108 protein-coding genes and 5 pseudogenes are annotated in these 111,613 nt (G+C 70.8%); 57 read left to right on the forward strand and 56 right to left on the reverse strand.

The window, feature by feature from the left end; genetic code table 11:
• On the reverse strand, positions 1-778 hold a 778-nt coding region (locus ACFHWS_RS16610; protein WP_416568503.1), incomplete at its 3' end, for a hypothetical protein.
• Positions 779-1,139: 361 nt separating this feature from the next.
• On the opposite strand from ACFHWS_RS16610, the gene ACFHWS_RS16615 reads away from it, so the two are divergent.
• Positions 1,140-1,892: an SGNH/GDSL hydrolase family protein gene (locus tag ACFHWS_RS16615; protein ID WP_416568504.1), complete on the forward strand. Its 753-nt coding sequence runs from the start codon at positions 1,140-1,142 to the stop codon at positions 1,890-1,892.
• 59 nt (positions 1,893-1,951) lie between these two features.
• Here ACFHWS_RS16615 and ACFHWS_RS16620 read toward each other — a convergent pair whose 3' ends face one another.
• Both ACFHWS_RS16620 and ACFHWS_RS16625 read right to left on the reverse strand, forming a co-directional pair.
• Complete coding sequence (locus tag ACFHWS_RS16620; protein ID WP_416568505.1) at positions 1,952-2,569, reverse strand: hypothetical protein; 618 nt, start codon at positions 2,567-2,569, stop codon at positions 1,952-1,954.
• Between the two features lie 60 nt (positions 2,570-2,629).
• Positions 2,630-3,397 carry a hypothetical protein gene (locus ACFHWS_RS16625; RefSeq protein WP_416552189.1) on the reverse strand — a complete coding sequence of 256 codons (768 nt, stop codon included), beginning with the start codon at positions 3,395-3,397 and terminating at the stop codon, positions 2,630-2,632.
• An 88-nt stretch (positions 3,398-3,485) separates the two neighbouring features.
• Between ACFHWS_RS16625 and ACFHWS_RS16630 the strand changes: the two genes are divergently transcribed.
• Entirely contained in the window at positions 3,486-4,706 is a 1,221-nt protein-coding gene (locus ACFHWS_RS16630) for a DNA recombination protein RmuC (RefSeq protein WP_416552368.1), read from the forward strand.
• Between the two features lie 172 nt (positions 4,707-4,878).
• Complete coding sequence (locus ACFHWS_RS16635; protein ID WP_416552188.1) at positions 4,879-8,136, forward strand: S8 family serine peptidase; 3,258 nt, start codon at positions 4,879-4,881, stop codon at positions 8,134-8,136.
• Positions 8,137-8,270: 134 nt separating this feature from the next.
• On the opposite strand, the gene ACFHWS_RS16640 is transcribed toward ACFHWS_RS16635, so the two are convergent.
• Positions 8,271-8,735, reverse strand: coding sequence for a hypothetical protein (locus ACFHWS_RS16640; protein WP_416568506.1), 465 nt, complete (start codon positions 8,733-8,735; stop codon positions 8,271-8,273).
• 5 nt (positions 8,736-8,740) lie between these two features.
• Complete coding sequence (locus ACFHWS_RS16645; RefSeq protein WP_416552186.1) at positions 8,741-9,748, reverse strand: 4-hydroxy-3-methylbut-2-enyl diphosphate reductase; 1,008 nt, start codon at positions 9,746-9,748, stop codon at positions 8,741-8,743.
• 133 nt (positions 9,749-9,881) lie between these two features.
• Here ACFHWS_RS16645 and xseA point away from each other — a divergent pair, with 133 nt between their 5' ends.
• The 3 genes from xseA (at position 9,882) to ACFHWS_RS16660 (ending at position 13,826) form a co-directional block, all read left to right on the forward strand.
• Positions 9,882-11,111, forward strand: a complete 1,230-nt coding sequence (gene xseA, locus ACFHWS_RS16650; RefSeq protein WP_416568507.1) for an exodeoxyribonuclease VII large subunit — start codon at positions 9,882-9,884, stop codon at positions 11,109-11,111.
• A gap of 93 nt (positions 11,112-11,204) precedes the next feature.
• Positions 11,205-11,408, forward strand: coding sequence for an exodeoxyribonuclease VII small subunit (locus ACFHWS_RS16655; RefSeq protein WP_416552367.1), 204 nt, complete (start codon positions 11,205-11,207; stop codon positions 11,406-11,408).
• 435 nt (positions 11,409-11,843) lie between these two features.
• On the forward strand, positions 11,844-13,826 hold the full coding sequence (locus ACFHWS_RS16660) for a carbohydrate-binding protein (RefSeq protein ID WP_416568508.1): 1,983 nt from the start codon (positions 11,844-11,846) through the stop codon (positions 13,824-13,826).
• Positions 13,827-13,924: 98 nt separating this feature from the next.
• Here the strand turns inward: ACFHWS_RS16660 and ACFHWS_RS16665 are convergent, their stop codons facing one another.
• Together ACFHWS_RS16665 and ACFHWS_RS16670 are read right to left on the reverse strand one after the other, a co-directional pair.
• Complete coding sequence (locus ACFHWS_RS16665; protein ID WP_416568509.1) at positions 13,925-14,620, reverse strand: GntR family transcriptional regulator; 696 nt, start codon at positions 14,618-14,620, stop codon at positions 13,925-13,927.
• Positions 14,621-14,703: 83 nt separating this feature from the next.
• Positions 14,704-15,258, reverse strand: coding sequence for a DUF4245 domain-containing protein (locus tag ACFHWS_RS16670; protein WP_416568510.1), 555 nt, complete (start codon positions 15,256-15,258; stop codon positions 14,704-14,706).
• Between the two features lie 180 nt (positions 15,259-15,438).
• On the opposite strand from ACFHWS_RS16670, the gene glpX reads away from it, so the two are divergent.
• A complete protein-coding gene (glpX, locus tag ACFHWS_RS16675; protein WP_282233965.1) occupies positions 15,439-16,473 on the forward strand; it encodes a class II fructose-bisphosphatase in 1,035 nt (344 codons plus the stop codon).
• Positions 16,474-16,485: 12 nt separating this feature from the next.
• Here the strand turns inward: glpX and ACFHWS_RS16680 are convergent, their stop codons facing one another.
• The 5 genes from ACFHWS_RS16680 to ACFHWS_RS16700 form a co-directional block, all read right to left on the reverse strand.
• Positions 16,486-17,124 (reverse strand): rhomboid family intramembrane serine protease, encoded by a 639-nt coding sequence (locus tag ACFHWS_RS16680; protein ID WP_370461577.1) that lies wholly within the window; start codon positions 17,122-17,124, stop codon positions 16,486-16,488.
• A gap of 154 nt (positions 17,125-17,278) precedes the next feature.
• Positions 17,279-17,959 (reverse strand): lytic transglycosylase domain-containing protein, encoded by a 681-nt coding sequence (locus tag ACFHWS_RS16685; protein ID WP_282233963.1) that lies wholly within the window; start codon positions 17,957-17,959, stop codon positions 17,279-17,281.
• A 380-nt stretch (positions 17,960-18,339) separates the two neighbouring features.
• A complete protein-coding gene (locus ACFHWS_RS16690; RefSeq protein ID WP_416552181.1) occupies positions 18,340-19,782 on the reverse strand; it encodes a PhoH family protein in 1,443 nt (480 codons plus the stop codon).
• Between the two features lie 444 nt (positions 19,783-20,226).
• Positions 20,227-20,640, reverse strand: a complete 414-nt coding sequence (locus tag ACFHWS_RS16695; RefSeq protein ID WP_416552180.1) for a hypothetical protein — start codon at positions 20,638-20,640, stop codon at positions 20,227-20,229.
• 22 nt (positions 20,641-20,662) lie between these two features.
• Complete coding sequence (locus ACFHWS_RS16700) at positions 20,663-21,007, reverse strand: hypothetical protein (RefSeq protein ID WP_416552179.1); 345 nt, start codon at positions 21,005-21,007, stop codon at positions 20,663-20,665.
• Between the two features lie 264 nt (positions 21,008-21,271).
• Between ACFHWS_RS16700 and ACFHWS_RS16705 the strand changes: the two genes are divergently transcribed.
• From ACFHWS_RS16705 to otsB, 3 genes are all read left to right on the forward strand, one after another.
• Positions 21,272-21,712: an XRE family transcriptional regulator gene (locus ACFHWS_RS16705; RefSeq protein WP_282233960.1), complete on the forward strand. Its 441-nt coding sequence runs from the start codon at positions 21,272-21,274 to the stop codon at positions 21,710-21,712.
• Positions 21,713-21,886: 174 nt separating this feature from the next.
• On the forward strand, positions 21,887-22,261 hold the full coding sequence (locus ACFHWS_RS16710; protein ID WP_278167102.1) for a hypothetical protein: 375 nt from the start codon (positions 21,887-21,889) through the stop codon (positions 22,259-22,261).
• Between the two features lie 104 nt (positions 22,262-22,365).
• Entirely contained in the window at positions 22,366-23,190 is an 825-nt protein-coding gene (otsB, locus tag ACFHWS_RS16715; protein ID WP_416552178.1) for a trehalose-phosphatase, read from the forward strand.
• Between the two features lie 35 nt (positions 23,191-23,225).
• Here otsB and ACFHWS_RS16720 read toward each other — a convergent pair whose 3' ends face one another.
• Genes ACFHWS_RS16720 through ACFHWS_RS16735 form a run of 4 tightly spaced genes read right to left on the reverse strand, consistent with a single transcriptional unit; the run spans position 23,226 to position 27,441 of the window.
• Positions 23,226-23,996 (reverse strand): isoprenyl transferase, encoded by a 771-nt coding sequence (locus ACFHWS_RS16720; RefSeq protein ID WP_416552177.1) that lies wholly within the window; start codon positions 23,994-23,996, stop codon positions 23,226-23,228.
• A gap of 10 nt (positions 23,997-24,006) precedes the next feature.
• Positions 24,007-25,179 carry a geranylgeranyl reductase family protein gene (locus tag ACFHWS_RS16725; protein ID WP_416552176.1) on the reverse strand — a complete coding sequence of 391 codons (1,173 nt, stop codon included), beginning with the start codon at positions 25,177-25,179 and terminating at the stop codon, positions 24,007-24,009.
• A gap of 22 nt (positions 25,180-25,201) precedes the next feature.
• The gene (locus tag ACFHWS_RS16730; RefSeq protein ID WP_416552175.1) at positions 25,202-25,573 is read right to left on the reverse strand and encodes a hypothetical protein; all 372 of its coding nucleotides are present in this window, start codon (positions 25,571-25,573) and stop codon (positions 25,202-25,204) included.
• Positions 25,574-25,593: 20 nt separating this feature from the next.
• Complete coding sequence (locus tag ACFHWS_RS16735; RefSeq protein ID WP_416552174.1) at positions 25,594-27,441, reverse strand: phosphoenolpyruvate carboxykinase (GTP); 1,848 nt, start codon at positions 27,439-27,441, stop codon at positions 25,594-25,596.
• Positions 27,442-27,792: 351 nt separating this feature from the next.
• On the opposite strand from ACFHWS_RS16735, the gene ACFHWS_RS16740 reads away from it, so the two are divergent.
• The 3 genes from ACFHWS_RS16740 to ACFHWS_RS16750 all read left to right on the forward strand — a co-directional run bounded on the left by ACFHWS_RS16740 (position 27,793) and on the right by ACFHWS_RS16750 (position 29,575).
• Entirely contained in the window at positions 27,793-28,329 is a 537-nt protein-coding gene (locus ACFHWS_RS16740; protein ID WP_416552173.1) for a GtrA family protein, read from the forward strand.
• Positions 28,330-28,396: 67 nt separating this feature from the next.
• Positions 28,397-29,068 carry a GtrA family protein gene (locus ACFHWS_RS16745; protein ID WP_416568511.1) on the forward strand — a complete coding sequence of 224 codons (672 nt, stop codon included), beginning with the start codon at positions 28,397-28,399 and terminating at the stop codon, positions 29,066-29,068.
• Between the two features lie 9 nt (positions 29,069-29,077).
• Positions 29,078-29,575 carry a MaoC/PaaZ C-terminal domain-containing protein gene (locus tag ACFHWS_RS16750; protein WP_278167091.1) on the forward strand — a complete coding sequence of 166 codons (498 nt, stop codon included), beginning with the start codon at positions 29,078-29,080 and terminating at the stop codon, positions 29,573-29,575.
• A gap of 55 nt (positions 29,576-29,630) precedes the next feature.
• On the opposite strand, the gene ACFHWS_RS16755 is transcribed toward ACFHWS_RS16750, so the two are convergent.
• Entirely contained in the window at positions 29,631-30,227 is a 597-nt protein-coding gene (locus ACFHWS_RS16755) for a PH domain-containing protein (RefSeq protein WP_282233953.1), read from the reverse strand.
• A gap of 95 nt (positions 30,228-30,322) precedes the next feature.
• The gene (locus ACFHWS_RS16760) at positions 30,323-31,225 is read right to left on the reverse strand and encodes a biotin--[acetyl-CoA-carboxylase] ligase (protein WP_416568512.1); all 903 of its coding nucleotides are present in this window, start codon (positions 31,223-31,225) and stop codon (positions 30,323-30,325) included.
• A 579-nt stretch (positions 31,226-31,804) separates the two neighbouring features.
• On the opposite strand from ACFHWS_RS16760, the gene ACFHWS_RS16765 reads away from it, so the two are divergent.
• Positions 31,805-32,860 (forward strand): hypothetical protein, encoded by a 1,056-nt coding sequence (locus tag ACFHWS_RS16765; protein ID WP_416568513.1) that lies wholly within the window; start codon positions 31,805-31,807, stop codon positions 32,858-32,860.
• Positions 32,861-32,964: 104 nt separating this feature from the next.
• Here ACFHWS_RS16765 and ACFHWS_RS16770 read toward each other — a convergent pair whose 3' ends face one another.
• Positions 32,965-33,513, reverse strand: a complete 549-nt coding sequence (locus ACFHWS_RS16770) for a hypothetical protein (protein WP_416552169.1) — start codon at positions 33,511-33,513, stop codon at positions 32,965-32,967.
• Positions 33,514-33,667: 154 nt separating this feature from the next.
• On the opposite strand from ACFHWS_RS16770, the gene ACFHWS_RS16775 reads away from it, so the two are divergent.
• Positions 33,668-35,260, forward strand: coding sequence for an acyl-CoA carboxylase subunit beta (locus ACFHWS_RS16775; RefSeq protein WP_416552365.1), 1,593 nt, complete (start codon positions 33,668-33,670; stop codon positions 35,258-35,260).
• A 25-nt stretch (positions 35,261-35,285) separates the two neighbouring features.
• Here ACFHWS_RS16775 and ACFHWS_RS16780 read toward each other — a convergent pair whose 3' ends face one another.
• The 3 genes from ACFHWS_RS16780 to ACFHWS_RS16790 all read right to left on the reverse strand — a co-directional run bounded on the left by ACFHWS_RS16780 (position 35,286) and on the right by ACFHWS_RS16790 (position 38,560).
• Positions 35,286-36,038: a M50 family metallopeptidase gene (locus tag ACFHWS_RS16780; protein WP_416552168.1), complete on the reverse strand. Its 753-nt coding sequence runs from the start codon at positions 36,036-36,038 to the stop codon at positions 35,286-35,288.
• A 15-nt stretch (positions 36,039-36,053) separates the two neighbouring features.
• Positions 36,054-36,299, reverse strand: a complete 246-nt coding sequence (locus ACFHWS_RS16785; RefSeq protein ID WP_416552167.1) for a hypothetical protein — start codon at positions 36,297-36,299, stop codon at positions 36,054-36,056.
• A 71-nt stretch (positions 36,300-36,370) separates the two neighbouring features.
• Positions 36,371-38,560: a protein kinase domain-containing protein gene (locus tag ACFHWS_RS16790; RefSeq protein ID WP_416552166.1), complete on the reverse strand. Its 2,190-nt coding sequence runs from the start codon at positions 38,558-38,560 to the stop codon at positions 36,371-36,373.
• Positions 38,561-38,733: 173 nt separating this feature from the next.
• Here ACFHWS_RS16790 and ACFHWS_RS16795 point away from each other — a divergent pair, with 173 nt between their 5' ends.
• From ACFHWS_RS16795 to ACFHWS_RS16805, 3 genes are read left to right on the forward strand one after another with little or no spacing between them, the layout of a single operon-like run.
• On the forward strand, positions 38,734-38,955 hold the full coding sequence (locus tag ACFHWS_RS16795) for an acyl-CoA carboxylase subunit epsilon (protein WP_416552165.1): 222 nt from the start codon (positions 38,734-38,736) through the stop codon (positions 38,953-38,955).
• 40 nt (positions 38,956-38,995) lie between these two features.
• Positions 38,996-39,640, forward strand: a complete 645-nt coding sequence (locus ACFHWS_RS16800; RefSeq protein WP_416552164.1) for a Maf family protein — start codon at positions 38,996-38,998, stop codon at positions 39,638-39,640.
• A gap of 18 nt (positions 39,641-39,658) precedes the next feature.
• Positions 39,659-40,312: an O-methyltransferase gene (locus ACFHWS_RS16805; RefSeq protein WP_416552163.1), complete on the forward strand. Its 654-nt coding sequence runs from the start codon at positions 39,659-39,661 to the stop codon at positions 40,310-40,312.
• A gap of 100 nt (positions 40,313-40,412) precedes the next feature.
• Here ACFHWS_RS16805 and ACFHWS_RS16810 read toward each other — a convergent pair whose 3' ends face one another.
• The 3 genes from ACFHWS_RS16810 to ACFHWS_RS16820 all read right to left on the reverse strand — a co-directional run bounded on the left by ACFHWS_RS16810 (position 40,413) and on the right by ACFHWS_RS16820 (position 42,938).
• Positions 40,413-41,177 carry an ABC transporter permease gene (locus tag ACFHWS_RS16810; protein ID WP_416552162.1) on the reverse strand — a complete coding sequence of 255 codons (765 nt, stop codon included), beginning with the start codon at positions 41,175-41,177 and terminating at the stop codon, positions 40,413-40,415.
• A 30-nt stretch (positions 41,178-41,207) separates the two neighbouring features.
• Positions 41,208-42,167, reverse strand: a complete 960-nt coding sequence (locus ACFHWS_RS16815; RefSeq protein WP_416552161.1) for an ATP-binding cassette domain-containing protein — start codon at positions 42,165-42,167, stop codon at positions 41,208-41,210.
• A gap of 123 nt (positions 42,168-42,290) precedes the next feature.
• Positions 42,291-42,938 carry a PadR family transcriptional regulator gene (locus ACFHWS_RS16820; RefSeq protein WP_416552160.1) on the reverse strand — a complete coding sequence of 216 codons (648 nt, stop codon included), beginning with the start codon at positions 42,936-42,938 and terminating at the stop codon, positions 42,291-42,293.
• Between the two features lie 107 nt (positions 42,939-43,045).
• Between ACFHWS_RS16820 and ACFHWS_RS16825 the strand changes: the two genes are divergently transcribed.
• Together ACFHWS_RS16825 and ACFHWS_RS16830 are read left to right on the forward strand one after the other, a co-directional pair.
• A complete protein-coding gene (locus ACFHWS_RS16825) occupies positions 43,046-44,794 on the forward strand; it encodes an acetyl/propionyl/methylcrotonyl-CoA carboxylase subunit alpha (RefSeq protein ID WP_416552159.1) in 1,749 nt (582 codons plus the stop codon).
• Between the two features lie 39 nt (positions 44,795-44,833).
• On the forward strand, positions 44,834-46,270 hold the full coding sequence (locus ACFHWS_RS16830) for a GuaB1 family IMP dehydrogenase-related protein (protein WP_416552158.1): 1,437 nt from the start codon (positions 44,834-44,836) through the stop codon (positions 46,268-46,270).
• A 53-nt stretch (positions 46,271-46,323) separates the two neighbouring features.
• On the opposite strand, the gene ACFHWS_RS16835 is transcribed toward ACFHWS_RS16830, so the two are convergent.
• The 7 genes and pseudogenes from ACFHWS_RS16835 to ACFHWS_RS16865 all read right to left on the reverse strand — a co-directional run bounded on the left by ACFHWS_RS16835 (position 46,324) and on the right by ACFHWS_RS16865 (position 50,500).
• Positions 46,324-46,506, reverse strand: coding sequence for a hypothetical protein (locus ACFHWS_RS16835; protein ID WP_416568514.1), 183 nt, complete (start codon positions 46,504-46,506; stop codon positions 46,324-46,326).
• Between the two features lie 101 nt (positions 46,507-46,607).
• The gene (locus tag ACFHWS_RS16840; RefSeq protein ID WP_416568515.1) at positions 46,608-47,273 is read right to left on the reverse strand and encodes an RNA-guided endonuclease InsQ/TnpB family protein; all 666 of its coding nucleotides are present in this window, start codon (positions 47,271-47,273) and stop codon (positions 46,608-46,610) included.
• A gap of 80 nt (positions 47,274-47,353) precedes the next feature.
• Complete coding sequence (locus tag ACFHWS_RS16845; RefSeq protein WP_416568516.1) at positions 47,354-47,944, reverse strand: DUF4276 family protein; 591 nt, start codon at positions 47,942-47,944, stop codon at positions 47,354-47,356.
• 16 nt (positions 47,945-47,960) lie between these two features.
• A complete protein-coding gene (locus ACFHWS_RS16850) occupies positions 47,961-48,632 on the reverse strand; it encodes an AAA family ATPase (protein ID WP_416552154.1) in 672 nt (223 codons plus the stop codon).
• Between the two features lie 169 nt (positions 48,633-48,801).
• Positions 48,802-48,963: a hypothetical protein gene (locus ACFHWS_RS16855; RefSeq protein WP_416552378.1), complete on the reverse strand. Its 162-nt coding sequence runs from the start codon at positions 48,961-48,963 to the stop codon at positions 48,802-48,804.
• Positions 48,964-48,997: 34 nt separating this feature from the next.
• Positions 48,998-49,144, reverse strand: a pseudogene (locus tag ACFHWS_RS16860) (DUF2813 domain-containing protein); the annotation flags it as partial.
• Between the two features lie 339 nt (positions 49,145-49,483).
• Positions 49,484-50,500 carry an SDR family oxidoreductase gene (locus ACFHWS_RS16865; protein ID WP_416568517.1) on the reverse strand — a complete coding sequence of 339 codons (1,017 nt, stop codon included), beginning with the start codon at positions 50,498-50,500 and terminating at the stop codon, positions 49,484-49,486.
• A gap of 637 nt (positions 50,501-51,137) precedes the next feature.
• Between ACFHWS_RS16865 and ACFHWS_RS16870 the strand changes: the two genes are divergently transcribed.
• Positions 51,138-52,898, forward strand: coding sequence for a S8 family serine peptidase (locus ACFHWS_RS16870; protein ID WP_416552152.1), 1,761 nt, complete (start codon positions 51,138-51,140; stop codon positions 52,896-52,898).
• 15 nt (positions 52,899-52,913) lie between these two features.
• On the opposite strand, the pseudogene ACFHWS_RS16875 reads toward ACFHWS_RS16870, so the two are convergent.
• Positions 52,914-53,309 (reverse strand): annotated as a pseudogene (locus ACFHWS_RS16875) (TerC family protein); the annotation flags it as partial.
• Between the two features lie 125 nt (positions 53,310-53,434).
• Here ACFHWS_RS16875 and ACFHWS_RS16880 point away from each other — a divergent pair.
• Positions 53,435-54,148: an aspartate/glutamate racemase family protein gene (locus ACFHWS_RS16880; protein ID WP_416552151.1), complete on the forward strand. Its 714-nt coding sequence runs from the start codon at positions 53,435-53,437 to the stop codon at positions 54,146-54,148.
• A 74-nt stretch (positions 54,149-54,222) separates the two neighbouring features.
• On the opposite strand, the gene htpG is transcribed toward ACFHWS_RS16880, so the two are convergent.
• From htpG to ACFHWS_RS16905, 5 genes are read right to left on the reverse strand one after another with little or no spacing between them, the layout of a single operon-like run.
• Positions 54,223-56,076 (reverse strand): molecular chaperone HtpG, encoded by a 1,854-nt coding sequence (gene htpG / locus ACFHWS_RS16885; RefSeq protein ID WP_416568537.1) that lies wholly within the window; start codon positions 56,074-56,076, stop codon positions 54,223-54,225.
• Positions 56,077-56,110: 34 nt separating this feature from the next.
• Complete coding sequence (locus ACFHWS_RS16890; RefSeq protein WP_416552150.1) at positions 56,111-57,310, reverse strand: ABC transporter ATP-binding protein; 1,200 nt, start codon at positions 57,308-57,310, stop codon at positions 56,111-56,113.
• Positions 57,307-58,137 (reverse strand): ABC transporter permease, encoded by an 831-nt coding sequence (locus tag ACFHWS_RS16895; RefSeq protein WP_416552149.1) that lies wholly within the window; start codon positions 58,135-58,137, stop codon positions 57,307-57,309. The genes ACFHWS_RS16890 and ACFHWS_RS16895 overlap by 4 nt, the downstream gene beginning before the upstream one ends.
• Positions 58,134-58,940: a molybdate ABC transporter substrate-binding protein gene (gene modA / locus ACFHWS_RS16900; protein WP_416568518.1), complete on the reverse strand. Its 807-nt coding sequence runs from the start codon at positions 58,938-58,940 to the stop codon at positions 58,134-58,136. The genes ACFHWS_RS16895 and modA overlap by 4 nt, the downstream gene beginning before the upstream one ends.
• Entirely contained in the window at positions 58,940-59,332 is a 393-nt protein-coding gene (locus tag ACFHWS_RS16905) for a TOBE domain-containing protein (protein ID WP_416568519.1), read from the reverse strand. Before ACFHWS_RS16905 ends, modA begins: the two co-directional genes overlap by 1 nt.
• Before the next feature lie 151 nt (positions 59,333-59,483).
• Between ACFHWS_RS16905 and ACFHWS_RS16910 the strand changes: the two genes are divergently transcribed.
• Entirely contained in the window at positions 59,484-61,403 is a 1,920-nt protein-coding gene (locus ACFHWS_RS16910) for an ABC transporter ATP-binding protein (protein WP_416568520.1), read from the forward strand.
• Between the two features lie 108 nt (positions 61,404-61,511).
• Positions 61,512-61,664, forward strand: coding sequence for a hypothetical protein (locus ACFHWS_RS16915; protein ID WP_416552145.1), 153 nt, complete (start codon positions 61,512-61,514; stop codon positions 61,662-61,664).
• Positions 61,665-61,668: 4 nt separating this feature from the next.
• Here ACFHWS_RS16915 and ACFHWS_RS16920 read toward each other — a convergent pair whose 3' ends face one another.
• Complete coding sequence (locus ACFHWS_RS16920) at positions 61,669-62,475, reverse strand: AfsR/SARP family transcriptional regulator (RefSeq protein ID WP_416552144.1); 807 nt, start codon at positions 62,473-62,475, stop codon at positions 61,669-61,671.
• A 337-nt stretch (positions 62,476-62,812) separates the two neighbouring features.
• Between ACFHWS_RS16920 and ACFHWS_RS16925 the strand changes: the two genes are divergently transcribed.
• The 11 genes and pseudogenes from ACFHWS_RS16925 (at position 62,813) to ACFHWS_RS16975 (ending at position 75,007) form a co-directional block, all read left to right on the forward strand.
• The gene (locus ACFHWS_RS16925) at positions 62,813-63,148 is read left to right on the forward strand and encodes a TcmI family type II polyketide cyclase (protein WP_282233836.1); all 336 of its coding nucleotides are present in this window, start codon (positions 62,813-62,815) and stop codon (positions 63,146-63,148) included.
• The gene (locus ACFHWS_RS16930) at positions 63,145-64,938 is read left to right on the forward strand and encodes an acetyl-CoA carboxylase carboxyltransferase subunit alpha (RefSeq protein WP_416568521.1); all 1,794 of its coding nucleotides are present in this window, start codon (positions 63,145-63,147) and stop codon (positions 64,936-64,938) included. Before ACFHWS_RS16925 ends, ACFHWS_RS16930 begins: the two co-directional genes overlap by 4 nt.
• Positions 64,935-65,435: an acetyl-CoA carboxylase biotin carboxyl carrier protein gene (gene accB / locus ACFHWS_RS16935; protein ID WP_416552142.1), complete on the forward strand. Its 501-nt coding sequence runs from the start codon at positions 64,935-64,937 to the stop codon at positions 65,433-65,435. The genes ACFHWS_RS16930 and accB overlap by 4 nt, the downstream gene beginning before the upstream one ends.
• Before the next feature lie 13 nt (positions 65,436-65,448).
• The gene (locus tag ACFHWS_RS16940) at positions 65,449-66,819 is read left to right on the forward strand and encodes an acetyl-CoA carboxylase biotin carboxylase subunit (protein WP_416568538.1); all 1,371 of its coding nucleotides are present in this window, start codon (positions 65,449-65,451) and stop codon (positions 66,817-66,819) included.
• A 24-nt stretch (positions 66,820-66,843) separates the two neighbouring features.
• A complete protein-coding gene (locus ACFHWS_RS16945; RefSeq protein ID WP_416568522.1) occupies positions 66,844-67,638 on the forward strand; it encodes an SRPBCC family protein in 795 nt (264 codons plus the stop codon).
• Positions 67,635-68,006: pseudogene (locus tag ACFHWS_RS16950) on the forward strand (cupin domain-containing protein); the annotation flags it as partial. The gene ACFHWS_RS16945 and the pseudogene ACFHWS_RS16950, both read left to right, overlap by 4 nt.
• A gap of 116 nt (positions 68,007-68,122) precedes the next feature.
• Positions 68,123-69,406 (forward strand): beta-ketoacyl-[acyl-carrier-protein] synthase family protein, encoded by a 1,284-nt coding sequence (locus ACFHWS_RS16955; RefSeq protein ID WP_416568523.1) that lies wholly within the window; start codon positions 68,123-68,125, stop codon positions 69,404-69,406.
• Positions 69,407-69,450: 44 nt separating this feature from the next.
• Positions 69,451-70,692, forward strand: coding sequence for a beta-ketoacyl synthase N-terminal-like domain-containing protein (locus tag ACFHWS_RS16960; RefSeq protein WP_416552362.1), 1,242 nt, complete (start codon positions 69,451-69,453; stop codon positions 70,690-70,692).
• Between the two features lie 82 nt (positions 70,693-70,774).
• Positions 70,775-71,194: a hypothetical protein gene (locus ACFHWS_RS16965; RefSeq protein ID WP_416552139.1), complete on the forward strand. Its 420-nt coding sequence runs from the start codon at positions 70,775-70,777 to the stop codon at positions 71,192-71,194.
• Positions 71,191-73,905: a KGGVGR-motif variant AAA ATPase gene (locus tag ACFHWS_RS16970; RefSeq protein ID WP_416568524.1), complete on the forward strand. Its 2,715-nt coding sequence runs from the start codon at positions 71,191-71,193 to the stop codon at positions 73,903-73,905. Before ACFHWS_RS16965 ends, ACFHWS_RS16970 begins: the two co-directional genes overlap by 4 nt.
• Positions 73,906-74,044: 139 nt before the next feature.
• A complete protein-coding gene (locus tag ACFHWS_RS16975; RefSeq protein WP_416552137.1) occupies positions 74,045-75,007 on the forward strand; it encodes a TIGR03557 family F420-dependent LLM class oxidoreductase in 963 nt (320 codons plus the stop codon).
• 33 nt (positions 75,008-75,040) lie between these two features.
• Here the strand turns inward: ACFHWS_RS16975 and ACFHWS_RS16980 are convergent, their stop codons facing one another.
• From ACFHWS_RS16980 to ACFHWS_RS16995, 4 genes and pseudogenes are all read right to left on the reverse strand, one after another.
• Entirely contained in the window at positions 75,041-75,259 is a 219-nt protein-coding gene (locus ACFHWS_RS16980; protein ID WP_278174201.1) for a hypothetical protein, read from the reverse strand.
• 136 nt (positions 75,260-75,395) lie between these two features.
• Positions 75,396-76,160, reverse strand: a complete 765-nt coding sequence (locus ACFHWS_RS16985; protein WP_416552136.1) for an enoyl-CoA hydratase-related protein — start codon at positions 76,158-76,160, stop codon at positions 75,396-75,398.
• Positions 76,161-76,210: 50 nt separating this feature from the next.
• The gene (locus ACFHWS_RS16990; RefSeq protein ID WP_416568539.1) at positions 76,211-77,548 is read right to left on the reverse strand and encodes a hypothetical protein; all 1,338 of its coding nucleotides are present in this window, start codon (positions 77,546-77,548) and stop codon (positions 76,211-76,213) included.
• A pseudogene (locus ACFHWS_RS16995) lies at positions 77,534-79,147 on the reverse strand (amino acid adenylation domain-containing protein); the annotation flags it as partial. The pseudogene ACFHWS_RS16995 and the gene ACFHWS_RS16990, both read right to left, overlap by 15 nt.
• Before the next feature lie 238 nt (positions 79,148-79,385).
• Between ACFHWS_RS16995 and cobF the strand changes: the two are divergent.
• From cobF to ACFHWS_RS17010, 3 genes are read left to right on the forward strand one after another with little or no spacing between them, the layout of a single operon-like run.
• Positions 79,386-80,213, forward strand: a complete 828-nt coding sequence (gene cobF, locus ACFHWS_RS17000; RefSeq protein ID WP_416552135.1) for a precorrin-6A synthase (deacetylating) — start codon at positions 79,386-79,388, stop codon at positions 80,211-80,213.
• Positions 80,206-80,994: a GntR family transcriptional regulator gene (locus ACFHWS_RS17005; RefSeq protein ID WP_416552134.1), complete on the forward strand. Its 789-nt coding sequence runs from the start codon at positions 80,206-80,208 to the stop codon at positions 80,992-80,994. Before cobF ends, ACFHWS_RS17005 begins: the two co-directional genes overlap by 8 nt.
• Positions 80,995-80,996: 2 nt before the next feature.
• A complete protein-coding gene (locus ACFHWS_RS17010; RefSeq protein ID WP_416568525.1) occupies positions 80,997-81,998 on the forward strand; it encodes a helix-turn-helix transcriptional regulator in 1,002 nt (333 codons plus the stop codon).
• Here the strand turns inward: ACFHWS_RS17010 and ACFHWS_RS17015 are convergent.
• Entirely contained in the window at positions 81,989-82,903 is a 915-nt protein-coding gene (locus tag ACFHWS_RS17015; protein ID WP_416552132.1) for an SDR family oxidoreductase, read from the reverse strand. The two genes, ACFHWS_RS17010 and ACFHWS_RS17015, sit on opposite strands and share 10 nt — an antisense overlap.
• A 272-nt stretch (positions 82,904-83,175) precedes the next feature.
• On the opposite strand from ACFHWS_RS17015, the gene ACFHWS_RS17020 reads away from it, so the two are divergent.
• The gene (locus ACFHWS_RS17020; RefSeq protein WP_416552131.1) at positions 83,176-84,768 is read left to right on the forward strand and encodes an RICIN domain-containing protein; all 1,593 of its coding nucleotides are present in this window, start codon (positions 83,176-83,178) and stop codon (positions 84,766-84,768) included.
• Between the two features lie 45 nt (positions 84,769-84,813).
• Here ACFHWS_RS17020 and ACFHWS_RS17025 read toward each other — a convergent pair whose 3' ends face one another.
• The 3 genes from ACFHWS_RS17025 to ACFHWS_RS17035 form a co-directional block, all read right to left on the reverse strand.
• Complete coding sequence (locus ACFHWS_RS17025; RefSeq protein ID WP_416552130.1) at positions 84,814-85,701, reverse strand: hypothetical protein; 888 nt, start codon at positions 85,699-85,701, stop codon at positions 84,814-84,816.
• The gene (locus ACFHWS_RS17030) at positions 85,698-86,720 is read right to left on the reverse strand and encodes a WxL protein peptidoglycan domain-containing protein (protein ID WP_416552129.1); all 1,023 of its coding nucleotides are present in this window, start codon (positions 86,718-86,720) and stop codon (positions 85,698-85,700) included. Before ACFHWS_RS17030 ends, ACFHWS_RS17025 begins: the two co-directional genes overlap by 4 nt.
• 100 nt (positions 86,721-86,820) lie before the next feature.
• Complete coding sequence (locus ACFHWS_RS17035; protein WP_416552128.1) at positions 86,821-88,329, reverse strand: HtaA domain-containing protein; 1,509 nt, start codon at positions 88,327-88,329, stop codon at positions 86,821-86,823.
• 217 nt (positions 88,330-88,546) lie between these two features.
• On the opposite strand from ACFHWS_RS17035, the gene ACFHWS_RS17040 reads away from it, so the two are divergent.
• Genes ACFHWS_RS17040 through ACFHWS_RS17070 form a run of 7 tightly spaced genes read left to right on the forward strand, consistent with a single transcriptional unit; the run spans position 88,547 to position 93,917 of the window.
• Positions 88,547-89,455, forward strand: coding sequence for a hypothetical protein (locus ACFHWS_RS17040; protein ID WP_416568526.1), 909 nt, complete (start codon positions 88,547-88,549; stop codon positions 89,453-89,455).
• Positions 89,452-90,495, forward strand: coding sequence for a heme/hemin ABC transporter substrate-binding protein (locus ACFHWS_RS17045; protein ID WP_416568527.1), 1,044 nt, complete (start codon positions 89,452-89,454; stop codon positions 90,493-90,495). The genes ACFHWS_RS17040 and ACFHWS_RS17045 overlap by 4 nt, the downstream gene beginning before the upstream one ends.
• A gap of 4 nt (positions 90,496-90,499) precedes the next feature.
• A complete protein-coding gene (locus ACFHWS_RS17050; protein WP_416568528.1) occupies positions 90,500-91,549 on the forward strand; it encodes a FecCD family ABC transporter permease in 1,050 nt (349 codons plus the stop codon).
• Positions 91,546-92,424, forward strand: a complete 879-nt coding sequence (locus tag ACFHWS_RS17055) for a heme ABC transporter ATP-binding protein (protein ID WP_416552124.1) — start codon at positions 91,546-91,548, stop codon at positions 92,422-92,424. Before ACFHWS_RS17050 ends, ACFHWS_RS17055 begins: the two co-directional genes overlap by 4 nt.
• Positions 92,417-93,094 (forward strand): heme oxygenase (biliverdin-producing), encoded by a 678-nt coding sequence (locus ACFHWS_RS17060; RefSeq protein WP_416568529.1) that lies wholly within the window; start codon positions 92,417-92,419, stop codon positions 93,092-93,094. The genes ACFHWS_RS17055 and ACFHWS_RS17060 overlap by 8 nt, the downstream gene beginning before the upstream one ends.
• Positions 93,091-93,399: a DUF2470 domain-containing protein gene (locus ACFHWS_RS17065; RefSeq protein WP_416552122.1), complete on the forward strand. Its 309-nt coding sequence runs from the start codon at positions 93,091-93,093 to the stop codon at positions 93,397-93,399. The genes ACFHWS_RS17060 and ACFHWS_RS17065 overlap by 4 nt, the downstream gene beginning before the upstream one ends.
• A gap of 44 nt (positions 93,400-93,443) precedes the next feature.
• On the forward strand, positions 93,444-93,917 hold the full coding sequence (locus tag ACFHWS_RS17070) for a hypothetical protein (RefSeq protein ID WP_278174184.1): 474 nt from the start codon (positions 93,444-93,446) through the stop codon (positions 93,915-93,917).
• 164 nt (positions 93,918-94,081) lie between these two features.
• On the opposite strand, the gene ACFHWS_RS17075 is transcribed toward ACFHWS_RS17070, so the two are convergent.
• Positions 94,082-95,704 (reverse strand): PQQ-dependent sugar dehydrogenase, encoded by a 1,623-nt coding sequence (locus ACFHWS_RS17075; RefSeq protein WP_416568530.1) that lies wholly within the window; start codon positions 95,702-95,704, stop codon positions 94,082-94,084.
• Between the two features lie 121 nt (positions 95,705-95,825).
• Between ACFHWS_RS17075 and ACFHWS_RS17080 the strand changes: the two genes are divergently transcribed.
• Complete coding sequence (locus tag ACFHWS_RS17080; RefSeq protein WP_416552120.1) at positions 95,826-96,983, forward strand: tetratricopeptide repeat protein; 1,158 nt, start codon at positions 95,826-95,828, stop codon at positions 96,981-96,983.
• A gap of 33 nt (positions 96,984-97,016) precedes the next feature.
• On the opposite strand, the gene ACFHWS_RS17085 is transcribed toward ACFHWS_RS17080, so the two are convergent.
• Positions 97,017-97,283, reverse strand: a complete 267-nt coding sequence (locus ACFHWS_RS17085; protein WP_416552119.1) for a GlsB/YeaQ/YmgE family stress response membrane protein — start codon at positions 97,281-97,283, stop codon at positions 97,017-97,019.
• Between the two features lie 238 nt (positions 97,284-97,521).
• Between ACFHWS_RS17085 and ACFHWS_RS17090 the strand changes: the two genes are divergently transcribed.
• From ACFHWS_RS17090 to ACFHWS_RS17110, 5 genes are all read left to right on the forward strand, one after another.
• The gene (locus tag ACFHWS_RS17090) at positions 97,522-98,652 is read left to right on the forward strand and encodes an LCP family protein (RefSeq protein WP_416552118.1); all 1,131 of its coding nucleotides are present in this window, start codon (positions 97,522-97,524) and stop codon (positions 98,650-98,652) included.
• Positions 98,653-98,738: 86 nt separating this feature from the next.
• Positions 98,739-99,443 carry a Crp/Fnr family transcriptional regulator gene (locus ACFHWS_RS17095; protein ID WP_416568531.1) on the forward strand — a complete coding sequence of 235 codons (705 nt, stop codon included), beginning with the start codon at positions 98,739-98,741 and terminating at the stop codon, positions 99,441-99,443.
• A gap of 216 nt (positions 99,444-99,659) precedes the next feature.
• A complete protein-coding gene (locus ACFHWS_RS17100; protein ID WP_416552116.1) occupies positions 99,660-100,529 on the forward strand; it encodes a hypothetical protein in 870 nt (289 codons plus the stop codon).
• Complete coding sequence (locus tag ACFHWS_RS17105; RefSeq protein WP_416568532.1) at positions 100,526-102,787, forward strand: hypothetical protein; 2,262 nt, start codon at positions 100,526-100,528, stop codon at positions 102,785-102,787. The genes ACFHWS_RS17100 and ACFHWS_RS17105 overlap by 4 nt, the downstream gene beginning before the upstream one ends.
• Positions 102,787-103,497, forward strand: a complete 711-nt coding sequence (locus ACFHWS_RS17110; RefSeq protein WP_416552114.1) for a hypothetical protein — start codon at positions 102,787-102,789, stop codon at positions 103,495-103,497. The genes ACFHWS_RS17105 and ACFHWS_RS17110 overlap by 1 nt, the downstream gene beginning before the upstream one ends.
• A gap of 15 nt (positions 103,498-103,512) precedes the next feature.
• Here ACFHWS_RS17110 and ACFHWS_RS17115 read toward each other — a convergent pair whose 3' ends face one another.
• Together ACFHWS_RS17115 and ACFHWS_RS17120 are read right to left on the reverse strand one after the other, a co-directional pair.
• On the reverse strand, positions 103,513-104,142 hold the full coding sequence (locus ACFHWS_RS17115; protein WP_416568540.1) for a LuxR C-terminal-related transcriptional regulator: 630 nt from the start codon (positions 104,140-104,142) through the stop codon (positions 103,513-103,515).
• Positions 104,121-104,941, reverse strand: a pseudogene (locus ACFHWS_RS17120) (sensor histidine kinase); the annotation flags it as partial. The pseudogene ACFHWS_RS17120 and the gene ACFHWS_RS17115, both read right to left, overlap by 22 nt.
• Between ACFHWS_RS17120 and ACFHWS_RS17125 the strand changes: the two are divergent.
• From ACFHWS_RS17125 to ACFHWS_RS17135, 3 genes are all read left to right on the forward strand, one after another.
• Complete coding sequence (locus tag ACFHWS_RS17125; RefSeq protein ID WP_416552377.1) at positions 104,907-105,107, forward strand: hypothetical protein; 201 nt, start codon at positions 104,907-104,909, stop codon at positions 105,105-105,107. The pseudogene ACFHWS_RS17120 and the gene ACFHWS_RS17125 overlap by 35 nt on opposite strands.
• Positions 105,094-105,810, forward strand: coding sequence for a hypothetical protein (locus ACFHWS_RS17130; RefSeq protein WP_416552113.1), 717 nt, complete (start codon positions 105,094-105,096; stop codon positions 105,808-105,810). The genes ACFHWS_RS17125 and ACFHWS_RS17130 overlap by 14 nt, the downstream gene beginning before the upstream one ends.
• A 114-nt stretch (positions 105,811-105,924) precedes the next feature.
• The gene (locus tag ACFHWS_RS17135; RefSeq protein ID WP_416552112.1) at positions 105,925-106,131 is read left to right on the forward strand and encodes a hypothetical protein; all 207 of its coding nucleotides are present in this window, start codon (positions 105,925-105,927) and stop codon (positions 106,129-106,131) included.
• Between the two features lie 13 nt (positions 106,132-106,144).
• Here ACFHWS_RS17135 and ACFHWS_RS17140 read toward each other — a convergent pair whose 3' ends face one another.
• Positions 106,145-106,612, reverse strand: coding sequence for a PPOX class F420-dependent oxidoreductase (locus tag ACFHWS_RS17140; RefSeq protein ID WP_416552111.1), 468 nt, complete (start codon positions 106,610-106,612; stop codon positions 106,145-106,147).
• 69 nt (positions 106,613-106,681) lie between these two features.
• Here ACFHWS_RS17140 and ACFHWS_RS17145 point away from each other — a divergent pair, with 69 nt between their 5' ends.
• Positions 106,682-107,158: a DUF2071 domain-containing protein gene (locus tag ACFHWS_RS17145; RefSeq protein ID WP_416552110.1), complete on the forward strand. Its 477-nt coding sequence runs from the start codon at positions 106,682-106,684 to the stop codon at positions 107,156-107,158.
• Here ACFHWS_RS17145 and ACFHWS_RS17150 read toward each other — a convergent pair.
• From ACFHWS_RS17150 to ACFHWS_RS17165, 4 genes are all read right to left on the reverse strand, one after another.
• On the reverse strand, positions 107,094-107,972 hold the full coding sequence (locus ACFHWS_RS17150; protein WP_416568533.1) for a helix-turn-helix domain-containing protein: 879 nt from the start codon (positions 107,970-107,972) through the stop codon (positions 107,094-107,096). The two genes, ACFHWS_RS17145 and ACFHWS_RS17150, sit on opposite strands and share 65 nt — an antisense overlap.
• 4 nt (positions 107,973-107,976) lie before the next feature.
• On the reverse strand, positions 107,977-108,786 hold the full coding sequence (locus ACFHWS_RS17155) for an SAM-dependent methyltransferase (protein WP_416568534.1): 810 nt from the start codon (positions 108,784-108,786) through the stop codon (positions 107,977-107,979).
• Positions 108,787-109,210: 424 nt separating this feature from the next.
• Positions 109,211-109,498 carry a HesB/IscA family protein gene (locus ACFHWS_RS17160; protein WP_123603598.1) on the reverse strand — a complete coding sequence of 96 codons (288 nt, stop codon included), beginning with the start codon at positions 109,496-109,498 and terminating at the stop codon, positions 109,211-109,213.
• Between the two features lie 200 nt (positions 109,499-109,698).
• Entirely contained in the window at positions 109,699-110,184 is a 486-nt protein-coding gene (locus ACFHWS_RS17165) for a winged helix-turn-helix domain-containing protein (protein WP_416568535.1), read from the reverse strand.
• A 45-nt stretch (positions 110,185-110,229) separates the two neighbouring features.
• Here ACFHWS_RS17165 and ACFHWS_RS17170 point away from each other — a divergent pair, with 45 nt between their 5' ends.
• Positions 110,230-111,486, forward strand: a complete 1,257-nt coding sequence (locus ACFHWS_RS17170; protein ID WP_416568536.1) for a CobW family GTP-binding protein — start codon at positions 110,230-110,232, stop codon at positions 111,484-111,486.
• The last annotated feature ends 127 nt before the right edge of the window (positions 111,487-111,613 follow it).

Here is a 111,613-nt window from a genome sequence, read left to right on the forward strand (position 1 = left end):
CCGTCTGACCACCAGACTGCGGACCAGAATCCGGATCAATCGACGACGCAGTCGGCGGCGCCGGTGCGGCCGGACGTTCACAGGTGGCCTCGGCGATGATGACTTCACCGACCGGGATGACCACCGGGAACCCGAGGAGCAGACCCGAGAGTGAGGCGGTGAGCACGATGGTGGCCGCCGCCGCGCTGTCGGCGGTGACGGTCTCGATACGCGACAGTGAGACATCGAGCATCGCTCCGACCAGACCCGGCACCGTCACCGCGGCGCTCACGTCAAGGCTCGGCCCGTTCGGGATCAGGACCTCCGCCAGGCCGAACACGGTAAGCCCGGTCAACGTCGTGTCGGCAGTCTGCGGACCGACGAAGGGGCAGCTGACTGCGGCCTCGACGGCCGATGCGGTCAGCACGTTCACGCCGAGGATGTCCAACGACACGTCGGCGACCGAGGACGAGGCGGACGACGAGATCGGGCCCCTGGTGGCGCTGACCTCCAGGACGGTGCCGTCGGCGGCGACGCCGATGGCTCCCGGCAGGGTGATGTCGAGCAGGGTCTCGGTGTCGGTGCCGCCGGCGGGTGGGGCGTCCACCGACCCGATCACCGCACTGGCCTCGATCACCGGAATCCCGAGGACCTCAGCCGAGAGGTCGACGATCACCCCCCTCGCATGCGCGTCTCCGGGAGCTGCGTAGGCGGGTGCGGCCGTCACCGCCAACCCGCCAGCGGTGCCAAGTAGCGCGGCCAGCGAGACGCTGGCCACCCGTTTCAACGTTGACTGCACTTTTCCCCCGTCTCGTCTTCTGCGTGAGCCGGACAGGCCGGTGTGCCCATCCGTCACAAACGAGAACGACAATAAATAGGGCAAGTCGTGCAAAACTACCAGAGGTCCAGCTCACACGACACCCATGTCCGACGCGGCGTGGCCGGCCAGACGGGACGGCGTCCGCTGAACGGATCCACTTCCGCCGTTCGTCGGACGTGCCCACAGGTTGATCCCCTAAGCTCACTCAACTGGCCCCGGACGGGCTGCCCGGCCAGGAAGCACTGCCCGCCAACCGTCAGAGCGGGATCCGCGTCACAGCACCAGTCGGTACCGGGAGGTAACTTGGTGCCGCTGGTCATGCGGGACGGGGAGGTCGCGGGTGCGGTATGTGGCGATCGGGGACAGTTTCACCGAAGGGCTCGGCGACGAACTACCGGACGGCGCCGTACGCGGCTGGGCTGATCTGGTCGCCGCCGGCCTCGCCGCCGCGAACGGCGGCCCTGTGCAGTACGCCAACCTGGCGATCCGGGGACGGCTGCTGGAACCGATAGTCACCGAGCAGCTCGACCGGGCGTTGTCGCTGTCCCCACTCCCGACGATGATCACACTCAACGGCGGCGGCAACGACATGATGCGCGCCGGCACGGATCTGGGCCGGCTGGTCGCGCTGACCGAGGACGCGGTACGCCGCTGCGCCGACGCCGGCGTACGGCTGGTGCTGCTCAGCGGCGGCGACCCGAGCGCCCGGCTGCCGTTCGGCGCAACGATGCGGCGACGCGGGCTGGCGCTGACCGCAGCCACCGCCGAACTCGCCGCCCGGCACGGCCTCGACTTCATCGACGTGTTCGGCGACATGGAGATCCGCCGCGAACAGTACTGGTCACCCGACCGCCTGCACCTCAACTCGGCCGGCCACCGCCGAGTCGCCAGCCTGGTGCTGGACGGGCTGGGCCACCCGACCGAGGCGCACGTGGTCGACCCGGCACCGGTCGGCCGACGCGGCCTGCTCGCCGAGGCCCGCTACTACCGGGAGTTCGTGGTGCCCTGGGTACACCGCCGGCTGCGCGGCCGCTCGTCCGGTGACGGGCGGACCGCGAAGTACGCCGACTGGGTGCCGGTCCAGGCCGGCTGACCGTGTCGGATCCGTTCCCTCGGATCCGTTCGCCGGCTGATGGTCACCGCCGCTTGCCGTCACCAGCCACGCAGGAAGCGCAGGCCGAGCAGGAAGGCCACCACCGACGGCCCGGCGAGCAGCGTCACCGCCTGCAGCCGGTACGGCATCCGGTGCCGGCCGAGTTCGAGTGCGTTGGCGAACACCACGGCGGCAGCGAGCATCATGAAACCGCCCCACCAGCCGGTGGCGCCGAAGTCGACCAGACCGGTCACGATCAGTCCGAGGGTGACGCCGACCCCGGCGCCGGTGACGGCCAGCAGGGCAACGGTGCGGTGCAGCCCTCGGGCGAGCGGATGATCCGGACGCCAGCGGTAGGTGCCGGCCACCGCCAGGCAGGACAGCACGACGAGCAACGGCCAGCCGTCACCCATCAGTCCCAGCATGAGCAGCGCACCCACGGTGAAGACGATCGCGCCGATGCCGGCGATGACGTACCCACCGAAGGCCCGGCCGCCACCGCGGGCCAGTAGCGGGCCACCGGCGGCGGCGATCAACGCCCCGGGTAGCAGGATGAACCCGGCCCACCAGTGGAACCGCCCGGACGACTGGGCGGCGGCGGTCACCGCCCCGGTGGCCAGAGCCGCCGCGCCGAGACCGGCGAGCCAGCCGCGTTGAATCTGTCGCTTGGTGTCCACGGTGACGAGCCTGCCCGCTCACCGGTCGGCGGACCATCCGGGTAGCCCTACTTCCGAAGGTCAGAAATCCCCGAACCCGCCGAAATCCCCACCGCCGAAATCCCCACCGCCGAAGTCGCCGCCACCGAAGTCGCCGCCACCGGAGAAGTCCTCGCCGCCGGTGAAGTCCTCGTCACCGCCGCCGTCCTCCAAGCCGGCGGCGTACCCGGCGTCGTAGCCGGGGTCGCCGAACGCCGGAGAGAACAACGCGCTGAAGACCAGCATGCCGCCGATCGCACCGGCCGCCCCGGCCAGCGCCGGCTTCCACAGCGGTTGGGAGTACCAGCCGGCCGGCACCGGCCGGCCCTGGTGGTAGCCGCCCGGGTAGTAGTGCGGCGTCTGCGGGCCCGGGTTGGGCCCGGCCCGGAAGGTTTGCCCCTGGACGTCGACCTCACGTTCCTTGGTGAGCTGCCCGGCGCCCCGGGCGGCGGCCAGCGGGGGCAGCTCGGGGCCGGGGTCGATGCCGAGCGCCACCCGGGCCGCCCGGACGTAGGCCAGGCCCTCCAGGGCGGTCTCCCGGGCCAGCTCGAACTGCTTGACGCTGCGGGCCTGCTCCAGCTGTGACCCGGCCGCGGTATAGCGCTCGCCGGCGTCGAGCAGCGACTGCCGGACCGCCGGCTGGTCGCCGTGCAGGTTCATCACCTGGCCGCCGAGCCGCTCGTACCAGCGCTGTGCCTCGGCCCGGGCGTCGGCCAGCGCCCGCTCCTTGCGGGCGGCGCTTTCCCCCCGCCACCACAGCAGGCCGCCGGCGAACAACGCCACCAAGACCAGGAGCAGAAGAAGTTCCATGGCTACGACGGTAGCCGCCCTGATCCACCACCAGCCACAACGACGGACGGTGCCGGGCGCCGGCGGGCGGGCGGCGTACCTGTTTGACATGCTTTCCGGCGTGGATGTCGCGACGGTAGTGGTGGTGGTCGTCTGTCTCGGTTGCGGCGCGGCGCTCGGCTGGCTGGCCGCCCGGGCCCGGTCGGCGGCCGAGATCGCCCGGCTGGACGCGACGCTGCGCGCCACCCGCGACGGCGAGGGCCGGTTGGAGCAGTCGATGCGGGCGCTGTCGTACGAGGCGACCGCCCAGTCGCAGGAGGCGGTGGCGCGTGCGGTGGCACCGCTGCACGACGCGCTGCGCCGCTACGAGCAGCGGGTGGCCGAGCTGGAGCATGACCGGGTCGACGCGTATGCCGAGCTGCGCGAGCAGGTCCGGGCGATGGGTGGAGTCTCCGCTGAACTGCGTACCGAGACCAAACAACTGGTCGCGGCGCTGCGCGCGCCCCAGGTACGTGGCAGGTGGGGTGAGCACCAGCTGCGGCGCATCGTCGAGGCGGCCGGGATGCTGGAGCACTGCGACTTCGCCGAGCAGGTGACAGCGCGGACCGAGCAACAGACGGTCCGCCCGGACCTCGTGGTACGGCTGCACGGCGGACGCAGCGTGGTGGTCGACGCCAAGGCGCCGTTCGACGGCTATCTGTCTGCAATGGAGGCCCGCGAGGAGCGCAGCCGGGACCAGCACCTGGACAGTCACGCCCGGCAGCTGCGGACCCATGTGGACGCACTCGCTGCGAAACAGTACTGGTCCGCGTTTGATCAGACGCCGGAGTTCGTGGTGCTGTTCGTGCCGGCCGATTCGTTCCTGGACGCCGCGTTGCAGCGCGACCCGGCTCTGCTGGAGCACGCGTTCAGCCGGGACATCGTACTGGCCACCCCGGCGACGCTGGTGGCGTTGCTGCGCACCGTGGCGTACTCGTGGCGGCAGGAGGCGCTGGCCCGTAACGCGGTGGCGGTGCACGGACTGGCCCGCGAACTGTACGGGCGGCTGGCCACGCTGGGCGAGCATGTCACCAAGCTGGGTAACGCGCTGGGAGGTGCGGTCACCGCGTACAACCGCGCGGTGGGATCGCTGGAGGGGCGGGTCTTGGTCAGTGCGCGCAAACTCGCCGATCTCGGGGTTTCCGGCACTGAACTGACGCCCCCGCCACAGGTCGAAGTGGCGCCCCGTCAGGTGCAGGCGCCAGAGCTGGAATCGCCGTCGGCCGGCGATGACCGGGCGCATCGGACACGTCCCGAGTGGACCGGGTTGAGCTGGGAAAACCCCGAATAGACATCACTCATTGCAGGCATTTCACTACGACCACGCCACCCATTCAGGGAAGTGCATGTCACGGGCTGGTCACAACGCTTGGCTAGGTAGTGACAGCGCTCCACCGGAACACAAAGGATGCGGTCACACGTGCCCTGCACCACAGGGCCCAGTTCTTCCGGAGGAAGAGAACGTGAGTAAACCCCGCATCTGGAGACGGCGAACCTCTGCCGCGCTCCTGGCATCCGTCATGGTGGCCGGTGCCGTGACGCTGGCGGGTGGTGCGTCCACCGCGAGCGCCAACCCGTCGACCAAGGCCGACGTACTGAAGGACACCCCTACCGATACGTTGGGGTCACACGATCTCGACCTGCTCGCCGAGGCGGAGGCGAAGAGCGAGCAGAGCGTCACCTTGCTGGTCGCCACCGAGCAGGGCCAGGCACCGAAGGTCGCGGCCGAGCTGAAGAAGCTCGGCGGCGTGATCGGCAACCAGGTCGACGAGGTCGGCTACGTCCGGGCCCGTGTGCCGGTCAAGAACGTCGTCGCGGCGTCGAAACTGCCCGGGGTCTCGGCAGTCGACCTCAACGAGACGATCCCGATGCCGGACCCGGTGCCGGAGAGCATGGCGGCGGCTTCCTCCGTGGCGAGCGCGACTACCGGCCCGGGGCCGGACACCGGCGCGGTCAACCCCTACATGCCGACCGGCGAAACCGGCGCGGTCTCGTTCAAGAAGAGCCACCCGCGCTGGGACGGCCGCAACGTCGTCGTCGGTATCATGGACTCCGGGATCGACCTGGACCACCCCGCGTTGCAGACCACCACCACCGGGGAGCGGAAGGTCATCGACTGGGTCACCCCGATCGACCCACTGTACGAGAACGACGGCACCTGGCGGCCGATGCTCACCGGTGTGAGCGGCCCGAGCTTCAGCTACGCCGGGGTCAGCTGGTCCGCGCCGGCCGGCGACTACATGATCAACCTGTTCTCGGAGTCGATCACCGCCGGCGGGGCGGCCGACGGTGACGTCAACCGCGACGGCGACACCAGCGACCGATTCGGCGTGCTGTACGACCCGGCCACCAACGACGTACGGGTCGACGTCGACCAGGACTTCGACTTCACCGACGAGCCGGTGATGCGTCCGTACCAGGAGAACTTCGACATCGGGCACTTCGGCACGGACGACCCGGCGACCCCGATTGCCGAGCAGGTGCCGTTCGTCGTCGAGTTCCGTACCGACGTCGACACCACTCCGGTCGGTGGTCCCGGCCTGATCGACTACGTCAACATCGGCCTGATCTCGTCGTCGCACGGCACCCACGTGGCGGGCATCGTGGCCGCCAACGACATGCTGGGCAACGAGAACTTCGACGGCGCCGCGCCCGGCGCCAAGCTGGTCTCCTCGCGGGCCTGCACCTTCGCTGGCGGCTGCACCGCCGCCGCGTTGACCGACGGCATGATCGACCTGGTCATCAACCGGGGCGTCGACATCATCAACATGTCGATCGGTGGTCTGCCGGCGCTCAACGACGGCAACAACGCCCGCGCGGAGCTGTACAACATTCTGATCGACGTGTACGGCGTGCAGATGTTCATCTCGGCCGGCAACTCCGGCCCGGGCACCAACACCATCGGTGACCCGTCGGTGGCGTCCAGCGTGGTTAGTGTTGCCGCGAGCGTGAGCCGGGACACCTGGCTGGCCAACTACGGCTCCGAGGTACGCACCCGCAACTCGCTGTTCCCGTTCTCGTCGCGCGGTCCGCGTGAGGACGGCGGGTTCAAGCCGAGCATCAGCGCCCCCGGCGCGGCCATCTCCACCGTCGCCGGCTGGGAGGAGGGCGGCCCGGTCCCTGAGGCCGGCTACCCGCTGCCGCCCGGCTACGCCATGTACAACGGCACGTCGATGGCCGCCCCGCAGGCCACCGGCGCGGTTGCCCTGCTGATGTCGGGCGTCAAGGCCAAGGACCTCGACGTCACCCCGATGCAGCTGCGTCGGGCGCTGTACAGCGGTGCCCGCTGGATCAACGGTGCCTCCGCCCACGAGCAGGGCAACGGCATGCTGCACGTGGCCGACACCTGGAAGCTGCTGCGCGAGGGTATCGAGGTCAACGGCTACGACGTCAGCGCCCCGGTCTGCACGCCGATCTCGGAGTACCTGGCCACCCCGCACGAGGGCACCGGCGTCTACAACCGGTGCGCCGCCGACGCCGGTGGTCACCGGCCGGGCCAGTTCAAGTCCTACCCGGTCACCATCACCCGGACCAGCGGCCCGGACGTCGACCTGCTGCACAAGCTCAAGTGGGTCGGCAACGACGGCACCTTCGCCGCCCCCGGCCAGGTGGTGCTGCCGCTGAACGAGGCCGTCACGTTCAACGTGCGGGCCACGCCGGACGCCGGTGTGCACAGCGCCATCCTCCGGGTGGACAACCCGTTCACCGCCACGGTCGACTTCGAGATCATGAACACGGTGGTGGCATCGACCGCGATGACCAGCCCGGAGTACGAGTTCAACACCTCCGGCAAGGTGACGCGTAACGCGTACACGTCGTTCTTCGTCACGGTGCCCGAAGGTGCGACGGCGCTGCAGGTCAGCCTGTCGGGCATCGCGGACGGATCGCAGACCCGGTTCATCGCGATCGACCCGTACGGCGTACCGCTGGAGAGCTCCAGCAGTCTGCGCTGCTACACCAACTTCTCCGACCCGAGCCTGTGCAAGCCGGAGGAGCGGGACTACCAGAACCCGCTGCCGGGGGTCTGGGAGATCGAGGTGGAGTCGCGGCGGACCTCGCCGATGCTGCAGAACCCGTTTGAACTGACCGCCCAGGTGCAGGGCGTCACTGTCGACCCGGCCAACACGGTGCTTGAGGACATCACCCTCGGTGAGCCAACTCCGCTCAGCTGGACGGTGGAGAACACCTTCGGCCCGGTCACGGTCTCCGGGCAGGGCGGCTCGCTCGGCTCGGCGAACAGCGACCGACCGACGATCGCCGACCTGGAGGTGCAGACCTTCCAGGTGACGGTCCCGGCCGGGGCAACCCGGTTGTTCGCGAAGATCGGCAACACCAGCGATCTCAGCGCCGACCTGGACCTGTTCGTCTACCGGAACGGTTCGCTGATCGACTACACCGCCGACGGCGACTCCGAAGAGGCCGTGACGATCGACAACCCGGCACCCGGTGTCTACGACATCGAGGTCGACGGGTACTCGGTGCCGGCCGGCAGCACCGAGTACGACTACCTGGACGTGTTCTACTCGACCGGTTTGGGCGCCATCTCGGTCGAGTCGGGCTCGACGGAGCTGGCCAACGGCGCCAGCGCCACGCTCAGCGGCAGCGTCACGGTGGACGCCACTCCGGAGGCGGGCCGGGAGCTGTTCGGTGAGATGCTCGTCGTCACCGAACAGGGTGCGGTCGTCGGCCGCGGCGGGGTCTCGGTCAGCTCGGTGAGCTGACCTTCGGCTCGGCCGTACGACGGTAGAGGGGCCCACCCCGAGTCGGGGTGGGCCCCTCGCTGTGTCCTACGGGCACCGACGCAGGCACCAGGGCGCCGCTCGGCGCAGGTCAGGGTCGGTGGTCGCGCCGCCGGTCAGGCGGGCTCGACCCGCTGCACCATGAACGGGGTGCCCTGCTGGCAGGTGGTCATCAGGTCGGCCTGGACGTGACCGGTGACGCTCAGCCGGGCACCCGGACGGATCAGGTCACGCGAGCCGCCGACCAGCAGATAGCCGTCGAGCAGGTAGCAGTCGTGCTCCACCCCGGCCTCGACGGCGCCGGTCAGGGTCATCGGCCGCGACGACCCGGTCGACTTTCCCGCTCCCGGGGTGCCCCCTCGCGCCGAGGTGGGCAGGTCTTCAGGCGGTCCGGGGGTCTGCGGTGCTGTGCTCACCGTGGCACCTCCGCTCGGTGATTCGGCTGCCGGCGGCGTGGACGGCGCGACCGTCACGGTCGGCACCGGGTCGGGGTCGGGCTCGGTCATGGGTTCACCGGTGCCGCACGCCGGCAGCGCCAGGCAGGTCAGCAACAGGGGTACGCCGATCCGAGTGACTCTCATACCGGCTAGGACGCGGTGGCCGGGACGCCCGTTCCCGCTGCGGCTGCCTTCATGTCCCGACGCAGCTCCGACGGCAGCGAGAAGGTGATCGTCTCCTCGACCGTGGTGACCTGCTCGACGTCGGTGAAACCCCGTGCGGCGAGGTGGTCGACCACCTGGTGCACCAGTTCGTCGGGAACGCTGGCACCGGAGGTCAGCCCGACGGTGGTCGCGTCGGCCAGCCAGGCGTCGTCGATCTCGTGGGCGAAGTCGATCAGGTAGCCGGCGCGGGCCCCGGCGTCGATCGCCACCTCGACCAGCCGCACCGAGTTGGACGAGTTACGGGAACCCACCACCAGCACCACGTCGCACTCGGCCCCGATCTGCTTGACCACCTGCTGGCGGTTCTGGGTTGCGTAGCAGATGTCGTCAGTCGGCGGCGACTGCAGCATCGGCAGCCGTCGCTTGAGACGGGCGACCGTCTCCATGGTCTCGTCGACCGACAAGGTGGTCTGCGACAGCCAGACCACCTTCTCCGGGTCCCGTACGGTGATCTTGTCGGCGTCGTCCGGGCCGTCGACCAGCTGGATGTGCGCCGGGGCCTCGCCGGAGGTGCCGACCACCTCCTCGTGGCCCTCGTGGCCGATCAGCAGGATGTCGTAGTCCTGCGCGGCGTACCGGCGGGCCTCCTGGTGGACCTTGGTCACCAGCGGGCAGGTGGCGTCGATCGCCTTCAACGACCGGGCCTTCGCCTGCCGGTGCACCTCGGGGGCGACGCCGTGTGCCGAGAAGACCACGGTCGAGCCGCGCGGGACCTCCTCGTTCTCCTCGACAAAGATCGCGCCCTTGGCCTCCAGGGTCGAGACCACATGCTTGTTGTGCACGATCTGCTTGCGTACGTAGACCGGGGCGCCGTACAGCCTCAGCGCCTCCTCCACGGTCTGCACCGCGCGGTCGACGCCAGCACAGTAGCCACGGGGGTTGGCCAGCAGCACCCGCTTGCGGTGGACCGGTTTCGCGTCAGGCTCGCTCACCCGGCCGAGTCTACGTGCCGTCGACCACGACGGCAGCGTGGCCGACCGGCGGGACCGGACGGGGGCCGACCGGCATTCGCCGACCGGCGGGGCGAGCGGCGATGGTGTCACCGCCCGCCCGTACCCTTGCCGGGTGACCGACACCGACACGACGCCGCGCAGCAGCGCGGACGAGCCGTGGCCGGTTCGGGTGGTCAGCCAGAAGATCAGCGCCTGGATCGGCCGGCTCGGCTGGGTGTGGGTCGACGGGCAGGTCGCGCAAATCAGCCGGCGGCCCGGCGCGACCACCGTGTTCCTGACCCTGCGTGACCCGTCGGCCGATCTCAGCCTGACCGTCACCACCAACCGTGACGTGCTCGACCTCGGCGCGCCGGAGCTGATTGACGGAGCCCGGGTGGTGCTGCGCGCCAAGCCGGAGTTCTATCCGGCCCGGGGCACGCTCAGCCTGCGCGCCGACGAGATCCGCCAGGTCGGCCTCGGTGAGCTGCTGGCCCGGCTGGAAAAGCTGAAGAAGCTGCTGGCCGCCGAGGGATTGTTCGACCGGGCCCGCAAGCGCCGCCCGCCGTTCCTGCCGAAGCGGATCGGGCTGATCACCGGCCGGGCGTCGGCGGCCGAACGGGACGTGCTGACCAACGCCCGCCGACGCTGGCCGGCGGTCGACTTCCGGGTGGTCAACGTGGCGGTGCAGGGGTCCGGCGCGGTGCCGCAGATGCTCGACGCGCTGGCGGTGCTCGACGCCGATCCGTCGATCGACGTGATCGTCATCGCCCGGGGCGGCGGCAGCGTCGAGGATCTGCTGCCGTTCTCCGACGAGGCGCTGTGCCGGGCGGTGTTCGGCTGCCGTACCCCGGTGGTCAGCGCCGTCGGTCACGAGACCGACGCGCCGCTGCTCGACTACGTGGCCGACGTACGGGCGTCCACGCCGACCGACGCGGGCAAACGGCTGGTGCCCGATCTGGCCGAGGAGCTGCGGCTGATCGCTCTGGCCCGGCACCGGCTGGACCGGGCGGTGACCGGCCTGATCGACCGGGAGACGCACCGGCTGGAGATGGTCCGGTCCCGGCCGGTGCTGGCCCGCCCGCAGGCGCTGCTGGACGGGCGGGCCGACGAGGTCGACGTGTTGCGAGACCGGGCCACCCGCTGCCTGGCGCACCGGCTGTCCGCCGGCACCGCCGAGCTGGGGCACACCCTGGCCCGGCTGCGCGCGCTGTCACCGGCCGCGACCCTCGACCGGGGGTACGCGATCGTGCAGGACGCCGTCGGCGCGGTGGTCCGCTCCCCCGACGACGTCGCCGCCGGCGATCCGCTGCGGCTGCGACTGGCCGGCGGTGAGCTGCCGGCCGTCGCCGCCAGACCCGAGTGAGTGAGGCATCAGGTGACCACGAAGAAGGCCGCTGACCGCGGCACGGCGACCGCGTCAACGAAGGTTCCGGCGACCGAGCCGGCGGGCGGGCCGCTGGCGGCGGACTCGCTGAGCTACGAGCAGGCCCGCGCCGAGCTGGCCTCGGTGGTGGAGCGACTGGAGTCCGGCGGCACCACCTTGGAGGAGTCACTGGCGCTGTGGGAGCGCGGCGAACAGTTGGCGGCCGCCTGTCAGCGCTGGCTGGACGGGGCCCGTCAGCGACTCGACGCCGCCCGCGGCGCCCGAGCCACCGGCTGAGGGTGCCCCAAGACGGCATTTAGCCACAATCCGGCTAGGATCTTGCAAGTTGATGGACGTCGACCTATCCTTCGGGGAAAGCGCTTTCCGAAGTTAGGGCAAGGTGTGCTGCAGCACACCGGCGGCGGGGACGTGAGGACGGTCCGGGTGACCTCGCGCCCTCAGCGCTGACGGCCACGCGTCCGGGGCCCGATGAGCCGCCGACTCGTCCACATCACCAAGAACACCGCACCTGGGTCGAGGCGTCCCCGCCCCGGCTGCCGCCATCGATGGCCGATGGCCGTCATCTGACGGCCGGGCAACGGTCACATCGGCGCCACCGGCGGGTTGACCACGGGCTGCGACCAGTGCCGTACCGGTTGCGCCGGACGGCACGCGTCCTCCAGCAGTCGAGACGATCCATCAGCAACTCCAAGACGAAGGCGAGACGAGACTATGAGACGACCAGTCGGACTGCGACTTCTCGCAGGACTGGCCATCACAGCCGTAGCCGGAACGGTCGGCGTGGCCCTGGCGATTCCCCAGGCCTCGGCGGCGACCGGCAGCGCCACCGGGTTCGCCACTCGTAACGGTGGGACCACCGGCGGGGCGGGCGGCCAGACGGTGCGGGTCAGCTCCGGCACCGGCATCCACTCCGCGCTGTGCAACCGTTCCAGCAGCAGCACCCCGATCATCATCGAGGTCCAGGGGACGATCAACCACGGCAACACCAGCAAGGTGTCGGGCGACAGCTGCAACACCGCCGACGACAAGATCGAGCTCAAGCAGATCAGCAACGTCTCGATCATCGGGGTGGGCAGCGGCGCGGTCTTCGACCAGCTCGGCATCCACATCCGCGAGGCGAGCAACATCATCATCCAGAACGTCACCGTCCGCAACGTGAAGAAGTCGGGCTCGCCGACCTCAAACGGTGGTGACGCCATCGGCATGGAGGCCGACGTCCGCAACGTCTGGGTCGACCACGTGACGCTGGAAGCCTCGGGCGGCGAGTCGGAGGGCTACGACGGCCTGTTCGACATGAAGAACAACACGCAGTACGTCACCCTGTCGTACAGCATCCTGCGCAACTCCGGCCGCGGTGGTCTGATCGGCTCCAGCGAGAGCGACACGTCCAACGGATACGTGACGTTCCACCACAACGTGTACGAAAACATCGACTCCCGTACTCCGCTGCTGCGTGGTGGCATCGCACACATCTACAACAACCACTACACGGACATCGAGAAGTCCGGCATCAACTCGCGAGCCGGCGGACGCGCCAAGGTGGAGAACAACTACTTCCAGGACTCGAACGACGTCCTGGGCACGTTCTACACCAGCGAGGCCGGCTACTGGCAGGTCAGCGGCAACATCTACGACAACATCGACTGGTCCAGCCGCAGCGGCGACAACCAGCCGGCCGGCCCCAACCCCACCTCGAACACGAGCGTGAGCATCCCGTACTCCTACACACTCGACGGAGCCAGCTGCGTGCCGAACATGCTCCGGCAGATCTCCGGCGCCAACAAGGGCAACCGCGTCTCGGACGGCAGCTGCTCGCCGACCTCGCCGCCGCCGTCGAACCCGCCGAGCCCCACGCCGACCGTGCCTCCGACGCCCGGCCCGGACGGACGCTACGAGGCGGAGTACTCGCCGGCCTCGTGTGACGGTGAGATCGAGTCGGAGCACTCCGGCTACTCCGGCAGCGGGTACTGCAACACGGAGAACACCTCGGGTGCGGCGTCGCAGTTCCTGGTCAGCTCCAGTGGCGGCACGACGAACCTGACTATCCGGCACGCCAACGGTGGCTCGGGCAACCGGCCGGCGAACCTGGTCGTCAACGGCTCGACCGTGCAACAAGGGGTCGCGTTCAACCCGACCGGCGGGTGGACCAGCTACTCGAACGTCTCGGTCTCCGTTGGGCTCAACAGCGGCACCAATACGATTCGGCTGGTGGCCGCCACCGGTGAGGGCCTGAGCAACATCGACTACCTGCAGGTCTCCGGTGGCACCGGCCCCAGCCCGACCCCGAGCCCGACGGCGCCGCAGCCGACCTCGACCCCGACCCAGCCCGGTGGCACCAACCTGAGCATCGGCGCCGGATCGGACGGCTCGAGCAAGGGCAGCGGCACCAGTTACGGCGACGTACGGGACGGCGACATGGGCACCTACTGGTCGCCGAGCGGCACCACCGGTCGAATCTCGATCAAGTGGGACGCTGACACCACCGTCTCCTCGGTCAACATCCGGGAGGCGTCGGGTGCCGCAGGTGCCATCGGTTCGTGGCGGCTGTACGACCACGAGACCGGTGCCACCCTCGCCTCCGGCAGCGGTGCCGGCGTGATCAACTTCTCCTCGACCACGCTGCGCAAGATCAGCTTCGAGATCACCGGCGCCTCCGGCACGCCGCAGATCGCCGAGTTCGAGACGTACGCCTGACGAGACGTACGGCTGATCGGCGGCTGGACAGCCACCGCCGCCACTGATCAACTGCACGCCCCAACGAGCCGAACACCAGATACCTTTCCGACCCCGGATCAGGTATCTGGTGTTCGGCTTGAGCCGTCGGAGCGCCGGTAGGTACGGGCACCGTGCTCGGCCAACTCCCGGTGCACCTCGGCCGGATTCCCGGCTTCAATCGCGGCCAGCAGCCGCTCGTGCCGGTGCACCCCGTCGACCGGCTGCGCCACCTCCGCCTCCCGCCGTAGGTTGATCGCCATGTACAGCTGGAGCTTCAACAGCACCGACTCGTAAACCCCGGTGAGCTGCCGGTTACCGGCCAGGGCGACCAGCTCGACGTGGAACCGCCGATGCGCCTCGGCGACTCGCAGCCGGTCACCGACCGTGGTTGCCAGCCGCATCTGGTCGACCGCAGCCCGCAGGCCACCGAGGGCGGTATCCCGGCGCACCGGCAGCACCGACTCCACCGCGTGCCGCTCCAGGAGGTCGCGCACAACGTACAGCTCCTGAACGTCGCGGTCGGACAAGGTCGCCACCCGCACGCCACGCCGGGGCACGTGCTCCACCAGGCCCTGCTCGGCGAGGAGCCGTAGCGCCTCACGCAGCGGTGCCCGGCTGATGCCCAGCCGGCGGGTCAGATGCTCCTCGACGAGTCGTTCCCCCGGGTCGGTCTTGCCGCTGAGGATCTCGCGACGCAGCCGCCGCACCGCCAACTCCACCAGGCTCAGGCTCTCCAGCTCACCATCCACCGACGATGCGGCCACGTCGCTCACCCCGTCGAGTCTGCCATCCGCAGCCCGGTAACCGGATTTCCGGCCCGGGCAACCGCCCTGGACGGGCCGGACCCGCCGACGGATCAGCGAGGGGTGAGCGCCCCGGCCATCAGCCGCAACTCTTCGGAGTCGGCCGTGCCGACCACCAGCACACTGTGCTCCGGCGCCAGCCACACCAGCGCGCGTTCGCCGGGCCGGGCCGCGTACCGCTGCCAGGTTGTCGCCCCGATCGCCACACCACCCTGCGGCTGCGCGGTCGCGGTCAGCTCTGCCACCAGCAGCTCCGGTGCCGGCCGTGAACTCTGCACCACCTGGACGGCGGCGCCGGCCGGGGTGACGTAGCCCAGCCGCAGCGTCGGACCGTCCGCCGCCGACACCGGCCGGAAGACCGCACTCACCGTGACCCAGTCCGGTCCGAGACCGTCCGGCGCGCGCACGGGGAACTCGCCCGCCGCACCGGCCTGCTCGTACGCCGGCCCGGGATCCACCGCCACCGGGTCGTCGGCGCCGAGGAAGACCCGGTAGAACCCGAACACCAGCAGGATCGGTACCAGCAGGACGAGCAGCGACTGGGTGATGTCCCTCGGGGTGCGTTCGGCCCGGTCGCGCGCCGGCCTCGCCGGCCCGGTCGTCTCCATCCGCCCATCCTCCCAGCTCCTCGGCGCGGACCGATACGCGGACCGGCCTGCGGCCGGGTCACTCCGCGACCACCCCGCGACTACCTGGCACCGTCGTGACGTGCCAGGATTCACTCAGGACCGGAGCCGGCGACGCTGTGCTCCGGGATGCGCCCCGCACCGTCGCGAGGAGGAGCACCGATGACTGGAACCGGCACCCGCAGCCCGCAGAATCTCGACCGTAACCTGGCCCTGGACCTGGTCCGGGTGACCGAAGCCGCGGCGATGGCCGCCGGCCGGTGGGTGGGTCGGGGAGACAAGGAAGGCGGCGACGGCGCCGCGGTCGACGCGATGCGCAAACTGATCAACTCGATCCAGATGCGTGGCGTCGTCGTGATCGGCGAGGGCGAGAAGGACAACGCCCCGATGCTGTTCAACGGTGAACGGGTCGGTGACGGCTCCGGGCCGGAGGTCGACGTCGCCGTCGACCCGATCGACGGCACCACCCTGATGAGCAAGGGCATGCCGAACGCCCTCGCGGTGCTGGCGGTGGCGGAGCGGGGCGCCATGTTCGACCCCAGCGCGGTCTTCTACATGGAGAAGCTGGCCGTCGGCCCGGACTGCGCCGACGTCATCGACATCGAGGCCGGGGTGCGGGAGAACCTGCAGCGGATCGCCCGGGTCAAGAAGTCTAGCGTCTCCGACGTGACGGTGAGCATCCTCGACCGGCCCCGCCACACCGAACTGGTGCAGGAGATCCGCGACGCGGGTGCCCGGATCCGGTTCCTGTCCGACGGTGACATCGCCAGTGCGATCTCGGCGGCCCGCGAGGAGTCCGACGTCGACGTGCTGATGGGCATCGGCGGAACCCCGGAGGGGATCATCGCCGCCTGCGCGTTGAAATGCATGGGCGGCGCGATGCAGGCCAAGCTCTGGCCACGCGACGACGCGGAGCGGGACAAGGCCGTCGCGGCCGGGCACGATCTGGGCCGGGTGCTGCGCACCGACGACCTGGTGACCGGCGACAACTGCTTCTTCGTCGCCACCGGCGTCACCTCAGGAGACCTGTTGCACGGGGTGCGGTACCGCTCCGGTGGGGCGTACACCCAGTCGATTGTGATGCGCTCCAAGAGCGGCACGATCCGGGTGATCGACTCGCATCACCGGCTTGAGAAGCTGGCGCTCTACTCGGCGGTCGACTTCGACGGACGGCCGATCGCCGAGCTCGGTCTCTGACCCAGGGCGCGGTCAGGGCATGGTGAGCGGGTCCGGATCGTACGGGTCGTAGTCGCGCCGGCGGCGGAACAGGATCGCGGCGAGCACCCCGCCGACGAATCCGAAGAGATGGCCCTGCCAGGAGATCAACGCGTCGGTCGGCAGGATGCCGACCAGCTGCCAGCCGTAGAGCAGGCCGACCAGCAGGACGACGCCGAGGTTCCACCAGGTGCGCTCGACGATGCCGCGCATCAGCACCAGACCGAGGTAGCCGAAGACGACACCGCTGGCGCCGACCACGACGGTGTTCGGCGCGCCGGTGAACCACACGCCGAGCCCGCTGACCAGGATGATCACCAGGGTGGAGTAGAGGAACCGGCGGACCCCGGCGGCCAGGACGAAGGTGCCCAGCAGGATCAACGGAACGCTGTTGCTGTAGAGGTGGTCGAAGCCGTGGTGCAGGAACGGGGCGAAGAACACCCCGTCCAGCCCGTCGATGCGCCGGGGGATGATGCCGGCGGCCAGATCAAAGCCGGCGCTCAGCCAGACGTCGAACGCCTCGATGACGAACAGCACCGGGACGACCGCGCACATTGCGACGAACGCCCGGCCCAGCGAGGCGTAGAAGGCCTCGGTGCCGAAGCGGTTCGGGTCACCACCGGAGGTCCCCATGTACGCCATCTCCTAGTAGCTATCAGGTCCGCGCAACCGACGCCAGCCGACAGCTGGCGAAACCGCACAAAAACATTGGCGGCGGTACGGACGATCAGGTCCGTACCGCCGCCGGTGACGAGTGCGACAGGTGCTGCCGACAGTCCGGACCGGATCAGTACCAGCCGGCGTTCTGTGACTGCTGCCACGCGCCGCACGGGGTGCCGTAACGGCCGCTGATGTACCCGAGGCCCCACTTGATCTGGGTCGCCGGGTTGGTCTGCCAGTCGGCACCGGCCGAGGCCATCTTGCTGCCCGGTAGCGCCTGGGGAATACCGGTGGCGCCGGAGGCCGCGTTGTAGGCCTTGTGGTTCCAGCCGCTCTCCTTGTTCCACAGCTTGTTCAGGCAGGCGAACTGGTCGAGACCCCATCCCTTCTCCAGGGTGAGGGCGCAGCCGATCGCCCGGTTGCCGCTGAACTCGTCGCAGGACTCCGGAATCTCGCCGGTGAAGGGCACCGTCGCCGCCGGCGGCCGGGCCGCCGCCTCCTGCTGCTTCTGCTGGGTCACCTGCTCTGCCCGCTTGGCCTTGGCCGCCTCGGCCTTGGCCGTGGCGAGAGCCTTCTCCGTGGCTTCCCGTTCGGCGGTACGGCGTTGCACCGTCATCCGCTGGTGTTCGGCCCGGCGCTGGCGCAGCAGTTCGAGCTCGACCTGCTCGGCCTCGGCGGCCAGGCGGGCGTCGCTGATGCGTTGCTGGGTCTCCCGGTCGCTTTCCAGGTAGAACCCGCCGGCGACGCCTGTCACGAGCAGGCCGACGGCGAGTGCCCGGACACCGAACCGGCTCCACAGCCGACTCACGAAGTGGTCCCTTCGTCGGGGGCAAGGACACGGCGGGCCGGGCTGGTCGGCACCGCTCGCGCCCGCGTGCCGGCCGACTGAACGGCCGGCTCGCGGCGGCCGCCGCCAGGTGCGGCGCGACCGTCACGTGCGGGTGCGGCGGTGCGGCTGGTCCGGGCACGCCGTGAGCGCCCGACCGGTTGGTCGCGCGTCGGCCGGCCGCGATGGTGGTCGGCTGACGCACCACCACCGACGACCCGGATATCGGTCGCCGCCGGTGCGCGCGCTCGTCGACCACCATCGCTCACGGTGAGGCCGTTGGGAAACGCGGGACTTTGAATGTGATACTGGTCACGCCAATTTTCACCCTAAAGTGGGGCATAGACCCGCACCGGGCGAGGTCAACGTGGGATGTCCTCCAACAGATCAGTAACCATTTCGGCGATGGGAGAACGCTCCGAACGGGTCAGCGTCACATGGGCGAACAGCGGATGCCCCTTCAGCGCCTCGATCACCGCGGTCACCCCGTCGTGCCGGCCCACCCGCAGGTTGTCCCGCTGCGCGACGTCGTGGGTGAGCACCACCCGGGAGCCCTGTCCGATCCGGGACAGCACGGTCAGCAGGACATTGCGTTCCAACGACTGGGCCTCGTCCACGATCACGAAGGCGTCGTGCAGGCTACGACCCCGGATGTGGGTCAACGGCAGCACTTCCAGCATGCCGCGGGCGAGCACCTCCTCCATCACGTTCTCGTGCACCACCGCGCCGAGGGTGTCGAAGACCGCCTGGGCCCACGGCGACATCTTCTCCGACTCGGACCCGGGCAGGTAACCGAGCTCCTGACCGCCGACGGCGTACAGCGGACGGAAGACGACGACCTTCTTGTGCCGGCGCCGTTCCATCACCGCTTCCAGCCCGGCGCACAGCGCCAGCGCCGACTTGCCGGTGCCGGCCCGACCGCCCAGCGAGACGATCCCGATCGACTCGTCGAGCAGCAGGTCCAACGCGATCCGCTGCTCGGCGGAGCGACCACGCAGCCCGAACGCCTCCCGGTCGCCGCGTACCAGCCGTACCGTCTTGTCGGCCAGCACCCGGCCGAGTGCGGCGCCCCCGGTGCCGTGCAGCACCAGACCGGTGTGACAGGGCAGTCCGGCGGCGCTGTCGAGGTCGACGGCCTCGCCCGCGTACAACTGCTTGACCTGCTCGTCGGTGGACTCCAGCTCGGCCATTCCGGTCCAGGTCGGGTCGCTGGCCTGGCCGTGCCGGTACTCGTCGGCGACCAGACCGACCGAGGCGGCCTTGACCCGCAGCGGCATGTCCTTGCTGACCAGCACCACGTCCCGGCCCTCCGCGCCCATGCTGAGCGCGACCGACAGGATCCGGGTGTCGTTGGACTCGTTGCGGAACCCCGGCGGCAGTACGTCGGTGTCGGCGTGGTTGAGCTCGACCCGCAATGTGCCGCCCGACTCGTTGGCTGGCACCGGCTGGTCCAACCGGCCGTGGCGGACCCGGAGTTCGTCCAGCATGCGCAGCGACCGCCGGGCGAACCAGCCAAGCTCCGGATGGTGCCGCTTGCCTTCCAGCTCGGAGATCACCACCAGCGGGATCACCACCTCGTGCTCGGCGAACCGGTGGAACGCCCCCGGGTCGGACAGCAGGACCGAGGTGTCCAGGACGTACGCGCGGATGGTGACTGGCGGCTCCGGTTGGACTTGGCCGGCGGACCGGTCGGCCGACTCGGACGCGGCGGCGTCCGGGGCTCGGCGGGTCCGGCTACGGCTGGACGGGACAGCGGCGGCGGTCGGGCTCTGATCGGCCCCGGGGGTGGTACGTCGACTCGTCACAGGCCTGCTCCGTCGGGCGTGCACCCGATCCGCCCGCGATCCGGCTCCACCGGGGCCCGAAGGCACGGGTCGGATGCGGAACCCGTGCGACTGCAGGTCCGGACCGTCCGGCTGGCCCGAGACGACCCCGGACCATGACTAGACGCTAGCCGCCGGATCCCGACCTCGGCTAGGCGTCTGAGCCGATCTTCGGCCCACACCGGAGGTGAGCGGGGCGAATGGCGACCCGTACCCAGGTCCGACACACCGGTCACGCGACGGACACATCCGAACCGAGCAGGCGGCCGGCCGGGATGCGCACCCCCTGCACGCATCCCGGCCGGGAGGAACTCCGGCGCGGTGACGCCGGGGTTCCCAGGCGGTGTCGCGTCCGCCTCAACACGACACCGCACTCGGGAAAGCTCATCGCTGCGGCCGGATGGCCGCGGCCGCGGCTGCGGCCGGTCAGGGATGTCGGCCGGCCAGCAGTTCCGTCGAGTGCCGGCCACCGGTCCCACCGAGGTCAGGCCGACCAAGGTCAGGCACACCGGGGCCAGGCCCACCAAGGTCAGGCTGACCGGGGCCAGGCCCGCCGACGAAGGCCGCGCCGGTGTAGGTGGTGCCCGGACGGACCGCCAGGTCGACTCCGGCGGCCACTGGACGGGTCTCCGGACGGGCTGGTTCCGGCAGCACCGACGCGATCGCGGCCCCGGTCTCCCGGCGCCGCCGGGTCCACGCCCCGCGGTCACCGTCGAAGTACCCCTGCCGGTAGCCGAACCGGTAGCCGATCCGGTAGCTGAGCTGGCCGTGCAGCCGGCCGGCGGCGTAACTGGCCGAGGCCAGCAGCAACACCAGGAAGACCGCGAAGAACGGGCTCATCCGGTCGCCCCGATCTCTGGGATCATGTCTCCTCCGACTCGAACGACGTCGGGCCGTCGGTGAGCAGCCGATCGATGTCGTCGGTCCTCACCTCTTCGACCAGTTCGACGCTGATCCGGCAACCGCCCAGCACCACCTCGGCCACCGAGGCCCGCCGGATCTCCCCTCCGGCGTCGTAGACCCGCACACTCAACTCCGGACAGCCGAGGTGTGCCCGCCACGCGTTCCACTCGGACCGGTCCCCCACGTTGAGCGACAGGTGACGACACCCCCGGGCCAGGTACAGCCGCCACGGCGCGGTCAAGCCGCTGGCGACGGCGTCCGCGACCAGGCCGAATGCCTGGGCCCGGGTCGCGAGTTCGGTCACCGCATCGTCTCCGTCACGCGTAAGCGACAACTCCACTCAGTAAGCGTCTCAAGCACGTGACGTAGAGTAAAGCGTCACGCGCAAGTGACAGCATCGTCTTTTCGGGTGATTAGCACCACCCCACTTGGTCCTTAGACTGCACCCGTGGCACCCCTCGTGACAAGGGAAGATTTCCCGACAGAGATTCACAAAGCTCTGTCACAAACGCAGTACAGAAGGCTCCCTGCCCCCAGGAAAAGCGGCGATTCGCCGTACCGTCGGCCGGTGCCGGACAGCTCCGCCGCGCGGAAGATCGCCTTCGCCGCCTTCGTACGCAAGGCGCTCGCCGACGCGCGCGCGACCCGCGCCTGGACCGGCTCGGAGGTCTCCCGGCGCACCGGCGTGTCCCGCCAGACCATCAACCGGTGGGTACGCGGCGAGTGGTCCAGTGATCCGGAGGCCGAGCGGGTGGTCTCGTTCTGCGAGGGACTGGGGATCAGCCCGACGATCGCGTTCGGCGTACTCGGCTGGGACCGCGCCACCAGCGCCCGACCCGCACCCTCGGCGCCGCCGATGGACCCGGACGTGGAGGCACTGCTCCGCCGGCTGGTCGACCCAAACGTTTCAGATGCGGAGAAATTTCACATCAGGGAGACGATTCGCTATCTCGCCTACCGACCCCCACTGCCCGTCGAACCTCGCAAAGGACCCAAGCGGGCAGGGTAGTTCTCAGATGGCGAAAGAAAGCCGATCAAGCGGCCCGATTCTGCCCCACTTGCACGCTGAGTCACGATAGCGTTCCTCTCCGTACTGCTTGGGCTCGTCATCCACGGGGGACGGGACAAGGCCGGACACAGCCCGGACACAGCCCTGCGGGACAGGAGGGAGGGTCGATACCCGATGACCCTCAAATGGTCGGCAGTCGTGATCGCGGCCGTCGCGATCACGCTTTACGGCACCACGAATATCGTGGTCGCCGTCCTGAGTAGCGGCGAGGTGCCAGCGGTGGTGAACCTGTTCGTCATCGCCTGCGCGTCCGTCGCCACGCTGGTGGCGGTCATCGCGCACCTCAACGACCGACAGCAGGGACGGCTGACCGCGCTCACCGAATTTCTCGTCGCCCGGCTCAATGAAGTCGACTCACACGTCGCAGACCGCAACTCCGGCTTCGTCGAGGGCTATTTACTCCGGCAGGGACAGCAACACGACGCGGCAGTCGTGCAATTTCCACCGCGGATGCACGGTCGGCGGCTGATGAGCGGCGGTGACGACTGACCCGCCGGGTGGTTCGCGGACCGTAGTCGCCAGCGCCGACGTCCCCGAATGTTCATCCGCCGGGAGGTCTGGCACCTGCGGCGGCAGCAGGTACGCTGACGCCCGTGCGGCCGTTCGAGGTAGGAAACCAGCGCTTGGCCCGTCCGCTGACCGCGGAGCAGGCATGGCGAGCAACCATCGATCGCGCCGACCGGTGCGTGCTGTTCTTCGACTTCGACGGCACCCTCGCTCCGGTCGGTGACGATCCCACGTCGGTGCAGCCCGCACCCAAGGTGCTGGCGGCGATCGAGTCACTCGCCGGGGTGGTGCAGCGGATAGCGATCGTGTCGGCCCGACCGGTCGACTTCCTCCGGGCCCAGTTCGCCACGATCAGCGAGGTCGACCTGTACGGGCTGTACGGGCTGGAGCACAGCCACGGATCCGGACCGACGGTCACCGAGCCGGCCGCACTGCCCTGGGTCCCGGCGATGCAAGAGCTGGCCGACCGGGCCCGCGCCGAGCTACCCGCCGGCGCACTGGTCGAGTACAAACGGCTGTCCGTCGCGCTGCACTACCGGACCGCGCCCGAGCTCGCCGGGACCGTCGAATCGTGGGGGCAGGCCCAGGCCGAACAGCTCGGCCTGCGGGTGCAGAGCGGGCGGATGGTCATCGAGATCAAGCCGCCGGTCGACCGGGACAAAGGCATGGTCATCGGCGACGCGGTCGGCACCGCCGGCTGCGCCTGGTACTTCGGTGACGACGTCTCCGACATCAAGGCGTTCGCCGCGCTCCGGGCACACGCCAGCGCCAACCCTGACTTCTTCGGCGTCTGCGTGGCGGTGGCCAACGCCGAAACCGGGCACGATGTGTCAGCGGCCGCCGACCTCACCATCGACTCGCCGGAAGCGCTCGGCGACTTCCTGACCTCCGCCGTGCACGCCCTGGACTGACGCCACCCGGTAGGGACGGCCCCGGGGGGCGGCCGTCAGGCGCCGTACCGGCGTTGCCGGTTCGCGTACGACCGCAACGCCCGCAGGAAGTCCACCCGACGGAAGTCGGGCCAGTTGACGTCGCAGAAGTAGAACTCCGAGTGCGCCGACTGCCACAGCAGGAAGCCGGAGAGCCGCTGCTCGCCGCTGGTCCGGATGACCAGGTCCGGGTCCGGCTGACCGCGGGTGTAGAGGTGCTCGGCGATGTGGTCGACGTCGAGCACCTCGGCCAGCTCCTCCAGGGTGCCGCCGGACTTGGCGTGCTCCTGCAGCAGCGAGCGGACCGCGTCGGCGATCTCCCGGCGACCACCGTAGCCCACCGCGATGTTCACCTGCGCGCCCTCGGACCGGGTCTGGGTACGCTCCTGCGCAGCCTTCAACGCGGTAGCGGTGGAACCCGGCAGCAGGTCCAGCGCACCAACGATGCGCAGCCGCCAGGGGTTGCCCTCCTCGGCCAGCTCGGTGACCAGATCCTCGATGATGCTCAGCAGCGGATCCAGCTCGCGGGCCGGCCGACGCAGGTTGTCGGTGGCCAGCAGGTACAGCGTGACGTGACCGATACCGGCCTGGTCACACCAGTTCAACAGATGTTTGATCTTTGCTGCGCCGACCCGGTGCCCGTCGTTGGGATCCACGAACCCCATCTCCCGGGCCCACCGGCGGTTACCGTCGCACATCACGCCCACGTGGCCGGGCACCGGCTTGCCCGCCAGTCTCGCCATGAGCCGTCGCTCATAGACCGAGTAGAGCAGCTCCCGCAGAGTCATCACAAGCAGACTAGCGACCGGTGCGCCGCCGCGCGGTATCGGCCGCCCGGCGGATCGTCAGTTGTGCGGCGAGCCGGCGCACCGTGACCGCGTCCAGCCGGCCGTCGCCGAGACCGAGTTCGACGATGGTGTCGAAGACGCGCCGGTCCCGCGCCGCCGCCGCGACGGCGGCGTCCACCGTCGTCGGCCGCCGGGCCAGCCAGGCGCCGACGGCGCTGTGCCGCAGGTGCCCGCCGAGGCGTCGGCGCAGCGCCTGCCGGTAGCGGCGGGCGGCGAGCGTCGGCGTACCGGCCGCCGCCGCACCGGCCAGCGCACCGGACAGCACCGCGTAGAAGATGCCCTCGCCGGTGAACGGGTTGATCAGCGACAGCGCGTCGCCAGCCAGCACCAGCCGACCCGCACCCACCGGCGGCCGCCGGGTGGACAGCGGTAGATGATGCGCCCGCAGATCGGTGACCTGCGTCAGGTCGGTGCCGGGCAGCAGCGCGCACAGCCGGTCCAGTAGTCGGGCCCGGGTCAACGGTCGGCCGCCCAGCACCTCCCCGTACCCGATGTTCGCCCGCCCGTCACCGATCGGGAAAGCCCAGGCGTACGCCGGCCAACCGGCCGCTGTGGTGACGATCCGCTGTTCGCCGGGTCTGGTGACGGCCCCGACCGACGCGTAGCCGCGAATCGCCAGGGCCAGATGTCCGTCCGGGTTGGCGCCGTGGCCCAACGCCCGGCGTACCACCGATCCCGCGCCGTCCGCGCCGACCACCGCCCGCGCCGCGATCTCGCCGTCGAGCAGCACCAGGTCGTCGCGGACCGTGACCCGCCGTACGGTGTGCCGCCGCAGCCGCGCGCCGACGGCGACCGCGGCGGCGACCAGCCGGGCGTCGAAGACGGCCCGGGGCACCGTGTACGCCGGACGGACCAGCTCGGCGGCGACCTGCCCGCCGTGCGGGGCGACCAGCCGGAGCCGGCCGACCGGGGTGAACCCGTCGACCGGGTCGGGCACGTCCAGCCCGGCCAGCACGTCGAGGGCGTGCGGTGCAATGCCGTCGCCGCACGGCTTGTCGCGGGGAAAGTCGGCCCGGTCCAGCAGCAGGACCCGGGCACCGGCCCGGCGGGCGGCGATCGCGGCGGCGGCACCGGCCGGCCCGGCACCGACCACCGCGACGTCGACGACCGACGTACCGTCCACCTGGACCTCCCGTCAGGCCGGTTCAGTGCCGGCCGCCGTCCGGCCACGCTCGGCACCGACGGTCCCCCGGGCCGGGCTCAGCACTGCCCGCCTCCCGGCCGCACTCGACGCGACCGGCCCGCCACACACCGTAGAAGACCAGCGCCACCGCCACCACCAGCGGCGCGCCGTCGCGGACCAGCCGGGCCGGGTGTCGGGTCAGCGGCGCACCGACCGTCGGGGACCGGTACAGCAGCCACACCACGGCCAGGCAGAGCCCGGCGAGCAGGGCGAACCCGACCACCCCGGGGCAGCGGCGGTACGCCGGAGCGGACCGCCACACCGACGTCGGCAGGCGGGGCACGGCCGGACGGACCGGTCCGGCGCGGCCCGCACCGGGATCGACTGCCGCCACCGGCGCAGGCTATCCAACGGTCAGTCGGCGGCGTCCAACCGGGCCCGCAGCGCGTCCAGCTCCGCCCAGAGCACCCCGGGCAGTTTGTCGCCGAACCGCTCGAACCATTCGGTGATCTGCGGCAGCTCCGCGCGCCACTGCGCCGGGTCGACGGCGAGCGCGGCGGCCACGTCGGCCGGGTCGACGTCCAGGCCGGACAGGTCGAGCGCGTCGACGGTCGGTACGTTGCCGATCGGGGTCTCCACCGCCGTGCCGGTGCCGTCCAGCCGCTCGACGATCCATTTGAGCACCCGGGAGTTCTCCCCGAAGCCGGGCCAGAGGAACCGGCCGTCGTCGTCGCGGCGGAACCAGTTGACGTAGAAGATCCGGGGCAGCTTGGCGGCGTCGCCGTCAGTGCCCTTGCCCATCTCGATCCAGTGCCGGAAGTAGTCCCCGGCGTGGTAGCCGATGAACGGCAGCATCGCCATCGGATCCCGCCGGACCACCCCGACCTTGCCGGCCGCCGCAGCGGTCGTCTCCGAGGAGAGGGTGGCGCCCAGGTAGACGCCGTGCACCCAGTCGCGTGCCTCGGTGACCAGCGGCACCGTGGTACGGCGTCGGCCGCCGAACAGGATCGCGTCGATCGGTACGCCGCGCGGGTCGTGGTACTCGTCGGCCAGGATCGGGCACTGGGTGATCGGGGTGCAGAACCGGCTGTTCGGGTGGGCGGCGTCGGTGCCCCGGTCGGGGTTCCAGTCCTCGCCCCGCCAGTCGGTCAGGTGCGCCGGTGGCTCGCCCATCCCCTCCCACCACACGTCGCGGTCGTCGGTCAGCGCGACGTTGGTGAAGATGGAGTTGCCCCGGTCTAGGGTCCGCATCGCGTTGGCGTTGGTCCGCCAGTCGGTGCCGGGAGCGACGCCGAAGAGCCCGTACTCGGGGTTGACCGCGTACAGCCGGCCGTCGTCGCCGAACCGCATCCAGGCGATGTCGTCGCCGATGGTCTCGACCTTCCAACCGGGGATGGTCGGCTCCAGCATGGCCAAATTGGTCTTGCCGCAGGCGGACGGGAACGCGCCGGCGACGTAGCGGACCCGCCCGTCCGGCGCGGTCAGCTTGAGGATCAGCATGTGCTCGGCCAGCCAGCCCTCGTCGCGGGCCATCACGCTGGCGATCCGCAGCGCGTAGCACTTCTTGCCGAGCAGCGAGTTGCCGCCGTAGCCGGATCCGTACGACCAGATTTCCCGGGTCTGCGGGAAGTGCGAGATGTACTTGGTCTCGTTGGCCGGCCACGGCACGTCTGCCTGCCCCGGCTCCAGCGGTGCGCCGACCGAGTGCAGGGCCGGCACGAACGCGGCGTCGTCGCCCATCGCGGCGAGCACCTCGGCGCCCATCCGGGTCATGATCCGCATCGAGGCGACGACGTACGCGCTGTCGGTGATCTCCACCCCGAACATCGGCTCCGGGGCGTCCAACGGGCCCATGCAGAACGGGACCACGTACATGGTCCGGCCACGCATGCACCCCCGGTACAGCTCGGTCATCACCCGCTTCATCTCGGCGGGATCCACCCAGTTGTTGGTCGGGCCGGCGTCGGCTTCCTCCGGGGAGCAGATGAAGGTACGTTCCTCGACCCGGGCCACGTCGGTCGGGTCGGTGCGGGCCCAGAACGAGTTGGGACGGCGTTCGGCGTCCAGCCGGACCAGGGTGCCGGAGTCGACGAGTTCGTCGGTGAGCCGGTGCCATTCGGCGAGCGAACCGTCGGCCCAGACGACCCGGTCCGGTGTGGTGAGGTTGGCGATCTGCCGGACCCAGTCGAGCAGGCGGGCGTGGCTGGTCGGGGCGGGGCCGGGGACGTTCGACGGTACGGACGCGGTGGCCGTTGCAGTCATGGCGATCTCCTCGTGGTCGGCGCTGACCTCGTTCCTGGAGTGCACGGCACCGGCGGATGGTCGGGCCCACCCGCCGGGATACAAGTCCGGGAGTTGGACTCAGGGTAAACCGATTGATCGTTCAGGGCAGCCGAGGAGCTTGTGAAGAAGTGCACAAGTTGTCGCCCCATGCAATCTGACGAGCTGTTTCTCGCTCTCACGCGCAGTTGTACGCAAGATCTTCCGGCACTCGACCAACCCCAACCTCAGTTACTAATCGTGTTCGCGTCTCGAGTGGCGAACACGTGGCGCGGCCGGAAACTCGGGCGGTGCCGACACCTCGGCGGGCGGGAACCCGCTACGCTCGACCACGTGCCCGTCCACGCCGCCGGCGAGCCGACCGCGCCCGCCTCCAGTCCGGGGTTGATTCGCCGGCTCCGGGACCGGTTCGGTCTGCTGGTCCGCGAGATCGGCAAGTTCGGAGTGGTCGGCGGGATCGCCTTCATCGTCGACATCACCCTGTTCAACATCGCTTCAGGCGTGCTCGGGATGGGCCCGCTCAGCGCGAAGACGCTGTCGACGGTGATCGCTGCCTCGGTGGCCTTCGTGGGCAACCGCTTCTGGACCTGGCGGCACTCGGTCAGGTCCGGGCTGGCCCGCGAGTACGGCCTCTACTTCTTCTTCAACGCCGTGGGACTGGGCATCGGCCTGGCCTGCCTGGGGATCAGTCACTACGGGCTGGGCAGCATCTGGCCGGGGGTGTTCCGGACACTGCTCGCCGACAACATCGCGGCCAACATCGTCGGCGTGGCGGTCGGCACCCTGTTCCGGTTCTGGGCCTACCGCAGGTTCGTGTTCACCGTCGCGGCACCCGCCGTGGTGGCGGCCGCCGCCAGCGACCGTGACTAGCCCCACCCGGTGCCGCCTACCCGCCAGTCAACCCGAACGGCCCGTCGACCTGCCGTATGGTGATCTGATGCGAATACTTCGCCTTCTGCCCGAGCGCTGGCAGAGGTTCATCCGCGAGGCGCTGAAGTTCGGCACCGTCGGTGGCATCAACACCGCGGTCAACTTCGCGGTGTTCAACGCTCTGGCACTGACCGTGCTCGCCGACGGTCAGCTGAAGGCGACTGTCGTCGCCGCGCTGGTGGCGACCACCAGCTCGTACTTCATGAACCGCCACTGGACCTACCGGGACCGGCCGAAGTCGGCCATCCGGCGGGAGTACGTGCTCTTCTTCCTGTTCAACCTCACCGGCCTGGCGATCGAGGTCGGGGTGCTGGGGCTGGCCAAGTACGGCTTCGGCATCAGCGGGCTGCTGGCCCTGAACATCGTCAAGATCATCGGACTGGTGCTCGGCACCATCTTCCGCTTCTGGGCGTACCGCACGTTCGTCTTCCGCCCGGCACCCGCCGCCCACCCGACCACCGAGACCGTGGCCGAAACCGAACCGGCGGCGGGCGACCGGGTCCCGCAGCAGATTCAACGGAACGGACAACCGCCGGCCGGCCAGTCGATGCAGGCCCCGGACAGCCCGGCACCCCTGGCCGACCCGCTCGACGCCGAACTCGCCGCCGAGATCGACGCGAAGATCACCGCCGAACTGGACGCGAAGATCGCCGCGGCGACCCGCCCGGCCAGGCGTTGACCGACGACCGTGCGCTCCGGCACCGGTGCTGACGCCGACCTGTTCTTCGAGGACCTCGCCCCGGGCGGTTCCTTCGACCTCGGCATCACCACCGTGGACGGCGTCGAAATGGTCAGCTTCGCCGAACGCTTCGACCCGCAGTGGTACCATGTCGAGCCGGACCTCGCCCAGGCCAGCCCGTACGGCACCGTGATCGCCAGCGGATTCTTCACCGTCAGCCTGTTCATGCGGGCGTACGTGGACGCGGTGCTGTCCCGGGCCGCCGCCGACACCTCCCCCGGCCTGGAGGAGCTGCGCTGGCTGGCTCCGGTGTACGCCGGTGACCGGCTCGCCGGGAGGCTGGACGTGCTCACCAGGAAGCTGTCCGACGCCCGGCCCGGCCTGGGCACGGTCACCCTGCTGGGGTCGTTGACCCGGCTCGACACCTACGACCGGCCGGAGCGCGAGGTGCTGCGAACCCGGTTCCGTGGCTGGTTCGCGCTACGCGGCGCCGGGCCGACGACCTGACCCGGCTGGCCAGCGGGCCAGGCCGGCTCGGTAGTGCTGGCCAGCCGTCGCCCGGTCAGCGGCCGGGCGAGGCGTTGTCCGGTCGCGTCGGGGCTGCCTGGTCCGGCCCGGTGCGTGCCTCGTCGAGAATTTCCCGCAGCTCGCCGTCGCCCAGGCTGTGCAGATCGTGGTGCGCCTCGACCAGCTCGTAGAGCTGCGTCTGCACCTGACTGACCCCCGGCAGGTCGGGCAGCACGGTCTGCCCGCGTTCACCGGCCGACTCGATGGTCAACGTCCCGCAGCCGAGCAGCCGCTCGCTGAACCGCTGCGTCATGGAGTGGTCGTTGACCCGGTTCAACGGGATGTCCCGGCGCTCCCGGGAGAACACCCCGTGCTGCAGCACCACCCGCTCGTTGGTGAACACGTAGTGCGTACTACGCCAGACCGCGAACGGCCGGACGGCGAACCAGAGCACCGCGACCAGCGCAAGCGCGAGAATCACGTACCACACGACGGTGGCTGCGGTGCTCTCCGGCAGCAGCAGGAACCCGGCCACCACGGCGGCGACCGCCAGCACCGTCACCGCCACCGGCCGGACCAGCGCCTTCCAGTGCGGGTGCAGGTGCAACACGACATGCTCGTCCGCGGTGAGCATGTCTTCGGGAAATGCCACGGCAACCTCCTAGCCCGGGCCGGGCAGGGGACCCGGCCGGCGGTCCGTACACCGGCCGCCGGGGTGACCGTAGCGGTTGACCGCCACCCGTACGGTCAACCGGGCGTACCGTTTCCCGGCGCGTCGCCGGACCGCACATGCGTCACGTCCCCGGCTGCGACCGGCAGATCGCCGCCGGCCGTACGGACCACCAGGCGACCGCCCTCGTCGACCGTGTCGACCAGCCCGGTGTGCGCCGCTCCGGACGGCAACGAGACCCGCACCTGCCGGCCCACCGTCACGCAGTGCCGCAGGTACGCCGCCCGCAGACCGGACGCGACCGGATCACCGCCGGCGGCCCGCCACCGCCCGTACCAGCCGGCCACCCCGCGCAGCACCGCCCGCAGCAACGGGTCCCGGTCCGTCGCCGCCGCTCCGGCCAGCTGCAACGAAGTGGCCCGCAGACCGCTGCCGGGCGGCGGTAGCTCGTCAGCGCGCAACGTCACGTTGAGCCCGATGCCCAGCACCACGGCCGGGCCGGCCACCCCGTCCGGGGCCGCCTCGGCAAGGATCCCGGCGCACTTCGCCTCGTCGATCAACAGATCGTTGGGCCACTTCAGCGTGGCTGGCAACTCGGCCAGCCGGGTGACCGCCTCCGCCAGCGCGACGCCGGCCAGCAGCGGCAACCAGCCGTACCGGGACCCCGGCACCGCCGGCCACGACCGGGCCGGCCGAGCCGCCGCCGGCTGCAGCAGCACGCTGACGGCGAGGCCGGCCCGCGGCGGCGAGGTCCAGCCGCGGCCGAGCCGCCCGCGCCCGGCGTACTGCTGCTCCGCCGTGATCACCAGCCCCTCGGCGGCACCGGCTCGCGCGGCGGCGAGCACGTCCGCGTTGGTGGAGCCGGTCTGCGCCCGGACCTGCACGTCGGTCCACAGGCCGTCGGGGACGACCAGCGCGCGACGCAGCCCACGCTCGTCCAACGGCGGACGGTCCAGATCGGTGTACGGTGAGCCGGCCATCCGCCCACCCTACGGCGGCACCTGGCAGCGCACCGCGTCTGCCACAGAACCAGGCATGCTCCGGGAAGGAGCATCGCGCCGCTGATACAAGGAGTCCAGCCGCCGCCTGGGGTCGTGGCGGAGACCAACGGGATCTCCCTAATTTGTGACGGTCGATTCTTGCGTCACCGATCATTGATCGTTACCTTTTCAGCACGGGGCGTGACTCTGAAACGTTTTAGGTCTCGATGGTCACCAGAGTCACTTGGTACCTGCTCGACTGTCATGCCCCTTCGTCGACCGGATGGATCGGATGGAGAGGCGCAACAAGCGGCAGAAGATGGTCGTCCCGTGCTCGACAGGTCCCCGTCGCGGGTACGACAGCGGGCCACTGCTTGCGATCCGATGGACGCAGCTTGAAGGCACCCGTACCCTATGGGGCATGGAGAGCCGCCCGCTTGACCTACTGCTGTCGATGGCAGGAGTGGCTGGGTGAGCACCTCGGCGATCGCCGGAACCAGCTCGGCTCCACGCGGCGGGCGCCTCCGTCGGTGGCTTTCGCTTCCTGACCGTCGTCCCGTCACGGTAGCGGCAGCGGTCGTGGTCACGGCGGTGCTCGGGGCGTTCGGCGCGGCGACCGGATCCATGCTCGGGGCAGCCACCCTGACCGATCTTCCCAGCGACACCGCGATGGTCGACCTGACCAGACGTGCCAGCGGCGTCGAGGCTCCTTCTGTCGTGCTGCGGCAGACCTCGGCACGAACAGCGGACCGGGTATTCACTGCGGGGACTTTGGACGGCAGGTGGGACGCGTCGCAGGCCCGGCAGCGCTACGCCGCCGCCGGCTGGTCGGTCTCAGAGATCGAGGTCGTACACGACCAGGCAGGCGTGGCGGACCCCGCTGCCTGGACCAGCGACTACATCCCCTCCCGTTACGACCGGTTCACCGCCGAGCATCACGGACTGGTCGTCGCGATCGCCGGCATGTCCGTCGGCGGCAAGACCACGGTCGGGGTGGACGCCTGGGCCGCAGGCTCACCAGTGCTGCGCATCCTGCTGGTCGCAGGCGTGGCGCTCGGGCTGTCCGCCGGATGGCTGCTCGCGGCGGCGGTAGCGCGGCGGATCCACTCGACACACCCCGCGCACCGGATCACCGTGGCTGCGCTGTCCGCCACCACCGTCCTCGTCCTCGCGGCACCCGTCGTCGCCCTGTATGTCAGCCTCGCGCACGCGATACGTCCGCACGCTCATACCGGCGGCCCGCTCCCCGGTGTGCACCACGCGCTGTCGCCCGTCCCGTACTGGACAGCGGCACCGCCGTGGCTTCTTCCCGCCTCCAGCGCCGTCGGCGGGCTGCTCGTCATCGTCACCGTCGTGTTCGCCGCCCGGCCGCAGCCGGCCCGACTCGCCGCAGTCGGCATCCCGACTGGCGGCGTTCGCATCGACGACGACTTCGAGGTGGCGGCGAACATGGTCAAGGACTCGATCGCCGAAGCCCGAACCGATCGCCGCGCCGCCCAGCGGTTGTTGTTCCTGTCCGCCTATCCAGACTGGACACCTGATCCGCTCGACCGGATGCGCGGTCGTCTCATCGACTCGGGCGTGCCCGCCGCCTTCCTCACCACCACCCAGCCATCCGGGCCGCCGCAACCCTGACCCAGGCCCTCTCGCTGAAACGCGGGTCCGGAATCGTGGCTGCTCCGCCGCCTCCCTCCGCAGCGGAGCAGTCTTTCAGGTTGGGCCGGTGTCGCTCCGTCGCGCTACCAGTGGTCGCGCCACTGCGGCACCGGTGCCACGCCGCGGAACGGATGCCCGGTGACGGTCGTACCGACCACCGGCACTGCTACCGGCGGGTCCGACGCGAGGACGGCCGGATCCGACACGGGAACGGCCGGGTCCGAAGGAGGGACGGCCCGGTCCGACGCTCGTACGGGTTGTGCGTACGCGTCCGTAGGCCGGTCGAACCAGTCAAAATCCTCGTCAGCAGCAGCAGCCGGCGGCACAACGACGGGCGGCACGGCGGCCACCGACGGCTCCGGCAGCATGACGGCGGGTCGACCGCCCCGACGTTGACGCGGCACGGTCACGCCGACCGTGTGACGTCCACTGGGCGTCGCCCGGCGACGGAACAGCCCGGTGCGGGTGGCCCGACGTCGCCCCCGCCCGCGCCGGCGCCGATGCGGCGCGGCGTCCAGACTTCCGGCCCTGCGGCTGCCGACGGTGGCCGCCCGCGCCGGCCAGAGCGTCCGCCGCATCACCAGCAGCACCGTCAGACCGGACGCGATCAGCGCGACTCCCAACACTGTCACGTGGTGGTAACGAATCGGACAACAGGCAGGAAACGTCGTCCCGGGGTCGATCGGGCCGGGCCGGGGCCGGGGCGACGACGGCGTGCTGAGGGAAACCGCACACCGTCGGCCCCTGACCGGCGGTCGCGACGTCGATAGCATCCGCGGTGTGGGCGTGACGAGTGAGCAGTCCGGGACCGAGACCGACCTCCACAGCACCGCCGGCAAGCTGGCGGACCTGGAACGCCGGGTCGACGAGGCGGTGCATGCCGGCTCGGCCCGCGCGGTCGAGAAACAGCATGCCCGGGGTAAGAAGACCGCCCGGGAACGGATCGCGATGCTGCTCGACGAGGGTTCCTTCGTCGAGCTGGACGAGCTGGCCCGGCACCGGTCGACCAACTTCGGGTTGGAGCGCACCCGCCCGTACGGCGACGGGGTGGTGACCGGCTACGGCACCGTCGACGGCCGGCAGGTGTGCGTCTTCGCGCAGGACTTCACCGTCTTCGGCGGCTCGCTCGGCGAGGTCTTCGGCGAAAAGATCGTCAAGGTGATGGACCTGGCGATGAAGATCGGCTGCCCGGTGATCGGGATCAACGACTCCGGCGGCGCGCGCATTCAGGAGGGCGTGGTCAGCCTCGGGCTGTACGGCGACATCTTCTTCCGCAACGTCCGCGCCTCCGGCGTCATCCCGCAGATCTCTCTGGTGATGGGGCCGTGCGCGGGCGGCGCGGTGTACTCCCCGGCGGTCACCGACTTCACCATCATGGTTGACCAGACGTCGCACATGTTCATCACCGGCCCGGACGTGATCAAGACGGTCACCGGCGAGGACGTCGGCATGGAGGAACTCGGTGGCGCCCGCACCCACAACGCCACCAGCGGAAACGCCCACTACCTGGCAACCGACGAAGAAGACGCCGTCGACTACGTCAAGGCGCTGCTGGCGTACCTGCCGAGCAACAACCTGGACGAACCGCCGACGTTGCCGACCGAGTCGGAGCCGGCCGTCACCGAGATTGACCATGAGCTGGACACCATCGTCCCCGACTCGGCCAACCACCCGTACGACATGCACCGGGTGGTCGAACACGTCCTGGACGACGGCGAGTTCCTGGAGGTCCAGCCGCTGTACGCGCAGAACATCGTGGTCGGCTTCGGCCGCATCGAGGGCCAACCGGTCGGGGTGGTCGCCAACCAGCCGATGCACTTCGCCGGCTGCCTGGACATCAAGGCCTCGGAGAAGGCCGCCCGGTTCGTCCGCACCTGCGACGCGTTCAACATCCCAGTGCTCACCTTCGTCGACGTGCCCGGTTTCCTGCCCGGCACGGACCAGGAGTGGGACGGCATCATCCGGCGCGGCGCGAAGCTGATCTACGCGTACGCCGAGGCGACCGTCCCCAAGGTCACCGTCATCACCCGCAAGGCGTACGGCGGCGCGTACGACGTGATGGGGTCGAAGCATCTCGGCGCGGACCTGAACTTCGCCTGGCCGACCGCGCAGATCGCGGTGATGGGCGCGCAGGGCGCGGTGAACATCCTCTACCGCGCCGAGTTGGCCGCCGCCGACGACCCGGCGGCGGTGCGGGCGCAGCGGATCGCCGAGTACGAGGAGCGGCTGGCCAACCCGTACGTCGCCGCCGAGCGCGGCTACGTCGACTCGGTCATCGCACCGTCGCAGACCCGGGTGCAGGTGGCGCGCGGACTGCGGATGCTGCGTGGCAAGCGGGAGACCCTGCCGCCGAAGAAGCACGGCAACATCCCGCTCTGACCGGTACCCGTCGCAGCGGTACGGGTCACCCGCCCGGTGGCGTCGGCAGGTCCAGGTCGGCCAGCCACGGGCTGGCGAGCAGCAGTGCTCCGATGAACAGCGCCGCGAGGTTGATCAGGCCGAAGAATCCCACCCAGACCAGGCCGGGCACCCGGGTCAGCCAGGCGAGCTGGTCGGCGTCCGATTCCGGCGAGCGGCCCTGGGCACGCAGCCGCTGCAGCTCACCGACCGGCCGCACCCCGCCGATCAGCAGGAACCACACCCCGGTGTACGCGAACGCGGCTTGCACGTCCGGGCCGGCGAACCACGAGACGACGAAGACCACACCGCCGGTGACCAGGATGGACACGATCCCGAAGAGGTTGCGGATCATCACCAACATGGCGAGCAGCAGCGCCACGGCGATCCAGAGCAGCAGGGTGATCCGGTTGCCGCCGAGCAGCAGGGCACCGGCCAGCCCGACCAACGACGGCGCGACGTAGCCCGCCAGCAGGGTGAGGATCATGCCCAGCCCGGTCGGCCGGCCAGCGGACAGGGTCAGCCCGGAGGTGTCCGAGTGCAGCCGGATCCCCTTGAGCTTGCGGCCGGTGAGCAGGGCGATCAACGCGTGCCCGCCTTCGTGGGCGATGGTGATCGCGTTGCGGCCGATCCGCCAGGGCAGCCGGGTGAGCACCGCGGCCAGCGCGACGGCGGCGGTGATGAGCACGAGCAGTGGCGGCGGGTCGGTCTGGGCCCCGAAGAGGCGGTCCCAGATTTCTGTCAGCCCGGTGATCGACACAGCCAGCGAGCCTACTCACCGCTCGTTGCGCCCACCAGACCACCGTCCGCCGGCAGGCAGGACCCTAGCTTCGGCGCTGGCTCGCTCACTGACGGTCACGCGGTACGCGGCCACAGCGGCGATCGTCACGGCTGTGCCGCCGGACAGCACCAGCAGTACGGGTATCAGACCGACGCTGGCGACCAGCAGGGCCACGTCGGCCAGGGCCACCAGCATCCACAGTGCAACGCTCGGCTTGGCGATCCGTCGACGGTTGACCATGTCGCACCCCTCCTTCCGTCGCGCTCCGGTTGTACCCGGAAGATCGGAAGTTCATGCGGGTGAGTCGTGGCTCAGCTTCCGGCGGGCTGGAACCTGCTCGCCATCAGCTCGAAGTAGACCAGGTCCTGCTGCCAGCGTTCGGCCGTGGTCGACCAGTAGATGGAGTACGCCTTGTCCGGTGCGGTGACGAACCCCCGGTTGCGCACCTGCAGTCGGTTGCCCTGGTTGCTGGTGTAGCGGAACTCCCAGTCGGCGGCGTCGAGGAAATAGTCGACGGCCTCGATCCGTACCCGCTCGTAGTTGTTGTAGGTGCCCCGCCGCGCCTGCTCCTGGTTCTGCCAGTCGGCAACCGGATCCGGCTTCGGGTTGTCGGTCTGGTCGATGATGATCAGCCGGCCGAGCTGACCGTTCTCCCGAAACTCCACCCGGGTTCGTTCGCGGCTGACCGACCAGCCTTCCGGCACCGGCACCGAGAACCCGGTCTGGTCCTCGTGCAACCGCCAGCCGTCGGGCAACGGCGACTGTGGGTCCGACGGCTGGGGCGACTCATCGCTCTGCGGCGGCACCGCCGGCACCTCGGGCGACGTGTCGGCCGCCGGCGAGCTCGGCTCGACACTCGGTTCGGCACTCGGCGCGCCGGAGGTAGGGGCCGGGGCCGACGGCGTGGCCGAGGCGGCTGGACCGGCGGCAAGCCGTCCGTCGGGCTCGTCCTCGTCGCCGGCGGCCAGCAGCACGACGGTCACCAGCAACGCCAGTACGACGACACCGGCCGCACCGCTGATCAGCCAGGTACGCGGCAGCTCGGTCACGGACCGGACAGCCCGCGCGGCGCGGTCGAACAGCAGGGCCGGCGCGGACCAGTTTCGCGGGTCCGACGCGCTGGCGGCCGGCACCGGCTCGGGTTGTTCCTGGACCGGTGGCCGCTCGGCGGGCTCGGCGACCGTCGGCTGCTTCGTCACCGCCGGCTGCTCTGCTGCCTTGGCCGGCTCGGCGGCCGGCGACTGCCCGGCCGTCTTACCGTCCGGCGCAGTCTCCTTGCGGCCCGGCACCACCTGGGTGCGTTCTGCCTGGGGCAGCACGGTGGCTTCCGACGGCGGCTCACCGGATTTGGTCGGCAACACACTCGTCTCGGCTGCGCCCGCAGCTGCGGGCGTCGCGCCGGCGGGTTGGCCGGTCGGCGGCACCGCCCTGGTCGGGTCCGCCGAGTTGGTCGGGCGGGTGACCGGCGAGCCGTACTTGGCCGGGCCGGGTACCACCGGCAACGCGGTCGGCAACGGGGCCACCGGCGGCGACACCGGCGGCGACGGGACCGGGGTGCGTGGCGCCCCGCCGCGCGGACCGGGCACGATCCCCGACCGGGACTCGCCGGGGCGGACCTCCCGGCTGCCGTACGGGCTGGGTCGGCGTACCCCGTCGAGCAGTGAGCGACCGCGACGCGGACCGCGACCTGCGGCGCGGGTCAGCAGCCGCTCCGCCTCGTCGGCCTTCATCCGGGTGTACGGGTCCTTGCGCAGCAGCCCGGCCAGCACCGGCTTGAGTGGACCGGCCCGGCGGGCGGGCGGCGGCGGCTCGGTGGCCAGCGCGGACAGCGTCGCGATGGCGGTCTGCCGGGCGTACGGCGACTGCCCCTCGACGGCCGCGTACAGCGTCGCACCGAGCGACCACAGGTCGCCTTCCGGCCCGGCGCTGCCGGTACGGGCCCGCTCCGGGGCGATGTACGCCGGTGAGCCCAGCACCAGCCCGGTACGGGTGACGTTGGGGTCGCCCGGCACGGTGGCCAGGCCGAAGTCGGTGAGCACCACCCGGCCGTCGTGGCCTAGCAGTACGTTGCCGGGCTTGACATCCCGGTGCATCACCCCGGACAGGTGGGCGGACCGGAGCGCGCCGAGCACGCCGAGACCGATCTCCGCAGCCCGGGTCGCCGGGACCGGGCCGTTCTGGGCGAGCACGTCCTGCAGCGACCGGGACGGCACGTACTCCATCACGATCCACGGGTCGCCGTCGGTGCGCAGCACGTCGAAGACGCGTACCACGTTGATGTGGTTGAGTCGGGCAATCGCCCGCGCCTCGCGCAGCGAGCGCTCCCGCATCTCGCGGCGTTCCTGGTCGGTGAGGCCCGGTGGCGGCACCAGCTCCTTGATCGCCACATCCCGGTGCAGCACCTCGTCGCGGGCCTTCCAGACCCGGCCCATGCCGCCCTGACCGAGCGGCTCGACCAGCCGGTAACGGTCTGCAACTAGTTGCGGGGGCACAGCGGACATCCAAATGACCGTACCCGGAAGGTTTGGGTGCCACACGATCGGCACGCGGCCGGTGTGAGCCGCGCGTCATATGGTACCGGGATGGCAACCTGACGCCGACGGTAGCGCGCCAGTAATGATCACCACTCGCCGGCCGGTCGCCGGCCGGCCTGGCCGGCACGTACGCTCGGCCGATGAGTGAGGCGGAGCCGGCCTGGCGGGTCGTCCGGGGCACCCCGACCCCCGAGGAGTTGGCGGCGCTGGTGGGCGTGATCGTCTCCCGTACCCGTCCGGTTTCCGACAGTGGCGCCGATCGGCCGGCGCCGTCGCAGTGGGCCCGCAGCGCCCGACCCAAGCCGGGTTTCCCCGGCCGGCTCGGTCCGGACGCCTGGCGGGCCAGCGCCCTGCCCCACTGATCATCGGTACCGGGTGCTGCGGCCGGTAGCCTGACCACCCGTGGCTACCTCCCTGCGTCCGCGTCTGGTGCTCGCCTCGGCGAGCCCGGCCCGGCACAAACTGCTGCAGGCCGCCGGAATCACCCCGCAGGTGCTGGTGAGCGGCGTCGACGAGGAGTCGGTGACGCTGGACCGGGCCGACGAGTTGTGTCTGGAGCTGGCCCGGCGCAAAATGGCCGCCGTCGCCGATCGGCTCCGGCCGGACCTCGCCGACGACGGCACCGACCTGCTGGTCCTCGGCTGCGACTCGGTGCTCGACTTCGACGGGGAGATCCTCGGCAAGCCGGCCGACGCCGCCGACGCGACCGCGCGGTGGCGGCGGATGCGCGGGCGGTCCGGGGTGTTGTACACCGGCCACGCGCTGACCAGCCTGGCCACCGGCGGGTGGGCCGGCGCCGCCGCCGCGACCGTGGTGCACTTCGCCGAGGTCACCGACGACGAGGTCGCCGCTTACGTGGCTACCGGCGAGCCGCTGCAGGTGGCCGGATCGTTCACCATCGACGGGTTGGGCGGGCCGTTCCTGGAACGGATCGAAGGGGACCACGGCACGGTGGTGGGGTTGTCACTGCCGGTGCTGCGCCGGCTGGTCACCGAGGTCGGCTATCGGATCACGGATCTGTGGGGCGAGCCCGACACCGGCCGGTAGTCGGACTACCGTCTGCCCATGACCACCAAGACCTTGCCGATGACCGACGCCCTGCAGGCGTACGTCATCGCCCACGGCACCCCGCCGGACGAGATCGTCAGTGACCTCATCGCCGAGACCGCCAGCGCGCTGCCGGAGAACGCGCAGATGCAGGTCGCGCCGGAGCAGGCGGCGCTGATGACCCTGCTGACCCGGCTGGTGAACGCTCGCCGGGCGGTGGAGGTCGGCACCTTCACCGGGCTGTCCGCGCTGGCCATCGCCCGTGGTCTACCGGCGGACGGGCAGTTGATCTGCCTGGACGTGTCGGAGGAGTTCACCGCTGTGGCCCGGCGCTACTGGCAGCGGGCCGGGGTCGACGGCCGGATCGACCTGCGGATCGGTCCGGCGGCCGACTCGCTGCGGGCGTTGCCGGGCGAGCCCCACCTCGACCTGGCATTCATCGACGCCGACAAGATCAGCTACCCGGTCTACTGGGGTGAGCTGGTGCCCCGGATGCGGCCCGGCGGGCTGATCGTGATCGACAACGTGCTGCGGCACGGTCGGGTGCTGGCCCCGCAGAGCGAAGAGGACGAGGCGATGGTCGCCTTCAACAAGCAGGTCACCGCCGACGACCGGGTGGACGTGGTGATGCTGGCGATCGCCGACGGGCTGACCCTGGCCCGGCGCAGGTGACAGCGGGCCGGCCGGTCCGACGATAGCCTGGAGCGGCTGCCCTCTGTGCCGTTGCCGTGCGCAGAGGGCAGCCCCGTGCCCGGCTACCGAAGATCGGGGACTACCGGACGCTGCGGGCGAAGGCGCGGGCCGCCCAGGTGACCGCGAGGCTGGCCAGCGCCGAGGTGATCAGCAGACCCTGCCAGACCGCGTCGTCGCCGAGATTGCCGGCGAACAGCGCCCGGGTGCCGTCGACCGCCCAGGAGAACGGGTTCCACTGCGCCACCCGCTGCAGCCACAGCGGCGCGAAGGCCAGCGGCAGCAGGATGCCGGAGAGCAGCAGCACCGGCTGGGCCACCGTGTTCATCAGCGGGGCGAGCGCGTCCTCGCTGCGGACCAGCAACGCCACGCCGTACGATACCGCCGAGGTCATCAGCGCGATCAGGGCGAGCAGCAGGTACGCCAGCAGCAGGTTACCCAGCTGCACGGTGAGCCCGAACGGGATCGCCAGCACCGTGATGATCACCGCCTGCATCAGCAGCGAGATCACGTCCCGCAGGCTGCGGCCGAGCAGCAGGGCGAGCCGGCTGACCGGGGTGACCCGGGACCGCTCGATCACCCCGGCGCGCAGCTCGGCGATCAGGCCGAAGCCCTGGAACAGACCGCCGAAGATGGCCAGCAGCACCAGCAGGCCGGGTACGAAGATTCGGTAGATCTCCGCGTCGCTACTCGCCCCCATCGGGGCCAGCGCCGGCTTGAGCAGCGGGGCGAACAGCACCAGATACATGATCGGCTGAAACACCCCGACGAAGATCCAGACGGGGTTGCGGATCAGCAGCAACGCCTGCCGCTGGAAGATCAGCCAGGTGTCGCGGGCGAATTTCATCGTACGGTCTCCGTCATCGAGGCGGCCGGCTCAGGACTCGCGCAGCGAGCGGCCGGTCTTGGTGAGGAACACGTCGTCCAGGCTGGGCCGGTGCAGCTCGATCGAGCCCAGCTCCAGGCCGGCGCCGTCCAGGGTGCGCAGGATCTGCGGGATGGCGGTGGCGCCGTCGTCGACGAAGAGCCGTACGCCGCCGTCGTCGGGGGTCTCCAGCTTGCTGACGTACGGCTGGCTGTCGAGCAGTTGCGCGGCGGCGGCCGACTCGTCCGGGCGCAGCCCGACGGTCACCACTTCGCCGGCGACCTCGCGCTTGAGCGCGGCCGGGGTGCCCTCGGTGACGATCTCGCCGTGGTCCATGATCGCTATCCGGTCGCAGAGCGCGTCCGCCTCGTCGAGGTAGTGGGTGGTGATGAAGACGGTCATGCCTTCGGCACGCAACCGGCGGATCTCGTCCCACATGTGTGCCCGGCTCTGCGGGTCCAGCCCGGTGGTCGGCTCGTCGAGGAAGACCACCTTCGGTTCGTGGATGATGCCCAGCGCGATCTCGACCCGCCGTCGCTGACCACCGGAGTAGGTCTTGCACTTGCGGTCGGCGTACTCGGTCAGCTGAAAGGCGGCGAGCGCCCGGGTGGCCCGACGTTGCGCCTCGGACTTGCCGATGCCGTACATCCGGGCGTGCATCACCAACTCCTCGCGGCCGGTGACCTCGTCCCAGGTACTGCCGCCCTGGGCGACGTAGCCGATCCGTCGGCGCACCTCGCCTGGGTCGCGCAGCAGGTCGGCGCCGGCGATGACGGCCTCCCCGCCGTCGGGCTCGATCAGCGTGGCGAGCATCCGCAGCGTGGTCGTCTTACCGGCACCGTTCGGTCCGAGGAAGCCAAAGATCTCCCCCTCCTCGACCAGCATGTCGACGCCACGGACCGCGTCAACGGTTTTGGCGCCGCGCCCCTGTCGGGAGCGGAACGACTTCCGCAGCCCCTTGGTCTCGATCATGAAGCTTTCTCCTGCTCGGCTCGCCGGGCCGGCCGGCCGCCGGCCGCTCTCCCCCGTGGGCATGCCGGGCCGCCCAGCTCCCCACGCTGCGTCTGGCACGCTAGACCCCGGCGATCGGGATAGTCAACGTTGATTATTGCTGGGTGATCTGGCCGACTCCCGGTCGGCGGCGTCCAGGTCAGCCTGCCACCCCGCCCAGGTGCCGTCAGCTGGCTCCTCCGCCGGGTGATACGACGCCCCGGACTCAATCAGCCCGGCGATCCGGTCACACCACGCGATCTCCCCGTCGACCCGGGCGACGGTCAGCTCCAGCATCCAGCCGACATACGACGGTTTCTGCCGCAACCATCCTGCGGCCAAGTCGTCACGGGCCACCGCGTTGCCGGCCCGCAGCATCGCGGCTCGACCCCGCAACGCCGCGACCGCCTCCGCGCGGGACAGCGCCGGCAGAAAGGCGAATGCGCTGAGGAACGGATCGGCCGACGGCCGACAGTCGCGCCAGTGCTGCCGCAGCAACGAGTCGAACTCGTCGACCCCGGTGGGGGTGATCTCGTAACTGGTCCGGGCCGGCCGGGCACCCACCTGGGCGGTGCCTACCTGGCGGAGCAGCCCTTCCTCGGCGAGCTTGCGCAACGCGTGATATATCGACCCCGGTGCGATGTTGGCCCAGCTGTCCGCCCGCCAACTGAGCAGCTCACGTCGCACGTCGTAGCCGTGCACCGGTTGCATCCATTTGACCAGACCGAGAATCATCATTCGGGTGGCAGACACATCCGGGAGCCTAATCGCCAGTGTGTCATCCCACGCTGAGCGCCGGTTCAGTTGATCAAGCCGGCCGTTAGACTCCGGCTTGATCCGTGAGCAAAGGAGAACAGGGCGTGCGCAAAGTTCTCGTCGCAAACCGGGGCGAAATCGCGGTCCGGGTGATCCGCGCCTGCCGGGACGCCGGGCTGGCCAGCGTCGCCGTGTACGCCGGCCCGGACCGCTCGGCGGTGCACGCCGGGCTGGCCGACGAGGCGTACGCCCTCGGCGGGGAGACCGCCGCCGACACGTACCTGCGGATCGACAAGCTGCTCGACGTCGCCACCCGGTCCGGCGCCGACGCCGTCCACCCCGGCTACGGGTTCCTCTCCGAGAACGCCGACTTCGCCGCCGCGGTCATCGGCGCCGGCCTGACCTGGATCGGGCCGAGCCCGCAGGCGATCCGCGACCTCGGCGACAAGGTCACCGCCCGGCACATCGCCCAGCGCGCCGGCGCGCCGCTGGTGCCCGGCACCGCCGACCCGGTCGCCAGCCCGGACGAGGTGACCGCCTTCGCCGAGCAGTACGGCCTGCCGGTCGCGATCAAGGCCGCGTTCGGCGGCGGCGGGCGCGGGCTGAAGGTTGCCCGCGAGATGGCCGAGATCGCCGACCTGTTCGAGTCGGCGACCCGTGAGGCGGTCGCCGCGTTCGGTCGCGGCGAGTGCTTCGTCGAGCGCTACCTGGACCGGCCCCGGCACGTCGAGGCGCAGGTGCTCGCCGACCAGCACGGCAACGTGATCGTGGTCGGCACCCGGGACTGCTCGCTGCAGCGCCGCCACCAGAAACTCGTCGAGGAGGCACCGGCGCCGTTCCTCACCGACGCCCAGCGCGCCGAGATCCACGCCAGCGCAAAGGCGATCTGCCGGGAGGCCGGCTACCACGGTGCCGGCACCGTCGAGTACCTGGTCGGCGTCGACGGCACCATCTCCTTCCTGGAGGTCAACACCCGGCTGCAGGTCGAACACCCGGTCACCGAGGAGACCGCCGGCATCGACCTGGTCCGCGAACAGTTCCGGATCGCCGCCGGCGAGCGGCTGCGGTTCACTGACGACCCGACGCCGCGCGGGCACTCCATCGAGTTCCGGATCAACGGCGAGGACCCGGGCCGCAACTTCCTGCCCGCGCCCGGTGTCATCACCGCGTTGCGGCTGCCCACCGGCCCCGGCGTACGGGTGGACGCCGGCGTCACCGCCGGCGACGTGGTCAGCGGCAACTTCGACTCGCTGCTGGCCAAGCTGATCGTCACCGGCGAGACCCGCGCCGAGGCGCTGGACCGCGCCCGGCGGGCACTGGACGAGATGGTTGCCGACGGGATGGCCACCGCCCTGCCGTTCCACCGCCTGGTGGTCCGCGACCCGGCCTTCACCAGCGAACCGTTCACCGTGCACACCCGGTGGATCGAAACTGAGTTCGACAACACCGTGCCGGCCTTCACCGCACCGGCGGCGGCCCCCGACGCCCCCGAACCCCGCGAGACCGTCGTGGTCGAGGTCGGCGGCAAGCGGCTGGAGGTCAGCCTGCCCGCCGGCTTCGGCAGCGGTACGCCGACCGCGCCGGTCTTGGCCCGAAAGTCGGCCCGCCGCCGGGGCGGCGCCAGCACGGCGGCGGCCAGCGGTGACGCCCTGGTGTCGCCGATGCAGGGCACCATCATCAAGATCGCGATCACCGACGGCGATCAGGTCGCCGAGGGCGACCTGATCGTGGTGCTGGAGGCGATGAAGATGGAACAGCCGATCAACGCGCCCAAGGCCGGTACGGTCAGCGGCCTGTCCGCCGAGGTCGGTGCCGTGGTCAGCGCCGGTGCCACGATCTGCTCGATCAGCTGACAGACGCATGTCGGCCCGCCGGGCGGGCATGATGGCCGGGTGCGGTTCACTTCCGACGTGCCCGGCGCGCACGAGCTCACCTACAACGACGTCTTCCTGGTGCCCAACCGCTCCGACGTGGCGTCCCGCCTCGACGTCGACCTGGCCACCACCGACGGCACCGGCACCACCGTCCCGATCGTCGCCGCCAACATGACCGCGGTGGCCGGCCGGCGGATGGCCGAGACCGTCGCCCGGCGGGGCGGCCTGGCGGTGATCCCGCAGGACATCCCGATCGAGGTGATCGCCGAGGTGGTCGCCTGGGTCAAGCGACGGCACCTGGTGCACGACACGGCGCTGACCCTGGCTCCCACCGACACCGTCGGCGACGCCATCCACCTGCTGCCCAAGCGGTCCCACGGCGCGGTGATCGTCGTCGAGGCCGGGCGTCCGGTCGGCATCGTCACCGAGTCCGACTGCGCCGGCGTCGACCGCTTCGCCCAGCTGCGCGACGTGATGTCACGCGAGCCGCTGACCGTGCCGGAGACCACCGACCCGCGTACCGGATTCGACCTGATGGCGCAGGGTCGGCGGCGGGCCGCGCCGGTGGTCGACGACGCCGGCCGGCTGATCGGGGTGCTGACCCGGGCCGGCGCGCTGCGCGCCACCCTGTACCGGCCGGCGGTCGACGCCGGCGGCCGGCTGCGGGTGGCCGCCGCCGTCGGCATCAACGGCGACGTCACCGGCAAGGCCACCGCGCTGCTCGCCGCCGGAGTGGACACCATCGTGGTGGACACCGCGCACGGCCATCAGGAACGGATGCTGGCCGCGGTCCGCGCGGTGCGCAAACTGGACCCGACAGTGCCGGTGGTGGCCGGCAACGTGGTCACCGCCACCGGGGTCGACGACCTGATCGACGCCGGTGCCGACATCGTCAAGGTCGGTGTCGGGCCGGGCGCGATGTGCACCACCCGGATGATGACCGGGGTCGGCCGTCCGCAATTTTCCGCCGTGCTGGAATGCGCGTCGGCGGCCCGCCGACGCGGGCGGCACGTCTGGGCCGACGGCGGGGTGCGCCACCCCCGCGACGTGGCGCTCGCCCTAGCCGCCGGAGCGGCCAACGTGATGATCGGGTCCTGGTTCGCCGGCACCTACGAGTCGCCCGGCGACATCTACACCGACCCGGACGGCCGACGCTACAAGGAAAGCTTCGGCATGGCGTCCGCCCGGGCGGTCAGCGCCCGCACCGCCGACGACAGCCCGTTCGAGCGGGCCCGCAAGGCGGTCTTCGAAGAAGGGATCTCGTCGGCGCGGATGTTCCTCGACCCGGCCCGACCCGGCGTCGAGGACCTGATCGACGAGATCGTCGCCGGGGTACGCAGTGCCTGCACCTACGTCGGGGCCGCGACCCTGGCCGAGTTCCACGACCGGGCGGTCGTCGGGGTGCAGAGCACCGCCGGCTACACCGAAGGCTTGCCGGTGGCCGGCAGCTGGTGAGCGAAGCCCGGTCGGTGCGCGAAGTCCAGTCGGTCGGTGCGCAAGGTCGCGGTTCAGCGCAGCCGGGTGATCGCCACCTCGACGCCCTGGCCGGTGTTCGCCGGGCCGGCGTACACCCCTTTGAGTGGTGGCACGTCGCCGTACTCCCGGCCCCGGCCGACCGCCACGTGCCGTTCGCCGACCGGGATCCCGTTGGTCGGGTCGAACGCCGTCCACCGGCCGGCCCACCACTCCACCCAGGCGTGGCTCTGCCCGACGACCCGCTCGCCGGTCGCCGCGTCCGGGCTGGGGTGCAGTTGACGTCCTCCTCTTCCTGGAGGAAGTGGATTCCGGTCTGCTACACCCCCGAAGGGGTGAACTCCCGGTGGGTTACCGCTTCTCGGCGCGGTGCCGGCACGGGTGCCGGTCTTACCTGCGCTCCACGGTCGTTGAAGTCCGCCCGTCCGGCGGCCTTGATGTTGCGTGCGGCGTTGACGTCCCGGTCGTGAACGGCCCCGCAGGGACAGAACCACGACCTGACGTCGAGCGCCATCCTGTCGTTGACCCGGCCACACACCGAGCACATCCGGGTCGACGGAAACCACCGCTCCACCCGGCCGAACCTGCGCCCGTACCGCGCGGCCTCGTACTCCAACATGGTCGTGAACCGCGCCCAGCCGGCGTCGTGCACCGACCTGGCCAGCCTTGTACGACCCAACCCGGCAACAGCGAGGTCCTCGACGTACACCGCTTGGTTGTCACGGATCAACGTCGTGGACAGCTTGTGCTGCCAGTCCCGGCGGGTATCGGCCACCCGGGAGTGCGCCCGAGCAACCCTGACGACGGCCTTCCTGCGCCGGTTCGACCCCTTCTGCTTGCGAGACAGTGCCTGCTGCAGGCGCTTCAACTCGCGGGCGGCCCGCCGCAGAAAATCGTTGACGGACTCGATGTCGGCATCATCGCCAAGATCCAGGGGCAGTTGCTCGTCAAGCTGGTGCTGGACGCTGAGCTGACCGATGAGCATCTCGACAGTCTGCTCCTGGAGGGCCTAGCAGCTCGTTCATCAGTCTGACGGCTGACCCGGCTCGCCCGTCGCAAGCGCGGTCAGCCGAGCAGCCCGGTCAGGTCGCGCCAGAGCTTGTCGAACGACGGGGAGTGCTCACGGGCCATCGCAAGGTCGAAGACGGCGGCCAGCGCCGCCTGGTCGCTCGCCGGCTTGTAGGCGCGGCCGTCGACCCGGTTGGCGCTCAGCCAGCCCTTGCAGTCCCGAGGCACCTCCGGGTCGGCCGGCCGGTGCAGCGGATCCGCCAGCCCACGCTGGCCGGCCAGCGACGGCGCTGCAGCAAGGAACCACGCCTCGAACTCCCGGTTGGCGATCACGGCGGCGGTGTTCACGTCCGACCTGCTCCGGCGTGCCCGCTCGACGAGCGCCGGGCCGAGCTTCTCGGGGCAGTCATCGTCGGCGTCGACCACCATCAGGATGCCGGCGGATGTTCCGACCTGCTCGACCAGGGTGGCGACCGCGGTCTCCACTCCCCCGGCGCGTAGGAGCGTGCCCCGAGGCACCCGATGCGAGCGCGGCGAGTCGACGTACAGCTGGGGGTCGATCTGTTGCGCCAACCGGCGCAGCAGCACCGGCATCGCAGCGACCTCACCCTGACCCTCGACCACGGTGGCGATGCGGACCAGGGTCATGCGCCTCGCTCCTTCGTCAATGTTTCGGCGCTGGATAGCCCACCTGAGCGGGCAACATTTGCCCGCTGCGGTGCAATTCGCTAAGGGTCATCAGCTCTTTGTCCACGATGGTGCGGCCAGCGGCGTCGATCTCTCCGACGTACGTTACGCCGTCCACGTTGGCGACCGCACGAACGTGTTCCAGCTTCACGTATTCGTTGTCCAGCAACTCAGAACTCTGGCTGGTGACGATCACCTGGGTGCGCTGCGCGGCATCGTCCAACGCCTCGTACATCGCCCCCACCCCGGCCGGGTGCAACGCGGTCTCCGGCTCCTCGATGCCGATCAACGGGATCCGTCCGGCGAACGCCGCCGGCTGGAACAACGCCGTCAGCACCCCGGCTGCGAGCAGCGTCCCCTCGGACAGCGACTCCCGCAGGAACACCTCCTCGCCGTCACCGGCCGTCCCGGCCCGGAAGCGAACCTGCACCGTCGAGTAGCGCCCCTCGACCCGCTCGTCGACCCCGAGCGCGTTCGGCACCAGCGCCCCGAGGTAGCTGTCCAGCCGTTCCTTACCGACTGGGTCCTCCCGACCCAGCTCACCCAGCACCGATCCGAGGAAGTGGCCGGTCGTGCCGAGCTGCCCACCGGGCAGCAGCTGTTTGCCCAACGCCCGCAACGCGGTCGAGTCCAGTTCGTAGAAGGCCATCGCCCGCAGCCTGATCTCCAGGATCGCCCTCGCGGATCACCGACGCCGGCAGCCGCAACCGCATGGTGCGGGCCGTACCCGGGTCCAGCGGCAACCGCAGCTCGCCGTCCGCAAGCCTGATCGTCGCTGCCTCACCCCGCACGAGCAGAGGCAACTCACCCAACGGGTCCTACGCGACCTCGAAGCCGTACGTCGCCGGGATCGGCGCCTGCCCGGCCTGCCGGGGCGGCAACGCCAGGTCGAGCCGTACCTCGAACGACTCCATGGTGCCGCCCGGTCCCCGGTGCAGCAGCGCGCCGAGCCCGCCCCGGTCGGCCACCGCCTGCGGCACCCGAGCCGGTCAACGGATCCGCCACAAACCGCAGTACGTCGAGGAAGTTCGACTTTCCAGACGCGTTGAATCCCAGCAGTACGGTCAGCGGCCCGAGCGCCACGTCGCAGCCGGCGATCGACCGGAAGCCCCGCACCCGCACCCGACGGACGAACGGCACTGTCGGGTCAGGCCCATTCATCAGCGGCCCCCTTCGTCACTCCGCCGCCAGCCCAACCGTAGGAGCGTGTCGTTGCCACCCGCCCCGCGCCTGACCCTACCAGCGCGCCGTTTGGCAACGGGAGAGCAATCGCCTTTTGATCCCGTGAACAGACCCTGGCCACGCCCCGTCTTTGAAGGTTTTGAACTGTCTGGGCATTGGCGAACAACGACACCCGTGCTCTCATTTCAGCAGACGGGGCCCGAGCGCTCTGTCCGGCCATTGTCGTTCTGCAGAATCAGCTCCGCGCTGTTTCGGCCGGCGCTACTCCACGAGAGCCATCCTGTGGAGTAGTAGTCCTCGGTCGCAGGCAGGGGCTCCTCAGCGTCGGATCAAGCTGTTCGCCATGTCGATGACGGCTTCCTCAGCCGGCCGGGGCTGCCAGCCCAACATCCGACGAGCCTTCTCGCTCGATGCCTCGCGTACCGCACCGAGCTCAGGCAACACGAAGGCGATCCGCGGGCTGAACCTGGCGGCGAGACGCACCGCCCAGTCCGGCAGTACCCGCGTCGAGACCCGGTCAGCCCGTTCACCGAGCCGGGTACGCAGCAACACCGCGATGTCCCGCATCGACATGGTGCCGGCGCTGGCCAGGAACCGCTCCCCGGCCGCCGCCGGATCGGTCATCGCCCGTACGTGCAGGTCCGCGACGTCCCGTACGTCGACCACACCGATGTGGATCCGGGCCAGGACGGGCTGGCGGCCGGTCAGCATCCGGTCGATCTGATCTGACCACAGGGACCGGTCCGGCCCGAGGGCCGGACCGAAGATTCCGACCGGGTTCACCACCGCCAGCTCCATGCCTTGGCCGTCCTTACGCACGAAGTCCCAGGCGGCGCGTTCGGCGAGCAGCTTCGACTTCGCGTACGCGGAGACCTGCCCCTGTTCCGGATCGGTCCAGTCCTGTTCGGTGAACAGCCACTTGGCTGCCGGGTGGCCGTACTTCACCGTCACGATCGACGACGTCAGCACCGTACGTTTGACCCCGGCCGTACGTGCCGCGCCCAGCACCCGCAGCACCCCGTCGCGTGCCGGCCCGATGAGTTCGTTCTCGTCGCGGGGCTCGGCCAGCGGCACCGGAGAGGCGACGTGGAGTACGTAGTCGCATCCGGCCACCGCCTCGGCCCAGCCGTCGTCGGTAGTGAGGTCGGCCACGGCGTAGCTGAGCGCGTCACCCGGTTCCGTTCCCCCCACCTGCAGCATCGTGCGTAGGTCGGCGGCACGACCCGCCGAACGCACCGTGGTACGGACCCGGTACCCCTGCAGCAGCAGCCGTACGACACAGTGCGCCCCGACGAAGCCGGAGCCTCCTGTCACCAGCACCTGCTCGCCACTCATTGCCGACTCCCGACACCACTCGCGCTGTGAACGGGCATGGCGCCCCGCCCCGGACTGCGCCGAAGGTACCGGTGACACCTATGTCTGCGACCGGGCTGGGCCGATGTTCTCGGGCTTGCGACAGCACCGGTGGTCGCGGGATCGACGGATCACCTATCCTGCTGAGCTGCTGGTGCCCGCAGCCGGCGGCCCACCCCGCTCTCGCCGACAACCCCGGCGGCGCCGTGGCCCGGCAGTCCCGAGAGGACGCACGACTGGTAAAGATCGACCCGTGCACCGTTTGGCAACGTGAGAGCAATCACGTAGGCAGTCGCTTTTTTCGGTCCTGTGAACACTCCCTGGCCACCCCGTCTTCTTAACATAGTTCATTCAGGTTTCAAGAATACTGGGCATTGGCGGACGCCTACTCCCGTGTTCTGATTGCAGCAGACGGGGCTCGAGCGCTCTGTCCGGCAACAGCATCCGGTGATCCCGGCAGCTGACGAGCCGGGCGGTCCGTCCAATCACCGGTAGTCCATGCGTCACCGCGCCCAGGAGGCCAGTTACTCTTATGTCCAGATCGCATCGATACCGTCGCGTGGCAATCGCGACAGCCGCGACGTCCGCACTTCTGGTAGTTTTCGGTGCCACTCCAGCGATGGCACAGCCGACGACTTCTCTTGCTCCCCTGCTACCGGCCGAGAATGGCACGTCGAATGGCGGCTACATTGTCGTTCTCAAGGACCAGCCGCTAACCGGCGGCGCGGCGAACGACCCGGTGGTGGTCGCCGAGCGAGCCGGTGGCCGGGAGGTCCACCCGTACGCGACGGTGCTGCACGGCTTCTCCGCGAAGCTTGACGCCGACGCCCTTGAGGCGGTGCGCGCCAACCCGAACGTCGAGTACGTCCAGGCCGACGCGGTGATTCAGGCCGTCGAGCCAACTGTGACCGGTGGTGGCGCGACCACCCAGCCCAACCCCCCGTCATGGGGTCTGGACCGCGTTGACCAGCGGAATCTTCCGCTCGATCAGGAGTTCAGCTACGACACCGACGGCACCGGGACCACCGTGTTCGTCCTGGACAGCGGGATCCGCACCACGCACGACGATTTCGGCACCCGGGCGCAGTGGGCCTACGACGCCGTCAACGACGGCAACAGCCCGGGCGACTGCCACGGCCACGGCACGCACGTCTCCGGCACCATCGGCGGCACGACGTACGGCGTCGCCAAGGACGTGCAGATCCGCGACGTGCGGGTGCTGAACTGCAGCAACGGCGGCACCAACGCGGACCTGATCGAGGGCATGGACTGGGTGGCGACGAACGCACCGCCGCGCTCGGTGGCGAATCTCAGCCTGCAGAACTACGGCGTCGTGGTGAACACGGCCGCCCAGAACATGATCGACGCCGGGGTGCTGGCGGTGTTCGCGGCGGGCAACAACAACAGCGATGCCTGCAACAACAACCCGCGGTCGCCGGACGGCATCGTGGTGGGCGCGACCACCATCACCGACAGCCGGTGGTCCAGCTCCAACCATGGCTCCTGCATCGACGTCTTCGCTCCGGGCAACAGCATCACCTCGGCCGGCAACAGCAGCGACAGCGCCGTCGCCTCCGGCTGGTCGGGCACCTCGATGGCCGCTCCGCACGTGACCGGCTGGGTGGCCCGCTACCTGGAGTCCAACCCGAGCGCGACGATGGCCCAGGCCAAGGCGGCGCTGCTGAGCGCCGCGACCAGCAACGTGCTGACCGGCATCGGCACGGGGTCGCCGAACCTGCTGCTGTACGCGGACCCGGGCGGCACGTCGACCGACACTGTCGCGCCCACGACCCCGGGCACCCCGGTGGCGTCGGGCGTGACCTCGACCTCGGCCACGCTCACCTGGACCGCGTCGACCGACAACGTCGGGGTGGTCGGCTACGAGATCGAGCGGGCCACCGGCGGTGGCCCGTTCGCGCCGGCCGGCACCTCGACGACGAACTCGTTCGCGGCGACCGGGCTGACCCCGGGGACCAGCTACCAGTTCCGGGTACGGGCTGAGGACGCCGCCGGCAACCTGTCGCAGTTCTCGTCGGCGGTAGCCGTCAACACACCGGCAGGGGCGGGCACCTGCCAGGTCTCCTACGCGATCAACAGCAGTGGCTCCACGTTCACCAGCAACATCGCCATCACGAACACCGGCACCAGCACGATCAACGGCTGGACCCTGGCCTTCACCCTGCCCAGTGGGCACTCGTTCGGCAGCGGATGGTCCGCCACCTACGGTACGAGCGGCCAGGACGTCACAGCGACCTCGTTGACGTGGAACTCGACGCTGCTGCCGCAGGGCACGGCGAGCATCGGGTTCAACGGCAACGGTTCCGGGACCGCGGAGCCGACCGCGTTCACCCTGAATGGAACGCCCTGCACCGTCGTCTGACGACGGGCCGGACCATCACCTGACAACTGAACGGTCGGGTTGATCAGCTGGTTCAGCGGGTCGGGCACCGGAGACACCGGTGTCCGGCCCGCTGGTGCTGCGTAGGATCCAGATGATCGACACCGCGATGGTGACGACGATGACCCCGAGAGCGAGCGGGATGGGCAGTTTGCCGACCTGGGTCTCGGAGCGGATGAGCTTGACGCCGGCGAACGCGAGCAGCACGGCCAGGCCGTAGTGCAGGTGGACGAAGCGGCGCAGCAGGTCGGCCAGGCGGAAGTAGAGACTCCGGAGTCCGAGAATGGCGAAGTCGTTCGCCGTCCAGACGATGAACGTGCTGGTGCTGATGGCCAGGATCGCCGCGATCGAGTCGATGGCGAAGATCAGGTCGGTGGCCTCGACCACGATGATGCCGCCGGCACATACCACCGTCCGGAGCAACTTCCTGACCCTGATCGGCCTGACCAGCGGACCCCGCCGAATGGCTACCTGGATATCGGTTCGGCGGCGGGCAGCCCGGTGGCACGATGGGCGGCATGGTGACGATCGGCATGCTCGGCGGCATGAGCTGGGAAAGCAGCGCACACTACTACCGGCTCGCCAATGAGCTGGTCCGCGACCGGCTGGGTGGCCACCACTCGGCACGGTGCGTGCTCTACTCGGTCGACTTCGCCGACGTCGAACGACGGCAGGCGGCCGGCCAATGGGACGAGGCCGCCGACCTGCTCGCCGACGCGGCCCGGCGGGTCGAGGCGGCCGGCGCCGACCTGCTGCTGCTGTGCACCAACACCATGCACAAGGTCGCCGACCTGGTCGCCGCCGCAGTCGACATCCCGTTGCTACACATCGCTGACGTCACCGCTGACGCGGTTCGCAGCCACGGGTTGCACACGGTCGGTCTGCTCGGCACCGCGTTCACCATGGAGCAGGACTTCCTACGGGACCGGTTGGCCGGACACGGGCTGACCGTCCTGGTGCCTGACGCCGCAGACCGCGAGATGGTCCACTCGGTCATCTACGACGAGCTGTGTCTCGGGGTGGTCAGCGAGTCGTCCCGGGCCAGGTATCTGAAGGTCATCGAGCGGCTGATCGCCGCCGGCGCGCAGGGCGTGGTGCTCGGCTGCACCGAGATCGAGCTGCTGGTCCGTCAGGAGGACACCCCGCTGCTACTCTTCCCGACCAGCCGGCTGCACGTCGCCGCCGCCGTCGAGCAGGCGATCGCCGCCGAGGCGGCGGCGATCACCGTCTGAGCCGTCGCAGGTCCGTTCGGCGGGGCGTCCCCCGGCGGGCATCGACCCGCCGGGGGACCCCGACGTCCAGCGGTTCAGACGGTACGGGCCAGTCGGTCGGCGAGCAGCTTGGCGAACCGGGCCGGGTCGTCGAGTTCACCGCCCTCGGCGAGCAGCGCGGTGCCGTACAGCAGCTCGGCGGTCTCGGCCAGCGCCGGATCGTCGGAGCGGGCTCCATACGCCTCCCGCAGCCCGGTGACCAGTGGGTGGGTCGGGTTCAGCTCCAGGATTCGCTTGATCTTCGGCCCGTCCTGGCCCATCGCCCGGTACATCCGTTCCAGCGCCGGGGTCATGTCCGCGGCGTCACCGACCAGGCAGGCCGGCGAGGTGGTCAGCCGGGTGGACAGCCGTACTTCCTTGACCTGCTCGTCGAGCGTCTTGCCGAGCCAGGACAGCAGCGCGGCGTACGTCTCCTTCTGCTGTTCCCGATCCGGGTCGGACTTGGCGGTGTCGTCGTCTCCAGCCAGGTCGACCTGGCCCTTGGCGATCGACCGCAGCTTCTTGCCATCGTAGTCGGCGACCGACTCGACCCACATCTCGTCGACCGGGTCGGTGAGCAGCAGGACCTCGTACCCCTTGGCCTTGAACGCCTCCATGTGCGGGGAGTTCTCGATCATTGTGCGGGACTCGCCGGTCATGTAGTAGATGTCCTCCTGACCGTCCTTCATCCGCTCGATGTACCCGGCCAGAGTGGTCAGCTGCTCCGGATCGTGAGTCGAGGCGAACGACGAGATGTCCAGGATCGCCCGCTGGTTCTCGTAGTCGTTGAGCAGGCCTTCCTTCACCGCCCGGCCGAGCTGGGTCCAGAACGTGCGGTACCGGTCGGCGTCGTTGTCCATCAACTCCTTCAGCGAGGAGAGCACCTTCTTCACCAGCCGGCGCCGGATCAATTGGATCTGCCGGTCCTGCTGCAGGATCTCCCGGCTGATGTTCAACGAAAGGTCCTGCGCGTCGACGACACCCTTGATGAACCGCAGGTACTCCGGGATCAGCGCCTCGCAGTCGTCCATGATGAACACGCGCTTGACGTACAGCTGCACGCCGCGCCGGGCGTCCCGCATGAACAGGTCGAACGGCGCCTGCGCCGGCACGAACAGCAACGCCTCGTACTCGAAGGTGCCTTCGGCCTTCATGTGGATGATGTCGAGCGGATCGTTCCAGTCGTGACTGACGTGCTTGTAGAACTCCTTGTACTCGTCGTCGGTGACCTCGGAACGGGGCCGCGCCCACAGCGCCTTCATCGAGTTGAGGGTGACCACCTCGCTGGTGGTCTCACCGTCGGATTCACCGGGACGCTCGGTGGTGGAGCGGATCGGCCAGGCGATGAAGTCCGAGTACCGCTTGACGATCTCCCGGATCTTCCACTCTTCGGTGTAGTCATGCAGTTGGTCGTCCTTGTCCTCGGGCTTGAGGTGCAGGGTGACCGTGGTGCCCTGGGGCGCCTCGTCGAGCGTCTCGATGGTGTAGGTGCCCTCGCCGGACGACTCCCAGCGGGTCGCCTCGGTCTCCCCGGCCCGCCGGGTGGTCAGGACGACCCGGTCGGCGACCATGAAGGTGGCGTAGAAGCCGACGCCGAACTGCCCGATCAGCTCCTGGGCGGCGGCTTCCTTGGATTCCTTTATCTTGCGCAGCAGCTCGGCGGTGCCGGACTTGGCGATGGTGCCGATCAGGCTGACCACCTCGTCCCGCGACATGCCGATGCCGTTGTCCCGCACGGTGAGGGTGCGCTGTTCGCGGTCGGCCTCGACCTCGATGTGCAGGTCCGACGTGTCGACGTCGAGATCCTTGTCGACCAGCGCCTGCAAGCGCAGTTTGTCCAACGCGTCGGAGGCGTTCGAGATCAACTCGCGTAGGAAGATGTCCTTGTTCGAGTAGATCGAATGAACCATCAGCTGCAAGAGCTGGCGCGCCTCGGCCTGGAACTCACGCGTCTCGATCCCGGTGCTCACCTGGATTCCCTCCTGGAGACGAATTGCTGTCGGAAGCCTGGCTTCCACCGAGAATCGTACGGTCCGGGTCCGCCGGATATCCGGCCACCTCGGTCGCTTTGAGGGTCGCCCACACCCGCTCGCCGCGACGCAGGTCGAGGTGCGCGGCCGCCGCCGCGGTGATGTCCGCTCCGACTGGTAACGGCCCGGCCAGCTCGACCCGCAGCCGGTCGCCGTTGCGGGCGACACTGCTGACGGTGGCCGGCCACGAGTTGCGCGGGCTGCCGTCCGGACGCCGCCGGTAGAGCGCCACCGCCGACGGCGGGAACGCCACGAACACGTCGCCGCGCTGCGGCTCGGCGGCGACCAGCCGGAAGCCGCCGGGCAGCGTGACGCTGGTCCCGTCCCCGCTGCCCCGGTAGAGGTTGAGTCCGACCAGCCGGGCCACGTAGTCGCTACGCGGGCGGGCGGTCACGGTGGCCGCGTCCCCCGACTGCACCAGCCGGCCGTCCTCGACGATCACCAGCCGGTCGGCGAGCATCATCGCGTCCAACGGGTCGTGGCTGACCAGCACGGCGACGCCGGTGTGCGCGGCGAGGTGCTGCCGCAGGTGGGCGCGGGTCTCCGCCCGGGTCCGGGCGTCGAGCGCGGCGAGCGGCTCGTCGAGCAGCAGCAGTTGCGGGCGTACGGCGAGCGCCCGGGCCAACGCGACCCGCTGCGCCTGCCCGCCGGACAGCTCACGGGGCCGGCGTCGGGCATGTCCGGTCAGCCCGACCCGGTCCAGCCAACCAGCCGCCGCGTCCCGCGCGACGCGACGCGGCACGCCGTGGCTACGCGGCCCGAACGCCACGTTGTCCAGCGCGGTCAGGTGCGGGAACAGCAGATAGTCCTGGAAGACCACGCCGATCGGCCGATGCTCCGGTGCCACCAGCACCCCCTTGTCCGGCTGGTCCAGCGTCCGGTCACCGAGGCGCAGGTAACCGGCGTGCAGCGGCTGCAGCCCGGCGAGGGCCCGCAACGCGGTGGTCTTGCCGGCTCCGTTGGGCCCGAGCAACGCGACCACCTCCCCGGCGGCGACGGTCAGCCGCAGGTCGAGGGTGAACCCGGCGCGGCGGACCACCAGATGCGCGTCGAGCGCCGCCGCCGGCCCTGGGTCGGGGACGGGATCGGGGACGGCCCGTCGCTGCGTGGTCACCGCAGGCCACCGACCCAGCGGTCCCGCAGCCCGGCGAGAATCACCACGGAGACGGTCAGCAGCAGCAGGCTCAGCACGATCGCGGCGTCGAAATCCTGCTCCAGGGCAAGGTAGACGGCGAGCGGCATGGTCTGCGTACGGCCGGGGAAGTTGCCGGCGAAGGTGATGGTGGCGCCGAACTCGCCGAGCGCCCGCGCCCAGCACAGCACCGAACCGGCGGCGATCCCGGGGGCGACGATCGGCAGGGTGACCCGGCGAAACGTGGTCCACCTGCTGGCCCCGAGGGTGGTGGCGGCCTCCTCGTATCGGGGGTCGGCACCACGCAGCGCGCCCTCAACCGCGATGATCAGGAACGGCATGGCGACGAACGCTTCGGCGAGCACGACGGCGGCGGTGGTGAACGGCAGGGTCACCCCGAATGCGCTGTCCAGCCAGCCGCCGACCAGGCCACGCCGGCCGTAGACGAGCAGCAACGCGACGCCGCCGACCACCGGCGGCAGCACCAGAGGCACGGTGACCAGGGCGCGGATCAGGCCCCGGCCGGGAAACCGGGTGCGGGCCAGCAGCCAGGCCAGCGGTACGCCGAGCAGCAGGCACAGCACGGTGGCGGCAGTGGCGGTCAGCAGCGACAGCCGCAGCGCGTCGAATACGCCGGGCGCGGTGAGCCGGGCCGGCAGCTGCGCCCACGGGGTACGCAGCAGCAGGCCGGCCAGCGGTAGCGTCAGGAAGGCCAGTCCGGCCAGGGCGGGCAGGGCGAGGAAGACCGGCAGCCGCCGGTCGGTACGGCGACGTCGCCGGCTGACGGCGGGCGGCGCGGGCGTGGTCACGGACCATGGAAGCCGGCGTCGGTCAGGACGGCCTGGCCGGCGGCGGCGCGGACGTACCCGACGAATGCCTCCCCGGCCTGCGGGTTGGTGGCAGCCGCCAGGGTGACGATCGGGTAGTCGTTGATCGCCCGGGCGGCCTCGACGAACTCGACGGCGTCGACCTCGTCGGCGGCGGCGGCCGCGTCGGTGCGGTAGACGACGGCGGCGTCCACCTCGCCGAGGCGGACCTTGGACAGGGCGGCGCGGACGTCCCGTTCGAAGGTGACCGGGACGAGGTCGCTGCCGGCGGCGTCGAGCGCGGTACGGGCGGCCGCCCCGCATGGCACCTGCTCGGCGCAGAGGGCGACCTTGACGCCGGACCTGGTGAGGTCGGCCAGCCCGGTGACGCCGGCCGGGTTGCCGTCCGGCACCGCGATGACCAGCTGGTTGCGGGCGAAGACAGCCGGTTCGCCAGCTGCCTCACCGGCGGAGACGACCGTTGCCATGGTGGCCGGGCTGGCGGCGGCGAACACGTCGGCGGGTGCCCCGGCGGTGATCTGCTGGGCGAGCTGGGAGCTGCCGGCGAAGCTGAAGGTGACGGACACATCGGGGTTGGCCGCCTCGAAGTCGGCCCCGATCCGGGTGAACGCGTCGGTGAGCGAGGCGGCGGCCAGCACGGTGAGTGTGCCGGTGACGCCGGGTACGGCGTCGCCCCGGGCACCGTCGGAATCCGATCCGGTGCCGGTGCCGGTGCCGGTGGCGCAGCTGGCGGCCAGCAACGCGGTGGCGGCCACCAGGGCGAGGGAGTTCGCGCGGCGGCGCATCAGTTGCCCCGTTCGACGACGACGTTGGTGGACTTGACGACGGCGGTGGCGGTGGTGCCGACGGTCAGGCCGAGTTCGTCGGCGGCTTCGCTGCTCATCAGCGAGACGATCCGGAACGGGCCGGCCTGGATGTCGACCTGGGCCATCACGGTGTCCCGGGTGACCGCGGTGACGATGCCGCGCATCCGGTTACGGGCCGACGACCGACCGACGCCCTCATCGGGGTCGTCGGCGAGGGCGCGGGCGAACGCCGCCAGATCGACGCCGGCGATCATCCGGTGACCGTTGCTGTCCCGGGCAGCGGCGAGTTTGCCGGCGTCCACCCAGCGCCGCACGGTGTCGACGCTCACGCCGAGCAGTTCGGCGGCGTCGCCGATCCGGTAGGTCGTCACAAGCCAGACGTTATCCTCTCGCACCTGCGATACAAAAGGTCATTTCCGCTCGCAGGTGCAAGCCACGGTCGGTACCTGAACGCAGGTCGGGCAGCGCCCCGCCACCAACCACCGGGGTCCAGCTGGCACGGCCCGTGGTCCACTTGATGGTGTGACCGTCGCGCAGACCGCCGAATCTCCCATCGCCGACCGCCGGTTGCCCCGGCTCCGCCTGCTCTGGTCGTTCGCCCGGCCGCACCGCCGCGCGCTGGGCCTCGGCCTGTTCCTCGCCCTGGTCGGCTCCGCCGCCGGCCTCACCACGCCGATGGTCACCAAATGGGTGCTGGACACCCTGACCGGGGCGGCGTCGCTGCGCGGCCCGGTGCTCGCGCTGCTCGGGCTGCTCGTCGTCGGTGTGGTGATCTGGCTGTGGCAGTGGATCCTGCTCGGCACCGTCGGCGAACGGGTGATCCTCGACGCCCGCCAGTCGATGGTGCGCCGGCTGTTCCGGGCCACCGTGCCGGCCGTCACCGCCCGGCCCACCGGCGAGTTCGTCACCCGGGTCACCTCGGACACGGTGCTGCTGCGCGAAGCCGCCTCGTCGAGCGTGATCGGCCTGATCAACGGCTCGGTACGGCTCGTCGGCACGCTGGTGCTGATGGCTGTGCTCGACCTGGTACTGCTCGGCGCCACCGTCGCCTCGGTCGCCGGGATGACCGTCCTGTTCAGCCTGTTGCTGCCGGGCATCGCCAAGGCGCGCGAACGCGCCCAGGAGCACGTCGGCAGGTTGGGCTCGGCGTTGGAGGGCACCCTGCGGGCGATCCGCACGGTCAAGGTGAGCCGGGCCGAGCAGCGCCAGTCGGAGCGGATCGTCGACGAGGCCCGCGAGTCGGCCCGGCAGAGCATCGCGGCCATCCGCCGCGAGGCCCTGGCCTGGACCGCCGCCTGGGCCGGCATCCAGTTGGCCATCATCACGATCCTCGGTCTCGGTGCCTGGCGGGTCGGCACCGGCGCGCTGCCGGTCTCCAGCCTGATCGCGTTCCTGCTGTACGCGTTCGGACTGATGGAGCCGGTCACCACGCTGAGCCGGCACCTCACCGCGCTGCAGTCCGGGATCGCGGCCGCCGGTCGGATCCGGCAGGTCGAGGCGATGCCGGCCGAGGGCGACCCGACCGCCACACCGGCGCCGGGGACAAGCCCGGAGCCGGCGGCCGGCCGGGCTGGTCGGGCAACCGCCGACACCGACCGACCGGTGCTGGAACTGCGGCAGGTCACCGCCGGCTACGGGCCCGACCTACCGGCCGCGGTACACGACATCGACCTCGCCGTGCCACGCCGTGGGCACCTGGCCATCGTCGGCCCGTCCGGCGCCGGCAAGACCACCCTCTTCTCGCTGATCCTGCGGTTCCTCGTACCGCAGCGGGGCGAGCTGCTGCTCGACGGTCGACCGTACCCGTCGCTGAGGCACGAGCAGGTCCGGAGCCGGCTGGCGTACGTCGAGCAGGACACCCCGGTGATCCCCGGCACCATCCGGGAGAACCTGCTGTTCACCCACCCGGACGCCACCGACGGGGAGATTCGCCGCGCGCTGCACGCGGTCCGGCTGACTGAGAAGATCGACTCGCTCGGCGACGGGCTGGACACCCTGCTCACTCCGTCGTCGATGTCCGGCGGACAGCGGCAGCGGATCGCACTGGCCCGGGCGATCCTGCGGCGGCCGGACGTCCTGCTGCTCGACGAGGCGACAGCCCAGGTCGATGGACTCACCGAGGCGGCCATCCACGACTGCATCCGGGAGCAGGCCGGCAACGGCGCGGTGGTCACCATCGCGCACCGGCTCTCCACCGTCATCGACGCCGACACCATCGTGGTGGTGGACAGCGGGCGGATCCGCGCGTACGGCGACCACCAGACGCTGTTGGCCACCGACGAGCTGTACCGCGATCTCGTGGAGGCGCTGCGGATCGCCCAGTCCGGCGGAGCGGCGGACGGTGACCGCGCCGGCGGGCCAGCGGACGGTGACCGCGCCGGCGGGCCAGCGGACGGTGACCGCGCCGGCACCGGGGAGCTGGTGCCGAGCGACGTGGGCTGACCCGACGCCGAAACCGACCGACGACGCCGTAGGGGGGCACGGCGTACTGCTCCCGTTTGGTCCGCGCGGCCGGGGGTACCTCGTCGGCCGGAAGCGGGGGTTGCCACGATGGCGGATCGGCAGGTACGCGCGGTCAACGCGCTGCTCGACCGGCAGGGCCGCACGTTCAGCGCCGAGGCGGGTATCGCCCTGGTGGGTGAACGCGACCTGCCCCGGTTCGCCGCTGCCCTGGTCCGGGTCTCGCTCGGCGGTGACGCCTGACGGGTCAGCGGGCCGGGCGAGGGCTGACCGGGCCGGACGCCGACTCACCCGGCCGACGCCGGTCGAGTGTGCGCCGGGCCGGCGCGTCACGGATCGGGGTGAGGATGTCGCCGATCAGCGCGGCCATCGCCGGGGACGGTTCCAGCTGCAGCTCCCGCAGGGCCAGATCGCGGTACGCGTAGAAGGCGTGCAGCGCCTCGTAGGCGTTGCCCTCGGCGAGATGGATCTGCACGATCAGCCGGTGCGGGGTTTCCCGCAACGGTTCGGCACCGACCGCTTCCAGTGCGGCCTGCAGCGCCTCGTCGTGCCGACCGGCGTTCAGATGGGAGCGGGCGATGTGCTCGAGCAGGTGCAGCCGCAACTGCCGCAGCCGTTCCCGTTCCAGCAGCACCCAGTCGTCGTACCAGCCGGGCAGCAGGTCGTGCCGGGCGGCGGTGAGCACCGCGTCGGCCAGCCGCGGGTCCCCACCGTCGCGCACCCGCGCGGCGGTCCGGACCAGGTCGTCGACGTCGACCTGGACCTGCTGGTCGAGCCGGACGGTGTCGCCGGCGGTCCGCAGCGGGCAGTTCGGCTCCTGACGCAGCCGCCACAGCGCGGTACGCAGCGAGGACAGTGCGCGGTCCTCGGCGGCTTCCGGCCAGAGCAGACCGGCCAGGTGGGCACGGGTGGCGCCGGGTCGCAGCCCGATCACCGCGACGATCCGCTGCAGTCCACGGGGGATCGACACGGTCTCGTGCTGGTGGATCAAACGGAAGCCGCCGAGGAGCAGTAGTCGGAATGATGCCCCCGCGTTGCCTGCCTCTGACGTCACGGCCGAACCCCCTGCACACGTCAGTCACCGGTCGCCGCCCTTGGATCACGTCATCGCGTCACGAAGATTATCAATCACAATTACTCTCAGTCAACATACAGTCGGCTACCCGATTCACTCGACCCACCGATTCAATCCCGTCTGACCTGGGGTTTTGTCGAATCTCAACGACCGCCGATGATTCCGGTGCACATCGAGAACGATCACGCACTGTACTCATAGTCCGTCACGTCGACGTCACCGACGGGCGATGACCCGGGCGGTAGGGACAACGCGTCGGTGACGCCGACGGCGGCAAGGTTGGCCAGGACCGGGCCCGACGCCGCTGGGAGGAACCATGGATCGCTCGCTGATCATCGCCAAGGTCGTCCCCGACGCGGAGCAGCAGGTCGCGGAGATCTTCGCTGAATCGGACCTGACCGACCTGCCCCACCTGGCCGGGGTACGGCACCGGTCGCTCTACCGGCTGCACGACCTGTACGTGCATCTGATCGAGACCGACGAGACCGGACCGGACGCGGTGGCCGCCGCCCGGCGACACCCGGAGTTCGACGAGGTCAGCCGCCGACTCGCCAGCTACATCAGCCCGTACCTGGCGAGCTGGCGGTCACCTCGGGACGCGATGGCGCACCGGTTCTACCACTGGGACGCACCGACCGGGCGGCCCCGATGACCACCGTGGCGGCCCCGGGCCGCAACCGCTGGCTGCGCTGCCGCGCCTGTCACGCACTGGTCTACCGGCGACGGATGCGCCGCAACCTGGAGGTCTGCCCCGAGTGTGGACACCATCAGCGGTTGACCGCGGCGGATCGGATCGGACAGCTGGTCGACCCGGACAGCTTCACCAGGCTCGCCGACCGCGCCGCCGAGGTGGACCCGTTGAGGTTCGTCGACTCGATGCCGTACCGGCGACGGCTGGCCCAGGCGCGGGCGGCGACCGGCCTGGCGGAGGCGGTGTTGTGCGGCGCCGCCCGGATCGGCGGGCATCGGGCCGTCCTGGCGGTGATGGACTTCCGGTTCCTCGGTGGCAGCCTCGGCTGCGCCACCGGCGAGTTGATCACCCGCGCCGCCGAGGAGGCGCTCGCCGCCCGGGATCCGCTGGTGCTGGTCACCGCCTCCGGCGGGGCGCGGATGCAGGAGGGCGTCCTGGCGCTGATGCAGATGGCGACGGTCAGCTGCGCGATCGCCGAACTGCGCGCCGCCGGACTGCTCACCGTCAGCGTCGTCACCGATCCGACGTACGGCGGCGTCGCAGCCTCGTTCGCCACCAACACCGACCTGGTGATCGCCGAACGCGGCGCCCGGATGGGGTTCGCCGGCCCCCGGGTGATCCGGGAGACGATCCGCCAGGCGTTGCCCCCCGGTTTCCAGACCGCGGAGTTCCTGCTCCGGCACGGCCAGGTCGACATGGTCGTCGAACGCCACGACCTACGCCCCCGGCTGCGCGCCCTGCTCGCGCTGGCCGCGGGTGGCCGGGCCGGAGCAGGTCCGCTGGCCGCGTCCGCCGGGCGGGCCGCCCGGCCCGACGACGGGCCGGTGCCGGTGGCCGGATCGACGACGGCGGGAACGGGGCCGATTCCGCGCCCCAGGCCGACGCATCGGACCGACGCGACGCCGACCGCCTGGCAGTCGGTGCGTACCGCCCGGGACCTGGCCCGGCCGACCACTCTGGACTACCTGCGAACGGCGTTCGACGGCTTCGTCGAGTTGCACGGCGACCGGCTCGGCGCGGACTGCCCGGCGATCGTCGCCGGGCTGGCCCGGCTCGGCGACCAGCCGGTCGCCGTCATCGGGCAGCAGAAAGGCCACGACTCCCGGGAGATGCTGGCCCGCAACTTCGGCATGGCCAGCCCGGCCGGCTACCGCAAGGCGTTGCGGGTGATGGGGCTCGCCGCCCGGCTCGGACTGCCGGTGGTCACCCTGATCGACACCCCGGGCGCACATCCGGGGGTCGACGCCGAGGAACAAGGCCAGGCCGCCGCGATCGCCACCTGCCTGCGCACCCTGGCCCGACTGCCCACCCCGGTGGTCGCCGTCGTCACCGGTGAGGGCGGCAGCGGCGGAGCGCTCGCGCTGGCCGTCGCCGACCGGGTGCTGATGCTGCAGAACGCCGTCTACTCGGTGATCAGTCCCGAGGGTTGCGCCGCCATCCTGTTCCACGACCGGGCCGCCGCGCCCCGGGCCGCCGCCGCGCTCCAGCTCACCGCGCCCGACCTGGCACGCCTCGGCGTCGCCGACGGCATCGTCGGCGAACCACCGGGCGGCGCGCAGCGCGATCCGGCCAGCGCCGCCGACCGGGTACGGGCGGCGCTGACCGCCGCGCTGTCCGACCTGCTCGCCGTACCCATCACCGACCTGCTGTGTCGACGATCCCGACGGTTCCGCCGGTACGGGGCGGGCACCGTCGACGCCGACGTACCGCAGCCCGACAGCGACCCGACGATCCAGGTGAGTCCGCGATGACCAGTGCCGCCGCCAACGGAACCCCGGCCGGGTCGGAGCCGGGCGGTCAGCTACGTCGACTCGCCGAGCAGACCCGGGCGCTGGTCGGTGAACTCACCGGTCCACTGCGCCGGGTCCAGGTCCGGCACGGCGACACGGTGATCGACATCGAGTGGCACGACCGGACGACGCCGGTCCCGGCCCCACCGTCGTCCCCGGCCGACACGCCGGCGGCCGGACTGACCGCACCGCCAGCGGACCAGGCCACGCCAGCGTCCGGGCACCGGATCGGGTCACCGATCGTCGGCACGTTCTACCGGGCCGCAGAGCCCGGCGGAGCGCCATTCGTCGATGTAGGCGACTCGATCGAGCCGGGTCAGGTGATCGGGATCGTCGAGGCGATGAAGCTGATGAACGAGATCACCACCGACCGGCCAGGGGTCGTCGTGGAGATCCTGGCCGGCGACGGCGAACCGGTCGAATTCGACCAGCCGCTGATCGCCGTGGCACCGGGCTGAGGAGGCGGTGACCGTGTTCGAGAAGATTCTGATCGCCAACCGGGGAGAGATCGCGCTGCGGGTCGCCCGGGCCTGCCGGGAGCTCGGCGTACGGACCGTAGCGGTGCACTCCACCGCGGACCGCGACTCGGCGGTGGTCCGGTTCGCCGACGAGGCGGTGCAGATCGGCCCGCCGCCGAGCCGGGCCAGCTACCTCAACGCGGCGGCGATCGTCGAAGCGGCCCGGCGCACCGGTGCCCAGGCCGTCCACCCCGGATACGGCTTCCTCTCCGAGGACGTCGACTTCGCCGACATCTGCGCGGAGAACGGACTGGTCTTCATCGGCCCACCGCCGCAGGTCATGCTGGCCCTCGGGGACAAGGCCAAGGCCCGGGACGTGCTTGGGACGGCCGGCCTGCCGCTGCCGCCGGGTAGCCGGGAGCCGGTGCCCAGCAGTGCCCACGCCGCCACGGTCGCCGCCGAGATCGGCTATCCGGTGATCATCAAGGCGGCGGCTGGCGGCGGTGGGCGGGGAATGACGGTGGTCACCGACGAGGCGGATCTGACGCCGGCGTACCACCGGACCCGGCAGACCGCCCGGGCGGTCTTCGGCGACGACCGGGTCTACCTGGAACGGTTCCTCACCCAGGCCCGGCACGTCGAGGTGCAGGTGCTCTGCGACGGCCACGGCAACGGGGTGCACCTGGGCACCCGGGACTGCTCGGTGCAGCGCCGGCATCAAAAGCTCATTGAGGAGGGTCCGGCACCTACGCTGCCGGCGGCGATGCTCGACGAGATGGCCGCGGTGGCGCTGCGCGGCGCGCTCGCGGTCGGCTACGTCGGCACCGGCACCTTCGAGTTCCTGGTCGACGAGAACGACCAGTTCCACTTCATCGAGATCAACTGCCGGATCCAGGTGGAACACCCGGTCACCGAGATGATCAGCGGGGTGGACCTGGTGCAGGAACAGATCCACATCGCCTGCGGTACGCCGCTGCGGCTGCGCCAGCCGGACATCCGGCCCCGGGGCGTCGCGGTCGAATGCCGGGTCAACGCCGAGGACCCGCAGCGCGGGTTCACCCCGACACCTGGCCGGCTGGACCGCTTCGAGATCCCCGGCGGCCCGTTCACCCGGGTCGACACCCACGGCCACACCGGGTACGTCGTCGGACCGCACTACGACCCGCTGCTGGCCAAGGTCGTCGTCTGGGCACCGGACCGGGAACTGGCGCTCAACCGGATGGAGCGCGCGCTGAGCGAGTTCGACGTACGCGGCCCCGGCGTCCACACCACCGTCCCGTTCCTGCGCCGCGTGCTGGACGACGCCATGTTCCGCAAGGGACGGCTCTCGACCGGCCTGGTCGGCCGGCTGCTCGACGAGCCGTCGCAGACCCGTACGGCCTGACCACACACACCCGAGGAGGAGCGGATGAGCATCACCGATGATCAGCAGAAGGTCACCGCCGCGGACATCACCGCGATCCTGGTACGCAACTGCGGGCTCGACCCGGCCGGCGCCGCCGACGCGCCGACGGCGTCCCTGGCCGAACTCGGCCTGGACTCGCTGGCGTTGCTGGAACTTCAGGCCGTGGTGGCCGACCGGTACCAGGTGCGGATCCCGCCGGAGAGCGCGGACCTGACCATCGTCGAGATCGCCGAACTGGTCGCCGACGAAATCACCGGCGAAGCCAACTCGGCTACCGACGCCGATGCGGCCGCCGGGGTCGGCGCGACCACCACCGGGCCGCCCCCCGGACACACCGAGAACAGCGTGGTGATCGCCGCCCCGTTGGACCTCGTCTGGGCGGTCACCAACGACGTCGACCGGTGGCCCGACCTGTTCACCGAGTACGCGTCGGTGCAGATCGTGCACCGGCAAGGGGACACCGTGCGGTTCCGGTTGACCATGCACCCGGACGAGAACGGAACGGTCTGGAGCTGGGTCAGCGAACGCACCGCCGACCGGAGCCGCCGCCGGGTGCTTGCCCACCGGGTGGAGACCGGACCGTTCGAGTACATGCGGATCCGCTGGGACTACGCCGAGGTCCCCGGCGGCACCCGGATGACCTGGGTGCAGGACTTCGCCATGCGACCGACCGCGCCGCTCGACAACGCCGGCATGACCGAACGGATCAACACCAACAGCCGGATCCAGCTGGACATCATCCGCGACCGGATCGAAACCCTCGCCCGCACCGCAGACCCCGCCGGAGGCACCCGATGAACGATCCACGGCTCGTCGCCGCCCGCGACCTCGCCGCCGACCGGCGACGCGGCGGCGAACTGCGCGTCCTGCTCGGTCCACGGACGGTCGGCAGCACCTCCGGCTTCCTCGGCCTGGCGGTGCTGCGCCCCGGCGAACGCATCGCCGAGCACTACCACCCGTACAGCGAGGAGTTCCTCTACGTCGCGCGCGGTGAGATTGTCGTCGACCTGGACGACCTGCCGGTGGCGGTGCACCGCGCCGAAGGGCTGTTCGTGCCGATGAACACCCGGCACCGGCTGCGCAACGTCAGCAGAGGGCCGGCCGAAGTGGTCTTCCACCTCAGCCCGCTGGCGCCGCGTCCCGAACTCGGCCACGTCGACACCGAGGGACCGGCGGTGCTCGGCCCCGGTCCGGACACCGCCGGGGCGGGTCGGGACTCCGCCAGGTCCGGCCCCCGGCCGATGCCGCGCACCCGGACCACCACACCCAACGGGCACCGGCCGTGACCGCGGCCGGGTCGTCCCGGCGTACGGTCGTGACCGGTGTCGGGGTGGTCGCCCCGGGCGGCGCCACCCGGGAGGCGTTCTGGGCGACGATCACCGCCGGGCGTACCGCGACCCGCCGGATCACCGTCTTCGACCCGTCCCCGTTCCGGTCCCAGATCGCCGCCGAATGCGACTTCGACCCGACGGGCGCCGGGCTCGGCCCGCGCGAGCGGCGACGGGCCGACCGGTACGTCCAGTTCGCCCTCGCCTGCTCGATCGAGGCGGTCGCCGACGCCGGGCTGTGCCTCGACGACGCCGGCCGGCAGCGGGCCGGGGTGGCGCTCGGCTCGGCGGTCGGCGGCACCGTGGCTTTGGAGCAGGAGTACGTGGTGGCCAGCGACGCGGGCAGCCACTGGCTGGTCGACCCGGACTGCACCATGCCGTACCTCTATCAGGCGCTGGTGCCCAGCAGCCTGGCCGCCGACGTGGCCTGCCGGCACGGGCTGCACGGGCCGGCGCAGGTGATCTCCACCGGCTGCACCTCCGGCATCGACGCGATCGGCTACGCCCACCAGTTGATCGTCGACGGGGACGCGGACGTGATGCTCGCCGGTGCCGCCGACTCGCCGATCTCCCCGGTCACCGTCGCGTCGTTCGACGCGATCGGGGCGACCAGCCCGGACAACGACGACCCGGCGCACGCCAGCCGGCCGTTCGACAACGACCGGCACGGGTTCGTGCTCGCCGAGGGGGCCGCCGTGCTGGTGCTGGAGGAGCTGGGCCACGCGCGGCGGCGCGGCGCGCGGATCTACTGCGAGATCGGCGGGTACGCCACCCGCAGCAACGGCTACCACATGACCGGGCTGCGGCCGGACGGCGCGGAGATGGCACTGGCCATCGTGGACGCGATGGACCAGGCCCGGCTCAACCCGGACGACGTGTCGTACGTCAGCGCACACGGCTCCGGCACCCGGCAGAACGACCGGCACGAGACAGCCGCGTTCAAACGGGCGCTCGGGGACGCGGCGTACCGGGTGCCGGTCAGCTCGATCAAATCGATGATCGGGCATTCGCTCGGCGCGATCGGCTCGATCGAGATGGCGGCCTGCGCGCTCGCCATGGCGCACGGGATGGTCCCGCCAACCGCGAACTGGCGCACCCGCGACCCGGAATGCGACCTGGACTACGTCCCGAACACCGCTCGTGAGCTACCGGTCGACGTCGCGTTGTCGGTCGGCAGCGGATTCGGCGGATTCCAGTCGGCGATGGTCTTCGCCCGACCGGACAGGACAGTACGGTGAGCGCCGACGGCCCCCCGGCCGCGCTGCCCGGTCAGCGGGCCGCGGTGCCCGGCCGCCGGGCGGTGGTCACCGGGATCGGCGTGGTGGCGCCGACCGGACTCGGTGCCGACGCGCACTGGAAGGCGACCCTGGCCGGGCAGGTCCGCACCGGGCGGATCACCCTGTTCGACCCGGCGCCGTACCCGGTCACCCTGGCCGGCGAGGTGACCGACTTCGACGCGCTGCAGTGGACCGACAACCGGCGGGCGGTGCAGACCGACCGGTGGACCCATCTCGGTTTCGCCGGCACCCGGCTGGCGCTGGCCGACGCCGGGCTGCCGGACACCGCCGACGACCCCGACCGGTACGCGGTGGCACTGGCCAGCTCGTCCGGGGGCAACCTGTTCGGCCAGCGGGAGCTGCAGCGGCTGTGGAGCCGGCCCGGCCGTACCGTCGGGGCGTACCAGTCGATCGCCTGGTTCTACGCCGCCAGTGTCGGCCAGCTCTCCATCGCCCACCAGTTCAAGGGTGCCTGCGGGGTGCTGGTCGCCGAGGCGGCCGGCGGGCTGGACAGCCTGGCGCACGCCGCCCGGACCATCCGGCGGGGCGCCGACGTGGTGCTGGCCGGTGCCACCGAATGCGCGCTGAGCCCGTACGCGCTGGCCTGCCAGCTGCGGAGCGGGCTGCTCAGCACCGGCACCGACCCGGAGTCGGCGTACCTGCCGTTCGACGTCGACGCCGCCGGCTACCTGCCGGGTGAGGGCGGTGCGGTGCTGGTCGTCGAGGAGCTGGGGCACGCGCTGGCCCGGGGTGCGCCGGTGATCTACGGCGAGGTCGCCGGCTGGGGGGCCAGCCACGACGCCCGGCACACCGACCGGCACACCGGCGGGGACGCCGACCAGTACGCCCGGGCGATGCGCCGGGCGTTGGCGACCGCCGGGGTGGCTCCGGCCCAGGTGGACGTCTGTCTGCCGGACGCGCTCGGCGTACCGCGTTTCGACCGGGCCGAGGCGCGGGCGGTGCGGGCCGTCTTCGGCCCGACGCCGCCGCCGGTGACCACGCCGAAGCCGTTGACCGGGCGAGCACACCAGGGCAGTGCGGCGCTGGACGTGGCGACGGCGCTGCTGGCGCTGCGGCACCGGCTGCTGCCGCCGACCGCCGCACCGCGCCGCCCGGCCCCCGGCTGCGACCTGGACTTCGTCCGTACGGCACGGGAGTGCACGGGGCACGCCGCGCTGGTCGCCGCCCGTGGCTTCGACGGCTTCAACAGCGCCCTGCTGCTGCGCCGCGACCCGGCCTGGCGCTGAAACTGTCCACGCTGTCGTCGTTCAACCGGGCCGACCGGATCGCGGGCCGACCATCTTGCGGCGACAGCAGTAGCATCGCTCGGTGCCCCTACACGTCACGCATCGTGATCTTGCGAACAGCTACGCCCGGCTCAGGGACGCCGCAGACAACAATCCCGGCACGGTTTCGCATCTGCTCCGCTTCTACTCGGTCGAGTGTGGGCTCAAAGCCGTCGCCCTGCGCCGCACGAACCTGCAGCGGACCGACCAGCTTCCCGATTACCTGCTCAGCCATGATCTTCGGCGGCTCGCCGCGCACTTCAGGCTGAACGCCGCCGAGTACCAGCAGTTGGTGGACTGCCGGAGGGCGGCGTCAGGCCAGCTGGCCGCCGCGCCGGTGACCGTTCCCCGACTGCACGAAGCGTGGCGATACGGCGCCGGCCTGGATCCCAAGGACGAGCAACGGTGTGTGGCAGGCTTGACCTCGCTCGGGAACTGGTGTCGAAAGGAGCTCGGTCGATGAACGATGATCAGGACGCCGTGCGGATCGCCCATCCCGATCACTTGTTCACTTGGATCGACGTCAATCGATACTTTGCGCGACTCGCGCGGCAAGGCCAATGGCCCGCCTGGTTACGCGAGGTCGACGCGTACTGGGACAGCGTTCGGTTCTTCATCGACCAGTCCACCCAGCCGGAGACGGTGTGGACCTGGCTTCGCGATGTGCTCGGCCCGCTGACGATCGAACCCGAACGTGGGTGCGTGCTGCTCGACGACGCAGGAGAAGAACGTCCGCTTCCGGTCACGCTCATCACCGGCACAGATGTCCCGCCACTTGACCGACGACCCCGATGGAGTGAACGTCGAGTCGTAGCGGAACTGGCCGAGCAGCTCCCTCCACCGACCTCACCGCTTCCCGCCGAGATGCCGGTGATCGCGTTCCACTCCTTCAAGGGGGGCGTGGGGCGCACCCTACACTGTGTCGCCGCCACCCAACGGCTCACCGCTGCCGGGCTACGGGTGCTGCTGGTCGACGCGGACCTGGAGGCACCGGGAATCACCTGGATGGTCGGCGACTCGATCAGGGTTGACTTCGCCTACGAGGACTTCCTCGCGCTGGTGCACGGTGCAGCCGGTTCCGAGTTCACCGAGGCGGTGACGATCGGACGAAAGTTCCTCGTCAATCAGGAACTCGACGGGGTGATCGTCATGCCGGCCCGCCGCGATCACAACCGTCTCTCCCCGCCGGACATCGAGCCCGTCCATCTGCTCACCGATGATCGTGACCCATATGTGCTCGCCAACTCGCTGGCGCAGCTCGGTGCCACCCTAGGCGTTGACGCCGTTCTGGTCGATCTCCGCGCCGGCGCCAGTGAACTCAGCGCACCGCTGCTGCTCGATCCACGAGTCGCGCGAGTGTTCGCCACTACGATCAGTGATCAATCGGTACGAGGAACCGATCAGGTACTCCGCGAGCTGGCCCGGCTGGCACCGGCCCGGGAGGATGATCCGCTCTGCTCCCTGCTGATCACTCAGTTCAGTGATCAGGATCATGACGAACGGCTCGCAGAGGTAGCCACCGATCTGCTCCGCACCGCCCGTACGATCTCGTTGCGCGCCGACCAGCCCTCCGCCCAGATCAATGTCATGGTGGACGCGGACATCGCCATCCCGTTGATGACCAGTCGTTTCAGCCCTGGTCTCCTCAACCTGCCGGCTTCCTGGGCAGACGTCGCCGACCGTATCGGGCAGGCCCGGCTCACCGAATGCCTCGCGCCACTCATCGAGTCGCTCCAGCAGCGCCTTCCGGAGGATTCAACGACGGGCCGCCCGGCGACCGCGCCGGCAAACCTGGACGAGCTCAGGACCGGGCTGGGGCGCGCAGCGGGCAACCTGGTGTATGCGGAAACATCCCTGACAGACGATTTTCTGGTGACCGACTCGCTGCGCAATCTCGCCGCGGCGCACCGGACCGAGCTGCCGATCGCGATCGTGATCGGCAGAAAGGGCGCAGGCAAGACATTCACCTTTCTCCAACTGTGCCGCCGTCCTACCTGGGCGCAGTTCGCCCAGGCTGCCGGCGTCGACGACGTACCTCTACCGGCACCGACGATCCCGGTGCTGGCCTCGAGCAATCTCGACCATCCCGCACCGCTGATCAACGAGCGGCGAGACGAAGAGGCACGAAGACTCACTGGCGGAGAGGCTGCGAACTCACTGCAGATCCGGACGATGATAACCGACGCCTGGGCCAAGGAAATGAAACCCACCGAGTGGCGCCGAATCTGGCTGACCTGTTTTGCCCGGTCGCTCGGGCTGGACGCAACTCCGGAGTCTGCGGAGGAAAAACTGACCGAGTTCGCCAGACAACAATCGGCGATCTTCGTCGTAGACGGGTTGGAGGACGTCTTTCCGAACTTCGCCGACGACTGGCGGCAGCAACTCGGGCTACGGACTCTGCTCGTCGACTGTGCAGACTGGCTGCGGGCACTGCGAGGCCGCCCGCTCGGTATGGTCGCGTTCGTCCGGCGCGACTTGGTTCAGAAGGCGATCCACCAGAACGTCGGCCAGTTCGAGAAGCGGTACGAGAAGTACGAACTACACTGGAATCGCGAGGAGGCGCTACGGCTCGCCGCGTGGGTCTGCCAGCGCGCGGATGCCCTGAGCTCCTCAGACGACGAGGTCCGAACCGCCAGCGCCGACGAGCTGTCGAACCTCATGCTCGCGGTGTGGGGTGACAAGATGGGGACCCCGAAGTCGAAGGAAGCCCGTTCCGAGGTTTGGTTCTTCGCTGCATTGTCTGACTTCCAGGGCGACATCCAGGCTCGGGACATCGTCTTCTTTCTTGCCCAGTCCGCCAAATCGTCGGTCGGAGCTGAACGTTGGTCTGATCGTATACTCACGCCCAATGCGATGCGCGACTCGCTTCCCCTCTGCAGCGAGGAAAAGATCGCAGCGATCAGCAACGAAAACAAGCCGGTCGGCGATATCCTCAGCCACCTCAACCAGTTGGACGCCGACCAGAAGAAGCTCCCGATCACGTTGAGTTCGGCGCAGCTGAGCGTTGACCAGGTCCGGCTGCTGGAAGCAAACGGCGTGATCTTCCGCGAGGACGATCACTACTGGATCCCGGAGATCTTCCGGCACGGCCTCGGGTTCGGATTCGCCAGCGGCCGCAGGCCCCGGGTCCTCGCCGTGGCGAAACTGGCCCGACGACGCAACACCAGAGGGTGACCGGCGCTCGGCCGACCGGCGAAGCGATGTCCACCGGCTCCGTGTATGGCCCGGCTGGTAGTGGGTACTCCGGACGGGAGTGCCCGGACGGTGTCGGATCCGACCGGGCTGTCAGCGGCAGACAGGGGAGGGCAGACACATGCGGATCGGCTACAAGTTGGCTACCGAGGCGTTCGGACCGGCCGACCTGATTGCCCAGGCGGTGCGGGCCGAGCAGGCCGGGTTCGACTTCGTCGAGATGAGCGACCACTTCCACCCGTGGCTGGACTCCCAGGGCCACTCGCCGTTCACCTGGAGCGTGCTCGGTGCGGTCGCCGCCCGTACCGAACGGATCGGGCTGGCCACCGGCGTGACCTGCCCGAGCCTGCGCTACCACCCGGCGATCGTCGCCCAGGCCGCGGCGACCGTGGCGCTGCTGTCCGACGGCCGGTTCACCCTCGGCGTGGGTGCCGGCGAACGCCTCAACGAACACGTCACCGGGGAGCCGTTCCCGAGTGTGCACGGGCGGCACGAGCGGCTCCGCGAAGCGCTGGAGATCATCCGGCTGCTCTGGTCCGGCGGCTACCACACGTACCAGGGAAAGCACCTGCAGCTCGACGACGCGCGAGTGTTCGACCTGCCGCCGACCCCGCCGGTGATCGCGGTGGCCGCCAGCGGCTCGGAGTCCGCCCGGCTGGCCGCCGAACTCGGCGACGGACTGTTCGCCACCGAGCCGAAGGGCTCGATCGTCGAACACTACCGGCGGGCCGGCGGCGCCGGGCCGCGCTACGCCGAGGTGCCGATGGCCTGGGCGGTGGACGAGAATCAGGCGGTCAAGGCGGCCTGGGAGTCCAGCCGTTGGGCACTGACCGGCTGGAAGGTGATGAGCGAGTTGCCCAACCCGGTGAACTTCGAGGCGGCCTCGGCGATGGTCGACGCCGACGACATCGCCGCGCATTTCAGCGTAGGGCCGGACCCGGCGGTGCACCTCGAGGCGGTCAAACCGTACGTCGACGCCGGTTTCGACCACATCGTGCTGCAGAACGCCGGGCCCGACCCGGACGGTTTCCTGGACTTCTTCGAGCGGGAGCTGGCCGACCGGCTGCGGGGGCTCGACCGGTGACGGCGGCCGGCTCGGGCGTCGGCGCCGCCCTTGTCAGGCGCGGGCCGGGCCGGAATAGTCGGGGGCGACGTAGACCGGCAGCCGCTCGCCCTGACTGCGGGCGTAACGGCGGGTGTAGGTGACGGGCTTGACCCCGGGTCGGAGCGGCACCGTGTACTGCGTTGGCAAGGTGTCCGCGGCAGCGGCGAGGCGGCGGGGCGTCACCTCGCGACGTTGGTCATGCCACGGGCCACCCAGGAAGAGAACCTTCATATGCCGATCCTTGCCGGTTCAGCCAGCCCGCGCCTCATCCGTACGCACAATAACTATCAAATCCCGCCGGATCCCTCCGCCGCAGCTGGCTGGCCGGCCGGTGACAGCCCGGCCGGCCAAGTGAAGCCCGGTCGGCTCAGCTGCCGGTGAACCGTGCCGGCCGTCTTTCCAGGAACGCGGACATCCCCTCCGCTCGGTCGGCGGTGGCGAACAATCCGTGAAAGACCCTCCGTTCGAACAGCAGCCCCTCACGCAGTCCGACCTCCTGCGACCGCTGGACCGCCTCGCGGGCGGCGGTGACCGCGAGCCGGCTGTGCCCGGCAATCACCGCCGCCGCCGACCGGGCCTCGACGAGCAACTGATCGGCGGGCACGATCCGGGACACCAGGCCGCACTGCTCCGCCTCCCGGGCCGGCATCATCCGCCCGGTGAGAATCAGATCCATCGCCTTCGCCGTGCCGACCAGCCGGGTCAGCCGCTGGGTGCCGCCGATGCCGGGAATCACCCCGAGGGTGATCTCGGGCTGACCGAACCGGGCATCCTCGGCGGCGAACACCAAATCGCACATCATGGCCAGTTCGCAGCCACCGCCGAGCGCGTAGCCGGCGACCGCAGCGATCTTCGGTGTCCGGAACGCGGCGAACTCCTCCCAGCCGGCGAAGAGATCGGCCGTCATCGCCTGCACCGGGCTCATCGCCGCCATTTCCCGGATGTCGGCGCCGGCGGAGAAGAAGCCGTCGGACCCCGTGATCACGAAACAGCCGATGTCCGGGTCTCGGTCCAGTGGTCGCAGGGTAGCGACGAGTTCGTCGCAGAGCGCGGTGCTGAGTGCGTTGCGGGCCGCGGGCCGGTGCAGCCGTACGGTGACCACGGCACCGTCCCGCTCGGTCGTCAGATGCATGTCGGTTCCTCCAGTCGGTTCGCAGGATGGTGGGTCGGCCGGTCCCGGTTTCACGAGTCCCAGATAGCGCCGTAGGCGGGGATCCCCCGGCGCTCCAGCCCGTGGACCACCTGCCGGGTGAGCTTCTGGTTGGCGATACAGATCACCGCTTCGGCACTGGTGGCCCGCCACGCCTGGAGCGCCAGGGCCACCATGTCCGGCTTGCCGCGCCGCGCGGTGTCCCAGATGGTGGCGTCGGGCTGCACCCGCAGGATCTCGTCGATTAGTTCGTCGCCGTAGGTCGCCCGCGGGCTGCGGGTGGACCAGACCAGGTGCGCCGGCACCTTGCCGGCCAGCAGATGCGGCAGCACCGGCCCGATGCCGCTGCCGGTGGCGACGTACACCACCCGGGTGAACAGGGTCTCGATGTTGGCCACGCCGGCGGTGGTGATGCCCTTGACCCAGATCCGGTTCGGCGGCTCATCGATCAACGCACCGGTCCAGTCGCCGGCCCGGGAGACGGTCAGTCGGAAGCCGCGCTCACCGGGTGCCGGCACGTTGGCGAACGAGTGCCATTCGAGCAGCGGACGACGGCTGATCGCGGTGGACGAGCCGGCGAACGGGGTGGTGTGGCCGAACGTCAGCAGGGCCACGTGGCCCGACGGCCGGTCCACCTGCACCGGTACCCGGCGCAGTCGCAGCCACGGCAGGGCGACGCTCACGGTGAGCAGGGCAAGGGTCCACAGCGGCGGCGAGCCGAGCAGCGCGCCGACCAGCGGCGTACCGTCGCGGGTACCGTCGACGACCAGCACCGTCTGGGCCCACAGGAGGATCAACGCGGCCCACCCGCCGAACCGGTGGACCCGCTCGAACAGGTCGTGCCGGCGGCCGCGGACCGGCGGCAGTGCGGTCGCCACCAATGCCAGCAGCAGCGCGATCAGCAGGTAGGACAGCACCAGTACAGCGGTGACGGCCCGGTCGGCCAGCGCCTGCCGGGTCAGTTCGGCGACGTACCCGGCGAACCAGGCGGTGCCGGCGAGTGCGCCACCGACGTGCAGCCCACCGAAGTGGTACACCTTGCCCAGCCCCCACCGCAGGCGCAGCGGCCACCGGGTCGGCGCCCGGGTGGCCAGCCAGAACAGCAGGTTGATCACGTACTGCTGGCGGATCACCACGGCCAGGGCGACGTTGGCCAGAGCGGCGTAGGACAGGTTCGCCAGGCCGCCGTCGGTCGCCCGCCACCAGCCACCGGTGGTCAGCGCGTAGTACAGCAGCGCGGCGTTGCCGACCAGGACCAGCGCGGCCAGCCGGTGGTACGGCGCCAGCCGGGGATGGCTGAGGATCCGGCGGGGCCACGGCAGCGGAGCCGGTATTTCGGACGGAGCCGGACGGTCCAGCAGCCGGCGCAGCGCCGTCTTGTCGATCTTGCCCCGGTCGGTCACCGGCAGCGACTCGAGGACGTGCACCTGCTGGGGCACACAGTAGTACGGCAGGGTCCGGGCGACCGCGTCCCGCGCCGCCGTCGGGTCCACGGTCGCCGGGGCGACGAACGACACGAGCGTACGGTTGTCGACCTTGATCGTCGCCGCCCGACGGCACCCCGGCACCGATTCCAGGACGGCGGAGATCGAATCCAGCTCGACCCGGAACCCACGGACCTTGACCTGGTCGTCGGTGCGGCCGAGATGCTCCAGCTCACCGTCGGGCGTCCAGCGCCCGAGATCCCGGGTACGAAACATCATCCGTCCACCGCCGAGGAACGGATCCGGGGCGTACCGCTGCCCGGTGAGCTCGGGATCGCCGAGGTAGCCGACCGACACGCAGTCACCCCCCGCCCACATCTCCCCCACCTCGCCGATCGGGCAGGGCCGGCGGTCGGCGTCCAGCACGTACACGGTGTTGTTCGGGGTCGGCCGGCCGATGGTGAGCCGTCCGGACGTGGGGTCGTGCCGGTGCATGGTGTTGACGATGGTGGTCTCGGTCGGTCCGCAGCCGTTGTAGAAGACCGCCTGCCGGGCCCACCGGTCGGCCAGCTCCCGTGGGCACGGTTCGCCCGCCACGGCGACCGTCTTGACCCGGCGGCACCGGTCCGGGTCGATGGTGCCCAGCACGCTCGGGGTGGCGATCACCACGTCCACCGTCTCGACCGTCGCCGCGATGTCCCGTCCCCGGACGACCAGGGTGCCGCCGTGGCTGAGGCATCCGAGGATCTCCCAGGCAGCCATGTCGAAGGCGATGTTGAGGATCTGCCCGACCCGCCATCCCGGCTGGATGCCCAGGTCGCCGGGGGCGGGCAGGAGCAGATTGCACACGTTGCGGTGGGTGACGGTGACCCCGTTGGGCCGGCCGGTGGTACCGGAGGTGAACAGCACGTAGCAGCCGTCGTCCGGGCTGGTCGGGCCGGCCGGGACGACCGGGTACGCCGGGTCCGTCAGCGGTTCGGTGAGCAGTTCGTCGACGGTGATCAGCGCCCGGCCCGGCAGGTGCGGCAGCTCACCGATCGTCTCGGTGCTGGTCAGCACGATCCGGATCTCGGCGGTCTCGGTGACGTGCCGCAGGTGGGCCTCGGTGGCCACCCCGGCGTGCTGGGGCACGTACGCGGCGCCGGCCTTCAGGGCGGCGAGGATGCCGACCACCATGGGGATCGACCGGCGCATGAACACGCCGACCCGGTCGCCCGGACGTGTCCCATCGGCGATCAGCCGGGCGGCGAGACGGTCCGCCTGCTGATTGAGTTGTCGGTAGGTGATGCGTTCGCCGAGGTGTTCGACGGCGACCGTGTCAGGAGTGCGGACGGCCCACTGTTCGATCGCGTGCTGGATGCGGGTGGAGCCGATCGGCTCGGTGGGACCGTAGCCGAATCGGCGGAACAGTTGTCTGTCCTGCTCGGACAGGCTGGCCAACGGTCCGGCGCCGGCCGCAGCAGCGGCGGTGCCGGGAATGCCGCGTTGCCGCACGGCGCTGGCCCGGGAGCGGGTCGCCGGGAGGGCGGAACCTCGCTGTGGCATGACTGCCCCTTTCTCGATGTCGAGCACCGGCCAAGGAGGACGGTGCGCTTCCCCTCCATCGAACCGCGCAAGTGGCTATTAGCCCACAGACAGTGATGATCGGTAATAAATTCGTAAGAGTCGTAAGAAATCGGTTAAGACGGGCGGATCTTGGCGGAAGTCCCGCCGGCACAGGTTGCCCTGTTCGCTGCTGCCCGCGACTACCTCCGCCCGGTCGAGGTGCGGCACACTCTCTCGGGTGCGAGAGATACTGATCATCGGGATCGGGGCCGGCGATCCCGACCACCTGACTGTGCAGGCGATCGAGGCGCTGCGTCGGGTCGACGTGTTCTTCCTGCTCGACAAGGGCGCGGTCAAGCAGGACCTGGCGGCGTTGCGGCAGGAGATTCTGCGCCGGCACACCACCGGGGCGTACCGGGCGGTTGAGATCGCCGACCCGGAGCGGGACCGGGCCGCGGCGGACTACCAGGCCGCGGTCGAGGACTGGCGCCGCCGCCGCGCCGACCGCTTCGCCCAGCTGATCCGCGACGAACTACCCGACGGCGGCTGCGGCGCCTTCTTGGTCTGGGGCGACCCCGCGCTGTACGACAGCACCCTCGCCATCCTCGACGACCTGCGGGATCGCGACGTCGTCGAGTTCGACCACCAGGTGGTCCCGGGGATCAGCAGCGTCGCCGTGCTGACCGCCCGGCACCGGATCGCGCTGAACCGGATCGGCCGCCCGGTGCTGATCACCACCGGCCGTCGGCTCGCCGACGAGGGCTTCCCGGCCGGCGTGGACGACCTGGTGGTGATGCTCGACGCGCAGTGCGCCTTCACCCGGTTCACCGCCGCAGACGGCATTGACATCTACTGGGGGGCGTACCTCGGCACCCCGGACGAGATCCTGATCGCCGGCCCGGTGCACCGGGTGGCCGACCGGGTCGTCACCGCACGCGCCGAGGCCCGCCGCCGCAAGGGCTGGATCATGGACACGTACCTGCTGCGGCGTAACCTTGTCCAGACAACCGGACAGCGCCAGAAGACCGGACAGCAGACGCGAGACGATCAGGCAGACGATGACTGACCAGGCCCAGCCGGTCGACCGGGACAGCCCAATGCCGCTGTGGGCCCAGCTGCACGACGACCTGGTCCGCCGGTTGACCGCCGGCGGGTTCGCCGCCGGCTTCCCCGGCGAGCACGAGCTGGTCGACGAGTACGGCGTCAGCCGGCACACGGTACGGGAGGCATTGCGCCGGCTACGCCAGGCCGGGGTGCTGGACTCGGCCCGGGGCCGACGTACCGCCGTCCATCAACAGCGGATCGAGCAGCCGCTCGGTGCTCTCTACTCGCTCTTCCAAGAGGTGCAGGCGCGGGGAATGCGCCAGCGCAACGAGGTACTCGCCCGCGACCTGCGGGGCGACGTCGCCGTCGCGGCCCGGCTCGGGCTGGACCCGGACACCCGCTTCGTACATCTGGAACGGCTCCGGTTCGCCGACGACGAACCGTTGGCCACCGACCGGGTCTGGCTGCTGGCCGAGCTGGCCCGGCCGCTGCTCACCACCGACCTGACCGGTACCGGCATCTACAGTGAGCTGGCCAGGCACGAGGTCCGGGTCACCGACGGCGAGGAACGCATCCACGCCATCGTGCCCACCGCCGAGCAGCGCCGGCGGCTGGACATCGGCCGGGGCGTCGGTCTACTCGCCGTTGAACGGATCGGCCGGGCCGACGGGCGGCCCGTCGAATGGCGGGAGACCTTCGTCCGTGGCGACCGGTTCAGCCTGGTCGCCGGCTGGGCACCGCACCGGGCGTACCAGTTGCGGGTGGCCGACGGATCCCCCCTGCGCTCACCCGCCGGGCGCTGACCGTGCGGGTCGCCCGGTTGATCTCCCTGGTCCTGTTGCTGCAGTCCCGGGAGACGATGACCGCCGCGGAGCTGGCCCGCGAGCTGGAGGTTTCCGAGCGCACCATCTACCGCGACGTGCTGGCGCTGTCCGCCGCCGGGGTGCCGGTCTACGCCGACCAGGGCCGGGCCGGCGGGTACCGGCTGCTGGACGGCTACCGGACCCGGCTGACCGGGCTGAGCCGGGCCGAGGCGGAGACGCTCTTCCTGTCCGGGCTGCCCGGACCGGCCGATGAGATGGGCCTCGCCGACGTACTCGGGGTAGCCCAGCTCAAGGTGACCGCCGCGCTGCCGGTCGGGCTGCGCGACGCCGCCGGCCGAGCCCGGCAGCGGTTCCATCTGGACGCGCCCGGCTGGTTCCGGCAGGCCGATCCACCGCCGGCGCTGGCCGACCTGGCCCGCGCCACCTGGCAGGACCAGGTGGTCCGACTCAACTACCGGCGGGGCGGCACCGAGGTGGTCAGAACGGTGCAGCCGTACGGTCTGGTGCTCAAGAACGGCACCTGGTACCTGGTCGGCAGAGTCCCCGAGGTCGGCCAGGTCAACGACGGCTACCGGATCTACCGGGTGGACCGGATCGCCGCAGTCGAGGCCACCGGCGACGTCTTCGACCGCGACCACCGCTTCGATCTGGCCGAGGTGTGGGCGGCCGGCACCGCCGACTTCGTCCGCAGCATTCTGGTCGACGAGATCGTCGTACGGCTGAGTCCGGCCGGGCTGCGGGCGCTGCGCTGGGCGGTGGAGGCACCGGCCGCCCAGGCAGCGTATGAGGCGGCCGGGCCACCCGACGCTCAGGGCTGGGTGCACACCCGGCTGCCGGTCGAGTCGCCCGACGTGGCGTACAGCCAACTGCAGGCGCTCGGACCGGAGGTGGAGGTGCTCGCCCCACCCGTGCTACGGGACCGGATGCGCGACGCCGCCCGCCGGCTCGCCGCGCTGTACGGCGATACCGCCGGTCAGCGGTAACCGGTGGTGTCCGCCGGCCGGCCGGTCTCGACGACCTCGACGATGTAGCGGTACGCGTCCGGGCTGCTGCCGTCGACGTCGGTGAAGCCGTACTCGCGGGCCAGCTGCCCACTGGACAGTGACCGCCCGGTGAACCGGGACACCTGCGGATCGGCGGCGAGAGCGACCACTGCCCGGCCGACCAGCGCCGGTGTCTCGGAGATGGCGAAGTGCGGGTCCTTGGCGGTGCCGTCGCGCCAGTTCGCCTCGGTCACCCCGAAGTGATCCAGCATCGCCTCGGACCGGATCCAGCCCGGGCTTAGCGCCACCGCTGTCGCGTCGTACGGCCGCAGCTCCTCGGCCTGGGCGAAGGCCAGCCGGATGACGGCGTTCTTGGCCGTGTCGTAGAAGACCGACTCGCGGTAGTGGGTGCCGTTGTAGTCGGCGGTGCCGTCGGTCATCTCCACCACCAGCCCGCCCGGCTGGCGGATCAGCAGCGGCAGCGCGTAGTGGCTGGTGATCAGGTGGGTGTCGATGGCGAGCCGCAGCGTCCGCAGGCCGCGGTCCAGCGGCTGCTCCCAGATCGGCGACTCGAAGTCGGTCAGATGGTCGGCCCCCCAGATGTCGTTGATTAACACGTCGAGCCGGCCCTGTTCTCGGTCGATCCGCTGCACCAGGGCGCGGACCTGGTCCGGTTCCAGGTGGTCGGTCGGCACCGCGACTCCGGTGCCGCCGGCGGCGTCGACCAGTTCGGCGGTTTCCTCGATGGTTTCCGGGCGGTCCATCTCGGAACGTTGCCGTCGGGTGCTGCGACCGGTGACGTAGACGGTGGCGCCGGCGGCGCCGAGTTCGATGGCGATCCGCCGGCCGGCGCCCCGGGTCGCCCCGGCGACCAGTGCTGTCCTACCGTTCAGTGGTGTGGTCATGCCGCTGACGGTGCCAGCAAAACCTGACATCCGACGTCAGCTTTTTCAGATTCTTCCGACGGGCCCTCCCTGCAGAACCAGACCCTCCCGGCAAACCTCTCGACGGAACCTTCGCGGAATCACGGAGCAGCTTGCCGTGGCATGGAGGATATCGACAGTGTTGACTCTATTGAATGCGATCGATACATTGCCGTAACAGCAGGAAAGCCCTTTCCTCGTCGCGGTTGGGGCGCGACCAGACAGAAGCAGTCTCCGACAACCCAGGAGGTTCCATGACTACCACCAGATGGCGGCGCTGGCGCACCGGCGTCGTGGCGCTCGCTACGACCGCCATGGTCGCAACCGGCGCGGCGGTTGGCGTGCAGTACGCCGCAGCTGCCACCGTCGACACCGGCGCCTGGTACGTGATGCTCAGCCGGCACAGCGGCAAGGCAATCGATCTCTACGGCGGGGCAACCCATGACGGCGCACCGATCGTCCAGTGGACGCGCAACGACAGCGCGGCGCAGCAGTGGCAGTTCGTTGACGTCGGCAGCGGCTACTACAAGATCAGATCTCGGCACAGCGGCAAGTACCTGGAGCTACCGAACGCAGTCGACGGCGCCCAGCTGATTCAGAACTACGACAACGGCAGCACCCGGCAGCACTTCCGGCTCGCCGACTCGGACAGCGGCTACGTCCGCTTCATCAGCCGGCACAGCAACAAGGCTCTCGACGTGTGGCAGTGGTCCACCGCCGACGGCGGGATCATCTCCCAGTACCGGGACCTCAACGGCTGGAACCAGCAGTGGCAGATGGTCCGGTTGGACAGCTCCGGCGGCTGCGGGTCCGGATCGTTCCACGCCGAAGCGGTACTCAACGGCTCGACCTGGACCGCCCGCAACGGCAGCAGCACGGTATACACCGGATCGAGCATGCTCTCGGCGATGCAGGCCGCTGTCAACAGCCTGTCGTCCGGCCGCAGCAGCAAGCAGAAGGTCGTGGTCCGCGGCTCCGGTTCGATCAGCGCCAACTCTCGGTTGTCCCTCCCGTCGTACACGACGCTCGAGGTCTGCGGCACGGTCAACGTCACCGGTTCCGGTTCCGGCGACCAGGCGGTGGTGTACGCCCGCGGCGTCACCGACGTCGAGGTGACCCGGCTCAACATCACCGGCAACCCGCAGTACGGAATCTTCGTCCGCAACGGAACCAACATCACCCTCGGCCAGATCGACATCCGGGTCACCGCCGGCCTGGGCATCCGGATCGACAACCACGGCGACCGCAGCCAACGGACCCGCAACGTACGCATCGACGACGTGTACGTCCAGGGCACCAGCAACCACGGCGTCGAGACGTACGGGGTCGACGGCCTGACCATCGGCACCGTCACCGCCCGCAACACCGGCTACTCCGGCCTGATACTCAACGACACCATCAACGCGACCGTCGGCACCGTCGATGCGCAGGGTGCCGGCACCGGCACCGGTTACGCCGGTTTCCGGATGGCCAACCGCAACGGCCGGGTCGGCAACAGCTACCCGACGAACATCCGGGTCGGCACAGTCGTCGCCCGGGGCGGCGGCCGGGGCATCTTCTGCGTGTCGGAGTCCGGCGGCGTGGTCATCGACCGGATCGACATCTCTGGCACCGGCAGCAACTCGATCCTGCTGGAGAACTGCTACAACGTGAACATCGCGGCGGTCTCCGGTTCGGTCAACGGCTCGGACGTACGGATCGCCTCGCGCACCGAGTTCCCGGTGTCGCGCGACATCACCCTGCAGAACCTGACGCTGACCAATTCGCAGATCAACGAAAACCCGTGCGGGCAGAACATCGTCATCCGCAACATCGCGCTGAACAACTCGACCATCAACCGCTGCTGACGACCGGCCGGCGCGGCGGCACCGCCAGCTGGCCGCCGCGCCGGCTCAGCCGCTCAGCTGACCGGCGCGCCGCCACCCGACGAACTGCCGTACCAGCAGCACCAGGATCAGCAGGCCGGCCACCGCCGCCCAGCCCCACGGGTACCGCTCGGTCTGCACCTCGAACTCCACCGCGGCGGAGCCGCCAACCATCTCCGCCGTGGTCAACCGCCCCAGCACGGCGTACCGGCCGTACAGCGGTCCGTCGACCGGCACCACGATCCGGACCGTTGTGCCATGCCCCGCCGGCAGCGGCGCGATGTCGGTGGCCTCGACCACTGATGTCGCGCGGCCGGGCCGGCCGGTCAGCAGGGACAGCTGCGCCGCACCGACCTCGGCGGTGCCGTCGTTGCGCAGGTCGACGTCGATGGTGATCTCGCCGCGTAGGGCAAACAGGGCCAACCAGTTCCGCTCGGCCGGTGCCACGCTCACCCCGGCCAGCCGGAGCCCCGCCAGATCGGGCCCGGCCGGGGCAACCGGTGCGGTCAGATCGGTGACGTCGATCGCGGCGATGCCGGCCACCGATACCACCACCGCGTCCTCCTCGTCCGAGGCGAGGGCCCGGGCGCGAACCACGCAGGGGCAGGCCACCGGCGGCGCGGCGACGGTGAGCTGGGCGGCGACCGGCTGCGGGTCGGCGACGTACAGCTGTCGGGCCGATCCGGTGGCGCAGTCGAGCGCGCCCCGGCGGGCCCGGTTGCCGCAGACCTCCAGCTGCACGGTGCCGGTCGGCCAGCCGGTCAGCGTGACGCTCACCGACTCACCGACGGGGGCGTCAGCCGGTGCGACGGCGACCTGGGGCGCGGTGGCGGTCGCGGGTGCCGACGGCAGGCCGCCGGCCCCGGCGACCAGGACCAGGGCCAGGGCGCACACCGAGGTTCGCCGGCCGATCACGGCGCGGTGCTGGTCGGGGCGGTGCCGGAGGCCGTGCGGCGGGTACGCCAGCGGCGTACCCCGAGCCACCCGGCGAGGGCGACGATCGCGGCGAGCAGCAACCACGGCGGCGCCCAGACCCCGGCGGTACGGGTGACCGGCGGCAACGCCTCGTCCACTGTGGTCGGGGCCAGATCGACGGTGGCGGTCAGCCGCAGCGCCGGCGGTACGCCGGTGATCCGCTCGGTCACCGTAAAGGTGCTGCCGGGCAGCAGTTCGGGCAGGTCGACCGGATCGGTGCGGGCCAGCTCCCAACCCAGCGGGCCGTCCAGCAGCACCGCACCCGTACCACCGACGCGGATGTTTCCGGTGTTGCGCACCTGGTAGCTGACCTCCACGTCACCGTCGCTCCACGGGCTGACCGGGTCGTCGTAGCTGATGCTCATCGATTCGACGTCGACCGACGGCCGGACCGGGCCGTCGACCCGCAGGTAGACCCGGGCGGCGACCCGCTGGTCGACGTTGACCTGCTGGCCACTGGCGTCGGTACGGAGCTGGGCGATGGAACCGATCACCCCGCCGGCGTGGTCGCCGGGTGTCGCGTTGGCCGGCACCGTCAGGCGGAACGGGATGTCCAGCCGGTCCCCGGCCGGCACTGCGTACTCTCGCTGGTCGAAGTGGATCCAGGTGCCGACGTCGGTGGCCGGTTCGTCGGCCGGGAGCAGGGCGAACGCCCCGTCTTCGGTGAGGAACCCGTCGGTGCCGTACACGGTGAACGTCCGGTCCTGGTCGCCGAGGTTGCGCACCGCGACATGGTCGGTGATCTCCGCGCCTGGGGCGAGGTCGTAGACGAAGTAGTTGCGTCCGGTCGGCCCGTCCGCGCTGGACGGCTGCACCGCCCAGGTGACCGCGTCGGCTGGAGCCGGACCGGCCGGCTGAGCGGCGGCCGGGGTGGCGCCGGGCAACGCGAGCAGTCCGGCCACCAGCAGGCCGATGGTGGCGCGGCGGCGGTTCGGGCGACGGGTGGGCGGGGCGGACATCGGGCGCTCCAGTCGGGCCGGTGGCCGGTGCGGGACCGTCGCGGCCCCGCACCGGCCGGTGTGGCTGATCCTCAGGACAGGATCAGCTGGGAGCTGATCCTCAGGACAAGGTCAGCGTCAGGGTCGCGGTGTAGTCGCCCGGCGCCGCCGCAGCGGGTACGCCGAGGTTGAGCTGCGCGCCGCAGGTGAAGCTGCCGGCGCTGGCGCCGGCCGCCGAGGTGCACAGGGCCCGGGCGGTGCCGAGTCCGGCACCCGGGTCGGCCACCGCGCCCGGGGTGACCGTGCCGCTCTGCCCGACCAGCGGGTCGTCCACCACAGATGCGGTGGGCGCCCAGCCGAGGTTGTCCGCCGCGATGACCGCGCCGCCGGCGGCGACGAAGTCACCCACCTGGCCGACCAGACTCCAGCCGGCGTTGGTGCCGCGCAGGTCGGACACGGTGGCGGTGTTCAGCTCGCCGCTGGTGACGGCGCCGTTGCCGGTCGGCGGCAGGGTGACCGACGAACCGGCCACGCTGAGCGTGAGCGGGCCGCCGCCCAGCACGGTCGCGGCAATCTGCTGGCTGGCGTCGCCGCCGCCGGCCGGGGCCGCGAAGCTGATCGGAGTGAAGGTGTCCTGACTGCGGTCGGCGGACCCGCGCGCAGCGAAGGTGATCACATAGCACTGGGTGACGGTGCAGTCGACCGCGTTGCCGTTGCGGTCGGTGTACTGGGCACTGATCGGCAGCGTGGTGCTGAACGAGCCGTCCGGGTTCATCGTGTCCCGGGCGTCGGTCGGCTCGTTGGTGCTGCTCACCCACTTGGTGACCTGCAGGACGCTGGCGTTGGTCCAGTGTTCGTCGACCTTCGGGCCGAACGACACGTAGATCCCGGCGGCGTCGTTGGCCTGCGGGTCGAAGCCGCTGCCGTCGACGGTGATGGTGGCGCCGGCCGAATCGACGTCGGTGTCCGGGTTGACGTCGACCGACGGAGCGGCCGGTCCACCGCCGCCGGAGGTGACCGCCTCGAACGACAGCGGATCGAGGACCTCACCGGCCGGGTAGAAGCCGGCGAATGCGGCGGCGCCCTCAGCGGTCAGAATGGCGGTCAGGTCGGTGCCGGTGATGCCGTCCGCACCAGCCGCCAGGTTGGCGTCGGTGGTGGTGAGGTCGGCGATGACCGCCTGGGTGACGTCGACCGACGGGAACGCGGTGCTTTCCAGTTCGACGTCGGCCTTGAGGACGCCGGTGCCGCCGGAGGTGGCCACCGTCGGGTTGGCCAGGGTGATGGTGAACGTGTGCGCCGGGAACGAGAAGACGACCGTGCCGCCGTACGTGGCGTTCGTCTCACCGGTCTCGGCGTCGTAGCTGCCGCCGGTGGACGGGAAGGCGAACGTGCCATCGGCGTTGATCGACGCACCGCCACTCACCGCGATCGGCGGGTTGCCGTCGCCGGACGACACGTAGTTGCGGAACGACTCCTTGAAGCCCCAGTTCAGGCTTCCCTCGGTGATGTCGGCAGGGGCAGCCACTGCGGGTGCGGCGCCGACGAGTGCGGTCGCGGTGCCCAGTACGGCCGCGGCCGCCCAGGTCGCCGACCGTCGCCCCAGAGCACCAGCTCTGGATGTGATCATCGACTGGTCCTTTCCGGATAGTTACTCACCGTGTTCCATTTCTGCTGTGGACACGGCATGTGATCGGGATTAGGTTAGCCATACCTAACAACGAACACCTCCGGCGGGGGTACCCGATCTTCGAACCGGTCGGACCCTTGCCCCGAACTGCGGCGATGACTTAGGTTAGGCAAACCTTCATTGATAACTCAACCGACAATCGTCGGAGGGACCATCCATGCCAACGCCGCTGCTCAGCGGCCGGGTCACCGCGACCTTGGCGGTCGTAACCGCCACCGCCGCGACCGCTGCCGTCGCGACCACCGCCGTACTCGCCGCACCACCGTTGGCGTCGCCGGCCCACGCGGACACCTCCGCGACCGGATCCGGCGGCCAGCGACTCACCGTCTCCGACTCCACCGGCATCAGTCGCTCCGGCGCGACCGTCACGGTTACCGGCACCGGGTACGACACCAACAAGGGCATCTACGTCGGATTCTGTGTGGACAACGGCGACGGGGCGCTGCCCACACCGTGCGGCGGCGGGGTTGACACCTCCGGCGGCAGCGGCAGCTCGCACTGGATCTCCAGCAACCCCCCGTCGTACGGCGAAGGACTTGCCGTGCCGTACGGCGAAGACGGCTCGTTCCAGGTCCGAATCCCGCTGACCAGGAGAATCGGCGACGTCGACTGCACCGTTCGCACCTGCTCGGTGGTCACCCGCGCCGACCACACCCGGACCAGCGACCGCAGTCAGGACGTACGCGTCCCGATCAGCTTCGCGGCCGCCGCCGCGCCCACCCGCACCAGCGCCGCCCCGGCGGCCGGTAGCCCGGACCGGACCACTGCGCCACCGGCCCCGGCGACCGGCGACGCCGCAGGCCCGTCCGACACCGACGGTACGGCCGGTGACCCCAGCGGCTCCGCACCAGCCGCCAGTGCCGCCACCGGCCAGCCGACCGACGACACCGCCGGCCCGACCGCCGTCGCCGGCACCGACCCGACCGGGTTGGCGGTCACCCGGGTCAGCACCGTCGGCCCGGCCGGCCGGTGGTGGAGCAGCACGCTGATCCTGCTGGCGCTCGGCGTACTGGCGCTGGCCGGGCTGTCCGCTGTCCGCCGCCGGCACCGCCGGGGCCGGTCGTGAACCGCCCGACGCTGGTGGTGAACCGCCCGACGCTGGTCGGGCTGTTCGCCGCCGCGCTGCTCGCCAACCCGGTGGCCGCCTGCGCGGACAGCGCCGCCAACCCCGGTGCTGCACCGGAACCGGCGACCTGCGGGCCGGTCACCGCCGTCGTCGCCGACGACGCGGTGACCCCGCTGGAACCGGCGCCGCAGCCGGCGCTGCCGGTCACCGTCACCGACGCCGCCGGCGACCGGGTCACGGTGACCGACGCCGACCGCATCCTCGCGGTCAACCTGTACGGCTCCATCGCCGAGATCGTCTTCAGCCTCGGCCTCGGTGACCGGGTCGTCGGGCGGGACACCTCCACCGACTTCCCAGCCGCCGCCGACCTGCCGCTGGTCACCCCCGGCGGACACGACCTGTCCACCGAGGCGGTCATGGCGCTGGACCCCAGCGTGGTGCTGCTCGACGACAGCATCGGCCCGCCCGAGGTGCTCGACCAGCTCCGCGCCGCCGGCATTCCGGTGGTACGGATCGGCGACGAGCAGAGCCTGGCCGCCGTACCGGTGCACATCCGTGAGGTGGCCACCGCGCTCGGCGTCGCCGACGCCGGCGAGGCACTCGTCGCCCGGGTCGAGGGCGAGATCGCCGCCGCCCGCGACGGCATCGCGGACGACGCCGAGCGACCCCGGGTCGCCTTCCTCTACCTGCGCGGCACCGCCGGCGTCTACCTGATGGGCGGCGAAGGCGCCGGCTCGGACGCGATGATCGCCGCAGCCGGCGGCGAGGACGCCGGCACCGCCATCGGACTGGCCCGGTTCCGGCCGCTGACCAGCGAGGGTCTGATCAACGCCGCACCGGACGTCATCCTGGCGATGTCCAAGGGCCTCGAATCGGTCGGCGGGGTGGACGGCCTGGTCGCCATGCCCGGCGTCGCCCAGACCCCGGCCGGCCAGCAGCGACGGATCATCGACATGGACGACACCGTGCTGCTCAACTTCGGCACCCGTACCGGCAAGGCGATCCAGGCTCTCGCCCGCGCCATCCACGAATGCCGGTGACGGCGTGACCGCCCCGGTACTCGCCAACCGCCGGCCGCTGCTGCTCACCGGCCTCGCCGGCACGCTGCTCGTCGTCGGCGTGGTCGCCGCCGGCTCCGGACAGGTGCAGATCGCCCCGGCCGAGGTGGTCGCCTCGGTACTGCACCGGCTCGGTCTGGAGATCGGCGCGCTGCCGGCCGCACCGCACGGCGAGAACGCGCTGTGGATCGTCCGGTTCCCCCGAGTCGTCCTGGCCGGAATCGTCGGCGCGTCGCTCGGCTGCGCCGGCGCCGTCATGCAGGGCATCTTCGGCAACCCGCTGGCCGAACCCGGGGTCATCGGGGTCTCCTCGGGTGCGGCGGTCGGCGCCGCGCTGGCCATCGTCACCGGAATCTCCACGCTCGGCGGCTGGACATTGGCCGCCGCCGCGTTCGCCGGCGGGCTGGTCACCACCTACCTGGTGTACGCGTTGTCCCGCGCCGACGGACGTACCGAGGTGGTCACCCTGGTACTCACCGGCATCGCGGTCAACGCCGTCGCCGGTGCCGCGATCGGTCTGCTGATGTTCGTCACCGACGCGGCAGGGGTGCAGGCGATCGCCTTCTGGAACCTCGGCAGCCTGGCCCAGGCCAACTGGAACGCGGTGACGGTCGCCTTGCCCTGCCTGGTCGTCGGGCTGACCGCCGCACTCGCCTCGGCCGGCAAGCTGGACCTGCTCGCCCTCGGCGAACGCTCCGCACGTCACCTCGGGGTGGACGTGGAACGGCTCCGGGTACGCATGATCGTCGTCACCGCACTGCTCGGTGCCGCCGCGGTGGCCTTCACCGGCGTGATCAGCTTCATCGGTCTGGTGGTGCCACACCTGGTCCGGATGGTCGCCGGACCCGGGCACCGGGTGCTGCTACCGGCCAGCGCGCTCGGCGGGGCGGTGGTGGTGATCGCCGCCGATCTGGCCGCCCGGACCCTGGTCGAGTACCAGGAACTGCCGCTCGGGGTGCTCACCGCAGTGGTCGGTGGACCGGCCTTCTTCTGGCTGCTGCGCCGTACCCGGCGCCAGGCCGGAGGTTGGGGATGAGCCCGCCGTCGGCACGGCTGCTCGGCCGGCGCAGGCCCGTCCGGGTGCCGGCCACCCGGCCGGCCGGCGCCGCGCTGATCGAGATCGACCGGCTGCGGGTCGAACTCGGCGGGCGGGCGGTGCTCGACCAGGTCGACCTGGTGGTTCACACTGGCGAGGTGGTCGCCCTGGTCGGTCCCAACGGTGCCGGCAAGTCGACTCTGCTCGCCGCCATCGGCGGCGACGTCGCGGCGGCCGGCGGCACGATCAGGGTCGACGGCGCGCCGCAGTCCGCCTGGACCTCGACCGAGCTGGCGCTACGTCGGGCGGTGCTGACCCAGCGCAGCGTGCTGTCCTTCCCGTTCACCGTCGCCGAGGTGGTCCGGATGGGCCGGGCGCCCTGGGCCGGACTGCCCGCCGAGGAATCCGACGATCCGATCGTCGACGAGTGCCTGGCCGCCACCGACGTGGCGCAGTTCGCAGGCCGTACCTTCACCTCGCTGTCCGGCGGTGAGCAGGCCCGCGCCGCGTTGGCCCGGGTGCTGGCCCAGCGGGCCGCCGCGCTGCTGCTCGACGAACCGACCGCCGCGCTCGACCTGCACCACCAGGAGCTGGTGCTGCGGCTCGCCCGGCAGCGGGCCGCCGCCGGTGACGCCGTCGTGGTGGTGCTGCACGACCTCGGTCTGGCCGGCGCGTACGCGGACCGGATCGCGTTGCTGTCGGCCGGTCGGCTGCGGGCCGTCGGACCACCCGACCAGGTCCTCACCGGTGCGCTGCTCAGCGAGGTGTACCGGCACGACATCGAGGTGTTGCCGCACCCCGAGACCCGACTCCCGCTGGTCGTCCCGCGACGGCCGCACCCGACCCGGCAAGGAAAGGAACCCCGACATGAGTGACACCTTCTCTGCCCGGCTGCGGGCGGCAAGTTGGCAGGACCACCAGGCGGCCGAGTCCCAGCGGTACGTCTCCGCGCTGGTTGCCGGGGAGCTGCCCCGGCGGCGGTACGCCGACCTGGTCGCCCAGCACTATTTCATCTACCAGGTGCTGGAGGAGGCGGCCGAAGCGATGCGCGAGGATCCGCTGGCCGGCGGTTTCGTCGACGACCGGTTGACCCGGTTGCCGGCGTTGGAGGCCGACCTGGCGTACCTGCTCGGCCCGGACTGGGCCGGCTGGATCGCCCCGAGCCTGGCGACCCGCCGCTACGTCGCCCGGATGCTGGAGGTCTGTTTCACCTTCGCGCCAGCGTTCATCGCCCACCACTACACCCGGTACCTCGGTGACCTGTCCGGCGGGTTGTTCATCGGCCGTCAGGTGGCGCAGACGTACGAGCTGACCGAGGAGGGTGGCGTGGCGTTCTACCACTTCGCCGGCATTGACGATCCGCGCGGATACAAGAACGCGTACCGGGCCCGGCTGGACGCCCTGCCGCTGGACGTCACCGCCGAAGCGGCTCTGGTCGGCGAGGTGGCGGTGGCCTACCGGCACAACTCCGCGGTCCTCGCCGAGCTGGGCCAGGAGCAGGAGCCGAAGCCGGTGGCGCCGGAGTCGATGGAGTCGGCGGCGTGACCGGCCCGTTCACCGCCGAGGTGGTCGCCCAGGTGGCGCGGCACATGAACGACGACCACGCGGCCGACTCGTTGCTGATCTGCCGGTCGCTGGGTGGCGCCCCGCAGGCGACGGCGGCCCGGATGACCGGCCTGGACGCCGACGGCATCGAGTTCGCCGCCACCGTGGCCGGCGTCGAGGTGCCGGTCCGGGTGCCGTTCGCGTACCGGCTCACCGAACGGGGCCAGGTCCGCCACGAAGTGGTCCGGATGTACCAGGAGGCCTGCGCCCAGCTGGGCGTTAGGCCCCGGCCGGCGGGCGGCTGACCGGCAAGCGAGCGGGGCCCGCTGGCGTGTGCGACGATCACGAAATGGTTGCCAAACGGCATCACGGGCATATCGCGCATGGCGCCGTCGCGGTGCGGCTCGCCGCCTGGCTGGCGACGGCCGTCGCCGTGCTGTCGATCGCCGGGTGCACCGGGATCGGGATCGGCGAAGCGCCCGAGTCCGGCAGCGCGACGTACTCGGCGTGGGGGCTGAACGAGGCGTCCAGCGCGCTGACCGGCTCCGACCGGATGATCGTCCTCAACGGTGACGTGCAGCGCAGCGAGCAGGAGTTCTTCCAGGTGCGTGGGGTGTGGGGACCGGACGGCTTCACCCTCGACGAGACGTCCGCGACCAAGGTACGGGCGTTGGCCGGCCAGTTGCCGGACCGCACCGGTGACCCGGACTGTCACCGGCTGGTCCTGGTCAACCATGGCTTTTTCGGCGGCGGGGCGATCGCCGTGGTCGACCCGGAGGAGTTCCCGCCCGGCGAGCCGGTAGTCGCCCGGCCACTGAACTGACCGCACCTGCCAGGACTGATGCCGCAGATGCAGCAGGATGCACCTGCGGCATCAAGCCCGACCGGTACCCCCACCCCGGGACGGTGTAGTCCGCCAATCGGCTTCAATCGGCTCCTGCCGGTTACGACTGGTTACGACTGGTTACGACCGGCAGTCAGCCGGTGCTAGCCGGTGGCCACCGTCGGCGCCGGGTCGCAGGGCAGGCCGTTGAGGGTGAACCCGGCCGGTGCCGGTCCGGCACCTGCGCCGCCGCTGCCGAGGAAGCCGAACTCGACCCGGCCGCCGGCGGGCAGCGACGCGTTCCAGGCGGCGTTGGTGGCGGTCACCGTCGCCGCGTCCTGGGTGATCACCGCGTTCCAGGCGACCGCTACCTGCTGTGCGCCGGCGAACGACCAACCGAGCGACCAGCCGTTGATCGGCTCGTCACCGGTGTTGCTGACGCCGACCGTCACGGTGAAGCCCGACCCCCAGTCGCTGTCCACCCGGTAGTCGACCAGACACTCGGCGACCGGCTCCGGTTCGTCGGCCTCGAAGGTGATCCAGTGCAGCTGGCCGGGCAGGTCGTTGGCGAGGTAGAACTCGCCGTCCGCAGCCACCGCGAGGGTGGTCGGTTGGATCGGCAGCTCGCCGATGACCGCCGTGTCGTACCCACCGTCCACGTCGGGCCGGATCGCGTACGCGGTCGCCGAGCAGTAGTCGGTGGCCAGGTAGGTGCCGGTAGCGGCGGATTCGCTACCCCGGTAGACGTGGCCGCCGATCACCGCGCAGCCGCCGACCGAGGTCTGGTAGTGGAACACCGGGTCGACGTACTCGGCCGCCGGGTCGCACCGCTGCGGGTCGAACTCGACCGGACCTTCCCGGCAGGACCAGCCGAGGTTGGCCCCGGCCACCCCGCGCAGGTGGTTGACCTCCTCGTAGCTGCCCTGTCCGACGTCGGCGATCCACAGCGAGCCGTCCGCCGAGTCGAACGAGAACCGCCACGGGTTGCGCAGGCCGTACGCCCAGATCTCGGCACGAGCGCCGGCTTCGCCGACGAACGGGTTGTCCGCCGGTACGCAGTACGCAAGGTCGCCGCAGGCGGCCGAAACGTCCAGTCGGAGGATCTTGCCGAGCAGGGTACCGAGGTCCTGGCCGGTGCCGAGCACGTCGTCGGCGCCGCCGCCGTCGCCGATGCTCCAGTAGAGGTGGCCGTCCGGGCCGAAGACAAGCTGCCCGCCATTGTGGTTGGCGTACTCGGCGTGCGGCTGGCTGAGCAGGATCTCCTCCCGGTCGGCCGGCACCGGCTGCTGGTCGGCGGCGTTTAGCGGCAGCCGGGACAGGGTGACCGCGCCGTCGGGCAGCGCGGTGTATGCCAGGTAGATCGCCGGGTCGGCGGCGAATCCCGGGGACGTGGCGATGCCCAGCAGGCCACGTTCGTTGCCGGAGGTGTCGACCCGGTCACCGATGTCCAGCAGAGCCGTCTCGGCCAGGCCGGAGGCCGGATGGTAGACCCGCACCCGGCCGGCCTTCTCGGTGATGAACAGCCGGCCGCTGCCGTCGTCCGGAGCCACCATTGCGGTCGGTCGTCGCAGCCCGAAGGCGACCTGGGTGCTGGTGACGGAGAGTTGGTCGAGCGGCACCTCGGCGACCGCCGAGGTCGCCGCCGAGGCGAGGTCGGCGGGCTCGGCGTGTGGGTCGGTGTACGGCGCGGCATGGGCCATGGTTGTGGAAAGCACCAGCGCGGTAGCGGCGAGCGTCGTCGCGGCGACCCGCCGACCAGCCAACGCAGAAGATCGATAAAATTTCATATCCATGATGATCAGCTTATGACCAGGGTGACCCGATCGCCACGCCCACACCATCCAACCGAGACAGATTCCCACCACTCAGTGTAGTCAAATGGGCACACAGGGCGGTTACTCTGGGTACATGGAGCCGGACTCCCCCGACCCGATCCAGATCGCCGAACTGGTGATCGCCTGGTCCGGTGGGATAATCGCGGCTTTTGCCCTTTTGGTCACTGCGTTGACGGTGGTCTTCGTCTTCGCGGGTTTCGTCGGTGTCCGTGAACTGCGCACCATCCGGCGCACCGGTGCCCGCGCCCGGCTGGAACTCGACCGCCAACGGGTGGTCGCCGAGGAGATCGTCGCACAGGCCGACCGGGCCATAGACCAGGCGGAGACCCTCTCCGAGCAGGCCGACACGCTGGTCGGCCGGGTGGAGACGGCGGTCGGCCGGGCCGAACGCCAGTCCGAGCAGGTACACCTGCTGATCGAGGACATGCGGTCCCGGCTCAGCGACTTCGATCACCGGCTGACCACCCAGGTCGAGGTCTCCTACCTGTTCAACCAGGGAGAGGCCGCGTACTGGGAGGGCTACTACGAGAAGGCGGTGGAGTGCCTGCGCCGGGCGGTCGAACTCGATCCGCGCAACCCCCGGGTGCGCTACCGGCTGGGCCGATCGCTGACCAACCTCGGCGAGGACGCCGCCGCCGAGCAGGAGCTGACCACCGCCATGTCGCACCGGTTGCCGACCGACGCCGCCGACCGGGCGTTGGCTCTGCTGCACCGCTACGCGCGGCCGGACCGGGCGCTGGCCTACGCCCGCAACTCGACGAAGCACGGCCCGCACGACGCGCAGAACTGGAACTGCCTCGGGCTGCTGCTGCGCGACAATGGTGACTTCACCGCTGCCCGGGATGCCCATCAGCAGGCCAACCGGTTGGACCAGGAACTCGTCTCAACCCCGTTCTTCCTGGCGCTGCTCGCCGCCCACGGCCAGGCGCTGCCACATGCCCGGGACCGTTCTGCCGAAGCCATCAGCCGGCTCGACTCCAGCGAACGACGGGCCAAGATCAAGCCCATGTGGGCGTCGTTGATCCGGTGGACCGACGAGGTACTGCGCGGCAACTATGCCGAGGCCGACCTGCACGCCGCGGTGCTCTACCAAACCTGCCAGTCGGTCCGGCGGGCGCGGGAAATCTGCGACCACATGGACTTCCTGTTGCGGTCACTGGCTCGCGAGGAGCACCGGGACCGCTATCTCGGGGCCATCGAACGCACCTGGCTGACCGGCCGGCCCTGCTGACTTTCCGCCCGCTGACTTGCCACCTGCCGACTGCTACCCCTGCTTGCCGGCCGCTCCGGAGATGGCCGCCACGCCGAGTGCGGCGAGCGCCACCTGCAACGCGAGCTCGATCCAGTCGACACCCCGGGTCTCGGCCACCCCGAACAGGCTGGCGACCAGAGTGCCGAGCAACGCCGCCACCACACCGATCAGCAGGGTGACCCAGATCTTCAGCTTCTGTTTGCCCGGAACGACCAGCCGCCCGAGCGCTCCGACGATGAGACCGATGATAAGCGCCGAGAAAACTCCGTCGATTTCCACCCTATACCCCCTGTACCGGTCAGTCGGCCGCCCTACCGCGCTGTAGGCCCTCTCCCAACCACCATGCCAGAACCAGGCAACGACGCCCATCGCGTCAAGCACCGGGCAGCCATCGATGAGTCATAGTGGATAGTCGCGCTGAGCTGGATCTTCTCAGCAGTTTCGCAGCATGACGCGATAATCTCTCGGGTAAGACAAAGCTGTCCTCCCTTCGTCACCCCTCGACTGGAGCCTCGGCATGTCGGCACCGGACGCACCCGCCCAGACAGCCTCCCGACCGGGCCGCCGCACCCCGATCTGGGCGGTGCTGACCATCGCCGTCGGCGCACTGCTGATGGCGACCAGCGCGACTGCGGTTGCCGGCGGCAAACTGCTGATCGACCGGTACACGAGTCGGATTCAGCAGCAGGACCTGCTGGCCGGTGCCGCGAAGGTCCCACAGGAGCCCGACGGCGAGGCACTGGACGGCCCGATCACCATGCTGCTGCTCGGCGTGGACGAACGGGGCAGCCGGCCTGGCGAGATGCGTTCCGATACGATCATCATCCTGCACGTGCCGGCCACCCACGACCAGGCGTACCTGGTGTCGGTCCCCCGGGACACCTGGGTCGAGGCACCGGCGTTCGAGCCAAGCGGATACCCCGGCGGCGAGTCAAAGATCACCGACGTGTTCCGGGCCGGCTCGCGCGACGGAGTCGGCCGGGCCGGCGGCGCGCAACTCGTCGCACTCACCCTCAACGACCTGACCGGCATCGAGTTCGACGGCGCGGCGATCATCGACTTCGGCGGTTTCCGGGACGTCATCGACGCGCTCGGCGGGGTCCGGATGTGCGTCGACCAGCGGGTGAGGTCGCAGCACATGCGGCTGGTCGACGGCGAGCCCACCTGGCTGGCCGAGGCCCGCGAGGTCGGTGGCGGCGAGGAACTGTGGCATGAGGAGGGCTGCAAGCGGATGGCCGGCTGGGAGGCGCTGGACTACTCCCGCCAGCGCTACGGCCTGCCGAACGGGGACTACGACCGGCAGCGTCACCAGCGGCAGCTACTGAAGGCCATGGTGCAGGAGGCGAGCAGTACCGGCGTACTGACCAACCCGGCGAAGATCGACCGGGTAATCACCGCGGCCGGCGAGGCCTTCGTACTGGACACCGGGGGCGTCCCGATCGCCGATTTCGTATTCACCCTGCGCGGGATCACCTCGAACGACCTCATCATGGTGAAGACCAACGGCGGCGAGTTCAATCCGGCCGGATTCAGCAGTACGGCGGCCGAACGGCTCACGCCGGAGAGCCTGGAGATGTTCGACGCGGTACGGACCGGCACACTGGACGACTACCTGTTGGCCAACCCGGACGCCGTCCAGCGGGATTGACCGCTCAGCGGCATTGACCGACCGGCGCATCGGAACATCCGTCACCGTGATTCCCACCGCTCGGTCCACATCGGTACGGTGTCCCCATGACCGCTGCGTACCCGGTCCGGGTCAGCTTCACCAATCACGTCACCGCCGCCGACTGGCAGGCACTGCAACAGGCCGGACAGCCGGTCCAGCTGGGCCGCAAGCATGGGCTCTTCCTTCAGGACGAGCAGAGCCGCGACGTGTTCGTGCTGCTCAACGGTGCGGTCAAGGTGTACCGGACCGAGGCCACCGGCAGCGAAACAATGCTGACCGTACGGTCTACTGGGGATCTGCTCGGTGACATCGCGGCGCTGGACGGCACGCCCCGGTCGGCCAGCGTCTCGGTACTGCGCCCGGTCACCGCCCGGAAGCTGACCACCGAACAGTTCCTCAAGCTGGTCGACGACCGCGACCTGCACCCCGCGCTGCGCCGCTACACCAACGCCCGGCTGCGCGAATCCGACGAACAGCGGGTGGAGATCGCCTCGCTGCCGGTGCCGCAACGGCTCGCCCGGGCGCTGCTCCGGCTCGCCAGGGCCACACCGGACGGACCTAACCAGGCCTCGCTCGACCTCGGCCTCTCTCAGGACGGCCTGGCCCAGCTGATCGGGGCGTCCCGCAACGCGGTGGTGACCACGATCACCCGGTTCCGCGACGACCGGTTGATCGCGACCGCACCCCGCCGGTTCGTGCTGCTCGACCTCGGCCGGCTCGCCCGGATCGGATACAGCGGACCACGGTCCGGCAGCCACTCGTCGACCTGAGCATCCGCTGGCCTGAATGCCTGTCGACCGAACAGCAGACGGCGGGAAACCGATTGTCGGGCCGGGACCGCGATCAGTTCGGTCCGGGTCGCGAACCGGCCATCCGACGACCGCCTTGGTCCATTGATGGCAGCGTTGCCCACTGGTTGGCAGAAAACGCCGGGTAACCAGGGCACGATGCGGAGCCGACGAAACTCGACCTCGACAGGAGCACCGGTGGTCGTCTCACCTCCGCCATTCACCGTGACCCGGGAGTTGCCGCCGTACACGGGCATCCTCGCCGTCGACGCCAAAGGTTTCACCGCCGAGCCCGGCGGCACCCATCAGGACATCAACCAGCTCATTCCCCAATTGGTCCGGCAGGCCTTCGAGGCGGCGGCGATCGGCGAAGCCTGGCAGAACCCACTGTTCTACGGCGACAGCGGCGACGGGCTCGCGATCGGCGTACCGACCCAGCTGCTCCCCGCCCTGGTGCACCCGTTCCTGACAGTGCTGCAGCACGTGCTGGCCGAGCACAACGCCGGTGTCCCACGTGGCCAGCCGGTCATCCGACTGCGTGTCAGCCTGCATGTCGGGCCGCTGCCGGTCGACCCCGACCGGCCGGAGCGGGCCGGCAACGGCACCGCCCGCAACGAGACGCACCGGCTGCTCGACTCCGACGCGGTCCGGATCATGCTCGACTCGGCCCAGCCGACGATCACCCACGTCGCGGCGATCCTGTCCGACCGGGTCTTCACCGACGTCGTCCGGGCCGGCTACACCAGCCGGCATCCGGACCATTTCATCGAGGTCGCGGCGACCGTGCCGGGCAAGAGCTTCAGCCAGCAGGCCTGGCTGTACGTGCCGGAGCCGTCCGGCAGCCTACTGGCGGTGCCACGGTTCGCGCCGCAGCCGACGACGGCCGAACCAGCTGCCGGGTCAGCGGCCAACCCGGCGACACCGGACAGCGGGCGCACACCCACCGGCAACGCTGGCGGCCGACAGCCCGCGCAGACCGGCGAGCTGCGGATCCGCAGCAACTCCGGGCAGGCGGCCAACCAGGTCAACGGTGGGATGTGGCAGTCCCGGGGGGGACGTCACGGATGATCCGTACCGACCGGGACCTGCCGGACCTCGACGACCTCGACGCGCTGGACGACCTCGACGGCGGCGGCGGTCCCGACCTGCCGGCCGGCGGCACCGGTGCCGCCGTGACCATCGACCACAACGACGGGCAGGTCGCCAACGTCGTCTACGGCGGTCTGCACCAGTACGTCCAGCGGGTACGGGACTACCACGAGCTCAGTGCGGAGTACGTGCGGGACCGGCTCGCCGGATTCGTCGACCCCGGCTACCGCACCCTCGCAGGCGACCGGCTGACCGCCGAGACCGCGGTCGCCCGGGTCCGCCGCAGCGGCGGGGTGATCCTGATCGGCGGCCCCGGGACCGGGCGGTACACGGCCGCGCTGCGGCTGCTGCACGGCACCGGGCTACGGCTGCGGGAGATCAGGCCGACCTTCGACCCCGCCCGCGGCGAACAGCTGACCATCGCGGAGCTGCCGGTCGCGCCGGGCTACGCGTACCTGCTCGAACTGCCCGAACACGCGCCGCACATCCAGTACGGCTTCGCCCGGGACATCGGTGCCTACTGCGACAGCCTGGCCCGGCGGAGTTCGGCCATCGCGGTCACCGTCACCGGTACGACCTGGGAGCAGCTCGGCGCGGTCCGCGACGGTCCGGTGCTGCAGGTGGCGGCGCCACCCGCCGACCTGGTCCTCGGCCGGCGGCTGCGTCAGCTCCGGCCGGATCTGGCGCTCGACTGGCTGGCCGGTCAGCCGCAGATCGCCGAGCTGCTGGTCGACGCGTCACCCGCCGAAGCGGTCCGGCTGGCCCAGCTCGCCGCCGACGTGCTGACCACCCAGCCCGGCCCGGCCGGACCGCCGGTCACCGCCGAATCCAACGCCGGCCGGCAGCTGATCGAGGCGCTGGTCTCGGCGTACCACAACTGGGAGGTGGAGCTGACCGCCTGGTTCCACCACCATCCCGACCCGCGCCACCGGGCGTTCCTGGTCGCCGCCGCAGCGTTGGAGGGTGCCCCGGCGGGACGGGTACTCGGCGCCGCCGAGGCGCTCGACGCCCGGCTCGCCGGCACCGACGCGCCACCGGCCGGCCTCGGACACGCCGGCGTCCGCACCCTCGTCGAGGCCGTCGACGCCTACCTCGACGACGACCTCACGGTCCGCTACCGCCGGGCCCGGTACGCCGAGGCGGTGCTCGACTTCGTCATCACCGACCGGGCCGACACGTTCCAACGCGAACTGTGGCGGTGGGTGTCCGAGCTGCCGCTGCGGGGCGGACAGCGGCGCGGTCCCGTCGACCGCGCGTTCGCCACCCGCAGCGCCGAGCTGGTGCTGCACACCGCGCTCCGGCGGCGTACCCCCGAGATTCTCAGCCAGGTGGCACCGGCCTGGAGCCGACGCGCCGGGCTGCGCGGCGCGCTGGTGCACGTGCTGGGCATCGCCGCGCTCAGCCCCGAGATCGGTGCCGCCGTCCGCCAGCAGCTCTACCGCTGGGCGCAGGGCAGCAGCAACCCGGCCGTGCTGATCGCGGTGGCCGAGGTCTGCGGTGGCGAGTTCGCCGACTTCTACGTCGAACAGGCGATGGTCCGGCTGGGCCACCTGGCCCGGCACGACATCGCCGAGGTCGACGAGGCGGTGCTCACCGCGCTGGCGGCACTGTGGCGGCGGCCGGCGCTGCGCCAGCCGGTGCTGCTGCGGTTGGCGTACTGGCTGGCCGACGACCAGCCCCGGCGGGCCGCGCTCGCCGCCGTCGCGCTGAATCTACTCGGCCGGCCGGACCAGCCTCGGGCCGGCGACGGTTCGGCAAACGGCCCGGTCGACCCGGCCGACGACCCGGCTCACCGCCCGGCCGACCAGCTAGCCGGGCCGCAGACGCTGGTCCGGCAGCCCGACCGGGTGCTCGCCGAGCTTGTCGCGGCCACTCCGGTGGTCCAGGACGCGATCGGGGTGGCGCTGGGCCGCGCGCTGGACGTCCGGCAGCTGCCGGGCGGCGTCGAAACCCTGCTGCACCGGTGGTTCGACGACGCGGCGGCCGACCCCGGGCTGGTCGACGCGCTCACCCACGTCCTCGGCCGCACCGTCACCGCCGGTCCCGCCGCCGCCCGGCGGGTGGCCCGGCTGCGCGCGCTGCTGACCGCCTGGCCGGCCACCGACGACCCGGCACGTCAGGCGGAACTCCGCCGGTACCTCGTCGACCAGCTGCGCCGCGCGGACCCGATCGCGGCCCGCCTGCGGTCCGCGCCGCTGCTGTCGTCTCTGCTTCCCAGTGCCGCCGAGGAGTTGTGATGCCCGGTTTCTTCGACGTGTTCCGTAGCAACCCCGTACCGGTGCTGCCCGGTCCGGACCAGGACGTGTTCACCGACCGGCTGCCGGCAGCGCTGTCCGGCACCGAGTTCGTCGCCACGTTCGCCACGGCGTGGCAGCCGTTGCGCCAGCATGACCGGGCCGCCGCCACGGTCCGCTGGTGCATGTTGGACGCGGCCCGCCGGATCGCCGCCACTCGCAAGGTCACCGAGCGGACCATGCTGGAGGCCGAGCTGAACACCCGGCTGCCGCAGATGGATCTGGCTGCCTCGCACCTGCGGCTGCTGAGCTGCACGGTCAGCCTGACGGTGGACGCCCAGGCCGAGCAGGACACGAAGACGGTCGACAAGCTCACCCGGGAGCTGCGGATGCAGCGGCTGCGGCAGCAGTTGGAGCAGGAGCAGATGGGCTACCTGCGGGACAAGGTGCTCACCGACCCGGCAACCGCCCGGTCCTACTGGTTCATGCACCACCCGGACGCGTTGACCTCGCTGCTCGACGACACCTTCGAACAGGTCGCCGCGAAGCTGACCGGTGGCGGCGACCAGCAGACCGCGGTGATCGCCGAGACGGTGCAGGACTTCGTCGGTGGTCTCACCGCCGACGAACGGCGGTACCTGCTGGACCGGCTCGGCGACGTGTTCGTCTCCTTCGACCGGGGTGACCTCGCCGGCCGGGTCCTCGACGCATGACCGCCGACCCCGTACTCAGGTCAGGTCGGCGTCGTGCACCAGAACGGCGATCTGCACCCGGTTGTTCAGCTCCAGCCGGGACAGCAGCCGCGACACGTACGCCTTGACGGTCGCGACGCTCATGAACAGCTCGGCGGCGATCTCCGCGTTCGACCGCCCCTGGCCGACCGCGACGGCCACGTCGCGTTCCCGCGGGCTCAGCCCGTCGAGGACCCGGCGGGCGCGGTCCCGGCGCCTGACCTGGTCCGCGCCCGGTCCCGGCCGCACGTCGGCCGGGGCCGGCGGCTGGCCCGCCACGTGGGTGATCAACCGTCGGATGACCGCCGGGGAGAGGATCGGCTCACCGGCATGCACCCGACGGACCGCGGTGACGATCTCCATCGGCGGGGTGTCCTTGAGCAGGAAACCGCTGGCGCCCGCCCGCAGCGCGCGCAGCACGTACTCATCGGCGTCGAACGTGGTCAGCACGACCACGTGCGGCACGCACGCGGCGACCGCCGCCGGCACCTCACCGCCATCGCCGGCCTCGCCGACCACCAGCAGGTCGGCCGCACCGCCGAGGATCATCGACAGGCCGGCCCGGACCAGCGGGTCGTCGTCCACGATCAGGACCCGCACCGGGGTCACGTCGGCCACGGCAGCCAGGCGGCGAGCCGGTAGTCGCCGGACTCGGTCGGGCCGTGGCTCAACCGCCCACCGGCCAGGCTGGCACGTTCGGCCAGTCCGACCAGGCCGGTCCCCGCTCCCGGGATCGCCGCCGCGCCCGGCGCATGCTTGCGGGCGTTCGTCAGACCCTCCTGCACGATCCGGTACGCGGCCCGGCCGAGCCCGGCCGGCAGGTCGGCCAGGGTCGGCTGGGGTGGTTCGGCCGGTCGGTCGCCCGGCCCCGGGCCGGTGCCGACGACGCCGGTCGTCGGCGGCTCGGACCGCAGCACGCCGATCACCTCACGCAGCTCCTGCAACGCCTGATGTGCGGTCACCCGGATCACCCCGGCGGCCCGGGCGATCTCCTCCGGGAGGCGTCCGGACGGAACTCCAGCGCCCCGGCGTGCAGGCTGAGCAACGACATCCGGTGGGCCAGCACGTCGTGCATCTCCCGGGCGATCCGGGTGCGTTCCAGCTGCCGGGCCTGGCCGACCCGCAGCTGCTGCTCCGCCTCCGCCCGGTGGGCCCGGTCCCGCAGCGACACGATCAGCTGCCGGCGGGCCCGGACGAACATCGCCCAGGCCAGCACGGTGCCGGGGATGATCCCGGTGAACAGCACCGCGCCCGGCAATTTCAGGTCCGGGTCCGGGTCCGGGTCCGGGTAGAGCAGATAGTACCCGGGCGCAACGGCGACGTGCGCAGCGTTCACCGCCGCCGCGACCGGGAACGGGCGATGCACCGCAACGCTGAACAGCAGGATCACGATGGCGATCCCGGCGGGCAGCGCGACCAGGGCGACGGCGGTCGCGATCGTGCTGCTCCTGCTGTTGCCGACGGCCTGGACGGTCCTCGGCGGCGTCGTCGAGCGGCTGCGACCGGTGGCGCAGTGGCTGGACCTGTCGTTGACCACCGAGCTGCCGCTGGTCGCCGGGATACTGCGGATCGAGCGCCGTGACATCGCCTGATCCGTTCGGCGGCGGCCGGGTGGTCGTCGGTCCGGGCGCGATCGAGCGGTACGGCGTGCCGGCCCTGTTGGTCGCGGCCGGTGCCGGGCTCGGCGCGGCGCTGAAGCCGTTCGCCGGTTGGGCGTTGGGCCTCGCCTGGGTGCCGCTGGCCGGCCCACTGCGGCTGATCGACGCGTTGCCGTGGCTACCGGCCCTGATCGGTGGTACGGCGGTCGGCCTGCTCGCCGGGCTGGTGCTGGCCGGGATGGCCGCTGACGAGCAACTGTTCGTCACGGTCGACCGCGACGAGTTGACCGTACGGCAGGAGCAGCGCCGGGTGGCCATTGCGCGTACCGCCGTCGGCGCGGTCTTCCTGGGCGGCGCCCGCCTGGTGGTGCTTGGTCACCGCAGCGAGGAGCTCTGCTCCCGGTCCGGTGACCTGCCGGCCGGGCGGCTCGGCGCGGCGTTGCGCCGGCACGGCTACCCGTGGCGGCCCGACGGCGACCCGTACCGGGCGGCGTACCGACTGTGGGTGCCGGGCCTGCCCGACCTGCCGGACGGCGCGGATCCGCTGTTGTCGGCCCGGCAGCGGGCGGTCGAGCGCGGTGACCGGGCAGAGGCCGGACTGCTCCGCGCCGAACTGGGCAGACTCGACGTGGTGATCCGCGACGAGCGGGTGCCGCAGGCCGGACGCCGGCAGTTCTGGCGGCGGGCCGGGCCGTGAGGACGGTTACCTCGGCGACGTCACTGGGTACCTGGTTGCCCATCCGCCGACCGGATCCCGCCACCGGCAGGTGCGGCGGGGCCGGTACGGCGTCGACGAGTTGAGGAGGCAGTGATGCGTGGCGGTTCGATCTCCGGCGTGATCGTGCTCATCTGGCTGATCATCGGGGTGGTCGCGGCGGTGCAACGCGGCTACTTCGAGCGCGACGACACCAACTGTGCCCATGCCGGCACCACGATCGTGACGGTGATCGCCGGACCGTTGAACTACATCGGCGTCAACCCGAAGATCGACTGCGACCTCCCCGAACCGTCCGAGTGACCGGGCTGCGCTGTCAGTCGTCGGCGAGGCGCGGCGGGAAGCCGCCGGTGGCGATCGGCCCCCAGCGGTCCACGACCATCCGGATCAACGACTTGTCCTGCCGGCGCATCGCCGCGCGGTACTCGTCCCAGTCCGGATGCTCGCCGGCGACGCAACGGTAGTAGTCGACGAGACCGTCCAGCGCGTCCGGCATGTCGATCACCGCCGCCACCCCGTCGAGCTGCACCCACGGTCCGTTCCAGTCGTCAGAGACGATGCAGGCGGACACCGTCGGGTCACGGCGGATGTTGACCGCTTTCGCCCGGTCCGGGTAGGTGGCGACCAGCAGCCGGCCGTCGGTGTCGACCCCGCAGGTGACCGGGGACGCCTGCGGGCGGCCGTCGGCGCGGGTGGTGATCAGGACCGCCCGGTGCCGGGTCCGCAGGAAGTCGACCAGGCCGGCCCGGTCGACGCGGGTGTTCGTCGCGATGGCACGTGCCACGTGTACGGCTCCTCAGGTTCGCCGCAGTCGGCTGCGGCCACGGGTGTGCTGGGCTGTCACGATGATCGTATGAGCCGTACCGAGATGCCGCCGCCGGAGCCGGTCACCGTCACCGCACCGCGCCCGGTCCGCCGGCCGGTCCTGGTGCAGGGCTGGCACGACCTGGCGTTCCTGCACTGGCCGGTGGACCCGGCGGTGGTCGCTCCGCTGCTGCCGCCGGGCACCCGGGTCGGCGTACCGATCGCCGAGCCGACCCCGTTGGAGCATTTCCTCACCGCCCGGTGGGGGCTGCACGAACGGGTCCACGGCGCGACCCGCTACCTGCCAAACGAGCACCCGCAGTGGCCTTCGCACCGGGCCGAGCTGGTCGACCTGGCCGACGACCTGGTCGCCGCCGGCGGGCTACCGGCACCGGACGGCCCACCGGTGAGTGTCCTCTACTCCCCGGGTGTGCCGGTCCGGTCCGGGCGGCCGGTGACCGTCACAGGTCACGCAACGCGCGATGCAGCACGTCCCGGGTCCGGTCCGGCGGGTCGGCTTCGATGAACAGCCGCCCGACGGCGGCCGCGTACCGGTCGACCTCTTCCCGTTTGTCCAGGTAGAGCGCACTGGTCAGATGCTCCAGGTAGACCACATCGGGCAGTTCCTGCTCCGGGAAGCGCAGGATGCTGAAGGCCCCACCTGCGGCGGCGTGCCCGCCACTGCGGAACCGGACCACCTGCAGCCGTACGCCCGGCTGCTCGCTCGCCTCGGCGAGCGCCTCGATCTGCTCGCGCAGCACCCGCGTCCCGCCGATCGGCCGGCACAGCACCGCCTCGTCGACCACCGCCCAGATGCGGGGTGCGCCGGCCCGGTCCAGCACCCGCTTACGGGCCATCCGCAGCTCGACCCGCCGGTCCATCTCACGGACACCGGACTCGCTGAACCCGATGTCGATGACCGCGCGGGCGTACTCCTCGGTCTGCAGCAGCCCCGGCACGAACTGGATCTCGTAGGTGCGGATCAGGCTGGCCGCCGACTCCAGGTCCAGGTAGTACTGGAACCAGGTGGGCAGCAGGTCGCCGTACGGATGCCACCAGCCCGGCTGGTTGGTCTCCCGGGCGAGGGTGATCAGTTCGCCGCGTTCCATGTGGTCGACGACGCCGTAGAGGGTGAGCAGGTCGTCCACGTCGCGTTCCTTGAATCCGACCCGGCCCAGCTCCATCCGACTGATCTTCGACTCGGAGGCCCGGATGGTCCAGCCGGCGTCCTCCCGGCTGATCCCCTTGGCCTCGCGTAGTCGGCGCAGCCGGGCACCGAGCTGCATCCGGCGGACCGTCGGTCCGCTGGCGGCGTACTCCTGGTGCCCGACGACGCTCATCGGCTCACGGCTTGCGGCCGACGCCGCAGTACTGGTCGATGACGGGCACGTGTGCCTGCCCCGACTCCGGCCGCCACCGGGTCACCGACACCACCCCCGGCTCCACCAGAGTAAGCCCGTCAAAGAACCGTTCAATCCGATCCGGGCTGCGCAGATGGTACTGCGGGTTTGCGGACTGGTTCCAGATCCGGGCGGCCTCGACCACCCCGGGGCTGGTGTCGCCGCCGTCGTAGAGCGCGAGGTGGCTGCCGGACGGCAGGACATCGAGCAGGCTGCGCACGACGTCGCGGGCCTCGTCGTCGGAGGCGATGTGCCCGAGGATGCCCATCAGCATCAGACCGATCGGCTGGCTGAAATCGAGGGTACGGCCGGCTTCGCGCAGGATCGACGCGGGGTCGCGCAGGTCGGCGTCGACGTAGTCGGTTGCGCCTTGCGGCGTGCTGGTCAGCAACGCCCGGGCGTGTACCAGGACCAGCGGGTCGTTGTCGACGTAGACGATCCGGGTCTCCGGAGCCACCGCCTGGGCTACCTCGTGGGTGTTGTCGGCGGTCGGCAGGCCGGTGCCGATGTCCAGGAACTGCCGGATCCCGACCTGCCCGGTCAGGTAACGCACCGACCGGACCAGGAAGCCCCGGGAGAGCCGGGCATTTTCCACGATCTGCGGGAACGCCGCCCTGATCTGGTCACCAACCGCACGGTCGACGGCGTAGTTGTCCTTGCCGCCCAGCCAATGATTCCAGATCCGGGCCGTCTGCGGCACCGAGGTGTCCAACCTGGGCACCGGGCGCGAGCTGCCAGCGGATTCATCGACCATCTGTAGTATCCCTCACGGATCGGGCGTATTCGACGGCTTGCCAGCATAGCCACGGCAGATCAACATGACCATGCTCGCATGTGGAAGTTCCAGCCACCGTGCGATGATCAGCTCGCGGAGCTGGGCCACCGGCTGCGGTCGGCCATACCGGTAGCCCTGTGCCTGCGGGCAGCCAATCGCCGCGACCGCACCAGACCGGTCTCCTCGGCCAGCGGCTGGAGCCGGGCGGGGCTGAGCAGCCCGAACTGGCCGCCGTCGTCGACCGCCCGGCGCAGGTTCATCGTCCGTGACGGATACCGCGAGGCAGGCTGTCGGCGAGTTTACAAGGGACCTGACCGGGTGGACCTTCCATCACGGCCGGTCAGCCGTTGGCGGACACCCGTCGGTACGGTGCCCGCCAACGGCTCTGCGACGTCCTGGTCGCTCAGCCGGCCGGCTGCTCGGCGATCCCGAAACGCACGCCGCCGTCGTCGTCCACTGCGGCGTCGAGCGACTTGTCCTGCAGCAGGTTGGCTGCTTCGGCGTCGAGGAAGACTCGGGCACCGGACGAATCCACCACCTGGTCGCCCGCGATCGGCTGCTCGGCGACGGTCAGAGTGAGCGATCCGGCGGTCGGGTCGGCCGAGATCCGCAGGCCGGCGCTCTCCGGTGCCTGCTGCTGAGTGGTGATCTCGCGAATCACGAAGACCGCGTTGTCGGTCATGGTCAGCATGACAACTCCTTGATAAAAAGCTGGAATTTCCGGAAACAGGTGATGGCTGTCGCGGCGAGGCTGCTCAGCGGCAATCTCGGGTTTGGGGCTGACGGCGCGGCGGACAGTGCGCGGCGGGCGGTCAGGGCGGGCGGCGGAAGCTCCAGGGACTGGGTCGGTCAGCGGCCGTCTACCGCCCCACCGTGCCGGACATCCACCAATCAGTCAAATCTCCACGTTACCCGACTGTCGCCGATGTGACCGCCGATCGCGCCGTCGGCGCCGGCCAGCCGGGCGACGGTGACCGGTAAAGCACCGTCCAGGCGGTATCCCACTCCGTGGACGGTCCGCACCACCGGGAGGTCGTCGCCGAGCTTGGCTCGCAACCGGCGGATGTGCACATCGATACTTCGTGGCCCGGAGCGACGGTGCCCGCAAACCCGGTCGAGCAGCTGGTCCCGGGTGAACACCTGCCGAGGGTAGCTGGCGAAGCAGTGCAGCAGGTCGAACTCGCGACGGGTCAATCGGATCTCGTCGGCTCCGAGCAGCACCATCCTGGCCTCCGGGTAGATCCGTAGTGCGGGGTGCCCGACGGGATGGCCGGCCGGCGGTCCCGCGACCGGGCGGCGGTCGGCACCGGTTGGCACCTGCTCGCCGGCCAGGTGCTCCAGCAGGTCCATGAGGTGGGCTCGAAGGGTGGCGTCCATTCGATTATAATGACAACCGTTTTCATTTCAGTCGAGGGGGCGTGCATGCCGTCACCGTCAGCTCCGGCCGGCCGTACCACCCACCGGGCCGCCACCACCCGCCCGGCGGTCACCGTACTGTCCGGTTTCTGGCCCGCCGCCACGATGGCCGTCGCCCGGACCCTGCTCGCCGCCGCCCCGGCCCTGCTCGTCGTCCGCTACGACGTCGGCCCCGCGCACGACGGTGCCCCGCACCGGGTGCTCCGCGACGGCACCGGCTCGGTCGAGGACGTCCGCCTCGACCTCGTCGACGGCTGTGTCTGCTGCACGCTACGGGCGGACGCGCCGACCGCGTTGGTCCGGCTCGCCGCCGCCCAACCCGGCCGGGACATCGTGCTGGTCCTGCCCGAAGTGGTCGAACCGGAGACGCTCGCCGCCGCCTGCGCGCACGGCCGGGTGGCCGGGCGACCGGTCTGCGACCTGGTCCGGTTCGACTCGTACGTCACGGTCGTCGCCGCCGACCACCTGCTCGACGGCCTGGCCAGCACCGACGACCTGGGTCAACTGGGTATCGCAGCCGCCCCCGGCGACCACCGTCGGCTCGCCGACGTGATTGCCCGGCAGATTGAGTACGCCGACACGGTCGTGCTGTGGGGCGGGTCGACCGACCAGGCATTCGAGACGCACCGGCTTGGTGTGCTGCTGTCCCGGATGGCCCCGTGGGCGGTGCACCTACGGGCCGGCGACCAGCCGACGATCGAGGCCACCCGGCTCGCCGGCCAACTGCGGCACACCGACCGGCACCGGCCGGAAACGCCGGCGGTCCTGGACCGTGGCGTCGAGGGTCACCTGATCGGGGTGCACGAGCCGGTCGCCGACTGCGGCGTCGTCTCCGCAGTGTTCCGGGCCCGCCGCCCGCTGCACCCCGCCCGGCTGTACGCCGCGTTGGCCGACGTCACGGCGGGTCCGCTGCGGTCCCGTGGGCACCTCTGGCTGGCCAACCGGCCGGAGACGGTGGTCGGCTGGGAGTGCGCCGGCGGCGGCCTCACCCTGCACACACTCGGCCGTTGGCTGGTCGACCTGCCGGACGAGCAATGGGAGCAGGCCAGCCCGCAGCGCCGGCTGGCCGCCGCGCTGGACTGGGACCCGTACTACGGCGACCGGCACAGCAACCTGGTCTTCGTCGGCGTCGACTTCGATCCGGTCGACCTGCACCGCCGGCTGGCGGCCTGTCTGCTCACCGACGCCGAGCTCGCCGACGGCGAGGCCGGCTGGCGCAACCTGCCGGATCCGTTCGCCGGTGGTGGGGTCGGCCCCGGCTGACCTGGCCTGGGCATACGTCGAAGGGCCGGACCCCGGGGTACGGGGTCCGGCCCTTCGACGCTGTGTCTGCGGTCAGCTGTTCCAGTGCTGGGCGACCAGCTCGGCGGCCTGGGTCTCCCACTGGGCG

Source organism: Micromonospora sp. LOL_013 (assembly GCF_048060315.1).
In the GTDB taxonomy this organism is placed as follows: domain Bacteria; phylum Actinomycetota; class Actinomycetes; order Mycobacteriales; family Micromonosporaceae; genus Micromonospora_E.

Excerpts from the sequence above, each read along its gene's own strand:
- ACFHWS_RS16625 (WP_416552189.1), bottom strand. The coding sequence starts at position 3,397 with ATGGAACTTCTTCTGCTCCTGGTCTTGGTGGCGTTGTTCGCCGGCGGC.
- ACFHWS_RS16630 (WP_416552368.1), top strand. The coding sequence starts at position 3,486 with ATGCTTTCCGGCGTGGATGTCGCGACGGTAGTGGTGGTGGTCGTCTGT.
- ACFHWS_RS16640 (WP_416568506.1), bottom strand. The coding sequence starts at position 8,735 with ATGAGAGTCACTCGGATCGGCGTACCCCTGTTGCTGACCTGCCTGGCG.
- ACFHWS_RS16660 (WP_416568508.1), top strand. The coding sequence starts at position 11,844 with ATGAGACGACCAGTCGGACTGCGACTTCTCGCAGGACTGGCCATCACA.
- ACFHWS_RS16670 (WP_416568510.1), bottom strand. The coding sequence starts at position 15,258 with ATGGAGACGACCGGGCCGGCGAGGCCGGCGCGCGACCGGGCCGAACGC.
- glpX (WP_282233965.1), top strand. The coding sequence starts at position 15,439 with ATGACTGGAACCGGCACCCGCAGCCCGCAGAATCTCGACCGTAACCTG.
- ACFHWS_RS16680 (WP_370461577.1), bottom strand. The coding sequence starts at position 17,124 with ATGGGGACCTCCGGTGGTGACCCGAACCGCTTCGGCACCGAGGCCTTC.
- ACFHWS_RS16695 (WP_416552180.1), bottom strand. The coding sequence starts at position 20,640 with ATGAGCCCGTTCTTCGCGGTCTTCCTGGTGTTGCTGCTGGCCTCGGCC.
- ACFHWS_RS16710 (WP_278167102.1), top strand. The coding sequence starts at position 21,887 with ATGACCCTCAAATGGTCGGCAGTCGTGATCGCGGCCGTCGCGATCACG.
- ACFHWS_RS16720 (WP_416552177.1), bottom strand. The coding sequence starts at position 23,996 with ATGACTCTGCGGGAGCTGCTCTACTCGGTCTATGAGCGACGGCTCATG.
- ACFHWS_RS16735 (WP_416552174.1), bottom strand. The coding sequence starts at position 27,441 with ATGACTGCAACGGCCACCGCGTCCGTACCGTCGAACGTCCCCGGCCCC.
- ACFHWS_RS16745 (WP_416568511.1), top strand. The coding sequence starts at position 28,397 with ATGCGAATACTTCGCCTTCTGCCCGAGCGCTGGCAGAGGTTCATCCGC.
- ACFHWS_RS16760 (WP_416568512.1), bottom strand. The coding sequence starts at position 31,225 with ATGGCCGGCTCACCGTACACCGATCTGGACCGTCCGCCGTTGGACGAG.
- ACFHWS_RS16785 (WP_416552167.1), bottom strand. The coding sequence starts at position 36,299 with ATGGTCAACCGTCGACGGATCGCCAAGCCGAGCGTTGCACTGTGGATG.
- ACFHWS_RS16790 (WP_416552166.1), bottom strand. The coding sequence starts at position 38,560 with ATGTCCGCTGTGCCCCCGCAACTAGTTGCAGACCGTTACCGGCTGGTC.
- ACFHWS_RS16795 (WP_416552165.1), top strand. The coding sequence starts at position 38,734 with ATGAGTGAGGCGGAGCCGGCCTGGCGGGTCGTCCGGGGCACCCCGACC.
- ACFHWS_RS16805 (WP_416552163.1), top strand. The coding sequence starts at position 39,659 with ATGACCACCAAGACCTTGCCGATGACCGACGCCCTGCAGGCGTACGTC.
- ACFHWS_RS16810 (WP_416552162.1), bottom strand. The coding sequence starts at position 41,177 with ATGAAATTCGCCCGCGACACCTGGCTGATCTTCCAGCGGCAGGCGTTG.
- ACFHWS_RS16815 (WP_416552161.1), bottom strand. The coding sequence starts at position 42,167 with ATGATCGAGACCAAGGGGCTGCGGAAGTCGTTCCGCTCCCGACAGGGG.
- ACFHWS_RS16840 (WP_416568515.1), bottom strand. The coding sequence starts at position 47,273 with ATGCTCATCGGTCAGCTCAGCGTCCAGCACCAGCTTGACGAGCAACTG.
- ACFHWS_RS16845 (WP_416568516.1), bottom strand. The coding sequence starts at position 47,944 with ATGACCCTGGTCCGCATCGCCACCGTGGTCGAGGGTCAGGGTGAGGTC.
- ACFHWS_RS16850 (WP_416552154.1), bottom strand. The coding sequence starts at position 48,632 with ATGGCCTTCTACGAACTGGACTCGACCGCGTTGCGGGCGTTGGGCAAA.
- ACFHWS_RS16865 (WP_416568517.1), bottom strand. The coding sequence starts at position 50,500 with ATGAGTGGCGAGCAGGTGCTGGTGACAGGAGGCTCCGGCTTCGTCGGG.
- ACFHWS_RS16870 (WP_416552152.1), top strand. The coding sequence starts at position 51,138 with ATGGCACAGCCGACGACTTCTCTTGCTCCCCTGCTACCGGCCGAGAAT.
- ACFHWS_RS16880 (WP_416552151.1), top strand. The coding sequence starts at position 53,435 with ATGGTGACGATCGGCATGCTCGGCGGCATGAGCTGGGAAAGCAGCGCA.
- htpG (WP_416568537.1), bottom strand. The coding sequence starts at position 56,076 with ATGGTTCATTCGATCTACTCGAACAAGGACATCTTCCTACGCGAGTTG.
- modA (WP_416568518.1), bottom strand. The coding sequence starts at position 58,940 with ATGCGCCGCCGCGCGAACTCCCTCGCCCTGGTGGCCGCCACCGCGTTG.
- ACFHWS_RS16915 (WP_416552145.1), top strand. The coding sequence starts at position 61,512 with ATGGCGGATCGGCAGGTACGCGCGGTCAACGCGCTGCTCGACCGGCAG.
- ACFHWS_RS16925 (WP_282233836.1), top strand. The coding sequence starts at position 62,813 with ATGGATCGCTCGCTGATCATCGCCAAGGTCGTCCCCGACGCGGAGCAG.
- ACFHWS_RS16930 (WP_416568521.1), top strand. The coding sequence starts at position 63,145 with ATGACCACCGTGGCGGCCCCGGGCCGCAACCGCTGGCTGCGCTGCCGC.
- accB (WP_416552142.1), top strand. The coding sequence starts at position 64,935 with ATGACCAGTGCCGCCGCCAACGGAACCCCGGCCGGGTCGGAGCCGGGC.
- ACFHWS_RS16945 (WP_416568522.1), top strand. The coding sequence starts at position 66,844 with ATGAGCATCACCGATGATCAGCAGAAGGTCACCGCCGCGGACATCACC.
- ACFHWS_RS16970 (WP_416568524.1), top strand. The coding sequence starts at position 71,191 with ATGAACGATGATCAGGACGCCGTGCGGATCGCCCATCCCGATCACTTG.
- ACFHWS_RS16975 (WP_416552137.1), top strand. The coding sequence starts at position 74,045 with ATGCGGATCGGCTACAAGTTGGCTACCGAGGCGTTCGGACCGGCCGAC.
- ACFHWS_RS16980 (WP_278174201.1), bottom strand. The coding sequence starts at position 75,259 with ATGAAGGTTCTCTTCCTGGGTGGCCCGTGGCATGACCAACGTCGCGAG.
- ACFHWS_RS16985 (WP_416552136.1), bottom strand. The coding sequence starts at position 76,160 with ATGCATCTGACGACCGAGCGGGACGGTGCCGTGGTCACCGTACGGCTG.
- ACFHWS_RS17005 (WP_416552134.1), top strand. The coding sequence starts at position 80,206 with ATGACTGACCAGGCCCAGCCGGTCGACCGGGACAGCCCAATGCCGCTG.
- ACFHWS_RS17015 (WP_416552132.1), bottom strand. The coding sequence starts at position 82,903 with ATGACCACACCACTGAACGGTAGGACAGCACTGGTCGCCGGGGCGACC.
- ACFHWS_RS17020 (WP_416552131.1), top strand. The coding sequence starts at position 83,176 with ATGACTACCACCAGATGGCGGCGCTGGCGCACCGGCGTCGTGGCGCTC.
- ACFHWS_RS17030 (WP_416552129.1), bottom strand. The coding sequence starts at position 86,720 with ATGTCCGCCCCGCCCACCCGTCGCCCGAACCGCCGCCGCGCCACCATC.
- ACFHWS_RS17035 (WP_416552128.1), bottom strand. The coding sequence starts at position 88,329 with ATGATCACATCCAGAGCTGGTGCTCTGGGGCGACGGTCGGCGACCTGG.
- ACFHWS_RS17040 (WP_416568526.1), top strand. The coding sequence starts at position 88,547 with ATGCCAACGCCGCTGCTCAGCGGCCGGGTCACCGCGACCTTGGCGGTC.
- ACFHWS_RS17055 (WP_416552124.1), top strand. The coding sequence starts at position 91,546 with ATGAGCCCGCCGTCGGCACGGCTGCTCGGCCGGCGCAGGCCCGTCCGG.
- ACFHWS_RS17060 (WP_416568529.1), top strand. The coding sequence starts at position 92,417 with ATGAGTGACACCTTCTCTGCCCGGCTGCGGGCGGCAAGTTGGCAGGAC.
- ACFHWS_RS17070 (WP_278174184.1), top strand. The coding sequence starts at position 93,444 with ATGGTTGCCAAACGGCATCACGGGCATATCGCGCATGGCGCCGTCGCG.
- ACFHWS_RS17075 (WP_416568530.1), bottom strand. The coding sequence starts at position 95,704 with ATGAAATTTTATCGATCTTCTGCGTTGGCTGGTCGGCGGGTCGCCGCG.
- ACFHWS_RS17080 (WP_416552120.1), top strand. The coding sequence starts at position 95,826 with ATGGAGCCGGACTCCCCCGACCCGATCCAGATCGCCGAACTGGTGATC.
- ACFHWS_RS17090 (WP_416552118.1), top strand. The coding sequence starts at position 97,522 with ATGTCGGCACCGGACGCACCCGCCCAGACAGCCTCCCGACCGGGCCGC.
- ACFHWS_RS17095 (WP_416568531.1), top strand. The coding sequence starts at position 98,739 with ATGACCGCTGCGTACCCGGTCCGGGTCAGCTTCACCAATCACGTCACC.
- ACFHWS_RS17105 (WP_416568532.1), top strand. The coding sequence starts at position 100,526 with ATGATCCGTACCGACCGGGACCTGCCGGACCTCGACGACCTCGACGCG.
- ACFHWS_RS17110 (WP_416552114.1), top strand. The coding sequence starts at position 102,787 with ATGCCCGGTTTCTTCGACGTGTTCCGTAGCAACCCCGTACCGGTGCTG.
- ACFHWS_RS17125 (WP_416552377.1), top strand. The coding sequence starts at position 104,907 with ATGGCGATCCCGGCGGGCAGCGCGACCAGGGCGACGGCGGTCGCGATC.
- ACFHWS_RS17135 (WP_416552112.1), top strand. The coding sequence starts at position 105,925 with ATGCGTGGCGGTTCGATCTCCGGCGTGATCGTGCTCATCTGGCTGATC.
- ACFHWS_RS17145 (WP_416552110.1), top strand. The coding sequence starts at position 106,682 with ATGAGCCGTACCGAGATGCCGCCGCCGGAGCCGGTCACCGTCACCGCA.
- ACFHWS_RS17150 (WP_416568533.1), bottom strand. The coding sequence starts at position 107,972 with ATGAGCGTCGTCGGGCACCAGGAGTACGCCGCCAGCGGACCGACGGTC.
- ACFHWS_RS17155 (WP_416568534.1), bottom strand. The coding sequence starts at position 108,786 with ATGGTCGATGAATCCGCTGGCAGCTCGCGCCCGGTGCCCAGGTTGGAC.
- ACFHWS_RS17160 (WP_123603598.1), bottom strand. The coding sequence starts at position 109,498 with ATGCTGACCATGACCGACAACGCGGTCTTCGTGATTCGCGAGATCACC.
- ACFHWS_RS17165 (WP_416568535.1), bottom strand. The coding sequence starts at position 110,184 with ATGGACGCCACCCTTCGAGCCCACCTCATGGACCTGCTGGAGCACCTG.
- ACFHWS_RS17170 (WP_416568536.1), top strand. The coding sequence starts at position 110,230 with ATGCCGTCACCGTCAGCTCCGGCCGGCCGTACCACCCACCGGGCCGCC.